The following is a 115,343-nucleotide window of genomic DNA, read 5'->3' on the forward strand; positions in this document are numbered from 1 at the left end:
GCATGTTGTAGATCGGGCGCACCGTGATACCGGGGGCTTGCAGGTCGATCAGCAATTGCGAGAGACCGGCGTGACGATTGTTTTCCTCTTTCGGGCCGGTGCGCAGCAGGGTCACCATGTAATGGCTGCGATGGGCGCCGGTGGTCCACACCTTGCTGCCGTGGACGTGCCAGCCGCCGTCGGTCTTGACCGCACGGGTGCGCACCGAGGCAAGGTCGGAGCCGACATCCGGCTCGCTCATGCCGATGCAAAACAGCAATTCACCCCGGGCTATGGCGGGTAGAAACCGAGGGGCGAGGACGTCAGGCGAAAACTTCATCAGCAACGGGCCGGATTGACGTTCGGCGATCCAGTGGGCATTCACCGGGGCGCCCGCGGCCAGCAACTCTTCAAGGACCACATAGCGCTCAAGGGCGCTGCGCTCATGGCCGCCGTAGCGTTTTGGCCAGGTCATGCCCAACCAGCCCCGGGCGCCGAGCTTGCGGCTGAACTGCGGGTCGGCGCCGTTCCAGTTTTTGGCGCGCTCCTGGGCCGGGAAGTCTTTCAACGTCTCGGCGAGGAATTCACGCACCTCGGCGCGCAGGGTTTGCGTGCTGGCGTCCAGATGACAGGGACGGATGTCGAGTGCCTGCATGGCTTTTTGCTCTTGTAATTAAAAGGGGAGACGACGCTTTAAGCAACTTGCTGAACGGACAACAAGTAAATAAGCTATCAGCAACCCCGATGGCGTTCAAGTGGCCGCCCGTCCCTGTGTTTCATTTCAATCCTGGAGTGTTTATGTCTGTTCACACCGCGTTTATCCCTGGCCACGGCCTCACGCTGGACCTACAAGGGCATGTCGCAACGCTGGGTTTCAACCGGCCGCCGCTGAATTTCTTCGATGCCCAGTTGATCAAGGACCTGGCCGACACACTGGACTATCTCGACGATTTACCGGAGTGCCGCGTGGTCATCCTGCAAGCCGAGGGCAAAGTGTTTTGTGCCGGTGCGGACTTTTCCGGCGCCGATCAACGCGATGCGCAATACCCGCGTCGCGTCTACAAATCGGCGGTGCGTTTGTTTCGCAACCGCAAACCGCTGATTTGTGTGGTGGAGGGTGCCGCCATTGGTGGGGGACTGGGTTTGGCGCTGGTCGCCGACTTCCGGGTCACCAGTGAGAAAGCCCGGTTTTCTGCCAACTTCAACCGCTTGGGCATTCATCAGGGGTTCGGGATTTCGGTTACCATGCCGCGATTGGTCGGCCCGCAAATGGCCTCGCTGCTGATCGCCACGGGGCGCCGCATCGATGGCCGCGAAGCCGTGCGCATCGGGCTGGCCGACGTGCTGGCAGAGCCGGGGCTGGAGCGACAGGCCGCCCGGGATCTGGCCGAAGAAATTGCCGCTTCGGCGCCCATGGCCGTCATGTCCAGCCGTGAAACCCTGCGCAGCGGGTTGGCCGATGCGGTCGACCGGATCATCGATCGGGAAGCCAGCGAGCAGGAATGGCAGATTGTCAGTGCCGATTTCGCCGAAGGCATCCAGGCGATGGCCGAACGACGCCCACCCGTATTTACAGGTCAGTAAGGAACTACCGATGGAACCCGTTGAAAAAACCACTCAGGCGTCCACCCGTCGCACCCAGGTCGAACGTCGCGCCGAGGCTGAACAACGGTTACTGATCGCGGCACGGCAAATTGTTGCGCGCAAAGGCTGGGTCGGCATGACCCTGTCCGAGGTGGGTGAGGAGGCCGGGTTCAGCCGCGGCCTGGCGACCCACCATTTCGGTAACAAGGCCGGTTTGTTGCGCGCCCTGGCGGGTTTCGTCAATTCGAGCTTCATGCACCTGGTGGAGGCCGAGTCCTCGCGGTGGCGTCCCGGCATCGACGCGCTCAAGGGCTTTGTCAGCATTTATCTGGGACGCAACGATGGCGACTGGATCAACACCCGCGCCTTGCTGGCACTGATGGCCGAAGCGGTAACCCAGGATTCGGACATCGCGCAAATTCTCGCCGAATACAACCGCTCGGTGCAGCAGCATCTGGCGCACTACATCAGCGAAGGCATCGCCAGCGGCGAGATCCGCGCGCAGGTCGACCCGATGGCCGGTGCGATGCTGATTCTGGGCGCCTTGCGCGGGACCATGCTGCAGTTTTTGCTGGACCCGTCCGATATTCCGCTCAAGCAATTACACGATCAATTGCTGGCGTTCGTTGAACATGCGATGGCCGTGGGTGCGTAAGGACGCTTCAGAGGTTGGATGTTGGCAAGACTGTCCAGCGAATCGACGGATCACTGCCAATGCTTGCAACGAGCTCCCCCCCGGCCTGGGTAGGACGCTTCGCACCTGTGCCTGCCGTAACCTCGAGCCGCTCAAGTGAGCGCTGCGACAACACAATAAAAACATCGAGGTTACTTCATGACTGTACTGAACACTTTCGTTGAATTATCCATTGAAGAGGGCCTGGCGACGCTGACTCTCAAACGTCCCGAGCGCAAGAATGCAATCACCCTGCAAATGGCCGATGAGTTACGCCAGGCGCTGGAGAGTCTTCGTGCGAATCCGGCGGTCAAGGCGCTGTTGTTGACGGGCGCCGGGTGCGATTTTTGTTCCGGGGCCGACGTCAGCAAAATGGGTGACGCAATCGCAGCGATCGATGTGCTCCAGCGAATAGACCCTTTCAACCGTTTGCTCGTTGCACTGGCGACCTTCGACCGGCCCGTGATCGCCGCCGTGGATGGCGTTGCGTTCGGCGCCGGCTTCAGTCTGGCTCTGGCCGCTGACTTTCTGATCGCCTCGGACCGGGCACGCTTCTGCATGGCGTTTGCCCGTATAGGCCTTGTTCCGGACATGGGTGCATCTCACACCTTGCCGCGCATCGTCGGGTTGCCCAAAGCCAGGGAGATTATCTATTCCGCCCGCGAAGTCTCTGCGCAAGAAGCCCTGGCGCTGGGCATCGCGCTTGAAGTGCATCCCGCCGACCGGTATCGAGCGCGTGCGCAAGAACTGGCGCGCAGCCTGAGCAATGTGTCGACGGTCGCTTTCGGCCTGAGCAAACGCCTGTTGGCGCGCACCTTCGACGTCGATCTGGCCACGCAACTCGATGGCGAAGCCGCCGCCCAGGCGGTAGCGATGACTTCGCCCTATGTCCAGGCAGCCGCCGCGCGGTTCATGCGCAAAGAACCGGCGCTTTACCAATGGCCCGTTGTGAAGTGACGTTCAGTCCAGCAACCCTTGGGCCCGCGCGATCGACACCGCCTCGGTGCGTCCCCCGGCACCGAGTTTGGTGTTGATCTTGCGCAGGTGCGATTTCACCGTCAGCTCGGAAAGAAACATCTTTTCCGCGATTTCGCGGTTGCGATAACCCAACGCCAGCATGCGCACCACTTGCAGTTCACGGTTGGACAGATTGGTCGTTGTCGCGTCTTCGCTGTTGCCCTCGACTTTCTGGCTGCTGCTCTCGCCCTTCAACAACAGGGCGATAAAGCCTGCACGGATGCCCAGTGCCTGTTCCTGGCCATGAAAGGTCACCGACCAGCGTTCCAGTACGGCCGCCAAGGGTGCGCCTTCGTCGAGAAAGGTGCGGATGAAACCCACGTGGCTGGCGAAGCGCAAGGCCAGCGTCAGTTGTTCCAGGGCCTCCTTGTGCTGTTTTGTGCCATCCAGTGCCATGGCCAGCAACAGACGCAGTTTCAGGGCGCGGCGATGCTGGTGGCGTTGCAGTGCCTGATCGATAGCCTGGCGCAACGGCTCGGCGCAATCGCCGTCACCTTGAGCGATGCGCAGGCGCTGGCGAGCGATAAAAGGTATATCGACATCGTTGGCGCTCAGTGTCACCCCCGTCTGTTCCCAGTCACTTAACTGTTCGGCCGCGCGCATGGCGTGATCGGCGGTATCCAGGCGATTTTCCAGAGTGGCGACACGTGCGCGCTCCAGCCAGGTCGAGCAGAGAATGCGCGTGGAGCCCGCCACCTGGCCCAACTGGTCGAGATCGGCCAGGTGACGCATCCAGTTCGGGCGATCTGCGTTCAGGTAGGCAATGCGTGCCAGCAATACATGGATGCTGATCAACGAGTCTGGCGCGGCGTGTTCCCTGGCATAAGGCAACAGTTCGCTGAGTCGCCGCTGGGCTTCATCCAGGGCAGCGGTTTCGTAAAGCACCACGCAATGGATGGTTTGCAGGATGGGAAACCCTACGGGCGGAGTTCCGGCAAACGACTCACGACTGCGGCGCATGGCGGCATCCACACGGGTCAGGGCACTGTCGAGTTGCCCTTGGGTCAGGTCGAGCATCGCCTCCAGGGCATCGGAGACATCGCGCAGGTAGGCCGACTCACGTTGTGCCTCGCGTAGCCCCGCACTGCCAAGCTTGTTGCGCGCTTCATCGAAGCGTCCGCTGTAGAACAGCGAGCAGGCCTGCACAAACGCCGTCAACCGATAGGACAACGTGTCCTGGGGGCCGAGTCGCTCCAGCAGTTCGGTACTGGCCAGCAACGCCTCGTGGACCCGGTCGCCGATCAGCAACAACAGCGGATAGACGTAGTGGTGTTCGTCGGCCAACGCCGGGTTTTCCAGGACCTGAAGCGCGTCTTTGTGGCGACGCGCATGGAGTAACGCCCACGCATAGGCAATGCCCAGTCGGGGATGCAGATCCCGTATCTCGACCGGAATGCGCGAGAGCCAGCGCATCAGCAGGCTCGCATGGCCGTTTTCCACCAGTTCATCGATGTGCAACACCAGTTGTTTGGCGGCCTCATCGACGGCGTGCGCGGCAAACAGATGCTCCAGGGCATCCACCGGCTGATCGTTGGTGAAGAACCAGTAAGCCGCCGCACGATGTTGCTGTTCGAATTTGTCCGAATGTTGTTTGAGCGATTGCAGGAGGAAGTCTGCGAACAGGCTGTGAAAACGAAACCATTGGCGCTGGTCGTCTGTTGCAACAACGAACAGGTTGTCCCGCTCCAGCGATTCGATCATGGCTTTGCTGTCGCTGTGGCCGGTGACGGCATCGCACAGGGCAGGGCAGAACCGCGACAGCACGCTGGTCTGCAACAGGAATTGCTGGCGCTGCGCGGTCTGCCTGGCCAGAACGTCTTCGGCAAAGTACTCGGCCAGCGCCGGGTTGGAACCATTGAACGAAGCAATAAATGCTGCCGGATCGCTGTGCCGTTGCAGAGACAGGGTCGCGAGGTAGATCCCGGTAATCCAGCCTTCGCAGCGCTGGTGCAGGTTGCCGATGTCGACGGCGTCCAGCGGCAGTTGACGCTTTTGCAGGATATAACCGGCCGTTTCCTCGATGCTCAGGCGTAATGCATCGGTGCCGATCTCCAGCAACTCGCCTCGGGCCCGTAACCGCCCCAGGTTGATGTCCGGCGTTGTGCGCGCAGCGATGGCCAATGTGCTGCCAACGGGCAATGCCTTGAGCAGGCGCTGGAAAAAATCCAGGGCCTGCGGATTGTCAATGGCCTGGAAATCATCCAGCAGGAGGGTGAAGGTTTCGCTACTGGCAGCGAGGTGCTCCAGCAACCATTGCTCGTAACGCGCCGGCTCGCCTTCGTCAGGCGTGTACTCCTCAAGCAGACCCAGTTCGCGCAAACCGATGGACAACACATGGAGCAGCCGGGCTGGCTCGTTGTCGGCCTGATCAAGGTTGCACCACAACACCCGTCGACCGGCGTTGATGCAGCGCTCGCGGTATTGCTGCAACAGCGTGGTCTTGCCGTACCCGGCACAGGCGCTGATCAGGATCAGGCGCACGCCTTCGTATTGTTCGAGTTGTGCAAGCAAAGTCGAACGTTCCAATTGGCCTGGCAGGCTGGCCGGCGCCAGGAATTTTCCAGCGCGAACGGGTGGCTTTGCTCCCTGTGCTGGTTCATTGGAACTACGTTCAAACCCTTCCATGCATCCTACCTTTGGTTGTCGTCGTGCCGGGGTGGCCCTTTCTAGTATCGCCTGTCATGAGCAACACCCGATTCATGCTTCGAGCCCGCCAGTGTAGCGGGACGACACCGGATTGGAAGCTCCCGAACCGCCCACCATTGCATGGAAGTCCGAACACCATGAGTGCCAACGAAAACCTGAACGCCGCTGATATTCGCGTGATCCTGGACAAGCAACGTGCCGCCTGCGTGGCCGATGATCCGTGGACGGCCGAACAGCGCTGCGAATTGATCGACCGGGCCATTGGCCTGCTGGTCGATTACCAGCACGACATCGTCGATGCCTTGTCGGCTGACTTCGGTCATCGCAGCCCTGATTTCTCGCGCATGCTGGATGTTTTGGGCCCCCTGGCATCCTTGAAGTATACCAAGGCCAAAATCGCCGAATGGATGCAGCCGGAACAGCGGGCCACCGACCGCGGGGAGGCATGGGTACAGTATCAGCCGCTGGGCGTGGTGGGCATTCTCACCGCCTGGAACTTCCCGGGGAACATGGTCTTCAACGGTTTGGCCGGGGCCCTGGCGGCAGGCAATCGCGTGATGATCAAGGTCTCCGAATACAATCCGAACACTTCGGCGTTGCTGGCGCGCATCTTGCGCGAAGTCTATGCCGAGGATGAAGTCGCGATCATCACCGGTGGTCCTGACATCGGCCATGCTTTCAGCCAGCAACCGTTTGACCATCTGTTGTTCACCGGTGCCAGTAGCATTGGCAAGCACGTCATGCGCGCCGCCGCCGAGAACCTGGTGCCGGTGACCCTGGAGCTGGGCGGCAAGTCACCGACCATCATTTCGCGCACCGCCGACATGAAAACCGCAGTGACCAAAATCCTCACCGGCAAACTGCACAACGCCGGGCAAATCTGTCTGGCACCGGACTATGTCTTTGTGCCCGAAGAGCAACAGGACGCGTTCGTTGCAATGGCCCGGGAAGTGGTTACAACGTTGTACCCGACCTTGCTCGACAACCCGGATTACACCTCGGTGATCAACGCCCGTCACTTCGAGCGCCTGCACAGTTACCTGAATGAGGCGCGCGAGGCGGGTGTCGAGCTGATCGAACTGAACCCGGCTGTCGAGCAATTGCGCGACCAGCCGCACCACAAGATGGCGCCGACCCTGCTGCGTAATCCAGGGGACGAACTACAGATCATGCAGGACGAAATCTTCGGCCCGTTGTTGCCGTTCAAACCCTACAAATCCTTTGCCGAAGTGGTCAGCTACATCAACTCGCACCCACGCCCACTGGGCCTGTACTACTTCGGTAACGATGCCGGCGAAGAGTCCTTCGTGCTCAACCGTACCACCTCTGGTGGCGTGACCCTCAATGACGTGCTGCGCCATGGCGGTGTCGAGACATTGCCCTTTGGCGGTGTCGGCCATAGCGGCATGGGCTGCTACCACGGCGTCGACGGTTTCCGCACGTTCAGCCATGGCAAATCGGTACTGCGCGCTGTCGATGGGCCGGACGCGATGCGACCTCCCTACAGCGAACAGGTACGCCAGTTCGTCGGGTCGATGATCAAGCGCTGAGACAACCACCGGCATGGCGGGTGCGCTCATAGCGCTCGCCGTCGCCGTTCACTTCATGCTTTTAAAAGAGAATAAAAAATGAAAGCTGCCGTATTCCATGCTCCCGGTTTGCCAATGACCATCGAAGAAGTCGGCATCAGCAAACCCGGACCCCGGGAAGTGCTGGTGCGTACCGTTGCGGTGGGCGTCTGCCACTCCGACCTGCACTTCGTCGATGGCGCGTATCCGCATCCGAAACCGGTCGTCCTCGGCCACGAAGCGTCGGGCATCGTCGAGCAAGTGGGTTCCCTGGTGCGCACGGTGAAGCCGGGTGATCATGTGGTGACCTGCCTGTCGGCCTATTGCGGCCACTGCGAGCACTGCGTCACCGGGCACCTGTCGCTGTGCGTGTCTCCAGAGACCAAACGCGGTGCGGATGAAGAGTCACGCCTGACCTACATCAAAAAGCCGATGACGCAGTTCATCAACCTGTCGGCTTACGCTGAGCAAATGTTGGTGCATGAGAATGCGCTGGTCGCGATTCGCCGGGACATGCCGCTCGACCGAGCCGCCTTGCTGGGGTGCGCGGTCACCACCGGGACTGGCGCCGTGTTCAATACCGCCAAGGTTCGTCCGGGCGAAACCGTCGCGGTGATCGGCTGTGGCGGCATCGGCCTGGCCACCATCAACGGTGCGGCGCTGGCCGGTGCGGGACGGATTATTGCCGTCGACATGCTCGACTCGAAGCTGGAACTGGCCAGGCAGTTCGGCGCCACCGATGTGGTCAACGCCAAAGACGGCAGTGCGGTCGCACAGGTGCTGGAATTGACCCGTGGCGGCGTGCATCACGCGTTTGAATGCATCGGCCTCAAGCAAACCGCCGAACAGGCTTTTGGCATGCTGGCTCGCGGTGGTACCGCGACGGTGATCGGCATGATCAAGCCGGGTGTGAAGCTGGAGCTCGATCCACTGGCACTCCTGCATGAGCGTCGTATCCAGGGTTCGTTCATGGGTTCCAACCGCTTCCCGGTAGACCTGCCGCGCCTGACCGACTTCTACATGCAGGGCCGGCTCAAGCTCGATGAAATGATCTCGCAGCGGATCAAACTGGAGCAGATCAACGAAGCCTTCGACGAACTGCGTCGGGGTGAGCTGGCTCGCTCGGTCATCCTCTTCGATCAATAAATGCAGTGTGCCGTCGCAGTGCCAACGACTGCGGCGGCACGCAGCCCCTTTGCAGCACGTGCAAAACAAGACCGGCCACAGGCTGGCGACTCACTGTTGAGGTACCACATGGATATTCATTTCAGTCCCGAGGAAGTGACGTTCCGCGAGGAAGTTCGCGCATTTCTCAAGGCAAACCTGCCGCAAAACATCGCGGCCAGGATCAACCAGGGCAAGTCGGTATGCAAAGACGACCAGGTACTCTGGATGCGCACCCTTAATGACCAGGGCTGGCTGGCGGCAAGCTGGCCGGTGGAGCAGGGAGGCACGGGCTGGAGCGCCGTGCAGAAGCACATTTTCGACGAAGAATGTTCGGTTGCCGGTTCACCGCGGATTGTACCGTTTGGCATCAATATGGTCGGGCCGGTGATTATCAAGTTCGGCACCGAAGAACAAAAGGCGCATTTCCTGCCGCGCATTCTCAACTGCGATGACTGGTGGTGCCAGGGCTACTCCGAGCCTGGCGCCGGGTCTGACCTGGCCAGCCTGCGCACCCGTGCGGTGCGCGACGGCGACCATTACGTGGTCAATGGCCAGAAGACCTGGACGTCAACCGGCCATATGGCCGACTGGATGTTCTGCCTGGTGCGTACCGATGCCGATGCGCAACAGCAAAGGGGTATTTCCTTCCTGCTGATCGACATGAAAACCCCGGGCATCACCGTGCGGCCGATCATTACCCTCGACGGCGGTCATTACGTCAACGAAGTGTTCCTCGACAACGTGCGTGTACCGGTACACAACCTGGTCGGCCGTGAGAACGAGGGCTGGACCTGTGCCAAGTATCTGCTGACGCATGAACGCACGACGATCGCCGGGATCGGCATCGCCAAGGCCATGCTCTCGCGTCTCAAGCAGGTTGCCCGACAAGAGTATCGCAACGGCAAGCCGTTGATCGAAGACCCGCACTTGCGTGCGCAGATCGCCGATGTGGAAATCCAGCTGATGGCCATTGCCATGAGCAACCTGCGCATTCTGGCCTCGGCCCAGGAGGGCGGCGTTCCGGGTTCAGAAAGTTCGATCCTGAAAATCAAGGGCACCGAGATCCGTCAGGCGATTACTTACCTTCTGACCAAAGTGGTGGGGGCCTATGCCAATCCGTTTCTTAAAGACGAGTTGAGCTATGACCATGAAGGCGAGCTGCTGCACAGCGAGTTCAGCAACTCGTCGACCTGCCAGTACCTGGACATGCGCAAAGCCTCGGTCTACGGCGGGTCCACTGAAATCCAGAAGAACATCATCGCCAAGATGATTCTCGAACTCTAAGGGGCAGGCCATGGACTTTAAACTTTCACAAGAGCAGCAAATGCTGCAAGACACGGCTGCCCGACTGGTGCGTGACACCTACAGTTTCGAGCAGCGCGAACAGTTTCGCGACAGTGCCAAAGGCTTCAGCGACGAGTTCTGGCAGCAGATGGGAGAGCTGGGACTTGCCTCGGTACCGTTCGCCGAGGCATTCGGGGGGTTCGGTGGCAATGGCGTGGACGTCATGCTGGTGGCCCAGGAGCTCGGGCGCGGTCTGTGCCTGGAGCCGTGGCTGCATTCGGTGATCTATGCCGGCGGGCTGATCGATCAACTGGGCAATGCCGCGCAAAAGAACGAACTGCTGCCGCAAGTGGCCAGTGCCGAGCTGCAATTGGCCGTGGCCATCGATGAACCGCAAAGCCATTACCAGTTGCACGATGTCCAGACCCGTGCCGAAGCGGTCAATGGCGGCTGGTCGCTCAGCGGACGCAAATCGGTGGTGGTCGCCGGCCAGAGCGCCGGCTTGATTCTGGTCTCGGCGCGGGTATCCGGTGAAGTGCGTGACGAGGCGGGCATCGGCCTGTTCCTGGTCGATCCGGCAGCCCCGGGCGTGAGCATACGGGAATATCCGACCATGGACGGTCGCCGGGCTTGCGACCTGTTCCTGGACAACGTGGTTGTCAGCAATGCCGCCGTATTGGGTGAGCACGGCAAGGCACTCGATGCCTTGCGTTATCAGCAGGGACGCGCCATCGCCGCACAATGCGCGCAGGCGGTTGGCAGTCTGGAGGCAACTTGCGCGTTGACGCTTGATTATCTCAAGACCCGTAAGCAATTCGGCCAGGTCATCGGCAAATTCCAGGCCTTGCAGCACCGCATGGTGGACATGCACATCGAACTGGACCAGGCGACTTCGATGACCATGCTCGCCGCTTGCGTGGCCGACGAGCCGGACAGCCCTGAACGCAGCCGAACACTGGCTGCCGCTAAATACACCGTCTGCCGTGCCGCGCGTTATGTCGCCGATCAGGGCATTCAGTTGCACGGCGGTATCGGTTTGACCTGGGAATACGTGCTGTCGCATCACGCCAAACATCTGCTGATGATCGCTCGCCAGTTCGGCGACGACGACCATCACCTGCAGGCCTACAGCGACCTGATGCAAGACGAGTAGCCCGTCATCCCCAATCCCCAGCAGGAGCGAGCCCGCTCGCGATGGACGTCAACGATAACGCGTACACGCTGAATAACCGCGCCGTCCTGGAGTGCTTCGTCGGATCACCGGCCGGAGCAAGCTCGCTCCTACAAAAAAAGATCCATTCATTTTGGAGTTATCTGATGAAAGTCCTCGTAGCCGTCAAGCGCGTGGTCGACTTCAATGTCAAGGTTCGCGTCAAGGCTGACCAGTCCGGCATGGACCTGGCCAACGTCAAAATGGCCCTGAACCCCTTCTGCGAAATTGCCGTGGAAGAAGCGGTGCGCCTCAAAGAGCAGGGCGTCGCCAATGAAGTCGTCGTGGTCAGTGTCGGGCCTGCCGCCGCCCAGGAACAATTGCGCACCGCGCTGGCCTTGGGTGCAGACCGCGCCATCCTGATCGAGAGCGACGACGAACTGAGCTCGCTGGCCATCGCCAGGCTGCTCAAGGCCGTTGTCGATCAGGAGCAACCGCAGCTGGTGATCCTCGGCAAACAAGCGATCGACAGCGACAACAACCAGACCGGGCAGATGCTCGGCGCACTCACGGGCTTTGCACAGGGTACCTTCGCCTCGAAGGTCGAGATCGTCGGTGACAAGATCAACGTCTCCCGTGAAATCGACAGCGGCATGCAGACGGTTTCCCTGAAATTGCCCGCCATCGTCACCACCGATCTGCGTTTGAACGAACCGCGCTATGCGTCCCTGCCGAACATCATGAAGGCCAAGAAGAAGCCTCTTGAAGTGCTGACCCCGGATGCTTTGGGTGTTTGCACCGCCTCCACCAACACCGTCCTCAAAGTTCAAGCGCCCGCGACACGCAGCGCGGGCATCAAGGTCAAGTCGGTGGCGGAACTGGTCGAGAAACTGAAAAACGAAGCGAAGGTGATTTGAATGGCAATCCTGGTAATCGCTGAGCACGACAACAACACGCTGGCCACGGCCACGCTCAATACCGTGGCTGCCGCCGCTGAAATCGGTGGTGACATCCATGTGCTGGTTGCGGGGCAGGGTGTGGGGACCGTGGCTGAGTGCGCTGCAAACATCGCAGGGGTGGCCAAAGTGCTGTGGGTGGATCATCCGGTCTATGCCCATCAGCTTGCGGAAAACGTCGCACCTTTGGTCACCCGCCTGGTGGTCGAGCAGCACACCATTTTCACCCATGTTTTGGCGCCTGCCACGTCCTGCGGCAAGAACATCCTGCCGCGCGTTGCTGCGGCACTGGACGTTGACCAGATCTCCGAGATCATTTCGGTAGAAAGCCCTGACACCTTCAAGCGCCCGATCTACGCCGGTAACGCCATCGCTACCGTGCAGTCGAGCGCGGTGGTCAAAGTGATCACCGTGCGTGCCACCGGTTTCGACCCGGTCGCCGCCGAAGGAGGCTGCGCCACCATCGAGTCCATTGCCGATGCCCATGACGCAGGCATTTCCAGCTTTGTCAGCGAAGCGCTGGCCAAGTCTGATCGTCCTGAGCTGACCGCTGCGAAAATCGTGGTGTCCGGCGGACGCGGGATGCAAAACGGCGAGAACTTCCAATACCTGTACAGCCTGGCCGACAAGCTCGGCGCCGGTGTCGGAGCGTCACGCGCCGCGGTTGACGCAGGGTTTGTGCCCAACGACATGCAGGTCGGACAGACCGGCAAGATTGTCGCGCCGCAGTTGTACATCGCCGTCGGTATCAGCGGGGCGATCCAGCACTTGGCGGGGATGAAAGACTCGAAAATCATCGTCGCCATCAACAAAGACGAAGAGGCGCCGATTTTTCAGGTGGCCGACTACGGCCTGGTGGCCGACCTGTTCGAGGCGGTCCCGCAACTCGAACAAGCCCTCTGAAAACCACCACTCCCTGTAGGAGCAAGCCTGCTCGCGATGGGCTCAAACACGATGCGTTCTTGCTGACAGACCGCGTAATCGTTGACATCCATCGCGAGCAGGCTCGCTCCTGCAGGATCAGCATCATCCATGAAAGGAGAGCCGCATGAGTCATGCTGCTGAGCACTACCTGCCGGCGACGTCCGATTATTCCGTCGAGGAAACCCGGGGGGTCTATCGCAAGGTCATCCTGCGCTTGTTGCCTTACCTGGTCCTGGCCTATGCCATCAACACCATCGACCGGCTGAACGTGTCCTTCGCCAAGCTGCGCATGGCCGAGGACATCGGGCTGACGGATGCCGCCTACGGCCTTGGCGCAGGGATTTTTTACCTGGGCTACATCCTGTTCGAAGTACCGAGCAATATCTATCTGCAACGCACGGGTGCGCGGGCCACGCTGACACGCATCATGGTGCTGTGGGGCATGGTCACCGTGGCCACGGCGTTTGTCACCACGGCGGATCAGTTGATTGTCGCGCGCTTCCTGCTTGGCGTGGCCGAGGCCGGTTTCTTCCCCGGCGTGATCCTGTACTTGACGTACTGGTTTCCCCCCGCTCTGCGTGCGCGCATTACGGCGGTATTCCTGATGGCAGCCATGGTCGCCGGCATCATCAGCGGGCCGCTCGCCGGAACCATCATGAGCCATTTTCATGGTTGGCTGGGCCTGCGCGACTGGCAGGTACTGTTTGTGCTCGAAGGCGTCCCGGCAATGTTGCTGGGGCTGTTCGGCTGGTTCTGGCTGGTCGATAAACCGGATGATGCGCGCTGGCTCACGGCACAGGAAAAACACATGCTGGCGGCTTGCCTGGCCCACGGGCGGCCGGCAGACACGCCCAATGCCAGCCTGGTGCAAGTGCTGCGCAATCCCCAGGTGTACATTGCCGGGTTGGTGTTCTTTTGCATCTACAGCGGCTCGAACACGGTGTCTTACTGGATGCCGACATTGATTCGCGGGTTTGGCGTGCAGGATCTGAAAAGCATCGGCCTGTTGGCCAGCGTGCCGTACATGGGTGCCTTGATCGGCATGTACCTGCTGGCCCGCAGCTCAGATAAACGGCTGGAGCGGCGCTGGCACGTGAGCCTGACCCTGATGCTCAGCGCCACCTGTTTCTTTTTGCTGGGGCCGGTCCAGGATCATCTCGTGCTGTCGGTGGTGTTCATGAGCATCGGGGCTGCCGCCGCGCTGTCCGCGCTGTCGCTGTTCTGGAGCATACCGCCAGCCTTACTGTCGCCCTCTGCAGCGGCGGTGGGGATTGCGGTAATCAGTTGCATCGGTGGTCTGGCCGGGGTCATCAGCCAGATTGTGGTGGGAGCGATCAAAACCGCAACCGGAGACTTGTACCTTGCGTTCGATGTGATCGCGGGCGTGTTGGTGGTGGGTGCGGTGGTGCTGCTGGTGGCCATTCCGGCCAGTCAGCTTAAGGAACGTGTGAAAGCGTAGACAATCCTGATGGGCTCATCGCGGGCGACCCGCGATGAGCGTTTGCCTTTCAGGTGATCCAGCCCCGCGCGCGGGCGATGGCCAGGGTTTCGGTACGCCCTTTGGCCTCCAGTTTCGCGTAGATCTTCTGCAGATGGGATTTCACGGTGAATTCCGAGAGAAACACTTTCTCGGCGATTTCACGGTTACGATTCCCGGCAGCCAGCAGTTGCAGGATCTGGTACTCGCGCACGGTCAGCACTTCGTGCGCCCCGTTGTCGTTGCGTGCGTCTTCCATGCTTGCGTCACTGGTCCCCAACTGTTGCATCAGTTTTTCGACGAATCCGCATTCGATACCCAGCTCCTTGCAGCGAGCCTTGCCCGTGGTGGCCCAGCGTTGCAGCAACCCGGTCATGCGCTCGCCTTCCTCAATGAACGTGGCCAGGAAACCGTCATGACTGGCCAGGCGCAGCGCCTCATTGAGCGCCTGAAAAGCCTCCTGCGGGTGCTGGATACTGTCCAGCGCCAGGGCCAGAAGAATGTGCAGTTTCAGTTCGCGGCGGTGATGTTGCCAGTGCCGTGCCTGTTCGATGGCCGTGCGCAACGCCTTGACCGCCGCAGCGCCTTCACCCTGGAAAATGCGCAGGCGCTGACGGGCGATACTCGGCGTGTCCATATCGTTGGCGAACCGGATGAAATCGGGGCGGTCCCAATCGCCTGCCAGATCCGCCGAATGCAGGGCTTGCACCGCCGAATCGAGGCGCTGTTCCAGTATTGCCACGCGGGCTCGCTCCAGCCAGGCGGAACACTCGACGCGGCGCGAACCTACCTGACGGCCGATGTGCTCCAGTTCCATCAGGCAACGGGTCCACGTCGTGCGGTCGCCCTGACGGTAGGCGATGCGGGCAGTCAGTACGTGAGTGACGATCTGGTTATCAGGGGAGCTGACATGCTTGGCAAAAAACAGGCTGCGCGACAGGTACGTTTGCGCTTGAGCAAAATCGCCGTTCTCGTACAGCAAAAGGCCGTGGAGGATGTCCATCGACAACTTCGCTTCGTGGGGCTTGCGCTGGCCGTTGTTTTGCGGCCGGTCCGGTGTGCTCTGCATGCGCACGAGGGCATTGCTCAAGCGGCCCTGGATCAGATCGAGCGTGCTCTCGTTGACGCTCAAGGTGTGGCGCAGAAAGCTCGAATGAACCCGTGGATCGCGTTGCAATGTGCGGGACAACAGGTGGCGCGCCTCGTCATAGCGGCCGCTGGCGACCATGTTTATCGCCACCGAGCTTGCCAGCACCATGTACAGGTGCACTTCGTCGGCCGGCATTCGCTCAAGCAGTTCGATGCCCTTGCTGCAGCACGCCTCGGCCTGATCGGTGGCCCCCAGGTGCAGGCACTTCAGGACCTCGGCGACGTAGGCATAGGCGGGTCCCGATTCTTGTTCCAGGCGCTCGGCAACCTGCATCGCGTCTTTGAGGCGGGTCGTGGTCGCCAGCAGCCAGGCGTAGGCCTGACTGAGTTGCGGATAGCGGTCGCGAGTCGATTCCTCGATTCGGTCCAGCCAGCGCAGCAGCAGGCGCGTGCGGCCACTGTCGATCAGGGTATCGAGGTGAGTGTTCAAGGCTTGGGCGGCGGCGTCGAGGAGCCCGGCATTGAACAGGTGCTCGACACCGGGGATCGGTTGCCCTGCCTCGAAAAACCAGTGCGCGGCAGTTTTATGAAGGGTCTGGGCCATGCCTGGATACAGACGATCCAGGGCATGGCGCAAGAAACTGGCAAACAGATGGTGATAGCGAAACCATTGTTGCTGGCTGTCGACCGGGACCAGGAACAGGTTGGTGCGGTCGAGGTGGTCGATCATGGCGCGGCTGTCGCTGCGCCCGGTTACCGCCTCGCAGAGTGGCACGCAGAATTGCTCGAGGATGCTGGTCTGCATCAGGAACACGCGGCAGTCTTCGGTCTGGCGAGTCAAAATGTCTTCGGTGAGGTATTCGGCCAGTTCCAGGTTGGATCCGGAAAACGATGAAATGAATGCGCCGTGATCATCCCGATCCTTGAGCGACAAACTGGCCAGGTACAGCCCGGCGATCCAGCCTTCGGTACGCAGGTACAGCGTGGCCAGTTCGTCGTCGTGCAATGGAATCTGCCGCTTGTCGCGAATGAACGCCATGGCTTCTTCGGGGGTAAATCGCAGATCCCCGGGACGGATCTCCAGTAGCTGACCCCGGGCTCGAATCCGCCCAAGACCGATGCCCGGCGTGGAACGCGAAGCCATCACCAGGACGCTGCCGCCAGGCAGTTGCTCTACCAGTTGCTGGAGGAACTCAAGCACTTCGGGGTTCTGGATGACTTCGACCTCGTCGAGCAGGATCGCAAAGGGCAATGGACTGTTCACCAGTTGATCGAGTACGTCCTGGGCATTGGGCGGATCGTTGCCCAGCGTCTGCTCGCCAGACCGCGAAATCAAAGCGCCGAGGCCTTTGTCCAGCAGGTTGACGAAGCGTTGCAGGTCATTGTCGGCCGTTTCCAGGTTGATCCACAGCACCGGCTTGCCGCTGGTCATGCAGTGCTCGCGGTACTGCTGCATGAGGGTGGTTTTACCGAAACCGGCGGCGGCACGAATCAGGATCAGGCGCGCCGCGTCCGCGTTGGCCATTTGCTGCAGCAGGTGCGAGCGCGACAAATGGCTGTCGGCCGATTTCGGACTGGCGAACTTGATGGAACCACTTCTCGAGGCTGACGACTCAACCGGGGCGGGAGAAAGAGCAGGGCTCAGGGAATCGACCGCCGGGTTGTCCCGGTGAACTGGCATTGAAAGAACCTCCATGCAGGTCACTTGCCATGCAAACTGACGGCAATGCGACCCTTTTATTCTTGTTAGTCCCGACCATAGTGCCACGTCTGGCCAGTGCCCGAGACTTTGGTCTAACGCAACGTTGTGCCACAACCGGCGTGGTTTGCGCCGTTCAAAGCGCCGGGTCCGATTATTCGGCACGTACGGCCTCTTGCAAACCCACCCCCCCTGTGAGGGTGGCTCCCGATCCTCCGGTCTCATGCAACGATTACCTCGACACAAAGGAACGGGTTATTTCCCCGTTTCCCATGCAATCGGGTGATGAGCAAAGGTTACGGATGGACGTTCAACGCACTATCTACCGTGAAGACCATGAAATGTTCCGCACCGCCGTGCGGCGTTTTCTTGAGCGCGAATACCTGCCTCGACACGCCCGTTGCGAAAACCCCGGCGATGTCGAGCCTCGGGTCTGGCTGAAGGCCGGTCGCGAGGGATTGCTGTGTGTGACCCTGCCAGCGGAGTTCGGTGGCGGTGGCGATTTTGGTCATGCGGCGGTTCTGCGCGAGGAATTCGCCCGTGCCGGTGTCTGCGATCGGGCGTTCTCCCTGCACTCCGACGTCATTGCGGCGACCATCGCTCAATGGGCCAGTGAGCAACAGAAGCGCCGCTGGCTGCCGGGGGTTTGCAGCGGCGAAGTTCAGTTGGCCCTGGCGGTGAACGAGCCCGGTGGCAAGCTCAGGAACCTGCAAACGCGCGCTCTGCGCGATGGTGATGACTACCTGATCAGCGGCAGCAAAACCTGTGTCGGCAACGGCATGACCGGTGGCCTGATATTGCTCGCCTGTCGCACCGGGGAGGACGACGGCGAGGCGGGTATCAGCCTGATCATGGTCGAGACAGACCGCCCCGGTGTGCAGCGCAGCCGCAGTCCTCATCGCTGCGAGCAACCGAGTGCCGCCGAATTGCGCTTGAGCAACGTCCGAGTGCCGGCCAGCCATTTGCTGGGCGAGGCGGGCAGGGGCGTGGAGTACCTGAACCGGTCGGGGGATCAGGAGCACCTGTTGTCAGCGGTTTACGCCGCCAGTCGCCTGGAGCATTTGCTGGATCTGACCCTGATCCATCTGCGTCAACCCGATGGTGACGGGCATTGCCCATGGCAGTTGCAACACACCCGCAACAAGATGGCGGCCATCAAGGCCCGCGCCGTCGCCTTGCGGGTATTGGTTGATCACTACCTGGACCAGCGCATGCGCCAGTCGTTGAGCGCCGAGCACGCGGCGGTCGCCAATCTGTATGCCAGCGAAACCCTGCGCACCTGCGCCGACGAACTGTCGCGCCTGCGCGCCGCTCAGGGCCGCCTGCGCACCCATTCGATTACCCGCGCCGTGGTCGACCACGGCGCTACCGGCAAGGCCCTGCACGAAACCATCGCGCTGGCGCTATGAAATCCCACAACGCACAACCCTACAGGACATCTCGATGAGTCATAACGCATTAGTAGCCGGGGTCGGCATGATCCCATTCAGCAAACCGGGTGCGAGCCCGAGCTACATCGATATGGGGGCCGAAGCGGTGCGCCTGGCGCTGGCCGATGCCGGCCTGAGCTATGACAAAGTGCAAATGGCGTTCGCCGGTTACGTCTACGGTGATACCACCTGCGGTCAGGCCGTGCTGTATCGGGTCGGTCGTACGGCCATTCCGGTGTTCAACGTCAACAACGCCTGTGCCACCGGCTCCAGTGCCTTGTTCCTCGCCCGTGCCGCCGTTGAAAGCGGCCAGGTCGATTGCGCCCTGGCAGTCGGTTTCGAACAGATGCGACCGGGACCGACCCGCTCCAACTTCGATGACCGGCCGTTGCCCCGAGGTGATTATCTGCCGATTCAGGATGAGCTGTGCGGTGACGCCGGCGACATCCCTCGCAACCTGATTACCTTCGGCGGCGCGGGCCGCGAGCACATGCGCCGATACGGCACGCAGATGAGCACCTTCGCTGCGATCCGCGCCAAGGCCAGCCGCCACGCTGCCAACAACCCATTGGCTTTGTTCAAGAAGATCGTCACCACCGAAGAGGTGATGAACGACCAACTGATGTGGGACGGGGTGATGACCCGCATGATGGCGTGCCCACCGACCTGCGGCGCAGCTGCCGCGATCATCTGCTCGCCGGCGTTTGCGAAAAAGCATGGCCTGCGCAGCGACGTGGCGATCCTCGCTCAGTCGCTGGTGACCGATCCGGTGGAGTCTTTCGAACCGAAAACCATGATTGGTTTTGTCGGTGCACACATGGCCGAGCGGGCTGCGGGTGCGGTCTACGAAAAGGCCGGCGTCGGTCCCCAGGACATTCGCGTGGTCGAACTGCACGACTGCTTCGCCCACAACGAACTGCTGACCTATGAAGCACTGGGCCTGTGCCCGATCGGCGAGGCCGAGAAATTCGTCCTCGATGGCGATAACACCTATGGCGGCCGGGTCGTGACCAATCCTTCCGGTGGTCTGTTGTGCAAAGGCCATCCACTGGGCGCAACCGGCCTTGCGCAGTGCTACGAGCTGACCCATCAACTGCGCGGAACGGCGGGGGCGCGTCAAGTCGAGGGCTTGCGTCATGGCTTGCAACACAACCTCGGCCTGGGCGGCGCCTGCGTCGTCACCCTGTACGGAAAAAACTGAGCCATCCGTGCGTTGCGTTTTTTGCAAGAAGGATTCCATTGATGACCACCCAGCCTCTTGAATCGCCCGTTCGCACCCTGCTGCATACCCGCGAAATCACCTGCAAGGGCTATCAGCGCAGCGACGGTCTGTTCGACATCGAAGGACGCCTGCTGGACCTGACCAATGAGCCAACCGACCTGCCTTTTCACCGGGTGCCCAGTGGCGGTGCGATCCATGATATGCGCCTGGTGATGACCCTCGACACCGACATGGTGATCCAGAGCATCGCAGCCCTGACAGCCACCGGTGCCAGTCCGTTCTGCGGCGAAGCGGCGGCAGCCTATTCGCGCCTTGTGGGGTTGAAGATTGCCGCGGGTTTCAAGCAGAAAATGAAGGCCATTGTCGGTGGCGTGAGCGGTTGCACCCACATCACCGAACTGCTTGAACGCATGGCCTCCACCGCGATGCAGACGATGTTTTCCACCTTCCGCGCGGAGGCCAGCCGCCGCAGGGAGACAGGGGCGCAACAGGTCGTCGCGGTGCGCCCATGGGTGATCGGCACCTGTCACGCCTATCGCGAAGGCGGCGATGCGGTACGGTTGTTGTGGCCTGAAGGCTTGCCCAAGGCTTGAATTGTCATCCCGGACCAACGCGGCGCTCTCAGGTTCTTCGCGAGCATGGTCGCTCCTACAGGAGTGTGCGATCACCTGTAGGAGCGAGCGCGCTCGCGATGGCCGTCAACGATGACGCGGGCATGCTGAAAAAACGCGGCGCTCTCAGGTTCTTCGCGAGCATGCTCGCTCCTACAGGAGTACGCGGTCACCTGTAGGAGCGAGCCCGCTCGCGATGGCCGTCAACGATAACGCGGGCATGCTGGAAAAACGCGGCGCTCTCAGGTTCTTCGCGAGCATGCTCGCTCCTACAGGAGTGTGCGATCACCTGTAGGAGCGAGCGCGCTCGCGATGGCCGTCAACGATAACGCGGGCATGCTGGAAAAACGCGGCGCTTTCAGGTTCTTCGCGAGCATGCTCGCTCCTACAGGAGTGTGCGATCACCTGTAGGAGCGAGCGCGCTCGCGATGGCCGTCAACGATGACGCGGGCATGCTGGAAAAACGCGGCGCTCTCAGGTTTTTCGCGAGCATGCTCGCTCCTACAGGAGTGTGCGATCACCTGTAGGAGCGAGCGCGCTCGCGATGGACGTCAACGATGACGCGGGCATGCTGGATAAACACCGAGTGTCTGGTTTCACTGCAAACTCGGTTGTACGAAAGCCGTATCGGCAAACGACGCGTTAAGGCCTACAATGTGCAGCGTAATTTCATGCTGCCGAAACACACTCTGTCCCACGTCCCACGTCGCTCGTCGCCTGACCCGCCATTCCGGAACCGTTTTCCCATGTCGCTACCCCCCATCAAAGACATTGACCTGCGTTGTTCGGTCGAAGCGGACCAGTCCATTGCCGATACCAAAGTTGTCCCTCCGCGCGGGGCACGTCGGCTGGTACCTCGGGAAAGCCTGATGCAGCGCCTGCTGGAGGTCCGTCGGCAGCGTTGCGTGGTGATTCAGGGACCTGCTGGCTGCGGTAAAACCAGCACGTTGCTGGCCTGGCGCCGGGAATTGCTGGCGATGAATTTCGAAGTTGCCTGGCTCTCACTGGCGGTGGAGGACGACGAGGTCGGGCGCTTCTGCCATTGCCTGCAGGCCAGTCTTGCTGAAGTGTTGCCGGAGCACGTGCGTGATGCGGGCGTTCTGCTCGGGCGCGACAATCAGGAAATGGCGTTTGAGCACTGGATCATCACGCTGGTCCAGGGCATCGCTCAGCATTCGCGCGAACTGGTGCTGATGCTTGATGACATGCAGCATTTGCAGAACCCGCGGATTGTCCAGACGCTGCAATGGTTGATCGACTATGCACCGCAAAACCTGCACCTGGTATTCGGTACACGCAGTGCGTTGCCATTCCCGTTGGCGCCCTTGCGCGCCCGGGATCAGGTCAGTGAATTCGATTTGCGCGACCTGCGCTTCAGTCGCAGCGAATCGGAGCTTTTCCTGCGAGAGCACCTGGGTGTCATCGACTCACGCGACGCGGCGACGCTGCACGAACTGACCGATGGCTGGATTGCCGGCCTGCAATTGTTTGCCGTCGATATCAAAGCCAAACAGATGACCCGCTTCGACCGGGTGCAGATTCGCGACGCCACTGGCTTCGCCGACTATTTCGAACGTGAAGTCCTGGTGCGCCTGGAGCCAGAAGACCTGCGCCTGCTCACCTATGCATCGATCTGTGAACGGTTCTGTGCCTCATTGTGCGCGACCTTGCTGGGCCAGCCCCACGCGATTGCCGGCATGATGACCCAGCTCGCACGGCTCGATGGGGACAATCTGTTCATCACCCAGGTCAAGAGTCATGACCGCGAAACCTGGTATCGCCTGCACCCGCTGCTGGGCAGCGTTTTGCAGGCGCGCCTGGCGGCGCGGCCGCAGCAGGAGCAACTGTTGCACGTCATCGCACGCGGCTGGTTCACCGAGCATGATCATCTTGATGAAGCGGTGCGTCATGCGCTACGCGCCGGCGATAACGAGGCGGCCGCCGATATCGTGGAAGCTTGCGCTTACGACCTGCTGGCCAAAGGCAACCTCAGTCAGATCTCCGGGCTGCTCAAGGGCTTGCCGGCAGAGGAGACCGCAGAGCGTTTCGGCCTGCAAGTGGTGCTGGCGCATTTGCAACTGTACTCGCGCAATTTCCAGGCACTGCACCTGACGCTGCAGCATCTGCAAACCCATTACGCAAAACTCGCCCCCCAGCAGCGCCACGCACTCACCGTCCTCAAGGGCAGTCAGGCAATCCATCAGGACGACACCGCAGCAATGCTGGCGATCCTGCCCGAACTGCTGGCGATCCCCGTCGATGCCGACGACTTTTCATGGTCTGGGCGCAGCAACACGCTCGCCTGGTTGTATATGTACCAGGGTGAATTCGAGAAAGCGCGGGAGCTTCTCGAAAACGGCGAACGACCACTTGGCTCGCCACGCCGCAGCCTGCTGGGGCGTTGCATGAGTGGCATGAGCCTGGCACTCGAAGGCCGCGCCACCCAGGCCGAGCATCTCTACCGAGAGGTGCTGGAGGAGTCCGAAAAGCACGGAGTGGCCTACCTTGTGGTCAGCACCATGGCCGCCGGATTGCTTGGCACTGCGTTGTACGAACAGGGGGAGTACGACGCGACCTGCCAGTTGCTCGAACGGCGGATGAAACTGCTGGAGCAGGTAGCGATTCCCGACACCGTGTTGCAGTGCACGCAGACACTGGCGATGGCGCACTGGCTGGCGGGCCGACGGACCGAAGCCTTGAGCTGGCTGGATCGCCTGGAACAGTATGCCAGTCGTTATGAGCTGGGGCGGTTACTGGTCTGTGCACTCCTGGTGCGTATGCGCTGGATGCAGCAAACAGGGGACGAGGCGGAGGCTGATTGTGTACTGCAGCGTATCAGCCAAGCGGCGCAACAGAACGGCTTGTCGGAGTCGGGTACACCACTGGAAGTGCGGATCATCGCCCGTCGGGCCACGGTTGAGCGGCACCTGCATACCGCGGATTTTGCGGCGGCGGCCGAGCGGTTGCCGGCGCTGATCGAGGCGTCACAGAGTAACCACCGTTGGCGTCGCGTCGTGTCGATGCGCGTGCAGATGGCCGTGATCGAACAAGGCAGGGGTGAGCTGAACGCGGCTCGCGAGCAATGGGTGGAGGCGTTGCGTCAGGGCCATCGCCTGGGTCTGGTTCGCAGCGTGCTGGACGCGTGGCCCGGCGTCCCTTCGATGCTCCAGGGGCTGATCGCCGACAATGTGCTTGATCCAGTGCTGACGTTTTACGCGCAACGCCTGCTCGACATCGCCCGCGCCACCGATGCGGGCAGCCAGCAGGCAGCGGACACCGACACGACCTGCGTGCTGAGCATTCGCGAGATGGACGTGCTCGGTCTGGTGGCTCAGGCGCTGCCCAACAAAAAAATCGCCCGGGTGCTGAACCTGTCGCCGGAAACGGTGAAATGGCACATGAAGAACATCTTTTACAAGTTGGGGGTTACCGGGCGGGACGAGGCTATCGCCAAGGTGCGCGACCTTCAGCTCAAACTGCCCGGCAATCCGCAGCTTTAATCAGCCTTTGCGATTCCTGCCGTGCAGGCTTGGGGTATTACCGATAAACGTCGCCTTGCCCCGTGCCACCAGACGCTCGCCATCGACCAGGTCGAGGCTGGCATGGGCCAGCGAGCGCCCGACCCGGTGAATCTGCACATGGGCTTCGATCCACGCACCCAGGCTGGCCGGGCTCAGGTAGTCCATGCTCAGGTTGATGGTCGCCGGCGGCAGCTCGGTGGCCGCCGCCAGTTTCAGTGCCCGTCCGAAGGCGGTGTCGGCCAGGGTTGCGAGAAAACCGCCGTGGGCGATGCCTAATGGGTTCAAGTGTTCAGGGCGGATGCGCGCGGCCAGTATGGAGCGTTCTTCATGGACATACAGGCCGGTGCAATGCACCACAAAACCGACGCGTCCCATCGGCACGAAACCGGCTGGAGGCCTGTCCTCGTGGGCGACAGCTTGAAAGGGCTCAGGGGGTGAATTCATTGGCGTGTGCTCGTTGTGTGCGTGCAGTGGTCAAAGCCGATCACTGAAGGCGCTATCGCGCCAATTCTGTAGGAGCGAGCGTGCTCGCGAAGATCGCAAGAACAACGCGTTTCGTCAGGATGCCTGCGTCATCGTTGACGATCTTCGCTGGCAAGCCAGTTCCTACAGGGTGCGGGCAATCAGCTCTTTCATGACTTCATTGGAGCCGCCATAGATACGCATCGGCCGGGTGTTGATATGCAGGCGGGCGATCGGGTATTCGAGCATGTAACCGTAGCCGCCATGTAGCTGCAGGCACTCGTCGATGATCTGACAGGCTTGCGTGGAGGCCCACCACTTGGCCATCGCGGCGGTGGTTGCGTCCAGTTCGTGCTTGATCATCTTGCCCAGGCAATCGTGGATGAAGGTGCGGGCGATGGTCACGGTGGTCTGCATTTCCGCCAGTTTGAAGCGGGTGTTCTGCATGTCCAGCAGCGGCTTGCCGAAGAGCTTGCGGTCGTTGGTGTACTTGATGGTTTCCTCGACCGCCCGCTCCATGGCACCCAACGCGTTCATCGCGATGAACATGCGCTCCTCGGGCAATTGCTGCATCAACTGGACGAAACCCTTGCCTTCCTCCGGGCCAAGCAGGTTGGCGACCGGCACGCGCATGTCATCGAAGAACAGCTCCGAGGTGTCCTGGCCTTTCTGACCGAGTTTGTCGAGGATGCGTCCGCGACGGAAGCCCGGCAGGTCATTGACCTCCAGCACGATGATCGACATGCCCTTGGCGCCCAGGGACGGGTCGGTCTTGCATACCAGCAGCACCAGGTCGGCCTGGGAGCCGTTGGTGATAAACGTTTTCGAACCGTTGATGACGTAATGGTCGCCATCGCGAATGGCCTTGGTCTTGACGTTTTGCAAGTCGGTGCCGGCGCCGGGTTCGGTCATGGCGATGGCGGCGACCATTTCGCCGCTGGCCATTTTCGGCAGCCAGCGCATTTTCTGTTCTTCTGAGGCGTAACGCAGGATGTAGTGCGCGCAGATCGCGCTGTGCACATTGGTACCCAGGCTGGTAGCGACCGCGCGGGCCAGCTCGTAGCCAATGATCGCGTTGTGCGCGTGACTGCCGCCGCTGCCGCCGTACTCTTCCGGAATCGCCGGGCACAGCATGCCCATCTCACCCGCTCTGAGCCACGTCTGGCGGTCCACGTGCTTTTGCTGCGCCCAGCGTTCTTCATGGGGCACCAGTTCTTCGGCGGCAAAACGGCGAACCGATGCCTGGAAGATCGCCAGGTCTTCGGTCAGCCACGCTGGTCTGTATTCAGTCATTTGAATCCTCGCAAGGTCAGGGGACAGGGACTCTTGCCATGCTCGTTGCAGCGCAGGATTTGAGCGAGCGCCGAAGGGATGATGCTGCGGAGTAGATCCGCTGTGGTCCGAAGGAAGGCGTTGAGGGAGTAGTTCTGAAAACCTTTCAAGGGCATGCGTATATGCCGCGCTGCCCTCGCTTTTGTGTAGGAGCGAGCCTGCTCGCGAAAAACGTCCGGCACATGCGTTCAACCGGGCAGCACGCGTTATCGTTGACATCCATCGCAAGCAGGCTCGCTCCCACAATGTTTGGAGGTTGAAAGCCAAACACCCCCGCGGTACTCCCACCAAACGTTCCTTGGAACGCCTCCCGTTACCTCCGCAAGTTCATCCCTTCGACGGTCGAAGCGCGGCGACTGCCAAACCTAGGATGAATCCCACAAGAACCTGCCGGCCGGCGGTACGACCACCGAACGCGTATTCCAAGGGAAATTCATCCATGAGTGAAAAAGTCGTCGTCGCCGGGGTCGGCATGATCCCCTTCGCCAAACCGGGCAAGAGTTCAAGCTATACGGAGATGGGCGCCGAGGCTGTGCGTCAGGCGCTGAAGGATGCCGGCATCGGTTACGACAAGGTGCAGATGGCGTTCGCTGGCTATGTCTACGGCGATTCCACCTGCGGGCAGACCGCCCTGTATGAAGTGGGCCGCACGGGTATTCCGGTGGTGAACGTCAACAACAACTGCTCCACCGGCTCGACGGCTCTGTACCTGGCCCGCGCCGCTGTGCAGAGCGGCCAGGCTGAATGCGTGCTGGCATTGGGTTTCGAGCAAATGCAGGCCGGTGCGCTCAAGTCGCATTGGGATGACCGTCCACAAACCAGGGCCAGCGTGGCTCACGTCCTGGAAGGAATGACCCGTGACGTCGACCTGCCGCGTGCGCTCAAAACCTTCGGCGGTGCGGGCCGCGAACACATGCAGAAGTACGGCACCCGCATGGAAACCTTCGCCGCCATCCGCGCCAAGGCCAGCCGCCATGCCGCGAACAACCCCTTGGCACTGTTCAAGAATGTCCTGACCACCGAAGACGTGATGAACGATCAGATTTTGTGGCCAGGCGTGATGACGCGCCTGATGGCCTGTCCACCAACCTGTGGCGCAGCGGCGGCGATCATCTGCTCGCCAGCCTTCGCCAAGAAGCACGGCCTGCGCAGGGACGTGGTGATTCTCGCCCAGTCGCTGGTCACCGACTCGGTGGAGTCGTTCGACCCGCCTTCGATGATCGCCTACGCCGGTTTCTACATGACCCAGAGTGCCGCGCAATTGGTCTACGAGCAGGCGGGCGTTGGCCCGCAGGACGTGCGCGCCGTGGAGTTGCATGACTGCTTCGCCCACAACGAATTGCTGACCTATGAAGGCCTGGGCTTGTGTCCAGTCGGTGGCGGCGAGCAGTTCGTCCTCGATGGCGATAACACCTTCGGCGGCCAGGTAGTGACCAATCCGTCCGGCGGTCTGCTTTCCAAGGGCCATCCACTGGGAGCCACCGGCCTGGCGCAGTGCTACGAGCTGACCCATCAGCTGCGCGGCACCGCAGACAAGCGCCAGGTCGAAGACCTGAACATCGCCCTGCAACACAACATTGGCCTGGGCGGCGCCTGCGTCGTGACGATGTACGGACGCAACTGAGTCTTTCCACGGGCGTGACCGTTCGGCCACGCATAACAACAAGAGGAGTGAGACAAATGGCAGACAAGAGTCTGATCGGGCACCAGCTCGACACGTTCAGCGTCGACGTGGAGAAGGGCCGCCTGCGCTTCTTCGCCAAGGCAATCGGTGAAACCGATCCGGTCTACACCAGCGAAGCGGCTGCCATCGCGGCGGGCCACAAATCCCTGCTGGTGCCGCCGACGTTTTTGAAGTGCCTGGAAGGTGAAGGTCGTGATCTGACGACGTTCCTGAAGCTGGTCGATTTCGACCTCGGCCGCATCCTGCATGCCGAGCAATCCTTCGTCTATCACGCCCTGGCCTATGCCGGCGACGTGCTGACATTCGACGCCCGCATCACCGATGTCTACGAGAAGAAGGGGGGGGCATTGCAGTTTGTGGTCACGCAGTCGCGCGTCACCAACCAGCATGGCGAACACATCGCCGATGTCCGCTCGTCCCTCGTACAGCGTTGAGGAAATGTCCATGTCCCTGTCTCAAAGCAGCCACGTTCAATACTCCGATATCCAGGTTGGCGACGCCATTGCGCTGCTGCAACTGCCGCCGGTCAACCGTACCACCCTGGCCCTCTACTGCGGGGCTTCGGGCGACCACAACCCGATCCACGTCGACCTCGACTTTGCACGCAAATCACGCATGCCCGATGTGTTCGCCCACGGCATGTTGTCGGCCGCCTACCTCGGTCGTCTGCTGACCCAATGGGTACCGCAGCAACAGGTACGCAGCCTGTCGATCCGTTTCACCGGCATCACCCATTTGGGGCACATCCCGACCTGCACCGGAACCGTCACCGAGAAATTCGAAGAGAACGGTGAGAAACGCGTGCGCCTGCAGATCCGCTGCGCCAACCAGTACGGCGAAGAAAAACTCGCCGGTGAAGCCGTCGTGGCCCTGGCCTGAACTTCCATCCCACCTCTCTAAGGAAAACAAAAATGAAAAAGCTTGAAGGCAAAGTTGCACTGGTCACCGGTTCCGGTCGCGGTATTGGTCGTGAAGTCGCCCTGCAGCTGGCGGCGTATGGCGCCAAAGTCGTGGTCAACGATCTGGACGCCGAACCGGCTGATGAAGTGGTTGCGCAGATTCGCGACGCGGGTGGCGAGGCCGTGGCTTGCGTCGGTAGCGTGACCGCCGCCGATTTTGCCGACCGTTTCGTGCAAACCGCCGTCAAGAACTATGGCGCCATCGACATCATCGTCAACAACGCCGGTTTTACCTGGGACAACGTCATCCAGAAGATGAGCGACGAACAATGGTACGCCGTCATCGACTGCCACCTGACCGCGCCATTCCGCATCCTGCGGGCTGCCCAGCCAGTGATCAGCGCCCAGGCCAAAAAAGAGGCCGCAGAAGGCCGCGAAGTATTGCGCAAGGTGGTGAACATTTCCTCTGGTGCAGCGGGCGGCAACGTCGGCCAGTCCAACTACTCCTCGGGCAAGTCCGGGATTCTGGGCCTGACCAAAACCCTTTCCAAGGAGTGGGGGCGCCTGAAGGTCAACGTCAACGCCGTTGCCTTCGGCCTGATCGATACTCGCCTGACCCAGGCCCTGGCCGGTGAAGACAGCAAAACCGTGAGCATTGAAGGTCGCGAGATCAAGGTCGGCGTTCAGCAGTCACGTCTGGACAGTGTCGCCGCCACCATCCCGCTGGGCCGTACTGGCACACCGGAAGAGGCGGCGGGTGCAGTGGTCATGTTCTGCCTGCCGGAATCCAATTTCTGCTCTGGTCAGGTCATCTACTGCGGCGGTGGCCCAGGCTCGAACTTCTAACTGCCCGTCGCGGTGCTCGCCCGCCACAACGGGCGGGGCCAACGCTGTGTCGCGCCTGTTGCCCGTTCGCGGTCAACAGGCCTCAGAACCCGAGGTATTTGCAATGCTGGAAAACTACCGCTCTGCCTGGATGACCGAGGACCTGGAGTCGTTCAACGACATGGTCCAGCGCTTCGCCAGGGAATACATGGAGCCGAACGAGTTGAAATGGCGCGAGCAGCACTGCGCCGACCGCTCCGCCTGGCTCAAGGCCGGTGAACTGGGTCTGATTCTGCCTGACGTATCGGAAGAATACGGTGGTGCTGGTGGCGGCATCGGCCACTACGTGTGCGTGATTCAGGCGATGAACGCCAACGGCAGCGGCCTGGGCATTGGCCTGAGTCATATCGTCGCCCACTACATCCTCGAATCCGGCACCGAAGCGCAGAAGAAACACTGGCTGCCGAAAATCGGTTCCGGCGAGATCATTTGCGCTATCGCGATGACCGAACCAGGCGCTGGTTCAGATCTGCAATCGGTGCGCACCCGTGCGGTGAAGAGGGGGGACAAGTACGTCATCAACGGCGCCAAGACCTTCATCAGCAACGGTCAGACCTGCGACATGGTGCTGGTCATCGCCAAGACAGACATCACGCAGGGCGCCAAGGGCGTTTCGTTGTTCATGGTCGACACCAACACCCCGGGCTTTCGTCGCGGCAAATTGCTGAGCAAAGTCGGCATGCACGCCCAGGACACCTCGGAAATGTTCTTCGATGACGTCGAAGTGCCGGCTGATTGCCTGCTGGGTGAAGTGGAAGGTCGCGGTTTCTACACCCTGATGAGCCAACTGCCGTACGAACGTGCGCAGATCGGTGTCGGTGCTGTCGCGGTGATGGAGCGTGCCCTGCGTTTGACCGTGGAATACACCAAGGACCGCAAAGCCTTCGGCAAGCCGGTCATCGACTTCCAGAACAGCCGCTTCGTGCTGGCTGACGCGAAGGCGACGGTGCTCGCTTCACGCACCTTTGTCGACCTGATCATCCAGCGCTGGATCGACGGCACCCTCGATACCACCCTGGCATCGATGGGCAAGTTCTGGCTGACCGAGCGTCAAGGCGAAGTGCTCGATCGCTGCCTGCAACTGTTCGGCGGCTACGGCTACATGAACGAGTACCCGATCGGGCGGATGTGGGCCGATGCGCGGGTAGCGCGGATCTACGGTGGCTCCAACGAGATTCAGCGCGAAGTTGTTGCGCGCTCGCTGTGACGTTCAGACCGGCCCGTTGCGGGTCGGTTTGTCAGCGTACTCGACAGTCTTTGACTGCAGAACGCTGACCGGCCCCGGCAAAGTTTCGAACCCATTGAATAATAAAAACAATTGGAGTTTGCATGTACATCACACAAGGGCTGCACCGTCATCTGCAGCAACGACCCAATGCCATTGCGGTTCGCTTCCAGGGCCGTCAGATTACCTACGCCCAGTTCGGTGCGCGTGTCGCACGCCTGGCCGGTGCACTCAAGGGACTGGGGGTTGCCAGCGGTGATCGCGTGGCGATGCTGGCATTCAACTGCGCACGTTATCTTGAGTACTATCAAGCGGTACCCTGGGCCGATGCGGTGGTCAATCCGGTGAATTTTCGCTGGAGTGCGGCGGAGATCATCTATTCCCTGAACGACTCGCAAACGAGCGTCCTGATTGTCGACGATCACCACAAGGAACTCGGCGCCCGGGTACTTGAAGAAGCGCAAAGCGTACAACGGGTGATTTATGCCGGCGATGGCGAAACCCCCCGTGGCATGCTCAATTACGAATCGCTGATCGCTTCCAGTGAACCGGTGGAAGATGCCCGGCGCGGTGGCGATTCGTTGCTCGGGATTTTCTATACCGGTGGCACCACCGGTCACCCCAAAGGGGTGATGCTCAGTCACAACAACGTGGCGTTTTCGGCGCTCAATACCCTGTCCCAGGGGCGCCTTGGCAACGATACGATTTTTCTGCATGCGATGCCGATGTTCCATCTGGCCGACTTCGCGGCGATCACTGGACTGTTCATCACCGGCGCCACCCACGCGATATTGCAGACCTTCTCGCCAGAGGGTGTACTGCAAGCCATTGACCGGGAAAACGTCAACGAAATCCTGCTGGCGCCGACCATGATCCAGATGTTGCTGGACTGGCGCGAAACCCGTGGGCAAGCCCACGACGTCAGTTCGCTGAGGACCATTGGATACGGTGCGTCGACCATCACTCCGGCACTGCTCGACCGGGCGCGTGCGGTGTTCACCAACGCCGGCTTCTCCCAGGGCTATGGCATGACCGAGCTGTCCCCGGTGGCCGCGACGCTCCCCGCCGAGTACCACACTGCCGAGTACCAGGCCAATGGCAAAATGTATTCGGCGGGCCAGCCAGCCATTTGCGTAGAGATCCGCATCGTCGATGCCAACGACAATGAAGTGCCGCGTGGCACCGTCGGCGAAATCATCGTGCGTGGTCCCAACGTTATGCTCGGCTATTGGAACAAGCCAGAAGCGACCGCTGAAGCATTGCGCGGCGGATGGATGCACACCGGTGACGGCGGCTACATGGACGAGGACGGTTTCATCTATATCTGTGATCGCCTCAAAGACATGGTGGTCAGCGGCGGCGAAAACATCTACTGCGGCGAGGTAGAGGCGGCCATCGCCCGTCATCCTGCCGTCGCGCAAAGTGCGGTGATCGGCATTCCCTGCAAGAAATGGGGCGAGACCGTTCACGCCGTCATCATCCTCAAACCCGGTGCCAGCGTTACCCAGGAGCAGATTATCAGCCACTGCCGTGAGCTGATTGCCGGCTACAAGGTGCCGCGCAGTGTCGAGTTTCGCGACTCACTGCCGCTGACCAGTGTCGGCAAAGTGCTGAAGACCGAACTGCGCAAACCCTTCTGGGAACACCATCAACGCACCATCGCCTGAACCCTGACGGGCACGCGGTCAGTCAGGCCGCGTTGCTTTTTGATCACCGTAATCCGAGTCGCATCCACGAGGGCGATCGGGTTTCCTTGCGCCAGAATCAATGGAGAAACGCATGAGCATTACGAGAATGCGTGGAGTTTGCTACCCACACCTTTTGGCCGTCGCCGTTGCTGCCGCCGTTAGCCCACAGGCATTTGCCGTCGATTTCAGCATCGGTGAAATCGAGGCCAGTTTCGATTCGTCGCTGTCGGTGGGTGCCAGTTGGGCCGTCCGCGGACCCGACCCGGACTTCATTTCCAACTTCAATTCGCAAGGTGTCAGGGGCAACGCCTCGTCGCGGACCAACGACGACAATCGGCTGAATTTCAAGAAGGGCGAAACCTTCTCGAAGATCTTCAAAGGCGTGCATGACCTGGAGTTGAAGTACGGCGACAGTGGCGCCTTCGTGCGCGGCAAGTACTGGTACGACTTCGAGCTGATGGACGAGAGTCGGCCGTTCTATGACATCGACGATCACGGCCGCCAGCGTGCGGCGAAATCGTCCGGGGCGATGTTTCTCGACAGCTTTGTCTACCACAACTACACGCTGGATCAATTGCAGGGCAACGTGCGCCTGGGCAAGCAGGTGGTGAGCTGGGGCGAAAGCACCTTCATCGGCAACTCGATCAACAGCATCAACCCGATTGATGTGGCGGCCCTGCGGCGCCCGGGTGCCGAAGTCAAGGAAGGCCTGATTCCGGTCAACATGCTGTACGTGTCCCAGGGCTTGTCCGAGAACGTTACCGCCGAGGCTTTTTACCAGATCGAATGGGCGCCGTCGGTGATCGACAATTGCGGCACCTTCTTCGGCAATGACCTCACGCCTGAAGGCTGTAACGACCGTGTCGTCCTGGCGGGTCTGGATCTGCCACCCGGTGTGGCAAACAACACGGCCACTCCTGGCCTGACCGACGACGCTTTCATTGCGCGCACCAAAACCCGTGACGCCCGTGACAGCGGCCAGTTCGGCGTAGCCCTGCGCTGGTTCGCCCCGGACTTGAACGACACCGAGTTCGGCGCCTATTTCATGAATTACCACAGCCGTAACCCGAGCCTGGACTTTACCCGCGCAACCAATACCGCCAACGCGGTGACGGCGGTTCGCAGCGCCAGCTACAACGTGGTCTATCCAGAAGACGTGCGCTTGTACGGCTTGAGCTTCGCCACCAACGCGCTCGGTACATCGCTGGGTGGCGAGGTCAGCTATCGGCCGAACATGCCGTTGAACCTCAACGGTGCCGATATCAACCTGGCCGCCGTGGGCAACGCCACTTCACCGCTGTTCGTCAGCGGACAGTCGTCCAACGTCGTCGGGGCGTCGATTGATGGCTACCAGCGTATGCCGGTGTTGCAGGCGCAGATGAGTGCCACCCGGTTCTTCGACCAGATCCTGGGTTCCGAGCGCCTGACCCTGGTGGGCGAGGTGGGCTACAACCGCATCAACGGCCTGGGTTCCAGCGACGGCAGCGATGTGCGGTTTGGCCGCAGCACGGTGTTCGGCGCCGGGCAGTTGGTCAATCAGGCGGTCTGCGTTGGCCAGGCCACACCGGTACCGGGTCAGCCTGGCGTCACGCGACCCGGCAACCCGCAACAGGAATGCAACAGTCACGGTTTCTATACCACCGACTCGTGGGGCTATCGCCTGCGCGGCAAGCTCGAATACCCCAACCTCATCGCGGGCATCAATCTGTCGCCCAACCTGGCCTGGTCCCATGACGTCAATGGTATCGGTCCGAACTTCGAGGAAGGCAATAAGGCGATCAGCCTCGGCGTGGATGCCGACTACATGAATACCTACACAGCGAGCCTCAGTTACACCGACTACTTCGGCGGAAAGTGGAATACCAACACTGATCGCGACTATGTCGCCCTCAGCCTGGGTGTGAACTTTTAATACCTGTCAGACGGAGAAAACAACAATGAAATCCAGCATTCTGATCAAAGCCTGCACCTTGACCCTCAGCCTGATTGCTTCCAGTGTGATGGCGGCTGTTTCCCCGCAGGAAGCGGCGCAATTGGGTACCACGCTGACGCCGCTGGGCGGCGAGAAGGCCGGCAATGCCGGCGGCACCATTCCTGCCTGGACCGGTGGCCTCAAACCCGGTGCCGCCCCAATGCAGAACGACTTTCTCGGCAATCCGTTCGAAGGGGAAAAACCGCAGTTCGTAATCACTGCTGCCAACGTCGCGCAGTACAAAGACAAGCTCACGGCCGGGCAACTGGCGATGTTCACGCGTTACCCCGACACGTACAGGATCCCGGTGTACAAGACCCAGCGCACGGCGTCCGCGCCACAGGCAGTCTACGACGCCGTGAAGAAAAGTGCGGTGACCACCGAGTCGGCCAATGACGGCTACTCGTTGAAAAATTTCGAGCAGTCGCGCTATTACGCGTTCCCGATTCCGAAGAATGGCCTGGAAGTGGTCTGGAACCACCTGACCCGCTCACGGGGCACCAACTTCATCAACCGTCAGGCCCAGGCCACGCCGCAAACCAATGGTGACTACACCATTGTGCAGATTGAGATGGCCACCGGGTTGCCCTGGAAAATGGCCGACGCCAAGCCCGAGGACAGCGCCAACATCCTGTTCTACGCCAAGCAGACGGTGACGGCGCCCGCACGTCTGGCCGGCAGTGTGCTGTTGATTCACGAGACCCTCGATCAGGTCAAGGAACCGCGCATGGCCTGGGCCTACAACGCTGGGCAACGCCGCGTGCGTCGTGCCCCGCAAGTGGCCTATGACGGTCCGGGCACCGCTGCCGACGGCATGCGCGTGGCCGACAACGCCGACATGTACAACGGTGCACCGGACCGTTACGACTGGAAGTTGATCGGCAAGAAAGAAGTTTACGTTCCCTACAACAACTACGTGTTGCAGTCGCCGAAGCTCAAATACGCCGACATCATCAAGCCCGGCCATATCAACCAGGACCTGACCCGCTACGAGCTGCATCGGGTTTGGGAAGTGGAGGGCACGCTCAAGCCTGGCCAGCGCCACATTTATGCCAAGCGTCATATGTACATCGACGAGGACACCTGGGCTGCCGTGGAAATCGACCAGTACGACGGTCGCGGCCAACTGTGGCGGGTCAGCGAAGGTTACCTGGTCAACGACTATCAGCAGGGTGTCGCCGTGTATGCCGCGATGGGGGTCTATGACCTGATTGCCGGGCGGTATCTGGTGTCGAACCTGGGTAACGAAAACAAGCGTGGCACCGACTACGCCTACCAGCCGACCATGAATGACTTCACTCCGGCAGCGCTGCGCAACGCCGGTATTCGCTAAATCCTTTGAGCAATGGCTGTCCGTCCTCTTGAGAGGGCGGACGGCTTTCCCCTGTGTCCCGTTCACTGAATCTGGAGAAGAACAATGTCGCAAAAACCTTACATTGCCGGCGTCGGCATGATCCCGTTCGTCAAGCCTGGTACCAGCGGTACTTACATCGACATGGGCGGCGAAGCGATTCGTCTGGCCCTTCAGGATGCCGGTCTGGATTACAAACTGGTTCAGCAAGCCTATGCCGGCTACGTTTACGGCGACTCCACCAGCGGTCAGGCCGCCCTCTATGAAGTGGGCATGAGCGGCATCCCGGTGATCAACGTCAACAACAACTGCGCCACCGGTTCCAGCGCGCTGTTCCTGGCACGCCAGGCGGTGGAGAGCGGGGCGGTCGAGTGCGCCCTGGCATTCGGTTTCGAGCAGATGCAGCCAGGTGCCCTGAAAGGCCATTGGGATGACCGCCCGCGCGCGACCACGCACAAGACCCAGTCGGTGATCGACGAACTGACCTCTGATGTAGAGATCCCGAGCGCGCTGCGCATGTTCGGTGGCGCCGGTCGTGAGCACATGCAGAAGTACGGCACGCAAATGAGTACCTTTGCCGCGATCCGTGCCAAGGCCAGTCGTCATGCCGCCAACAACCCGTTGGCATTGTTCCGCAAAGTGGTCACCACCGAAGACGTGATGAACGATCAAGTGATGTGGCCGGGTGTGATGACCCGCCTGATGGCTTGCCCGCCGACTTGCGGCGCGGCGGCCGCCATTATCTGTTCCGAAGCTTTCGCCAAAAAGCATGGGTTGCGCACCGATGTGGTGATCCTCGCGCAATCGTTGACCACTGACAAACCCGTCTGCTTCGAAACCCGTTCGATGATCGAAGTCGTCGGCTTCGACATGGCCCAACGGGCTGCCAGGGAAGTCTATGAGAAGGCCGGTGTCGACCCGCTGGACATCCGGGTCGCTGAAATGCACGACTGCTTCGCCCATAACGAATTGCTGACGTATGAAGCCCTGGGCCTGTGCGATGTCGGCGGCGCGGAAAAATTTGTTCTCGAAGGCAGCAACACCTACGGCGGCCAGGTCGTGACCAACCCCTCCGGTGGCCTGTTGTCCAAGGGGCACCCGCTGGGAGCGACCGGTCTGGCGCAGTGCTATGAGTTGACTCAGCAATTGCGAGGTAATGCCGACAAACGTCAGGTCGAAGGGGTGAATGTCGCGCTGGCGCATAACCTGGGCCTGGGTGGTGCATGCGTGGTGACCCTGTACGGTCGCACTTGATCCCTCTGGCGGTGCATGCCTTAGAGTATGCACCGCCAACCGGGTTACTTGTTTTGACCGGGCCTTGCGCCCGGTTTTTTTATGCGCGGTCAGGTCGTCAGCGATGACGCGGGCATGCTGGAAAAACGCGGCGTGCTCAGGTTTTTCGCGAGCGTGCTCGCTCCTACAGGGGAATACGCTCACCTGTAGGAGCGAGCGCGCTCGCGATGGTCGTCAACGATGACGCGGGCATGCTGGAAAAACGCGTCGTGCTCAGGTTTTTCGCGAGCGTGCTCGCTCCTACAGGGGAATACGCTCACCTGTAGGAGCGAGCAGGCTCGCGATGGTCGTCAACGATGACGCGGGCATGCTGGAAAAACGCGTCGTGCTCAGGTTTTTCGCGAGCGTGCTCGCTCCTACAGGGAATACGATCACTTGTAGGAGCGAGCACGCTCGCGATGGTCGTCAACGATGACGCGGGCATGCTGGAAAAACGCGTCGTGCTCAGGTTTTTCGCGAGCGTGCTCGCTCCTACAGGGGAATACGCTCACCTGTAGGAGCGAGCACGCTCGCGATGGTCGTCAACGATGACGCGGGCATGCTGGAAAAACGCGTCGTGCTCAGGTTTTTCGCGAGCGTGCTCGCTCCTACAGGGGAATACGCTCACCTGTAGGAGCGAGCGCGCTCGCGATGGTCGCCAACGATGACGCGGGCATCCTGGATTAACGCGGTGTGCGTGAGTTCTTCGCGAGCAGGCTCGCTCCTACAGGTATTTGATAGGCAGATAACAGGCACAAAAAAACGCCGGCCTTTCATTGAAGGGCCGGCGTTTTTGAGGAAGGGATGCGATGAGCGTCAACGACATCCCGCCATCGAGTTACTCGCTCTTGGCCACCTGGTCGACTTTCTGCATGCGACTGGTGTCCATCAAGACCATGCCGAAGGCCATGCCATACATCAACCGTCCCTGTTTATCGACTTTCATCGGCGCGTACATGCCGTTGAACACCGGGTCGCTGCCGGTGGCGATTTCCAGCACGGTTTTGCCGGTGTCCAGATCCATGCCGATGTGGAAGCCTTCACCCAGCCGACCGGCATAGAAGCCATTGATCAAGGCCATGCGACTGCCACCGCTGATCATCGGCACGATCGAGATCGAACCCACGTCTTCACGGGTCCACAGGCTGTTCCATTGATGCTTGCCATTGTCCCATTTGAACATTGCCACGCCACTCGGGGCAGGGCGGGTCATGCCGTTTAGCATGGTCACGTAGTACCCGGATTTGGACAGGACCGGTTTTTCCACGGCAGGGATGTTGTTGACCACAAACGCGTGACCGTCATACACCGCCACCGACTGTTCCGATTGCACGGTAGGGATGGTCGGGCCCATGTCGACTTCACGCTGGTCGGCAACGCGCGGTGACCCGGTGCCCGGTTTTTGCTTCCAGCCGGTCGGAATACCGTCGCGCCACATGGCGACCAGGTTCATCTTGTTTGCGCCGTCGGTGAACACCACCAACTTGTCTTCCTCTGGACCGTAGCCCATCAGGGTCGGCGTCGAGCCGGTGCCGTCACCGATTTTGATCGAGGTAAAGCGCGAGCCGCGTTCATAAGGCGCTTTCCAGGCGCCACTGGCGTCGTCGGCGTGGAGCTTGCCTTGCTTGTCGACCACCAGACGGTACATGTTCTGGTTGGATGCGACATACACCGCACCGCCATCGACTTCCGGCCCGGTGGCGAAGGAGTTGAGGAACAGTTCGTCACTGCCTTCAACGCGATAGCTGTCGATCAGTTTGAGTGTCGTGCGATCGAGGGTGGCGACCACGCCGCCCATGGTGTTGATCACCAGGTAGCCGTTTTGGGTCATGCCCATGCCGAAGGTGACGTCCACGGGAACGTTGACGCCGCGCTTGGTCTTCTCGTTGTCGAACAGCGCATCCGGAAGCTGTACTTCCTGGGTGAGCTGCATGCCGGACGCCGGATCCTTCTGATCGTTCTGGTCAATGCGGAACACTCGACGGGCGCTGGCGCCGATGAAGGCATCGTCACGGGTCAGCAGTGAGTAGATCGCCCCCCCCATGACTTGATCGGCGGTAGCGGTCAGCATGCGGTTCGGTTGGGCTGTCATGTAGTCGAGCAAACCCTTTTCGTCCCTCGCTTCAAGAAACCTGCGGGTTTGGGCCGCTTGCTGCAAACGCTGTTCAGGCGTGACCGGCTGGTAGTTCGGCAGCTTGACCGGCAGGTCGACGCGGGCCACTTCGGTGAACTTGAAGTCGTCTTCGATCTTCACCTTGCGCAGGGAAAAGCCGGCCCAGAACCAGTAAAGGTCGGTATCGCCGACCTTGTCGCTGTATTGCACCAGGCTCCCCGATTCGTTGGGCAAAACACGGTAGGCGTCCGGGGTCATCTTGAAGGTGCCACGCGGCACGGCGATGTCGGTACTGTCCGAGGCCCCGTCGTTCCAGTGGGTCTGGTTGTTGTAGGACTGCGCCAGGTAAGGGTTGCCGGGTGCGATCTGGGCCCACCCCAGTGCCGGGACGGTCAGTAGACTCGCCAGAAGTGCCCAATGCGAACGTAGAGCAAACATGTTTTCTTCCTTCCTGTTGTTGTTATTGCCTGAAGAGGAAGGCCTAGGGTAGCCCTGTCTTTTCCAGCCTATAGCCCCCCAAAGCGGGGGGCACGATTTTCAGGGGGCTCTGCTAGGGTATCGACTACGATCAGCGCTGGTGCACAGGGCTTCAGCGTCCGTTGCCATGTCACTACAAATGGGGGAAGAGATGCTTTCAGGTATCAAGGTCGTAGAGATTTGCGGGATTGGTCCGGGACCCTTTTGTGCCATGCACCTGGCCGATCTGGGGGCCGATGTCATAGCGGTCGAGCGCGCAGAGTCAAAGTCGATCAGCGGGCAAGCGAGCCACACGGCCAACCCGGTCAACCGTGGCAAGCGGTCGGTGTTTGCGGACCTGAAAAGCGCTGAAGGTCGCGAACTGGTCCTGAAGCTGATCGAGAGCGCCGATGTCCTGATCGAGGGCATGCGCCCCGGCGTCATGGAGCGTCTTGGCCTTGGTCCGCAGGACTGTCAGGCACGCAATCCACGCCTGGTCTACGGGCGCATGACCGGTTGGGGGCAGAGCGGTCCATTGGCCAGTGCCGCCGGTCACGACAATAACTACATCGCCCTGTCAGGTGCGCTTCATCACAGCGGGACCGTCAATGAGGCACCTTCGTCGCCAATCACACTGATCGGCGACATTGGCGGCGGCGCTCTGTACCTGACTATCGGCCTGCTTGCAGGCGTGCTCAATGCCCGGCAGACCGGCAAGGGCACAGTGGTCGACGCAGCCATCGTCGACGGTTCGGCGCACATGATGCAGCTGATGCTGTCGCTGCAGGGTCGAGGCTTGCTCAAGGAACAGCGCGGTAAAAGCGTGCACGACGGCTCGCATTTCTATGCGACTTATCGCTGCGCCGATGACAACTATGTGGCGGTGGGTTCAATGGAGCCGCAGTTCTATGCGTTGCTGTTGCAAAAACTGGGGTTGGACAATGATCCGCGTTTCGCCAAACAGTGGGACATGAACCGCTGGGAAGAACTGCGCGGCTTGCTCGCCGAGGTGTTTGCCGGCCAGCCCCGCGATCACTGGTGCCAATTGCTGGAAGGCAGTGACGTGTGCTTCGCGCCGGTACTGAGCCCGCGTGAGGCGTCGCAGCATCAGCACATGGTGGAGCGGGGCGTGTACTTTGAACGCGACGGTGCTTTGCAAACCAGTCCCGCGCCCCGTTTCGATGGCCGCGTTGAAGTACCAGGAGCGATCCCTGAGCGAGGTGAACATACGGCCAGGATCATGGCGGCACTCGACATCAACGATCTCGCGGCTGTCTGGAAACCCTAGCGTACGGCCATGAAGACAGCCTGTGACCTGCTGGCCCTCGGACGTTTCGACGCGGCCAGGCGCAGGCTGTCCCAAGTGATAGGGCATGCCGCGCAGCACGGCACCGGCGGCGTACCCCCTGCGGCGACGGCGATGGAAAGCCTCATCGACCTGACTCAAGGGGGGCTGGCATCGGCCCGTATGCGCCTGGAGTGTTTTGTTCCAGATTGCACCGCGTTGGCGGGCTTGCTGCCCAACGTCATGCGAGCCCTTGTGCTTTACGAAAGTGGATCGCTGGATCAGGCACAAGACCTGCTCGCGCGAACCCAGCCTCACATCCCGGACGACAGCCCGCCGGACGCACTGATCGTCAGTCATATCCTGATGGCCCGAATCGCCTACTCCCGAGGTGAGGGGGCCATCTGTCGACGCCACCTCGCCACGCTTATGCAAGCTGCCCATGACCGGGCATGCCGACGCAGCCAGTGCTCGGTCTGGATTGAGCGTGCGCGTATGGCTACGCTGGAAGGTCGTGTGCTTGCGGCTGCTCAGGCGTTGACTCACGTGGACAGATACGGCGATTGGGCGCGTTCGCAGGCGTTTTACTACGCCAACGACGTCGACACGCCCACCGTCGCCCGCGTGCGCCTGTACATCGCACAAGGACGCTTTGACCTGGCGCTTCGCACGTTACGCCCGGAAATTGCGCAAGCACACGGGCAGGGTCGTTTGCGCCGCAAGCTCAAGCTGCGTTTGCTGCTCGCCGTGGCCCTTGAGGGCAGTGCACAACACGAAGCGGCAATGGCAGAACTCACCGGGCTGTTGCCGTTTGCCAGCGAGGAGGGCTGGCGCAGCACCTTTGTCGAAGAAGGGGCCTGCCTTGAGGCGCTGTTGCAACGCTGCGCCCGGACACTCCGGGCGCGAGGGGGCGAGCCGGGGTTTATTGGTGATCTGCTCAAGCGATTGGCTGGCGCGCCTGGACTGCCCAGCGACGTTGGACAAGCGTGCTCTGTGCTCACCGAGCGCGAACAGCAAGTGGTCCGTCTGGTCGCTCAGGGCTATCCGATCAGTGCGATTGCGGACAATTTGCGACTTTCCGGGTACACGGTGAAAGTGCATCTGCGCAATCTCTTCCGCAAGCTGGGCGCTCACGGCCAGACGCAAGCCGCCGCCATCGCCAGGGCGCGAGGGCTGCTCGATTGCCTTGAAGACGCGCCCCATGTGCTGTGTCACACCAATACACCGGTCGCCTTGGCGCGCATCACCGCTTGAGCGCGCCGGGTTACGCCCAGCTTGCTGTTGATGTGCTTGATGTGTGCCTTGACCGTATTGGTCGAGATGTACAGGCGCTCGCTGATCTCCCGGTTTGAGAAACCTTCGGCGAGCAGTTCCAGTACGGCCATCTCACGGCTCGTGAGCTGCTCATGTTGCTTGGTACTGACGGCCGATTGGCGCGGTGGGACCACTCTGGCTTCGCTGACGACCAGATTGAAGGTGCCGTTGTTTCGCGTCGGCTGCCGGGCCGGGTGCGACGCGCCAGTGTCCCGGGTGAGGTCATCCAGCAGGCGCAACGCCTTTGCCTCAAGCCCGTGGAAGTTCAGGCGACGGCACTCGCGCAGCACGGTCTCCAGGCGCCTGCCGGCGTCTTTGGACTGGCCGATGCCCTGTTCGACAATGGCTAATAGCAGCTGACTGTGCACCGCCAGCGACGGCACATACACGCAGGTCAAGCGAGCGGCGGAGCCTCGCAGATATTGTTCGATCATCTGCGCCATGAGCAGCGCCTGTTTCCAGTTTTTCTGATGGATCAGCACGCTGAGGGTTTGTAGATTGAGCACCGCGCGGTAGCTGCTTTCCTGGGCATCGGCGCATTGCATGTGGCGTTCGGCGTCCTGCAGCAAAGCGAAGGCCTGCTGGAAATCGCCCCGGCAGGCGCACACTTGCGAGAGGCCCGTCAGTGCGTGCAGGATGGACAGATTGTGGGCGCCAAGGAGCTGCAACGCCTGCTTCAGGGTGCGCTCGCAACAGTCCTGCTCACCGCGCTGCAGATGCAGTTTGCCCTGCAACACCAGCAGACGGCCCAGAAGCATCACATCCCGATTGCCATCGGCCTGCAATAACGACAGATTGTGCTGCAACAACCGTTCGGCCAGATCGCTTTCCCCACACAAAATCATCAGGCAAATACGCTGAGTGTTGACCTGCACCTCCCGGATCAGACTGCCTTGGCGCCGCGCCTTTTCGAGGGCGAGCATCAGGATCTGTTGAGCCTGAACAGTCGCGCCGGTGCTCATGGCCATGCGCGCAAGGATGACCGTGCAGACAAACGACAGATGTTGCTCATCCTCGCCCAGATGCTCCAGCGCGGCCTGGCAATACTCCATGGCCTGGGTGCAGTTGCCCAGAAGACCATTGATTGAACCCGACAAGGCTTGCCAGAGCGCCAGCAGGCGACGGTTCTGTTGTGCCGAGGGTTGCGGCAGGAATTGACTCAGTTGTTCCAGGGCCGCCTGCGCGTCATTCAGCCGCATGTTCATCATCAAGGCACAGGCGATGAGTACTACCAGCTGCGGCGTGCTTGATTGCAAGCGGGCCGGCAAGTGCTTGCGCCAGTCCAGCAGCCGCTGCAAATTGCGCCCGGACAAGAGCCAGCTCGGGTTGAGTGTCGCCATGTAGTTGGCGGCGACATCCGCGCGACCGGCACTCAACGCCAGGTCGATGGCGTCCTCGATGAAACCGCTCGCACTCAGGCCACGGCAGGCGCGCAAGCGCAATCGATTGACTGCGCTTGCGTCCATCCTGCCCTGCAGTGCCTGAGCGACTGCCGGCAGGATGCGATACCACTGGCCATCGCTGTCCAGTGCCTGGAAGAACGCATGGGACATCAATAATTGATGAAGGCACGCTTTGTCATGAAGCTCTTCCCAAAGCTCGGCACACAGGGCTTGGCAAAATCGCGGCAAATACGCCAGACCGCACAGCAGGCTGCATTGCTCGGCGCTCAGGTGTGACAGCAGTTCGCGCTCGAGGTAGTCGTACAGCATCGGTTGAGCGGCGCTCGGGGAGGTGAGCAACAAGCGTGTGCCTGCGCACCAGCCCCAGGCCTGTTGCCAGATCGCGTCGAGGCCCGCTTGCGTCGTCGCCGGGGCCAGCAGATACACGAGGTCGTCGGACTCCTGACGGGAAAAAGCCAGTGCCTCGCTGTCCAGCGTCAGCAATTGACCTTCGAGTAGCAGGCGCGGCAGGTTCCAGGTCGGGCGTCGTCGGCAGCTGACCCAAAGTTCAATGGGGGCGGAGGAGTGCACAAGCAGGTGGTCGATCCACGCATCGAGTGCCGTATCGGCCCCGGCAAGATAGTCGTCGAGGACCAGGGTGCATGGTTCTTTCAAGCCTTCAAGCGCACTCAGCAGCGCGGAACCGGTAACGACGGGTTGCGCCAGCTCGCCGAGCAGTTCGGCGATGCGCATGCAAAACCGCGCCAGGCACAAGGGTTGACCCGCCAGATTGAGTTGCAGGATCAGCGGCGCCGGTGCGGACCGGGACAGGCATTGCCTGATCAATGAGGTTTTGCCATACCCCACGGGTGCGCAAAGCAAACGCAGGCGTCGGGGTTTCTCCAGCAACTGCGCCACCAGATGCTGGCGCGGTAACAACCGAGAGGAAGGACTGGGCGCTTCCTCGGACGCCAGGCTGACCGGCTTGCGCGACTGTAGGGAAATGGCTGAAAGGGACTGCGACATTTCGGTCTCCCGGACCACAGGGCAATGCGCCGCGTTCTAGTCCACAGCAGGCTAATGACTGAACGGTAACTGCGCTAAAGCATCCGCAGCCTGACCAGCGCCGGCAATACCCTTTTCGGTTGATAAGACTGCCCCACACATCGCAAGCCCGCCAACGTTACTTCTTGTATCGACGATCAACCCGTGATTACCCACACGGGTAATCCGAAATCACCCCATCAGGGAATGTCCCGAGTGATGGCACATTCCCTACTGTTGGCGCTCCAACACAAACCGTAGTTCGGGGAGCCGCATGACAAAAACAACAAAGTGCGCAGTCTTTCAACCGCATCTGCTGGCAGCAGCCGTTGCCTTGGGGATTAGCGCGCAGGCTTACGCTGTAAGTTTCGATATGGGTGAGATTGAGGGCAGTTTCGATTCGTCGCTGTCGGTGGGTGCCAGTTGGGCCGTCCGCGGACCCGACCCGGACTTCATTTCCAACTTCAATTCGCAAGGTGTCAGGGGCAACGCCTCGTCGCGGACCAACGACGACAACCGGCTGAATTTCAAGAAGGGCGAAACCTTCTCGAAGATCTTCAAAGGCGTGCATGACCTGGAGTTGAAGTACGGTGACAGTGGCGCCTTCGTGCGCGGCAAGTACTGGTACGACTTCGAGCTGATGGACGAAAGTCGTCCGTTCTACGACATCGACGATCACGGCCGCCAGCGTGCGGCGAAATCGTCCGGGGCGATGTTTCTCGACAGCTTTGTCTACCACAACTACACGCTGGATCAATTGCAGGGCAACGTGCGCCTGGGCAAGCAGGTGGTGAGCTGGGGCGAAAGCACCTTCATCGGCAACTCGATCAACAGCATTAATCCGATCGACGTCGCAGCCCTGCGTCGTCCCGGCGCAGAAGTGAAGGAAGGCCTGATTCCGGTCAACATGCTGTACGTGTCCCAGGGCTTGTCCGAGAACGTTACCGCCGAGGCTTTTTACCAGATCGAATGGGCGCCGTCGGTGATCGACAATTGCGGCACCTTCTTCGGCAATGACCTCACGCCTGAAGGCTGTAACGACCGTGCGGTGATCGCCGGCCTCGACCTGCCGCCGGGCGTGGGCACCAACAGCAAATCCGGATTGGCTGTCGCCGGGACCGGAGCACAGGGCGGCGGGGTGGACGACGCCTATGTGACCCGCACCAAGACCAAGGATGCCCGTGACAGCGGCCAGTTCGGCGTGGCCCTGCGCTGGTTCGCCCCGGACTTGAACGATACCGAGTTCGGCGCCTACTTCCTCAATTACCACAGCCGTAACCCGAACCTCGATTTCACCCGCGCCACCGTGACCACCAACACTGGAGCCGGCCTGGCGACGGTGCCGGGCGCGATCAATTCGATCCGCACCGCGACCTACCACGTTGTGTATCCCGAGGACATCCGCCTCTACGGGCTGAGCTTCTCGACCAACGCCCTCGGCACCTCGCTGGGCGGCGAAGTCAGCTATCGGCCGAACATGCCGCTGCAACTCAACGGCGCCGACTTGAATCTGGCGGCGACCGGCAACAAGAACTCGCCGTCGTTCGTTGCCGGCCTGTCGCAGAATGTTGCCGGCGCACCCCTCGACGGTTACGTACGGATGCCGGTGTTGCAGACCCAGTTCAGCGCCACACGCTTCTTCGATCAGGTCATGGGCGCCAGTCGTTTCACCCTGGTCGGCGAGGTGGGCTACAACCGCATCAACGGTCTGGGCGATTCCGACGGCACTGACTTGCGTTTTGGCCGCAGCACGATTTTCGGTGCGGGCGCACTGGCGACCGGCGCGGGCGTCGGTGCGACCGGCCCGCAAACCTGCGTCGGAACGCAGAGTCAGGTACCCGGTGCCGCTGCCGGTGTCACCCGTCCGAGCAATCCGCAGCAGGAATGCAACAGCCACGGTTTCTATACCACCGATTCCTGGGGTTATCGCCTGCGCGGCCGACTCGACTACCCGAACGTGTTCGCCGGGGTGAACCTGGCGCCGAACATCGCCTGGTCCCATGACGTCGACGGCAATGGCCCGAACTTCGAGGAGGGCCTCAAAGCCGTCAGCCTCGGGGTGGATGCCGACTACGCCAACCTGTACACCGCCAGCCTCAGCTACACGGATTACTTCGGCGGCCATTTCAACACCAACGGTGATCGCGACTACGTTGCGCTCAGCGTCGGCGTGAACTTCTGATAGCCCACAGCAAAGGATCGAGACCATGAAAAAAATCATTCTTGTTGCATGCGGCACACTCGCGTTGAGTCTGTTATCGACCAGCATCATGGCTGCTGTTTCTGTGCAGCAAGCCGCGCAACTGGGTACCACGCTGACGCCGTTGGGGGGCGAGAAGGCCGGCAACGCCAGTGGCACTATTCCTGCCTGGACCGGTGGCCTGAAGCCTGGCGCTGCACCGGTGACCAATGAATTTCTCGGCAACCCGTTCGAAGGTGACAAGCCGCAATTCGTGATCACCGCCGCTAACGCCGCGCAGTACAAGGACAAGCTGACGGCCGGGCAACTGGCGATGTTCGTGCGTTACCCCGACACCTACAAGATTCCGGTGTACAAGACCCAGCGCACGGCATCGGCGCCGCAGGAGGTCTACGATGCGGCGAAGAAAAGCGCGGTGACCACCGAACCCGCGAACGATGGCTACGCGCTGAAAAACTTCGAACAATCGCACTACTACGCCTTCCCGATTCCGAAGAATGGCCTGGAGGTGGTCTGGAACCACCTGACCCGTTCACGGGGCACCAACTTCATCAACCGCCAGGCCCAGGCCACCCCGCAGACCAATGGTGACTACACCATTGTGCAGATCGAAATCGCAGCGGGGTTACCGTGGAAAATGGCCGATGCCAAGCCTGAGGAAAGCGCCAATATCCTGTTTTATGCCAAGCAGACCGTGACGGCACCGGCACGGATGGCGGGCAGTGTGCTGCTGATCCACGAGACCCTCGATCAAGTCAAGGAACCGCGTATGGCCTGGGCCTACAACGCCGGTCAGCGTCGGGTACGACGTGCACCGCAAGTCGCCTATGACGGTCCGGGCACGGCGGCCGACGGCATGCGCGTGGCCGATAACGCCGACATGTACAACGGCGCGCCGGACCGTTACGACTGGAAATTGATCGGCAAGAAAGAGATGTACATTCCGTACAACAACTACTTGCTGCAATCGCCGAAGCTCAAATACGCCGACATCATCAAGCCCGGGCATATCAATCAGGACCTGACTCGCTACGAACTGCATCGGGTGTGGGAAGTGGAAGGTACGCTCAAGCCTGGTGAGCGGCATATCTATGCCAAACGTCACATGTACTTCGATGAAGACACTTGGGCGGCCGTGGAAATCGATCAATACGACGGTCGCGGTCAATTGTGGCGGGTCAGCGAGGGGCATCTGGTCAACGATTACCAGCAGGGCGTTGCGGTCTATGCCGGGATCGGTATCTATGACCTGATTGCCGGGCGTTATCTGGTGTCGAACCTGGGCAACGAGAACAAGCGCGGCACCGACTACAGCTACCAGCCGACAATGGCGGACTTCACCCCGGCTGCGCTGCGCAACGCGGGTATCCGCTAAACAGCCGGGCCGACGGTTCTGCACATCACCGCTGTTCGAGGACGCCTTCGCCGGCAAGCCGGCTCCTACAGGGGATCATGCCGCTCAGGCTCTTCGTAGGAGCTGGCTTGCCAGCGAAGAGGGCCTTGAGATTGGCGCAATGTTCGAGGACGCCTTCGCCGGCAAGCCGGCTCCTACAGGGGATCATGCCTTTCGGGCTCTTCGTAACTGCCGGAGGCTGCGATTTTTTGATCTTCCGACGCAAGGTGGGCCGCTCCTGCACAGCACGCGTAACCAATGTCTTGAGCGTCAGCTCAGCCAACCCCGGGTGCGAGCAATAGCGACTGCCTGGGTACGGCTGCGAGCCCCCAGTTTCACGTTGATCCTGTGCAAGTGGGTTTTCACCGTGCATTCGCTGAGGAACAATTTCTGGGCGATCGCGCGATTGCGATGGCCGACGGCCAACAAGTGCAACACCTGTAGTTCCCTTTCGGTCAGCGTCGTAGAGAGGTCGTTTTCGTTCGATTGAGTGTCTCCGGGCACCAAATCGATACCGAAGCGCAAAAGCAAGCGCGTGATGAAATTCCGATTGATGGCCTGATCAGGGTGTTTGCATTGATAGCCCACCCAACGTCGCAACAACGCCGCCAAGGGCTCACCTTCGTCGATAAAACCCTGCATGCCACCTTCATCGCCCGCCAGGTACAGAGCGTGGTCGAGTGCCTGTATCGCCAGGCGGGTGTGGTTGAGTCCGTCCTGGGCCATGGCCAACAGCAGATGCAGTTTGATTTCGAAGTGTCGATGCTGATTCAGGCGCGCACTCTGGATCGCTACGAGCAGCTCGTCGACTGCAACGCCGTGATTGCCTTGGGCAATGCGCAGGCGTTGGCGGGCGATCAGTGGATTGTCGATTTCGTTGGCAGGCTGCAAGGGGTTGGAGGGCTCCTGGTGGCTGATGTTTTCTGCCGTTTGCAAGGCTTGTTGCGCCACATCCAGATGGTTGTTCAGCGTCGCCACTCGGGTGCGCTCCAGCCAGGCCGAGCACTGGACACGCAGGGAACCGGACTGTTGACCGAACCGTTCAAGTTCCAGCAGATAGCGTAGCCAGGTGTCTCTTTCACCGCCAAGCAGCGCCAGGCGCGCCATCAGCACATGACTGATGATCAGGGCGTCATCTGCGCCAATCTGCCGGGCTTTGGGCAGGATGTCAGCCAACCATTGCGCCACCTGTTGCAGGTCGCCGCGCTCATAGGCCGCAAGGGCGGTCAGGGTGTCGCGCAGCAGGTGGTGGCGGTCTGTGGCAGACGCCTGGCAGCGGGTGGCGAGGAGGCCAGGCATGTCGGTGATCCCGGTAAATTCAGCCACAATCCTCCGATTGCCGGTGATCGGCGAGTAGCAAAATCAAGCGGTTCAACCTCCCTCTACCGTACGTTCCTTCGGACGATGTTCGCTTCATCGGTCACTTCGTTCCTTCGGCCGTCGCGACAGACGCGGGATGTCCATAGCATGGAAAAGGAGTTTCGAACGTCATCTTCATTCAAGGTAAAACGCGCAATGAACCGTCGTATTTCTGCATTGGTCGGTACGGGTCGCAGGCTCGATGGCGGAGTCATGTTCGGCAACACACCGCGCTCGAGCTGGTCTGACTGGGTCAACCCCGATCTCGACAACCAGATCAAACTCGCTTCGCGCGCCTTGCTCGTAGAACAGGACGGAAAGAACATACTGGTGCTGGCGGGCAGTGAAGCATTGCTGGCCCCGATGCCCCGGACGTGCCGCTGTCAAAAGCCCCCCGAGGGCTTGCTCGATTCGCTGGCCGAGCAGGGCCTGGGCGAAGACGATATTCATGTGGTGGTGCTGGTTCACCTGCATGCCCGGCTATCGGCGCAACTGCTGGGCGCCATCGAAGACGGAGAAATGCCTCGTCTGCTGTTCCCCAATGCCCGTTACCTGGTTGGCGAGCGTCACTGGGAGCGCGCCCGCCGTCCGCACCCGCGTGATCGGGCACTGTTTATTTCGCCCGTGCTCCACCGACTTGAAAGCAGCGGTCGCCTGACGTTGCTCAAGGGGACGGATAGCGAGCTGCTCGGCAGCGGTTGGCAGTTTCATCTCAGCGATGGCTACACACCGGGGCAGTTGCTTCCGGAAGTCGCCATGCCCGGCGGACCGGTGCTGTTCGCCGGCGACCTGATTCCGGGCAGCCATTGGCTGGAGCTGGCGGTCACCAGCGGGTATGACCGCAATCCCGAATGCCTGATCGGCGAGAAAGAGCGTTTGCTCGATCACCTGGTCAGCCAACGTGGCCGGGTCTTTTTCAGCCGCGACCCGGAGGTGGCGATGGTCAAGGTCATGCGCGACAGGCAGTCGCGGTACCTGGCGTACGATTTGTACCGCGCACTCAATCAGTTCGAAGGTTGAAGCGCAAATCGGATTCTCGCGTCTTCGTTCACGTCCATCGCGAGCAGGCCTGCTCCTGCAGGAGCGAGCTTGCTCGCGAAGATCCGAGGCGCACCGCCCTCACCAGGGGGGCGCCCAATTTTACCTGCTTGCTGACGCCCCCCCGAACCGGGGAGTTTTGCGCAGAGCGCGAAACTCCGAGCATGGGACATACGCACCCTGACAGGATTTTTGTGCATGACGTCCATGAGTGATTCCCCCTACGCCGCCTGGATCGGGCGCACCGAACACACCACAGAGCGCTTGAGTGCAAGCCTGGTCAAACGGATCGCAGCTACCCTGGGCGAATCGGCACCCCATTCGGGCCAGCCGTTGCCTGCATTGTGGCACTGGGCATTCTTTCAGCCCGCCGTGGAAGAACCGGCGCTTGGAAAGGATGGCCACCCGGCCGGCAGCGTCCTTCTGCCGCCCACACACCCTCGCAATCGGATGTGGGCGGGTGGACGGGTCGAGTTCCTTGAGGCGCTGCGCGTCGACGCCGAAGCGACACGCACCACAACCGTGCTGAACATCGAGGAAAAATCCGGGCGCAGCGGTTCGCTGCTGTTTGCGACCTTGCGTCACGAATATGTGCAGGACGGGCGCCTGGCGATTCGCGAGGAGCAGGACATTGTCTACCGCGATCCGACTCCGCCCAAACCCGCCAGTGGCGAAGCGTTGCCCCTGGCAGGCTGGCAAGAGTCGATTACACCCACCGCGACGTTGTTGTTTCGCTACAGCGCCGTGACGTTCAACGGCCATCGCATCCATTACGACTGGCCGTATGTCACCGAAGCCGAGGGTTACCCCGGTCTGGTGGTGCAGGGGCCTTTGATTGCCACCCTGAACCTGCACGCCTTCTGCCGCGCCAACCCGCAGGCGTGGATCCGGCGCTTTGAATATCGCGGCATCCGACCGCTCATTTCGCCACACCCCTTTATCGTCGGCGGGCGCCTCTCCGCCCCCGGCAGAGCTGAACTCTGGGCGGGTGACGCCGGCGGAATCGCCCAGCGCGCCGAACTGACTTTCGAATGATTTTTTGCCAACCCCTGGCAATTCCATAACAAGAACCGAGGACTACCGATGAATCCCAACAGTGACGAACTCAATGCCATCCGCGAAGGTGTACGGGCGTTGTGCGCTGAATTCGATGCCGCTTACTGGCGCGGGATCGATGAGCAAAAAGGCTTTCCGCAGGCCTTTGTCGACGCCTTGACCCGGGCCGGGTGGCTGGCGGCGATGATCCCGACCGAATATGGCGGCTCGGGCCTGGGCCTGGCCGAAGCGTCGGTGATCCTGGAAGAAGTGAACCGTTGCGGCGGCAATTCCGGCACCGTGCACGGCCAGATGTACAACATGTTCACCTTGCTGCGAAACGGCAGTGAGGCGCAGAAAAGTTATTACCTGCCGAAGCTGGCCAGCGGTGAACTGCGCCTGCAATCGATGGGCGTCACCGAGCCGACCACCGGCACCGATACCACCAAGATCAAGACCACGGCCGTGCGCAAGGGCGACAAGTATGTGATCAATGGGCAGAAGGTCTGGATCTCGCGCATCCAGCACTCGGACCTGATGATCCTTCTGGCCCGCACCACACCCCTGGCCGAGGTGAAGAAAAAATCCGAAGGCATGTCGATCTTCCTCGTTGATCTGCGCGAGGCCATCGGTAACGGCCTGACCGTGCAACCCATTGCCAACATGGTCAATCACGAGACCAACGAGCTGTTCTTCGACAACCTGCAGATCCCCGCCGACAGTTTGATCGGCGAAGAAGGCAAAGGCTTCAAGTACATCCTCGATGGCCTGAATGCCGAACGCACCCTGATTGCCGCCGAGTGCATTGGCGATGGTCGCTGGTTCATTGAAAAGGCTAGCGCCTATGCCCGTGACCGGGTGGTATTCGGCCGCCCGATCGGGCAGAACCAGGGCGTGCAGTTCCCGATTGCCGAGGCGCATATCGAAATCGAAGCGGCGGACCTGATGCGCTGGCGCGCTTGCGAGGAATACGACAGCGGCATCAACGCCGGGGCCAGCGCCAACATGGCCAAGTACCTGGCGGCGAAGGCCTCCTGGGAAGCGGCCAATGCCTGCCTGCAAACCCACGGCGGTTTTGGCTTTGCCTGCGAATACGACGTGGAACGCAAGTTCCGCGAGACGCGGCTGTACCAGGTTGCGCCCATCTCCACCAACCTGATTCTGTCTTATGTGGCCGAGCATTTACTCGACCTGCCACGCAGTTTTTAAGGGGGGAAATCGATGAGCCATACCCGTACACCGGCCGCTTTCCCAATGAACAGTGTAAACCTGAAACAACGCCCCCTCGACGGCATCACCGTAGTCAGCCTCGAACACGCCATCGCGGCGCCGTTCTGCACGCGTCAATTGGCTGATCTGGGGGCACGGGTAATCAAGGTCGAGCGACCCGGCAGCGGCGACTTCGCCCGTGGATACGACGAGCGTGTGCGGGGCATGGCCTCGCATTTTGTCTGGACCAATCGCTCCAAGGAAAGCATCGCGCTGGATCTCAAGCTGCCGCAAGGCCAGGTCATTCTCGAACAACTGTTGCAGCAAGCCGATGTCCTGGTGCAAAACCTTGCGCCGGGCGCCGCTGCAAGAATGGGCCTGTCGTTCGAGGCGTTGCATGAGCGCCATCCACAACTGATTGTCTGCGACATTTCCGGTTATGGAGAAGGTGGCACGTACGAGGACAAGAAAGCCTACGACCTGCTGATCCAGAGCGAAAGCGGCTTTCTGTCCGTGACCGGGAATGCGACGCAGGAGGGCATGGCCAAGGCCGGTTGCTCGATTGCCGATATTTCCGCCGGCATGTACGCCTATACCGGGATTCTGTCGGCACTGTTGCTGCGTGACAAAACCGGGCAGGGCAGTCGTGTCGAAGTGTCGATGCTGGAAAGCCTGGTGGAGTGGATGGGCTTTCCGATGTACTACGCCTTTGAAGACGCCGAGCCACCGCAACGGACCGGGGCATCCCACGCGACGATTTACCCCTACGGCCCGTTTCCGACCGGTGACAACGGCACGGTGATGATCGGGCTGCAAAACGAACGTGAATGGGTGAAGTTCTGTCAAACCGTGCTTCAGCGTCCCGAGCTGATTGAGGACCCTCGGTTTTCGGCCAACTTCAAACGCTCGGCCAACCGTGAGGCCTTGTGCGCAATCATTATCGAGGTGTTCGCGCAGCTGGACGCCGCCGCCATCATCGCAAGGCTCGATGCCGCGCAGATCGCCAATGCGCAGGTCAACGACATGGCCGGTGTGTGGGCGCATCCGCAGCTCAAGGCCAGGGGCCGCTGGACCGAGGTCGCGAGCCCGGTGGGAATTCTGCCGACGCTCTTGCCACCCGCCAGCAGCAATGCGTTTTCACCTTACATGGCGCCAGTCCCCGGACTGGGTCAGCACAGCCGTAGCCTGCTGGGTGAGCTGGGTTACAGCACCGACGATATTCAGCGCCTGAACGAAACCGGCGTTGTCCAGAACGACTGAAAGAGGAATGTCGATGTCCAGACTGTTTGTTCGCTCGGCGCTGTTTGTGCCGGGCAATCGTCCTGAGCGTTTTGCCAAGGCGCTGGCCAGTGGTGCCGACGTCGTGATCGTCGATTTCGAAGACGCCGTGGCAGCGCAGGACAAAGCGCTGACCCGTGAGCAGCTTGCCGCGTATTTCAACACGCATCCGGAGGCGCGGGTCTGGGTGCGGATCAATGCCAGCGCAACCCAGGAGCATGAGGCCGATCTTGAACACTGTCGCCAGCACCCTGGTGTGGTCGGGATATTGCTGCCAAAGGCCGAATCAACCGCTCAAGTGAGCGAAGTCACGGCGCTTGGCAAACCGGTCTGGCCAATCATCGAAAGCGCGCAGGGCGTGCTGGCCATCGGTGCAATTGCGTCGTGCCGCGGTGTGCAGCGCCTGACGTTCGGGGCACTGGATCTTGCCCTCGACCTGGGGTTGAAGGCGGGTAGTGGCGGGGCTGAAGCCGTGTTCGACCAGACCCGTTATGCCCTGTTGCTGCACTCGCGGGTCAACGCTCTGGAACCGCCGCTGGACAGTGTCTATCCGGCTTTCGAAGATGACGCGGGACTGGCCTGCGCCATGCAGCGTGTCCGCGATATGGGCATGGGGGGAGCCTTGTGCATTCACCCGCGACAAGTGCCTGTCGTGCACGCGGCGCTGGCGCCCAGCGCTGAAGAAATGGCCTGGGCACGCCGCGTGGTCAGTGCGGCCGAGTCCGGTGAAGCGGCGTTCAAAGTGGACGGGGCAATGGTCGACGCGCCTGTGCTCGGTCGGGCGCGCCGTTTGTTATCGCTGGGTTGACTGGTTCTTGTGAGTCTGTTGTGCCACCCCGGCCAATGCGCTTGCGGGAATTGGCGGCACGCGAGATACCCAACCGTGGCAGGCCGATTGCCCCGTGACAGGTGGAGTCAGGCGGTGAAGCCGAACAGACGTCTTGGGGTCTCCCACAGTATTTGCTGGCGGTCACTGGCATTGGGGAACATTTCGCCGAAGTTGGTCAGAACAGTGCCCAATTCCATGTTTTGACGCGCACGCAAGAACGGCCAGTCCGTGCCCCACATACAGTTTTCGGCTGTGAACGCCTGCAGCAGTGCCAGTTGATAGGGCTTGGCATCGGCATAGGGGTAACGCTCTTTGGAGTATTGCGACAGCCCCGAGAGTTTGACGAAGGTACGTCCGTTGCCGGCCAGCGACAGCAATGCCTGGAAGGCCGGTTGGTGCAGGCCGGCACTGGCATCGGGTCGGCCGGAGTGGTCAATCAGCACACGGGGCCGTGTGCGCTGCAACAAGGGCAACAGCGCCAGCAACTGATCGTCCTTCACCTGAATCTGTGCATACAGGTCAAGCTCAGCCAAGCGCCCCATCAGCGCGTCGATTTTCACAAAGCGATCGGGACCCAGTAGCGCAGCATTGAGCGCCACACCGACGACACCCTGTGCCTTGTACTGCGCGAGGGTCTCGCTGGAGACGTCGTTCGGGACCACGATCACACCTTTATGGCGACCGTTGCCGCGAGCCAGCGTTTCCAGCAGACAACTGTTGTCCAAGCCATAAGCCGAGGTCGGCTGCACGACCACGGAATGGCGAATGCCATAGGCTTGCATGACCTGTGCGTAATACGCCGCTGAACCGATCTCGGGTCCTGCCGGCTGGTAGGTGGAGTCGGCGGGATAGGGGAACTGCACAGGGTCGATCACATGATGGTGGCAATCGATCTTGGGTTGAGAAAACAGACTGAGCAGTTGGGAATCCATAACCGTACCTGGCGATTGATCGGTGCCTTCATTGTCTGCGCTCTGCAGGCTGCTGCGTGAGGCCTGGCTCAGGGTCGGCAGGCCAAGCGCGGCGCCGGCTGTCAGCACAATGGTGCTTGTTTTGAGCAGCGAGCGACGGGACAAGCGAGTGTCAGTCATGTTCAAACCCTTCTTTTATTAGTATGTGCAGCGACAAGTCAATTACCACTACCGCCGTCAAGGCAGTGGCTTCGACCTTAAGGTACGCGCTCGCCGAGCGTCTTCTGTGAAGTCATTAAGCAGGTATCGATTTTATTTATGGGTATTAGCATTTGGCCGGGCACCAGGGCGCAAGACCCGCACCAGCTGAGGTTTGGGTAAGGCGCGGTTGCCAATCGAGAAAGCCGCTCTTGTGCATTTGGCACCGTCCTGAGCCTTGAAGCCACGCCGTTTGGCCGCGTAATGACCCGCTGCACGTCATCCGATAAGAAAAACAGATACCTGTTTAAGGATTTCCCAGAGGCGCCGCAGACAACTGCGGCTTTAAAGTCATGCCCAATGTTCGGCTGTCGGACGGCCTCTGGCTTGCACCGATCTCCAGGCCGTACGGTACTTCTACAAAAACAAGAAGGTAAAAGCATGAGTCACGAAACGGTCGACATCAAAGCGTGGATCGACAACCGACCGGTTGCCGGGTACCAGTGGCTCATCATGAGCCTGTGTTTCTTCATTGTGCTTTTCGATGGCCTCGATGTCGCGGTCATGGGTTTTATCGCGCCATCGCTGATACAGGAGTGGGGGTTGTCCAAAGCCGCATTTGGCCCGGTCATGAGTGCCGGGATGGTCGGGCTGGCCATCGGTGCCCTGACCGCTGGCCCTTACGCTGACCGTGTGGGGCGCAAGAAAGTGCTGCTGTTGGCCGTGACGGGGTTCAGTGTGTTGAGCCTGGCGTGTGCGTTTGCGCGTAACCCCTATGAGCTGGCGGCCTTGCGCCTGTTGACCGGTGTGGCCCTGGGCGCCGCGATGCCCAATACCACCACACTGCTTGCCGAGTACCTGCCAGAGCGCAATCGCTCGCTGTTCATCACCATCATGTTTACCGGGTTCAACATGGGATCGGGACTGGGTGGTTTGTTGGCAGCCTGGTTGATTCCGCTGTATGGCTGGAAATCGGTGTTGCTGGCCGGCGGCATTCTGCCAATGGTGCTGCTGCCTTTCCTCTGGTTGTTTCTGCCCGAGTCCGCACGTTTCCTGGCAGCGCGCAATGCACCCGCCGCCCAGATCGCCAAAGTACTGAACAAGCTTGGGGGCAAATTCACGGCAACGACTGACTTCACCCTCGCCGAACCCCAGGCTCAGCACAAGGCACCGGTGCGCATGCTGTTCACCGAACGATATCGGGCCGGCACACTGGCGCTATGGCTGACCTATTTCATGGGCCTGCTGGTGATCTACCTGACCATGGGCTGGATGCCGACCCTGTTGCGTGAAGGCGGTCTGTCCATCGAACGGGCGGCCACCATCACCGGCCTGTTCCAGATCGGCGGGACAGTCGGGGCGATCGTGGTGGGCTGGATCATGGACCGACGCAATCCGAACGGCGTGATCGCCACCTCCTATGCGTTAGGTGGCGTGTTCATCCTGCTGCTGGGGGCTTTCAGCCTGGAGTCGAGCCTGCTGGCGCTTGGCGTGATCGCCGCCGGTTTCTGCATGAGCGGCGCGCAGACAGGCCTCAACGCGTTTGCCCCGGGTTATTACCCGACGGACTTCCGTGCAACGGGCGTGAGCTGGATGCTCGGCATCGGTCGTTTCGGCGGTATCTTTGGCTCTCTCATCGGTGGTGCGGTGCTCAGCCTCGGGTTGGGCCTGCCGTTGCTGTTCGCCCTGTTGAGCGTGCCTGCCTTCATCGCCGCACTGGCGATCCTGGCCAACGGTCTTGCACGGCGTCGGGTCAACCGGGCCTTGCTGGCGCAATAATCTTTTTCGAACACAGGAACTCGTCATGGCACGCATCATCGGTGGCCTCGCTGTATCCCATACACCTACCATCGGCTTCGCAGTCGATCACGATAAGCAGAATGAAGCGGCGTGGGCGCCGATTTTCGAAGGCTTCGAACCGATCAAGGTGTGGTTGAAGGAGCAACAACCGGATGTGCTGTTCTACATCTTCAACGACCATGTGACGTCGTTCTTCTTCGACCACTATGGCGCGTTCTCCCTCGGCGTTGATGAGCGTTACGAGGTCGCCGACGAAGGCGGTAATCCACGCTCGTTGCCCGCAGTGGGTGGGCATGCCGCGTTGTCGCGGCACATTGGTCAAAGCCTGATGGCCGATGAGTTCGACATGAGCTTCTTCCGCGACAAGCCGCTGGACCACGGGTTTTTCTCGCCGATGTCGGCGTTGTTGCCCTGTGATCCGGCGTGGCCGGTGCAGATCGTACCGCTGCAAGTGGGGGTGTTGCAGTTCCCGATCCCCAGTGCGTTGCGCTGCTATAAGTTGGGTCAGGCCCTGCGTCGCGCGATTGAAAGCTATCCCGAAGACTTGAAGGTGGCCATTGTCGCCACTGGCGGTGTGTCCCATCAGGTGCATGGCGAACGCTGCGGATTCAACAACCCGCAGTGGGATGAGCAGTTCATCGATCTGCTGGTCAACGACCCGCAGCGCCTGACCGAACTGACCCACGCCGAGTACGCCACCCTGGGCGGGATGGAAGGCTCGGAGGTCATCACCTGGCTGATCATGCGCGGCGCGTTGTCGGCCACGGTGAAAAATCTGCATCAGGACTATTACCTGCCATCCATGACCGGTATCGCGACCCTGTTGCTGGAAAACCAGGACCGTGCGCTGCCTGCCGACGTCAACGCACGCCACTTGCAGCACATGCAGCACCAGTTGGCCGGCATCGAAAAACTCGAGGGCACCTATCCATTCACTCTGGAGCGCAGCGCCAAGGGCTATCGCCTCAACAAGTTCCTGCACCGCATGATCGAGCCGCAATGGCGCCAGCGCTTTCTCGAAACGCCGGAAGCGTTGTTCGATGAAGGCGGCCTGAGCGACGAGGAACGGGATCTGTTGCGCCGCCGTGACTGGCGCGGGCTGATTCAGTACGGGGCGATCTTCTTCGTGCTGGAGAAACTCGCGGCGGTCCTCGGGATTCCCAACCTGCAGGTCTACGCCGCCATGCGTGGACAGAGCCTGGAGGCGTTCATGAAAACCCGAAATCAGCAGGTGCTCTACTCGGTGGCGGGCAAAGGCCCGCGCTGAACTTCAGCAGTGAGCGCGGCTCGTCCCGGGCCGCTTTCGATTTTTTTCTTCTTGAACTTGCTGTGCCTGGTGATTGCGGGCGCAGGGCATTTCCTTTACTCAAAAAACCGGAAAACAATAACAATGAAAACCGTCGTTAATCATCGAATTGTCTGTTCGCTGGCAACTATCTGCGCATTACCGCTGCCAGCATCCGCCGCTGGCTTTATTGACGATGCCAGCGCCAACCTGAACCTGCGCAACGCCTACTTCAACCGCAACTACACCAACCCGGCCTACCCCCAGGGCAAAGCCGAAGAGTGGACCCAGAGCTTCATCCTCGACGCCAAGTCCGGTTTCACCCAAGGCCCAGTCGGCTTTGGTGCCGATGTGCTGGGGCTGGTCTCGGTCAAGCTCGATGGCGGCAAAGGCACCGGCGGCACGCAGCTGTTGCCGATCCATGATGATGGCCGCCCTGCCGACAGCTTCGGCCGCCTCGGTGTGGCGCTGAAAGGAAAAATCTCCAAGACCGAATTGAAGGTCGGCGAGTGGATGCCGGTGCTGCCGATCCTGCGTTCCGACGACGGCCGTTCGCTGCCGCAAACCTTCCAGGGCGGCCAGTTGACCTCCACCGAGATCAGCGGCCTGACCCTCTACGGCGGCCAGTTCCGCCAGAACAGCCCGCGCAACGATGCGAGCATGGAAGACATGTTCATGAACGGCAAATCGGCGGCCTTCAGCTCGGACCGTTTCAACTTCGGTGGCGGTGAATATGCCTTCAACGAAAAGCGCACTCAGGTTGGCGTCTGGTACGCGGAACTCAGCGACATCTACCAGCAGCAGTATTTCAACCTGAGCCACAGCCAGCCCATCGGCGACTGGACCCTGGGCGCCAACCTCGGTTACTTCATCGGCAAGGAAGACGGCAGTGCCCTGGCCGGCGACCTCGACAACAAGACCGCGTTCGCGCTGCTCTCGGCCAAGTACGGCGGCAACACTTTCTATGTCGGCCTGCAGAAACTCAGCGGCGACGATGTGTGGATGCGCGTCAATGGCAGCAGCGGCGGCACTCTGGCCAACGACAGCTACAACTCCAGCTACGACAACGCCCGGGAAAAATCCTGGCAAGTGCGCCACGACTACAACTTCGCCGCCCTCGGTGTGCCTGGACTGACCCTGATGAACCGCTATATCAGCGGCGACAACGTGCACACCGGGACCATCACCGACGGCACGGAATGGGGCCGTGAATCGGAACTGGCCTACACGGTGCAGAGCGGTCCGCTCAAAAGCCTCAACGTCAAATGGCGCAACGCGAGCATCCGCAAGAGCTTCAGCACGAACGAGTTCGATGAAAACCGGGTGTTTATCAGCTACCCGATCAGCCTGCTGTAAAATCAAAAGATCGCAGCCGCTACCTTGTTCCCGCGTCGGGGTGGAGCGTCGCGTTCGTCGCTTGCTCGCGGATCACCCGACGAATCATGTCCATCAGCGCCTGGGCGACAGGGGAGTGCAGGCAGCCATTGCGATAAGTCAGACCGATAGCCCGGGTGGTCTGGTTAAGCTCCAGGGGCAGAATGCACAGTTCGCCCGAAGCGATCTCCTGTTCCAGTTGATGGGCGGACACGGCGGCAAGCATGTCCGAGCGCAACAACAGGCCGCGGATGATTGCCATGTCGCCGCTTTCCACGACAGGCCGGGGCGGGGCAATGCCGAACCGGGTGAAACATTCATCAAGCATCTGCCGGGCTGGCGAGCCGGCGCGAGGCAGCACCCACCGGGCAGCGACCAATTCATCGTGCCGCACTGCTTTTGAACAGAGCGGGTGATCGCGTCGCGCCAACACCACCATGTCTTCCGTGAGCAGCGCTTCGCCGACCAGGTCGCTGGCGTAGGCCTCCGGGCGCAAGGCACCAAAGACGAAATCGACATCACCTGCACGCAGCTCTGTCGCCAGTAGATCAAACGGACTTTCGTTGGTAATCACCTGGATTCCAGGGTGTTCGGCCATCATGCGCACCATGGCTTCGGGCAATATCCGGGTGCGGCCCAAGGGTAGGGCGCCGACCTGCACCACGCCTTGCAAGGTGCCGCGCAGAGCCGTGATATCGGTCTCGATGTGGCGCAGTTCGTTCAGCGCCCGGCGGATCGCAAAGAGAATTTCGTGGCTGGCACGGGTGGGCTGCAATCCGCGAGGCGTGCGCTCGAACAGCGGTTGGCCACAGCCGCTTTCCATGACCTTGATGGTCGAACTGATGGCCGGCTGACTGAGACCGAGCAGGCTGGCGACGGTCTGCATGTGGCGGGTTTCGCAGAGTTTGACGAACACTTGCAGGCGTCGGGCCTGGAACAGGTACAGCGGCTCGACCGCACGCTTATCCGCGCCATCGAGCAGTCGCGGCACACTGTCGAGTTCGGCCAGCACGCGACGTGCCCGCGGCAGCAAGCGCTCGCCGAAATCGGTCAGACGCATGCCGTTGGCGTGGCGTTCGAACAAGGGCACATCGAGCCGTGCCTCCAGTTCGGAGATCGACCGGGTCACCACGGACTGAGCGCGAAACAACGCAACAGAGGCCCTGGAAACACTCCCGTGATCGGCCACCCGGACAAAGGCGCGTACGTGCATCAGGCTGGGCAGTTCGGTGGATTCCATGGGGCTCGGGCTCTGCGAAGGGGCTTTGGAGCGCAACTATGCCGCTGCCATTTTCGGATGGCAATAAAAAAAACGCATACCTAAAACACTTCAATGCATTACTCCTGGGGCGAGTCGCAGTGCGATGCTCGTTCGAAACGCATGAGGAGTTTCGCAATGATCGAGTCACCGAAAAACGCGCTGGTCGTCAGCGCCCACTCTGCCGATTTCGTCTGGCGTGCGGGCGGTGCCATCGCGCTGCATGCGCAACAGGGTTATGCCGTGCACATCGTCTGCCTGTCGTTCGGTGAGCGCGGTGAGTCCGCCAAGCTGTGGCGCAAGGGCCAGATGAGCGAAGAAAAAGTCAAAAGCGCTCGGCGTGAAGAGGCCCAGGCGGCGGCCGATATCCTGGGGGCCAGCGTCGAGTTCTTCGACATCGGTGACTACCCGATGCGGGCCGACAAGGACACTCTGTTTCGCCTGGCGGATGTGTTTCGTCGCGTCCAGCCCGAGTTTGTCCTCAGCCACTCGCAGAAAGACCCTTACAACTACGATCACCCATTGGTCATGAACCTCACGCAGGAGGCGCGCATCATCGCCCAGGCCGAAGGCTACAAGCCGGGGGAGAAAATTGTCGGTGCGCCGCCGGTCTACAGCTTCGAGCCGCATCAGCCCGAGCAATGCGAATGGCGCCCCGATGTGTTGCTGGACATCACCTCGGTCTGGGACAAGAAGTACGCGGCCATCCAGTGCATGGCCGGTCAGGAACACCTCTGGGAGTACTACACACGCGTCGCGCTGCAGCGCGGTGTGCAGGCCAAGCGCAACGTTGGCATCACCTCCAGTCGTGACATCGTTTATGGCGAGGGCTACCAGAGCATCTTCCCCCGTGTCACGGAGAACCTGGCATGAGCGAGCTGATCGGAAAGACCGGCGTTGTCGTACGCCACATCGCCAGGGCCGAGCAGGCCCTGGTCGATGAACTGGGGCGCTTCGGTGTCGCGACCATTCACGAGTCTCAAGGGCGAAAAGGCCTGTTGACGTCTGCGATCACGCCGATTCAACGAGGGTCGGTCGTCAGCGGTTCGGTGGTCACGGTGCTGGTTGCGCCGGGCGATAACTGGATGTTCCATGTGGCGGTGGAGCAGTGCCGCCCCGGCGATATCCTGGTGGTTGCCCCCAGCTCACCGTGCACCGACGGTTACTTCGGCGACCTGCTTGCCACTTCGCTCAAGGCCCATGGTGTACGAGCACTGGTAATCGATGCCGGCGTGCGCGATACCCACACCCTGCGCGAGATGGGCTTCCCGGTCTGGTCCCGCGCCATCAGTGCCCAGGGCACCATCAAGGAGACCCTCGGTTCGGTCAACCTGCCGCTGGTGTGCGGCGGTCAATTGGTCAACCCGGGCGACGTGGTGGTGGCCGATGACGATGGCGTGGTCATCGTGCGTCGCGACGAAGTGGCGCAGGTTGTCGAAGCCAGTCGCGCACGTGCTGACCTTGAGGAGCACAAAGCCTTGCGCCTGGCCAAGGGCGAACTGGGGCTGGACATCTACAACATGCGCCAGCGGCTCGCGGAGAAGGGCCTGCGCTACGTCGACAGCCTCGATGAGCTCGGAGATTGAACATGGGCCAGACACGCATTCCTTGCCTGTTGATGCGCGGCGGGACCTCGAAGGGCGCGTACTTCCTGGCCCGCGACTTGCCTGAACAGCACGTACTTCGCGACCGCGTGCTGCTGGCGGTCATGGGCTCGCCGGATGCGCGACAGATCGATGGCATCGGTGGCGGCGACTCGCTGACCAGCAAGGTGGCGATCATCAAACCCTCCGCACGCGCCGACGCCGATGTCGACTACCTGTTCGCCCAAGTGCTGGTCGATGAACCGCGGGTCGACTACGGCCAGAACTGCGGCAACATTCTCGCCGGTGTCGGGCCGTTCGCGATTGAGCGCGCCCTGGTGGCCGTTACGGGTGATATAACCCCGGTGCGCATTTTCATGGAAAACACCGGGCAGATCGCGATTGCTCATGTACCGACACCGGAAGGCGCTGTCAGCTATTCGGGCGCCGCGCGGATAGATGGTGTGCCAGGCTATGCAGCGCCATTGATCGTGGAGTTCGAGGATGTCGCCGGCTCCAGTTGCGGTGCTTTGTTGCCCACTGGCAACGTTGTGGATCTGTTCGATGGCGTTGAAGTCACCTGCGTCGACAACGGCATGCCAGTGGTGCTGATCCGAGCCGAAGACCTCGGGTTGAGCGGCTATGAGAGTCCGACTCAACTGGATGCCAATTCTGAATTGAAGGCCCGCCTCGAATCGATCCGCCTGCAAGCGGGGCCGAGCATGAACCTGGGCGACGTCACTCAGCGCAACGTGCCCAAAATGTGCCTGATTGCGCGGGCACAAGCGGGTGGTTCACTCAGCACCCGCACCTTTATTCCGCACCGATGCCACACCAGCATTGGCGTGTTCGGTGCGGTCAGTGTGGCGGTTGCCTGCCTGATCGAGGGCAGTGTGGCGGCGAGTGTGGCGTGTGCCGTTGATGGCGAAGTCAGGCAACTCTCGGTTGAACACCCCACGGGCGAGTTCACCGTAGAATTGCGTCTGCGCAATGATCGTTTGATCAGTTGCGGGCTGATGAGAACTGCCCGGTTGTTATCAGATGGGGTTGTATGTATTGCGCAGACGCTATGGTCAGGCAATCAGGGCCGTTAAACGTGCTGTCCCGGCCCTCGGTAATCCGGTGGATAGGCATGGCTCATGCGCATGAGCGCGGGTAAGCGTCCGCACAGCCGAAGGCCGCCAGTCAGAAAGCAATTGCCCCCGTAGCGGCGCAGGGGGCAACGCGGTACAAGAAATCAGGGCGTCCACGCGGCAGTGGACGACACCTGTCACTGCCTGGCCTGGGCTTTATTGTTCTGTTCGATTTTCGCGTCTACCGCAGCGCGGATCTGATCGATGCTGAAGCTGGCCGGTTTCTGGCTAGGTGGATACTCGACGAAGGTTTGCAGGAACCTCGCTGCCTTGGCCACCCCGGCCGCCAGCAAGTAAGAGTTCTTTACCGTCCAGTCGTAATACTGGTCAGACACCGTGTCGGCCCTTTCATACGGGTCCATCCGCAGGTTAAACAGTTTCGGGACGCGCAACGGCACAAAAGGGCTGCTCCATACCGCAAAACCACCGGGCTCACGCTGTTCGGCGAAGACCACCTTCCAATGGTCGTAACGCATCGACACCAGCACGCCGTCGTCGTTGAAGTAGTAGAACTCCTTGCGCTCGCCTTTAGGCTGCTGGCCCGTCAGATACGGCAACTGGTTGTAGCCATCGAGGTGCACCTTGAAGTTGTTCCCGCCGGAGGTCGGTGCCCAGCCCTTGAGCAGCTTGTTCTTCACGTCGGCATCGCCAGCGGCCGCCAGCAAGGTCGGGAACCAGTCCATGCCCGAGAACATCTCGTTGGACACTTCGCCGGCCTTGATCTTGCCTGGCCAGCGCACAATCGCCGGTACGCGGTAAGCACCTTCCCAGTTCGAGTTCTTCTCGTTACGGAACGGCGTGGTCGCCGCGTCCGGCCAGGAGAACTGGTTCGGGCCGTTGTCGGTGGTGTAGACGACGATGGTGTTGTCGGTGATTTTCAGGTCGTCGAGGGTTTTCAGCAGTTTGCCGACGTCCCCGTCGTGCTCGATCATGCCGTCCGCATAATCGTTGCCGGGCATGCCGCTTTGGCCCTTCATCGATTCACGCACATGGGTGAACAAGTGCATGCGCGTGGTGTTCATCCAGACGAAAAACGGTTTGTCCGCCTTGGCCTGTTTCTCGATGAAGGCTTGCGCAGCGGCGGTGGTTTCGTCGTCGATGGTTTCCATGCGCTTGCTGGTCAGCGCGCCGGTGTCTTCGATCTTGCCGTCGGCGTAGCTGTGGATTACGCCTCGCGGTGTGCGGGATTTGACGAAGTCCGGATCATCCTTCGGCCAATACGCACGCTCGGGTTCTTCTTCGGCATTGAGGTGGTACAGGTTGCCGAAGAACTCATCGAAACCGTGGTTGGTGGGAAGAAACTCGTCCTTGTCGCCCAGGTGATTCTTGCCGAACTGACCGGTCGCGTAGCCCTGGGACTTGAGGGCCTGGGCGAGGGTGATGTCACGCTTTTGCAGGCCAATGGGCGCACCCGGTACGCCGACCTTGGTCAGGCCGGTACGCAACGGCGACTGACCGGTGATGAATGACGAGCGCCCGGCAGTGCAGCTGTTCTCCGCATAGTAGTCGGTGAACAGCATGCCTTCGTGGGCGATGCGGTCGATGTTTGGCGTCTTGTAGCCGACCACGCCCATCGAATAGGCACTGATGTTGGTCTGGCCGATATCGTCGCCGAAGATCACCAGAATGTTGGGTTTGTCAGCGGCATTCGCCGCCATTGCCATGACCGTTGTCGCTACGAAGGCGAGTCCGGGCAGCCACTTTTTAATGCGAGTCATCAGACTGGCTCCTTGTTGACGGGCGTCGCGCAGGGCGACCAGTGGCCATGTTCGAGCGTCATCAAAAGGTTTGCGCCACCCACATCAGGTGGCCATGACCTGTAGGAGCTGCCGCAGGCTGCGATCTTTTGACTTTGGCTTTTTCAAGATCAAAAGATCGCAGCCTGCGGCAGCTCCTACGTTGAACCGCGCGGCGTCAGGCATTGCGGTGGTCGATGTGCAACACCGCGCCGGTTACGCTGGCGCCTGCACCGCTGGCCAGCAACAACAACGGCCCGTTGAGTTCTTGCAGGCCGGTGTCCTTGTCACGTCCGGCAGCGATGACATTGACGCGAATGCGGTGCGGCGTCAGCGACTGGGCCATGGCCCGGCTCATGCGGATCAGGCTGCTGTTGGGCCGCAGGCAGGGGTTGGGCGAGCTGATCGGGCGCGGTGGCGGGTCGATGTTGACGATGCTGCCGCCACGCTCGGCCTTGATCATGTGCAGGCTGGTGCAATGCACGAGATGATTGTTTAGCGCCACGTGTTCTCGCTCGGCACTGTTGTTGATCAATACATCGACACTGCCGAAGCGTTTTTCAACGGCAACCAGCGCCGCTTCGATGCTGGCGCGTCGAGCGCTATCGAGGTCGACGATCAAGACTTCGCCACCTTCCCAGCGCAGGTCCGCCGCCAGTTGTTTCAGTTGAGATGGGTGTTGTGCGCCGATGGCTACACGCGCTCCGGCGCGGCTGATCAGGCTGGCGAAATGCGCGCCGAGCCGGGTGCTGGCGTCAGCGACCAGCACGGTTTTTCCAGCCATGGAGAACCGTTGCATGAGATCACTCATGACCGTGCCTCCATCGGTGCGCTGCGGCGAGTAATCGCCGGGCGGCGGGTGGGGGCGCGGGGTGTTGCAACGGGGACGGCGCCAAGCATTTTCATCACCAGGTCCGAGTAATGTCGGATCACCTCGTCGATGCTCCAACGGCCATCGGCCTGATACCAAATGCAAGCGTGGGTAAGCATGTTGAACAGGGTGCGGGCCATCAGCTTCGGCTCTGCGCAACTCAGCGAGCCTTCTTGAACGCCTTGTTCCAGAAGATCCTGCATTCCCTTGAGGTAGAGCCGACGAGCCTGGCGCACCAGGGTCAGGGATTGTTCGTCCAGGCTTCTGAATTCCAGATTGCCGAGCACAGCCTGGTCCTGATGTTCCAGGTGATAGCGCACATGGCAGGCAATGAACGCACGCAGTTTGAACGCGGCATTGGCAGCGGTGGCAGGGCGCTGGCGTTGCCATTCGTGGGACAAACCCTGGAAGTATTCGAGGATCAGTTCCAGTAGCAACTCGCTTTTGCCTTTGTAGTAGAGGTACAGCGTCGAAGCGTTGATTCCCGATTCGGCCGCCAGTTGACGAAGGCTCATCGACTCGTAGCCGTTACGCGAAATCAGCTTGATGGCAGCCAGGCGGATGGTGCTTTCGGTCATGTTCATGGTGTGATCCTGCGATCCCTGTAGAAGCGTGCTTGCTCGCGATGGTCGTCAACGATGACACTGGCTGTCTGATTGGACGTCCATCGCGAGCATCCGAGCGTCGGCCGGCTGCTCCTACAGTTTTGGGTTATTGCAGATTGCCAGCGACGGCGATGGTCTGCGCCGTGATGTAGTTCGATTCCGGCGAGCAGAACAGGTACACGGCGTCGGCCGCTTCCTTGGTGGTGCCGGGGCGACCCAACGGGTTGCGCTGGGCGAACGACTTGGCCGCTTCCGGGCTGATGCCGACCCGAATGTCACGACCTTCGATGTTCACCGTGGCGCCGGCATGGGCGTCGGCGCTGGTCATGCGGGTTTCGATGAAACCGAAAGCCACCGCGTTGACGTTGACCTTGAAGCGGCCCCATTCCCGCGCCAGGGCACGGGTCATGCCCAGCACGCCGGCCTTGGCCGATGAGTAGTTCATCTGCCCGGCGTTGCCGTTGAGGGCTGAAACAGAAGAGATGTTCACCACTTTACGGAACACTTCGCGTTCTGCGACGGCGTCTGCCTGGGCTTGCGCCTTGATGATCGGGTAGGCGGCACGCAGGATGCGGAACGGTGCGGTCATATGGCAGTCGAGAATCGCGTACCACTGCTCGTCGCTCATCTTCTGGATCACATCGTCCCAGGTGTAGCCGGCATTGTTGACGATGATGTCGATGCCGTTGAAGTGGTCCATCGCAGTCTTGATGTAGCGCTCGGCGAAGTCCGGGGCGCTGACGTTACCGTGGCAGACAGCGGCTTCGCCGCCCATCTTGCGGATCATTTCAGCGGTTTCGTGGGCCGGGTCGGCGTCGAGGTCGTTGATCACGATGCGCGCGCCTTCGCTCGCCAGTTTCAAAGCGATCTGCTGGCCGATGCCACGACCGGATCCGGTGACCAGTGCGATTTTGCCGTCAAGTTTTGCCATGGGTGTTGCTCCTCGATTATTGGGATTGTTTACAGAGCGATCTCAGCGTCACCAACAATTTTGGTGTCGCCGTATTGATTGGTGGTGCGCACTTCAACCTTGATGCGTGGCTCGCCGTCGACTTCAAAGCACTCGACCACGGTGCCGGTGCAAGTGATCTGGTGGCCCAGGTGGGTGATGCCGAGAAAGCGCACGCCGAACTCGCGCAACTGGCGCTGATCGACCCACTGGGTCAGCAGTCGACCGAGGTAGGCCATCGACAACATGCCGTGGGCGAACACGTCGGGCATCCCGGCCTTGCGCGCGTAATCGGTGTCGATGTGAATGGCGTTGTAATCACCCGACGCACCGGCAAACAACGCCAGGGTGGTGCGGTTGATCGGTGGCAGGGCCAGCGGTGGCAGGGTGTCGCCGACGTTGATCTTTTCCAGGCTTATCGCGTTCATGCTTGTTCTGCGCCTCAGCTGTTGCGTTGCACGAGCACGCTGCGCAAGTCTGCGACGTGCTCACCGTGTTGATTGGTGACTCGGGTTTCGCGCACCACGAACTCCAGGGCACCGCCTTTCTTGTCGTAGATGTCGGCGATGCGCACATCAAAGCGCAGGGTGTCGCCGGCATAGGCCATGCGGTGATAACGGAACGACTCTTCACCGTGCAGGATGCGCGCGGTGACGATGCCCAGCTCGTCGCGCCAGGTGTTGGACGGGATCTGGAACTCCAGCGAGAACAGGAAGGTCGGCGGCAGCGGCAGGTTGGGATAGCCCGCGTCGCGAGCGGCCTGGTCATCGAAGTAGATCGGGTTGGTTTCCCCGGTGGCCTTGGCGAAGAAGCGCAGTTGCCCGGCTTCAGCGGTGGCGAGGAACGTGGGCAGTTGTCTGCCGATGTGCTTCTTGTCGATCATCTGAGTGACTCCTCTTCAATGCCGGCGGCTTCAGTGTTTCTGGTACACGGTGACGACGCAGGCACCGCCCAGGCCGAGGTTGTGTTGCACGGCGATACGCGCGTCCTGCACCTGGCGTTTGTCGGCGGTGCCGCGCAATTGGTGGGTCAGCTCGTAGCACTGCGCCAGGCCGGTGGCACCCAGTGGGTGGCCCTTGGAGAGCAGGCCGCCGGACGGGTTGGTCACCCACTCGCCGCCGTAGGTGTTGTCGCCGTCGTTGACCAGTTGCTCGGCGCCACCTTCGGCGCACAGGCCCAGGCCTTCGTAGGTCAGCAGCTCGTTCTGGGCGAAACAGTCGTGCAACTCGATCACGTCGATGTCTTTGGGCCCGATGCCGGCCTGGTTGTAGGCGATGTCGGCGGCCATGCGCGTCATGTCGAAACCGACCACGCGGATCATGTCCTTGGCGTCGTAGGTGCTCGGCAGGTCGGTAGTCAACGCCTGGCCGGCCATCAACACATCGGTGCGCAGGCCGTGCTTTTTCGCGAAGGCTTCGGAGACCACGATGGTCGCGGCGGCGCCGCAGGTTGGCGGGCAGGCCATCAAGCGGGTCAGTACGCCTTCCCAGAGCATGGGCGCAGCCAGGACTTCTTCGGTGCTGACCACGTTGCGGAACACCGCCAGCGGGTTGTTGGCCGCGTGGCGGCTGGCCTTGGCGCGGATCTTGGCGAAAGTTTCCAGTTGGGTGCCGTACTTCTGCATATGGGCGTAACCGGCACCGGCGAACTGGCGGATCGCGGTGGGCAGGTCGGGCATGCCGACCAGTTCGTTGGTCAGCGTGAGGGCGCGCTCGGTGGCCGGGGCACGGTCGGTCCAGGCGGATTTGAGCGCACCCGGATTCATCTGCTCAAACCCAAACGCGAGGGCGCAATCCACCGCACCGCTGGCCACGGCCTGACGGGCGAGGAACAGTGCGCTGGAGCCGGTGGCGCAGTTGTTGTTGACGTTGATCAGCGCGATTCCGGTCATGCCCACGCGATACAGGGCTTTCTGGCCGCAGGTGGAGTCGCCGTAGACGTAACCGGCGTAGGCCTGCTGGATGTCGCGAACGTCCAGGCCGCAATCGGCCAAGGCCAGGCGAATGGCTTGTTCACCCATGATGTCGTAGGGCTCATTGGTCCCCGGTTTCTTGAACTGGATCATGCCGACGCCAGCCACGAACACTTTTTGGCTCATCGTTGTTTTCCTTGCTGTTTGAGAGATTCAGAGCTTGCGCGCGATCATTTCGCGCATGACTTCACTGGTGCCGCCGTAGATGCGGTTGACGCGCATGTCGACGAACGCACGGGCAATCGGGTACTCCATCATGTAGCCGTAGCCGCCGTGCAGCTGGACCATGTCGTCGATGCATTTCCACAGGGTTTCGGTGGTGTAGAGCTTGGCGATGGCCGCTTCTTCGAGGGTCAACCGGCGGCGCATGTGCTCGCCCAGGTAGTAGTCGACCATCACCCGCATGGCGGTGGCTTGAGCCTTGATGTCAGCGAGCTTGAATTTGCTGTTCTGGAAGTCCCACACGGTCTGGTTGAAAGCCTTGCGGTCCTTCACGTAGTCGAGGGTCTGCTCCAGCAGACGCTCGAGCTTGGCGGCGGCGGACACGGCGATGGAGAAACGTTCCTGGGGCAGTTCGCCCATCAGGTAGACGAAGCCCTGGCCTTCTTCGCCGAGGCGGTTGCCCACCGGCACGCGCACGTTGTCGAAGAACAGTTCGGCGGTGTCCTGGGCGTGCTGCCCGACTTTCTCCAGTTTGCGACCGTGCTTGAAGCCGGGGCGATGGGTTTCCACGGCGATCAGGCTGATGCCCTTGGCGCCAGCGGCCGGGTCGGTCTTGCACACGACGATCACCAGATCGGCGGTCAGGCCGTTGCTGATGAACGTCTTGCTGCCATTGATCACGTACTCGTCGCCATCGCGTACGGCTGTGGTGCGCACGGCCTTGAGGTCGCTGCCGGTACCGGGCTCGGTCATGGCGATAGCGAGGATGGTTTCGCCGGAGCAGATGCCCGGCAGCCATTGCTGTTTCTGTTCGTCGTTGCCGCAACGATTGATGTAGGGGGCGATGACGTCGGAGTGCATGCCGAAGTAGGCACCGCTGATACCGGCCCGGGCGAACTCTTCGTTGAACACTGCGCAGTGGCCGAAATCGCCACCGCCACCACCGTATTCCGTGGGCAGGGTGATGCCGAGCAAGCCTTCGCGGCCGGCCTTGAGCCAGGTTTCGCGGTCGACTTGACCGGCCTTGTCCCACGCGGCCTGACGGGGCAGGCATTCACGCTCGAAAAAACGGCGCACGGTGGTGCGGAACATTTCATGGTCGTCGCGGAAAACGGTTCGGGCGATGTGCACGCAAGACTCCTCATCGATGGCAGGCCGGCAATGGGCCAGGCGCCTGTGGATGAGCCTTACGATAGGTGGGGGGCATCGGGCGAACGCCACCCGAGGTGGGTGGCGGGCTGGAAATTCAGTGTTTGAAGCGGACACAAGTTCTGTAGGAGCTGGCTTGCCAGCGATGGCGTCCGGGAGATGGCCGCAAGACTTGAGGCCCAATCGCCAGCAAGCCGGCTCCTACAGTGAGGGCGTTTTGCGTTAAGTGCCGGGGGGGGCGACGTTGCCCTGCGACTCCAGATCACGCACCCGCGCCACTGCTTCATCGCGGCTGCTGACGCCGAGCTTGCTGTAGATATGGCTCAGGTGCCATTTCACGGTTTCCGGGGACAGCCCCAAGGCACGGGCGATTTTCTTGTTGGGCAGGGCCTGGGCCAGCAGGCGCACGACTTCGATTTCCCGCTCGCTCAAGGGCTCGATCCCGGCCGCCAGCGGTTTGCTGGTGGTCGTGGTGGTCGGTTTATCCTTCGATACGGCGGGTGCAGTTACGTCGGCCGCTTGCAGCCGCTCGACATAGAATGCCAGCACCGGGTCGAGAGTCTCGCGGCTGGCGATGTCGCCAATCAGCTTCAGCCCATCCTGATGGGCATCGAGCAGGCTGCGGACCAGGCCGAAGCGCTGCCCACGACGCAAGGCTTGCATTATTTTGTCTCGCGCCAGCTCATGATTGCCTCGCTCGGACTCGATCACCGCCCCGAGCACCAGCAGACGCACCGTGCCAAGTTGGCGTCGGTGGCGCTCGCAGGTCTCGATCAGTCGTTCGATGCGCTTCGCCGCACCCTCCAGGTCGCCTTGAGCCAGCTGCCAGCGAATGCGGGCGTTCTCGGTGAGGATGTGGATTTCCTTGAGCGCCGTCTGCCCGGCGTCCGGGTGCCGGGCATCGATGGCCTCCAGACGCGTCAGTTTGGCGTGTGCCGCCGCCGATTCACCGAGGATCAGCAACCAGCGTACCTGCCAGGTCAGGCAATACGCTTGCAGGCGTTCCAGGCCGAGCTTGATCGCGTACTCGTCCAGCCGTTCGACAAACGCCAGCGCTTCCTGCTGATTGCCTGCCAGCCATTGCACATTCCACAGCACTTGCAGCACGCGCAGTACCGAGTCGGGGATCGAGATCCGCTCCAGGATATCGATCCAGCCTGACAGCAGTTTAAACGCCGCGTCGACGTCATTGGTTTCGTAGAGCACTTCGCCCAGCAGCGCCGCGGAGAGGTACGTCGCATCGGCACCGGCCTTGCCGCAGTGGCTGGCCTCATGCAGCACATCGCGATAAACCCGTTCCGCCTGGGTCATCTGGCCTTCGAGCGCCAGGCTCAGGCCGATCATGCAGCGCCCTTGCAGGCTGCCCGCCGTGGTGCCCAGCAGCGGTTCGCCATTGATCAGCAAGGCAGGGCGGTCGAGTTGCACCTGCCGGGCCTTTTCGTATTCGCCGCGGTGCATGTACAGCCAGGACAGGATGTTGGCGCAAGATCCGATGGCAACGCTGTTGCTGCCGGGTGGCGGGTTGAGCAGTTGCGGCAGCACCGACATGGCCGCGACGGTGTCATCGCGTTGCAGCGCCAGGGACGCCCGCAGCAACGAGATCATGAAACGGTCATGCACTTCGCTTTGGGGAACATCGCGGAACAGCTGTTCGAGGCTGTTGGTGCAGGCATCGAAGTCCCGGGCATAGAGTTGCATCCGTGCCTTGAGGATCCGCAGTTTGACCCGCGCCTGTACCTGCTCGACCGGCAGCAGTCGAACCAGTTCGATCAACATGCGCAAGTCGCCATGGGCATACAGTGCCTCGGCGTTCTGCTCCACCAGGTCGGCAGCGGCCGATGGATCGCCACCCATCACCGCATGGTGCACCGCTTCATCCAGGTAACGATGGTCACGGAACCAGTTCCAGGCACGGACGTGCACCACTTGTTGTTCGGCCTGGGTGCGCGAATCGAAATACTTGAGCAGGGTTTCGCGCAGCAGCGGGTGCAGGCGATACCAGGTTTCACGTTCGGTGCTATCCACCGGAATCAGGAACAGGTTGTCGCGTTCCAGGCGCGCCAGCAGTGCGTTGGCCTCGGCGACCGCTTGCGGGTAGCCACTGAGCGCTGCGCACAACGAGGCGCAGAAGCGGTTGCACACCGCCATGAGTAACATCAGGTCGAGGTCTGTCGGCGACAGGTGGGATAACACTTCGATTTCAAAAAAACTGGCGAACGCCTGATTGTCCCGCACCTGCGTCTGCACGGAGATGGCGCCTGGCGCCTGCGGCGAACGCTTCTTTTTGTGGCTGACGGCAAGCAGTTGCAGACCTGCCACCCAGCCATCGGTCAGCTCGTGCATCTGCCTGGCGTCACGGGCATTGATCTCGCCCAGTTGCGCTTTGAGGAACTGTTCGGATTCGGCCGGGGTGAAGCGCAAGTCGCGCAGGTTCAGTTCCAGTACCAACGCCTGGCTGCGCAACCGCGCCAGGGACAAAGGCACGGCACTGCGCGACACCAATGCCAGGTGCAGGTTGGCCGGCGCGTAGTCGATCAGCCATTGCAGGGCCTGATGAATGCCTACGTCGGTCAGGTGGTGCAGGTCATCGAGCACCAGCACCAGTTCGCGGCCACGACTGGCAATGCTGCGCACCAGGGTGATGACCGTGCGTTCCACCGCCTCGCTGTCGATACCTCGACCTTCCAGCTGGGTCGCTTCGCGCACCAGGGTGGCGTCGATCTGGCCGAGGCTCGCCAGCAGGTAGTCGATAAACCGGGTCAATTCGTTGTCGTCGGCCGACAGCGTCAGCCACGCCACATCGAAACCCAAGGGTAACAGCGCCTGCCGCCAGGCAATCAGCGTTGAAGTCTTGCCGCAACCGGCCGGGCCCTTGAGCACGATGCAGCGCTGGCGGCGGGCCTTGAGCATTTGCTCCTGCAGGCGCTCGCGGGAAATCAGGCGCCCGGTGCCGCGCGGCGGAATCAGTTTGGTACTGACGATCGGCGACTGTGTCGGATTCAAGACCTGGCTCGCGAGGGTGTCCGATGCATTGGACTTGCGGTGTTTGTCCATGGGGTTGTCCGAATCATTTTTGTTTTATGGGTGCATTGAATCCAATCGAGTGTAACCCACAGCCCGACGGTCATGACCCCGACTTCGGCATCCGCCACCCGATGCGGGTGGTCGTCGTCGATTCGCCGATTGGTCTACTGGACGGCATAACAACAGGAGTGCCGCCTGGCCCTCCATCAGAACAGCGCAACAGCGGTGGAGCGCAGGAGTTAGCCCATGGCCATTCAGTTCAAGATCATCGATCACGTGGCGCTGATCACGCTCGATGCGCAACAGTCGGACAATGCGCTGAGCGCCAGCGACCTGATGCACCTGCGCAAGACCCTGGGCGCCTGCCAGGATGACGAACAGGTGCGGGTCATTGTGCTGACCGGTGCCGGAGAGCGAGCCTTTTGTTGCGGCGCAAGCCACAAGGAATCATTGCGGCCAGCGTCCGGGTTTGTCGCAGGGACACTGAAAAGCCGCGAGACCGAAGCCGAGGAGGGTGGCTACACGCGCCTCCTGGACCTCAGCGACCTGGACATCTGGAAGCCGATGATCGCTGCCGTCAATGGTGCCTGCCTGGGGGGCGGTCTGGAGTTGGCGCTGCAGTGTGATCTGCGGATCGCCGTCGACGCCGCCACCTTTGGCCTGCCACAAGTACGCGACGCGAGCATTCCGGTGGCGGGTGGCGTGCAATTGCTGCTGCGCGCGATTCCCGCCGCCCACGCCATGAAAATTGCCCTGACGGGAGAGTCGGTCAGCGCCCAGGAAGCCTTGCGCATCGGGCTGGTAATCGAGCTGCTGCCCCGGCAACGGTTGCTCCCGGCGGCCCTGGACCTGGCAGAGCGCATTGCCGCCAACGGCCCGTTGGCGGTGCAGTCGATCAAGCGCCTGGCTTTGCAAACCGCGCACCTGACACCCCGCGAGTTCGCCAGCCAGGCCCATCTTCACTGGGGTTTGCTGCGCGACAGCGAGGATCACGCCGAAGGGCGCATGGCCCTGGCCGAACAACGCTCGCCGAAATACACCGGCACCTGATTCGCGACACCGCTTGCGACCCTGCCTGACAACAATAATTTACAGGAGAGCCCCATGTATCTGACCCAAGGCCTGCACCATGTGCTGCAACAACGTCCCCACGCATTGGCGACTGTGTTTCGCGACCGCCGTCGCACCTATGCCGAGCTGGCCGAGCGCGTCGCTCGTCTGGCCGGTGCCTTGCAGCAACTGGGTATGCAGACCGGCGATCGGGTCGGTCTGCTGGGCCTGAATTGCGACCGGTTCCTCGAATATTTCCTCGCGACCTGGTGGGGGGGCGGCGTGGTCAATCCGGTAAACATCCGCTGGAGCGTGCCGGAAATCGTCTACTCGCTGGACGACTGCGATACCCGCATCCTGCTGATCGACGATACTTTTGTGCCCATGGCCGAAGGCATCGCCAGCACCGCCAGGGTGCGACCCTTGCTGATTTATATCGGCGACGGTCAATTGCCCGAGGGCATGTTGTCCTACGAGCAACTGATCCGTGACACGGCGCCTGTCGACGATGCGTTTCGTGGCGGCGACGACCTGGCCAGCATCATGTACACCGGCGGCACCACCGGTCGGCCGAAGGGCGTCATGCAATCGCACATGAACCTGTGGTCAGCCGCCGTGGCCCGGGCCGCCGATGTGCCGGTGCCGGCCGATGCCCTGACCTTGCACATCGCGCCGATGTTCCACCTGGCGGCGCTGTCGCGGGTGATCCTGATTTCGCTCCTCGGGCTGCCGAGCATCTTCGTTCCGGCCTTCGATGCGCTGGACGTGATGCGCACCATCGAGCGCGAACGCATTACCGACATTCTGATCGTGCCGACCATGTTGCAAGTGCTGATCATGCACCCGCAATTCGCCCAGCATGATCTGAGTTGCCTGCGCTGCCTGACCTATGGCGCCTCACCGATTGCCGTGCCCTTGCTGGAACTGGCGCTCAAAGCGCTGCCGAATGTCGAGTTCACCCAGGGCTACGGCATGACCGAAGCGGCACCACCGATTACCGCCAACGGCCCCGAGAACCATAACGCCGAAGGCATCGCCAGTGGCCGGTTGCGTTCGGCCGGACGGCCGGGGCTGGGGGTGATCGTGCGCATCGTCGACGAACACGACCACCCCGTACCGTGCGGCACTGTGGGCGAAGTGGTGGTGCGCGGCCCGAACATCATGCTCGGCTACTGGAACAACCCCGAGGAAACCGCCAAGGCCCTGCGTGGTGGCTGGATGCACACCGGCGACGGCGCCTACATGGACGAGGACGGGTATATCTACATCGTCGACCGCTTCAAGGACATGATCGTCAGCGGTGGCGAGAACGTGTATTCCGGCGAAGTGGAAAGCGCCATCGCCAGTCACCCGGCCGTCGCGGCCTGCGCGGTGATCGGCATTCCGTGTGCGCAATGGGGCGAGGCGGTGCACGCGGTGGTCGTGCTCAAACCGCAAACCCAAGTGGCGGGCGCGCAGATCATCGAGCACTGTCGCCGCCAGATCGCCGGCTACAAGACGCCCAAATCGGTGGAGTTCCGCACAGCGTTGCCGTTGTCGGGCGCGGGCAAAGTGCTCAAGCGCGATTTGCGCGAGCCATTCTGGGCCGGCAAGGATCGGGGGGTGAGCTGACAGCATGTTCATGACCCAATGCCTGCAACGTACGCTGCAACAGAACCCGGACCATGTCGCGACGATCTTCGGCGAGCGTCGCCAGACCTATCGCGCATTTGGCGAGCGGGTCGCACGCCTGGCCGGCGCCTTGCAAAACCTCGACATGGCAGCGGGGGACCGGGTGGGCATGCTGGCGCTCAACTCCGACCGTTACCTGGAATACATCATGGGCGTGTGGTGGGGTGGCGGGGTGCTCAATCCGGTGAATGTACGCTGGAGCGTGCCGGAGATTGTCTACTCGCTGGACGATTGCAACACCGGCATCCTGATTGTCGACGAGCATTTCGCTGGTCTGGCCGATGAGATCCGCAAGACGGCCCGACATGCGCCGCGGTTCATCTACGCCGGTGAGGGCGAAGTGCCGTTGGGCATGCTGGGTTTCGCGCAATTGATTGACCAGGCCACGCCGATTGAGGACGCCGGTCGTGGTGGCGAAGACCTGGCCTGCATCATGTACACCGGCGGCACCACTGGATTTCCCAAGGGTGTGATGCAGTCCCATTTGAACCTGTGGTCGGCGTGCATGCCGCGCATGGTGGACATGCCGCCGATACGCAGTGGCCTGTTGCTGCACGTCGCGCCGCTGTTTCATGTGGCGGGCATGGCCCGTGCACTGATCCAGTTTCTGGCCGGTGAAAGCCATGTACTGGTGTCCGGGTTTGATGCCCTGCAAACGTTGCAGATCATCGAACGAGAACGGGTCACCGAGACGCTGCTGGTGCCAACGATGATCGGTGCGTTATTGGCTCATCCTGACTTCGAGCGCTATGACCTGGGCAGCCTGAAACGTCTGACCTACGGCGCTTCGCCCAGTGCCGGTGACATGGTCGAGCAGGTACTCGAACGGTTTCCGGACATCGAGCTGTCGCATTCCTACGGACTGACCGAGGCCTGCCCGGTGGTGTCGAGCAACCTGCCGTGCAACCACACCCCAGAGGCGCGCATCAGTGGACTGTCGCGCTCGGTAGGGCGTGGCGGGCTGGGCGTCAACGTGAAGATCGTCGACCCGCAAGGCCACGAAGTTCCACGTGGCACGGTGGGCGAGATCATCGTGCGGGGTCCGAACATCATGCAGGGCTATTGGAACAAACCCGAAGAAACCGCCCAGGCGCTGCGCAACGGCTGGCTGTATACCGGCGATGCCGCGTGGATGGACGAGCAGGGTTACCTGTTCATCGTCGACCGGCTCAAGGACATGATCGTCAGCGGTGGCGAGAATGTGTATTCGGTGGAAGTCGAGAATGTCCTTGCCCGGCATCCGGCCGTGGCGATGTGCGCGGTGATCGGTATCCCCCATGCGCAGTGGGGCGAGGCGGTGCATGCGGTGGTGGTGCGCACGCCCGCTTCGCCCGTCGATGAAGCGCAATTGCGGCTGTTTTGTCGTGAATTCATCGCACCCTACAAATGCCCGAAAACCGTTGAGTTTCGTGACGAACTGCCACTCTCGGCGGCGGGCAAAGTCCTCAAGCGCGAACTGCGCAAATAACCCCAGCCCAATCCCCTGCAGGAGCGAGTTTGCTCGCGATGGACGCAACGATAACGCGTGCCGCCTGACAGTACGCGTCGTCCTTGCCTCCATCGCGAGCAAACTCGCTCCTACAGGGAGTCGTGTTTCAGGCCTTTGGTTTCGCTACCCGATCCGGGTGGCTTCATCACCACCCCCCAGCCATACAGTGGACTCACGAACCAGGCGCTCGTCTGTCTGGCAATCCACTGGAGATTCCGATGCACATCAACCGTACCGTCTACCGTGAAGACCACGAAATGCTGCGTGAAACCGCGCGGCGTTTCTTCGAGCGTGAATGCCTGCCCAAGCAGGCGCAGTGGGACGAAGCCGGGCAGGTCGACCGGGAAACCTGGCTCAAGGCCGGTCACCACAACCTGCTGTGCCTCACCGTGCCGACCGAGTACGGCGGCGGTGGCGGTGACTTTGGTCACTCGGCGGTGTTGATCGAAGAGTTGTACCGCGCCGGTGTGTCGGGTTGGAGCCTGGGCGTGCACTCGGACATCGTCGCCCCGTACATCGTGCGTCTGGGCACCGAAGAGCAAAAGCAACAATGGTTGCCAAAGGTCTGCTCCGGCGAAACCGTCCTCGCTGTCGCCATGACCGAGCCCGGTACCGGCTCGGACCTCAAGGCAGTCCGCACCACCGCCGTGCGCGACGGTGACGAGTGGGTGATCAACGGCAGCAAGACCTTCATCAGCAACGGCCTGACCTGCGACATGGTCGTGGTGGTGTGCAAGACCGATCCGAGCGCTGGCGCCAAGGGTTGCAGCCTGATCATGGTCGAGTGCAACCGCGAAGGTTTCCGTCGCGGGCGCAAACTGGAAAAAGTCGGCCAACACGCCGCTGACACTGCCGAGCTGTTCTTCGACGACGTGCGCGTGCCGGTCGGCAACCTGCTGGGTGAAGAGAACAAAGGCTTCATGCACTTGATGGAAGAACTGCCGCAAGAGCGCCTGGTGATTGCGCTCTACAGCGCCGCCAAACTCGAACGCCTGCTGGAGCAGACCGTCGAGTACGTGAAGGATCGCAAGGCGTTCAATCAGACTGTCTGGGACTTCCAGAACACCAAGTTCAAGCTGGCCGACATCAAGGCTCAGGCCACCGCCGTGCGCCTGACCATCGACCACTACATCGCCGAACACATGCGCCGCCGCCTGACCGTCCAGGAGTCGGCGATCGCCAAGTTGTTCGCCACCGAAACCCTGTGCAAATGCATCGATGACATGGTCCAGCTGCATGGCGGCTACGGCTACATGCTCGAATACCCGATTGCCCGTGCTTTTGTCGACATGCGCGTGACGCGGATTTTCGGCGGCACCAGTGAAGTGCTGCGCGAGCTGATCGCTCGCCAGTTGTGATCCTTCTCCTTCATTTTCAGGTGACACCATGAGCGAAAAAGTACTGGTTGCCGGCGTCGGCATGATCCCGTTCCGCAAGCCCAGCGAAAGCCCGACCTACGTGCAGATGGGGGCCGAAGCGGTGCGCCGCGCCCTCGCGGATGCGGGTATTGATTACAATCTGGTGCAGGAGGCGTACGCCGGTTATGTCTACGGCGATTCCACCTGCGGCCAGACCGTGCTGTACGAAGTGGGCATGACCGCGATCCCGGTGGTCAACGTCAACAACAACTGCGCCACTGGTTCCACCGCGCTGTTCCTGGCGCGCAAGGCCATCGAATCCGGCTCGGCCGATTGCGTGCTGGCGGTCGGTTTCGAACAGATGCAGGCCGGGGCATTGAAATCCCACTGGGATGACCGTCCGCCAACCCGTGAGCGCTTTTTGCCGATCCTGCGCGGGCTGACCGCCGATATGGATGGCATGCCCCAGGCCATCCGCACCTTCGGCGGCGCCGGTCGCGAGTACCTGCACAAATATGGCTGCAAAATGGAAACCTTCGCCGCAGTTCGCGCCAAGGCCAGCCGCCATGCGGCGAACAACCCGCTGGCGCTGTTTCGCAAGGTGCTCAGCGTCGAGGACGTGATGAACGACCCGGTGATTCTGCCGGGTGTGATGACGCGTTTGATGGCTTGCCCGCCGACGTGCGGCGGTGCCGCGGCCATCCTGGTGTCCGAGCGTTTCGCGAAAAAGCACGGCTTGCGCCGCGACGTGGAAATCGTCGCACAGGCCATGACCACCGACACCCCGGCATCTTTCAATTTCGAAAAACCCTCGATGCTCGATTGGGTCGGCACCCACATGACTCACGCCGCTGTCGGTCAGGTCTACGAGAAGGCTGGCGTCGGCCCGCAGGACATCGATGTTTGCGAACTGCACGACTGCTTCGCCCAGAACGAGGTGATCTGTTACGAGTCCCTGGGTTTTTGCCCGGAGGGTGGCGCCGAGAAGTTCGTCATGGATGGCGACAACACCTACGGCGGGCAGATCGTCATCAACCCGTCCGGCGGACTGCTTTCCAAGGGGCATCCGCTGGGCGCCACGGGCCTGGCGCAGTGCTACGAGTTGACCCAGCAACTGCGCGGCAACGCCGAACAGCGTCAGGTCGAAGGCGCGCGTCTGGCCATGGCCCACAACCTCGGTCTGGGCGGTGCCTGCGTGGTGACGCTCTATGGAAAAGTCAGTGGCGCGGCGCAGTGACCACGCTTTTTGCCAGGTGAATGTCACCGGGCGTAACGCCCGGGGCGCGCTGCGAAAACCGGGTTGTTACGCACTGGAAATACCCATTGAAAATGCTGGTTCAAATCACCCGTTCGGGTGTCAGGACCTTACCGGAGCCCCGCTAGCATGGGCGCACCAACACCTATCCTTAACCGGAGAAACCGCATGACAAAAACAACAATGCGCGGCGTCTTCCAGCCGAGTTTGCTGGCCGTAGCTGTAATGGTTGCAACGTGCGCGAGCCATCAGGCTCACGCTGTTGATTTCAACATCGGGGAGATTCAGGGCAAGTTTGATTCGTCGCTGTCGGTCGGCGCCAGTTGGTCGACGACGGATGCGGACAAGCAGTTCATTTCCAACTTCAACTCACAGGGTGTCACCGGTGGCGAGTCCGCCTCGCGGACCACCGACGACAACCGCCTGAACTTCAAGAAAGGTGAAACCTTCTCGAAGATCTTCAAGGGCGTGCATGACCTGGAATTGAAGTATGGCGACAGCGGCGCCTTCGTGCGCGGCAAGTATTGGTACGACTTCGAACTGATGGACGAGAGCCGTCCGTTCTACGATATCAATGACGCGGGACGTGATCGCGCAGGCAAGTCATCCGGGGCGATGTTCCTCGACAGCTTCGTCTACCACAACTACACCCTCGGCGATCAGGTCGGTAACGTGCGCCTGGGCAAGCAAGTGGTGAGCTGGGGCGAGAGTACGTTCATCGGCAACTCGATCAACAGCATCAACCCCATCGACGTTGCGGCGTTACGCCGTCCGGGCGCTGAAGTGAAGGAAGGCTTGATTCCGGTCAACCTGATTTACGTGTCCCAGGGCCTGGCCGACAACATCACCGCCGAAGCGTTTTATCAGCTGGAGTGGGACAAATCGGTGGTCGACAACTGCGGAACGTTTTTCGGCAACGACGGCGTACCCCAAGGTTGCAACGACCGCCTGGTGATTGCCGGTCTCGACCTGCCACCGGGTGCTGCGAGCAACACCGGCGGCCTGGCGGCCATCGCCGCCGGGACGGACGACGCCTTTATCCCGCGCCTCAAGGACAACGATGCCCGTGACAGTGGTCAATTTGGCGTTGCCCTGCGCTGGTTCGTGCCTGAGTTCAACGACACCGAGTTTGGCGCTTATGCACTGAACTACCACAGCCGTAACCCTTACCTGAGCATCAACCAGATGAGCAACCCGGCAGGTGGTGTGGCATCGGCCCGCAGTGCCCGTTACTTCATCGATTATCCGGAAGATATCCGCCTGTATGGCTTGAGTTTCCAGACCAACGTCGAAGGCGTGTCTCTGGGGGGTGAGGTCAGCTACCGGCCGAACATGCCGCTGCAACTGAACACCGCTGACCTGTTGTCCTCCGCGACCTTCGGCGCGACCTCACCGCTGATCACCACTGGCTTTGCCGGTCGTAACCTGGGGGGTGAAGTCAACGGCTACAAGCGCATGCCGGTGACCCAGGCCCAAGTGACTGCAACCCAATTCTTCGATCAGGTGTTGGGCGCCAGTCGCCTGACGGTGGTGGGTGAGGTCGGGTACAACCACATCAATGGCCTGGGCAAGGCCGACGGCACTGACCTGCGCTTCGGTCGCAGTCCTGCCTTCGGTTCCGGCGAATTGCCGGGCGCCGCCGGAGCGGCCACCTGCCGAGGCACTGCCGCAGGCACGCCGGCCGCCAGTAACCCGGCGCAGGAATGCAATGACGATGGCTTCTACACCAGCAACAGCTGGGGCTATCGCCTGCGCGGCAAGCTCGATTACCAGAACGTGATCGCCGGCATCAACCTGTCGCCGAACCTGGCCTGGTCCCATGACGTGTCTGGTTACGGCCCGAACTTCGATGAAGGCTCCAAAGCAGTCAGCGTCGGTGTCGATGCGGACTACCTGAACACCTACAACGCCAGCCTGAGTTACACCAACTACTTCGGTGGCGACTTCAACACCAACGTCGACCGCGACTACGTTGCGCTCAGCTTCGGCGTGAATTTCTGATGCAACTCTGCCCCAGAGGTACTTGTATATGAACAACCTGAACATGAACGCACGTATTTTCCTGCGCGCTGGCGCACTGAGTCTTTCGTTGCTGGCCAGTGGTGTGATGGCCGCTGTCTCGCCCCAGGAGGCCGCTCAGCTGGGAACCTCGTTGACCCCGTTGGGCGCTCAGAAAGAGGGCAATGCCAATGGCAGCATTCCGGCCTGGACCGGTGGCCTGAAGCCCGGTGCAGCGGCACTCGACAATGGCTTCCTGGGGGATCCGTTTGCGGGTGAAAAACCACAACTGGTGATTACCGCGGCCAACGTCGACCAGTACAAGGACAAGCTGACGCCGGGGCAGGTGGCGATGTTCAAGCGCTACCCGGACAGCTACAAGATCCCGGTATTCAAGACCCAGCGCACCGCCGCGTCGCCACAAAACATCTACGACATCGCGAAAAAAAGTGCGGTCACCACCGAACTGACTCCGGACGGTAACGGCCTGGTCAACTTCACCCAGACCCGCTACTACCCGTTCCCGATTCCGAAGAACGGTGTAGAGATCTACTGGAACCACACTAACCGTTATCGCGGTGGCAACATGGAGCGCCAGGCCGCGCAGGCCGCACCGCAAACCAACGGCTCCTACTCCATCGTCGAGTACGACGACAAACTGGCATTTCCGCAATTGATGGAAGGCGTAACCGGGGGCGAGGGCGACAACGTCCTGTACTACTACAAGCAGGAAATCACCGCGCCGTCACGCATGGCCGGCAGTGTGATCCTGATCCACGAGACCATCGACCAGGTCAAGGAGCCGCGCCTGGCGTGGGTCTACAACGCCGGTCAACGCCGTGTTCGACGTGCGCCGCAGGTGGCCTATGACGGTCCGGGCGCCGGTTCCGATGGCATGCGCACCGCCGACAACACCGACATGATGAACGGTGCGCCGGATCGCTACGACTGGAAGTTGATCGGCAAAAAGGAACTGTACATCCCGTACAACAACTACCGTTTGCAGTCGCCGAAAGTGAAGTATGACGACATCATCAAGCCAGGGCACATCAACCAGGACCTGACGCGTTACGAACTGCACCGCGTGTGGCACGTCGAGGCCACGCTGAAGCCGGGGCAGCGTCATGTCTATGCCAAGCGCGACATGTACTTCGATGAAGACACCTGGCAACTGGCGGAAGTCGACCATTACGACGGCCGTGGTCAGCTGTGGCGGGTGGCGGAAGGCTATGCGATCAACGACTACGAGCGCGGGGCGCCCAACTTCGCCATGCTCGGCATCTATGACCTGATCGCCGGTCGCTACAACGTGCTGGCGATGACCAACCAGTCCCGCCACGCAACGACCTACGGCATGACGGCGAAGATGACCGACTTCACCCCGTCGGCGCTGCGTAACGCCGGCATCCGCTGACTGTCCATCGTCGCTTGAATCAACGCCCTGTTCGCAGGGCGTTGTGCGTTTGTGCCCCCCTGATGTGGGTGGCGCGTGTTCAGTCGGCTGGCCCAATGATGAAGTCCTCTCTTCATCAGCGAGGTCCGTCATGCTTGTGCCACGGCCGCATCTGAGCAATCTACTCAAGCGCGAGCAACACCGCTTGCAACTGCTTAGCGCACCTGCCGGTTATGGGAAAACCGCGCTGGTGCATGAATATTTGCAAGGCCTGGAGCAACCCGGGCAAGTGGTGTGGTTGAGGTTGGGTGGGCGGGCGCAGACGCTGGAAAGTCTCAATTCGGCGCTGGCCAATGCATTTGGGGTGGCGGCGGATGCGGTGCTGGCGTTGCTCGGTTCAGGAAAGGTGGGGACTGAACCACCGCTATCGCGAGCAGGCTCGCTCCTGCATGGGAGTACGGTCAACTGCAGGAGCACGCTTGCTTGCGAAGAGGCCATTGCAAGCCATGAAGATTCAAAGATTCGACTGGTTTTCGACGACCTGCCAGCCGAGTTGCCCACTGATCTGAACCACTGGTTCGATCAACTCCTGTCCCTGCATAACCCTCACCTGCAAATACTGGTCACCTGCCGCCAACGCCCGGACTGGAACCTGCCGCGCCTGATGCTTGACGGCCAATTGCTGGATCTGCAGGCCAGACATCTGGCCTTGCGACCCGATGAGTTCGAGGCGTTGATTAATGCCATGGCACCTGACACCGACACCGCATCACGGGAAAGACTCTGGCACCAAACTGGCGGGTGGTGTGCCGGTGTTCGCCTGTTATTGCCACTGGCATTGGGCGATGCAGGGTCTTCGCTGCTCGGCCAATACCTGGACCGGGAGCTGTTGTCGCGCCTGAGCGAAGATCAGTTGGAGGTGTTGTGTGGTCTGGCGCATCTGTCCAAGGCCAGCGCCGAGCTTTGCGAGCAGCTCTGGGAAGGGCAGCAGGCCGGTCGGGTGTTCAACAGTTTGTTGCAGTGCCAGGCGTTTCTGGTCCCTGTCGATCATCAGCCCGGCTGGTTCCGCCTGTTGCCTTTGGTGGCTCAGGCCCTGCAAGGGCAATTGAGTCCTGGGCCGCTTAATCGCCTGCGACTGCGCGCCTGTCAGCTTCTCAGTGTACTGGGGCACGTCGATGATGCCGTCGAGCAAGCCCTGTGCGCCGATCAGCCGGAGGTCGCCGCCAACTACATGGAACGCCTGTGGCTCAGCTGGATTCTCGGTGAGCGGCACCTGAACACACTCATGGACTGGCGCGAACGCATCGAGCCGCAGCTGCTGCAAAGCAGTCCCCGTCTGATATACCTGTGTGCCAAGGCCCTGTTGTTCAGTGGCCGGCTGGATGAAGCCCAGGAGTGCCTGCTACGCTTGGGGCGCTTCGTGCCGCTTCCAGATCCGCAACGCAATCGGCGTCTGTTGGCCAACTGGCAGGGATTGTTCGGCACCCTGCACGCCTTGCGCGGCAACACTGAACAAGCCAGCCTGCACTGCCGCGCCGCGCTTGCAGTGCTGACCCACCAGGACTGGCTTTCGGTGTTGTTGTGTCATTGCATCCTGGCACGTATCGCCATGCAGACCGGCGATCTGACCGAGGCACAGGCGCTGTTGCAATCTTCGCTGGAGCTTGCCCGGCGCCAGGGCAGTCACGAATCGGAAGTACTGGTCAACACGGACCGGGTGCGGTTGATGATGCTGCAGGGCGAGCTGAGCCAAGCGCAAGCGTTGTTGCGCACCGAGCTAAAACGGATGACCGGCAACCGGACACAGCCCTGTTCGCTACTCGGTCGATTGATGTTCCTGCACGGCGAATTGCTGTTGCAGCTGGGCCATACCGGCGAAGCCGGGCAGGTCGTCCGGGCCGGGTTGGTGGCCGTACGTGACTGCTGCGCGCCGTTCGTACTCAATGGGTACTTGCTGTTGTCCGAGCTCGCTTCACGTAATCAGGAGCGGGAAAAGGCGCACTTGATGCTGTACGAAGCCGAGCGTCGAATGCATTGGGGCAAGATCGACAGCGCCTGCTACGAGGGGCCGATCACTGCCCAAAAAGCCCGGATTGCGCAACGTGAACAAACAGCGCCCACCCGCTTGAGCGTCGTGCCGGATTACCAGGACGACCTGACACCCCGCGAGCTTTCGGTGCTCAAGTTGCTGGCCGAAGGCATGTCGGTGCGGGAAGTCGGCAGCCACCTGTTCATTTCGCAAAACACCGTCAAGACCCACGCCAAGAACATCAACGTCAAGCTCGGCGCCTGCCGCCGCACTCAGGCAATCAACAGCGCCAAGGCCATGGGCATCCTCGCCTGAAATTGTGCTGCCCGGCGCCACCCACCTGATCCGGGTGGCGGCGTCTCGCCAGGAATGATCAACCATGCAGCCAGACCCCACGCATGGTTGCCTGAGCGCGGCCGCGGCCTGACAAAAACAAGAGAGGTAATGATGAGCGCCATCGAGAGTTCGCCGAGTACCGACATCCGCGCGATCCTGGAAAAACAGCGGGCGGCCTTCCTGGCTCGCGAACCCTACAGCTTCGAAGAGCGTTGTGAGTTGCTCGACCGGGCGATCGGCTTGCTGGTCAATCATGAACAAGAGATTGTCGATGCGTTGACGGCTGACTTCGGTCATCGCAGCCCCGGGTTCTCCAAGGGCAGCGAGGTGCTGTCGCCACTGGCCACGCTCAAGCAAACCAAAGCCGAGCTGGCTGAGTGGATGCGCCCGGAAAAACGTCAGGCCCGGGCCGGTGAAGCCTGGGTGCAATACCAGCCGTTGGGCGTGGTGGGCATTGTCACCGCGTGGAACGTGCCGGGCTACATGGTGTTCAGCGGCTTGGCCGGTGCCTTGGCGGCCGGTAACCGGGTGATGATCAAACCGTCGGAGTTCACCCCGCACACTTCGGCACTGATCGCCCGGTTGATCCGTTCGGTCTATGCCGAAGATGAAGTGGCGGTGGTCCTGGGCGGCGCCGAGGTCGGTCAGACGTTCTGCGGCCAGCCGTTCGATCATCTGCTGTTCACCGGCGCCACCAGCATTGGCAAACACGTATTGCGCGCCGCGGCGCAAAACCTCGTACCGGTGACTCTGGAGCTGGGCGGCAAGTCGCCGACCATCATTTCCCGTAGCGCCGATTTCAAGGATGCGGTGGCCAAGGTGGTCATCGGCAAACTGCTCAACGCCGGTCAGCTGTGTGTCGCCCCGGACTACGTTTTCGTGCCGCAGGAGTCGGTGCAAGCCTTCATCAGCGTGGCCAGGGCCGTGGTCGCCAGGTTCTTCCCCACGCTCAAGGACAACCCCGAGTACACCTCGATCATCAATGCCCGTCATTTCGAGCGTTTGCAGGGCTACCTGAAGGAAGCGCGGGAGGCCGGTGTCGAGCTGATCGAACTGAACGCCGCCGCTGAAGACTTCAGCGACGGTGCACGCAACAAGATCGTGCCGACCCTGCTGCGCAATCCCGGTGACGACTTGCAAGTGATGCAGGACGAAATCTTTGGCCCGCTGCTGCCGATCACACCCTACGAAACCATCACCGATGTGATCGCCCGGATCAACGCCCGGCCCCGGCCGCTGGCGCTGTATTACTTCGGCAACGACGCCGCCGAAGAAGCGCTGGTACTGACCCGTACCTGCTCCGGCGGCGTCACCCTCAATGGCGTGTTGAGTCATGCCAGCACCGAAGGTCTGCCGTTCGGCGGCGTCGGTCAGAGCGGCATGGGTGCCTACCACGGCATTGATGGCTTCCGCACATTCAGCCACGCCAAAGCGGTGTTGCGCTCAGCGGCCAACCCGGCCTGAACCCACAACATTCTTGAGAGAGAACTGCCATGAAAGCTGCCGTATTCCATCAAGTTGGAGCCCCCCTGGTCATTGAAGAAGTGGGCATCAGTAAACCGGGCCCGCGTGAGGTGTTGATCCGTACAAAAGCAGTGGGCGTCTGCCATTCCGATTTGCACGTAATCGATGGCTCGTTTCCGTATCCCGGCCCGCTGGTACTGGGTCACGAGGCCGCCGGGGTGGTCGAGCAGGTAGGCTCCGAGGTGCGCTCGGTCAAGCCCGGTGACCATGTGGTGACGTGCCTGACCGTGTTCTGCGGCCATTGCGACCACTGCGTCACCGGCCATCTGGCCCGCTGCGTGTCCCCGGAAACCAAGCGTGGCAAGGATGAAGAGTCGCGCCTGACTTACGTGCAAAAACCGATTCCGCAGTTCGTCAACCTGTCCGGTTTCGCCGAGCAGATGCTGGTGCACGAAAACGCCTGCGTGGCGATCCGCCGCGACATGCCGCTGGACCGCGCCGCATTGCTCGGCTGCGCCGTCACCACCGGCACTGGCGCGGTGTTCAACACCGCCAAGGTACGTCCGGGCGAAACCGTGGCCGTGATCGGCTGCGGTGGTATCGGCCTGGCCGCGATCAACGGTGCGGCGCTGGCGGGGGCAGGGCGGATCATCGCCATCGACATGCTCGACTCGAAGCTCGAGCTGGCCAAACAGTTCGGTGCCACCGACGTGATCAATGGCCGCGATGGCGACGCTGCCAAACAAGTGATGGAATTGACTCGCGGGGGCGTACATCACGCCTTCGAATGCATCGGCCTCAAGCAGACCGCCGAGCAGGCGTTCGCGATGCTGGCTCGCGGCGGCACCGCCACGGTGATCGGCATGCTCAAACCTGGCCTGAAAATCGAGCTGGACCCGTTGCAGTTGCTGCACGAGCGACGTATCCAGGGATCGCTGATGGGGTCCAACCGCTTCCCGGTCGACATGCCGCGCCTGGTGGATTTCTACATGGCCGGCAAGCTCAAGCTCGACGAAATGATTTCCCAGCGCATTCGCCTCGACCAGATCAACGAAGCGTTCGATGAACTGCGTCGCGGAGAGCTGGCGCGCTCGGTCATCGTTTTCGACTGATACGCCTCGTTACCCCTGTAGGAGCGAGCCTGCTCGCGAGGGTGTGTCAGTCGACAGCAATGCCGCTGATCCACCCTCGCGAGCAGGCTCGCTCCCACTTGGGGGATCAGAGGGATCAGCGCACACCCCAATGCTTTTGGAGTTGATGGATGGACATTGAATTCTCAGTGCACGAACAAGCCTTTCGCGAGGATGTCCGGGCCTTCCTGCGCGACAACCTGCCCAGCGAACTGTCCGAGCGCATCTCGCTGGGCAAACGCCTGAGCAAGGAACACCAGGTGCAATGGATGCAGATCCTCGACCGGCAAGGCTGGCTGGCGCCGGGTTGGCCGCAGGCACACGGCGGCACCGGTTGGAGTGCCGTGCAGAAACATATTTTCGACGAAGAGTGCTTTGCCGCGGGGGCGCCGAAAGTGGTGTCGTTCGGCCTGAAGATGGTCGCCCCGGTGATTATCAAGTTCGGCACCACCGAGCAGAAAGCGCATTTCCTTCCGCGGATTCTTGCCTGTGAGGACTGGTGGTGCCAGGGCTACTCCGAGCCCGGTGCCGGATCTGATTTGTCGTCGCTGAAAACCCGCGCGGTGCGCGAGGGCGATCACTACGTGGTCAACGGCCAGAAAACCTGGACCACGCTGGCGCATTTTGCCGACTGGATGTTCTGCCTGGTGCGCACCGATCCCGAGGCCCGTCAGCAGCGGGGCATTTCGTTCCTGCTGATCGATATGAAAACGCCCGGCATCACCGTGCGGCCGATCATTACCCTCGACGGCGAACATGAAGTCAACGAAGTGTTCTTCGACAACGTGCGGGTGCCGGTGGCGAATCTGGTCGGGCAGGAAAATGATGGTTGGACCTGCGCCAAGTATTTGCTGACCCACGAGCGCACCAGCATTGGCGGGATAGCCCAGAACAAGGCATTGCTCAGCCGGCTCAAGCGTATTGCCAGCCAGGAAGTCCGTGATGGCCGGCCGTTGATCGAAGATCCGCTGTTTCGCGTGCAGATCGCTGAAGTCGACATGCAGTTGATGGCCGCTGAAATGAGCAACCTGCGGACCCTGGCCGCCACACAAAACGGTGATGTGCCCGGTGCCGAAAGTTCGTTCCTGAAGATCAAGGGCACCGAGATCCGGCAGGCCATTACCTACCTGATCAGCAAAGCCGTAGGCCCGTATGCCTTGCCGTTCATTGAGGATGAGCTCGGATATGGTGAGGAGCCCTTGCTCTACACCGACTACAGCAGTGCGGCCACCTACCAGTATCTGGATGCGCGCAAGGCCTCGATCTACGGTGGAGCCAACGAAATCCAGAAGAACATCATCGCGAAAATGATCCTAGAACTGTAAGGCGCCCCGATCATGGATTTCAAACTGACAGAAGAGCAACTGATGTTGCAGGAAACCGCCGCGCGGCTGGTGCGTGACGTCTACGGTTTTGAGCATCGCGAGCAATACCGCCAGAGCGCGCACGGCTTCAGCGCCCCGTTCATGCAGCAATTGGGCGAACTGGGGCTGTGCGCCGTGCCTTTCGCTGAGGCCTATGGCGGATACGGCGGCAGCGGTGTGGAGAACATGCTGATCATGACCGAGCTGGGTCGGGGGCTGTGCCTTGAACCGTATTTGCACTCGGTGATTTTCGCCGGTGGCCTGATCGCCCAGTTGGGCAGCGCAGACCAGAAGGACACGTTGTTGCCGCAGGTCGGCAGCGCCAGCCTGCAACTGGCCGTCGCCCTCGATGAGCCGCAGAGCCACTACCGCTTGCAAGATGTTCAGACTACCGCCGAACCGGTAACCGGAGGCTGGCAGCTCAATGGTCGCAAGTCCGTCATCATCGGCGGCCAGAGCGCCGGACTGATTTTGGTGTCGGCACGCACCCACCATGAGACTCGGGACGAGAAGGGCATCAGCCTGTTTCTGGTCGATCCTCAGGCCCGCGGCGTGCGTCGGCGTGTTTTCGATACGATGGATGGGCGCAAGGCCTGTGAGCTGTACCTTGACGACGTGTTTGTCGATAACGATGCGTTGCTCGGCGAGCCGGGGAATGCCTTGCCGGCGCTGCGTTACCAACAAGGCCGGTGCATCGCCGCGCAATGCGCCGAAGCCGTGGGCAGCATGCAAGCGGCCTGCGCGTTGACCCTCGATTACCTGAAGACGCGCCAGCAGTTCGGCCAGCCGATCGGCAAGTTCCAGGTGTTGCAGCATCGCATGGTCGATATGCACATCGAACTGGACCAGGCCATCTCGATGACCCTGCTCGCCGCCTGCGTGGCAGACCAGGCGGACACCGACGAACGCAGCCGCATTCTGGCGGCCGCCAAGTTCATCGTCAGCCGCGCCAGTCGTTTTGTCGCCGACCAGGGTATCCAGTTACATGGCGGCATCGGCCTGACATGGGAGTACCTGTTGTCGCACCATGCCAAACATTTGCTGATGGTGGCCCGTCAGTTGGGTGATGACGATCACCATTTGCAGGTTTTTTCGAAGTTGATGCAGGTGGCGTGAATCAAGTTCCAAAGTGACACGAGCGCCTCGATGGCGCTCTTTTTTCAACTGCAACAACTCAACCGCTTACCAGATAGGCCCCCGCGGGAACCCGATAACGCAGTTTCTTGCATTTGCCGGGGGCAGGCTGCTGACCCGGCGGTCGATCAGGAAACCAGATTCGGCATTTGCCTGGAGGCGGCCTATGGCCGCGGGGAATCTCAGCCTCAGCGTATGCCCGGTCTGACTCGACATTAACCCTTTGCAATGTTCCTTCGCGCGTTTGCGCAGTGGATTGCTCAACAACCGCCATGTCTGCTTCGCGGTGCCGTTGAGTCTGCTCTTGCAACCCCTTCTGTACAGCGACCCTGTCCGCATTGACATTGGGCGGGGTACCTGAAGATTGGGCTTGCTGCGCCGCCTGGATCAATTGGAGGTTGCGGTTGCGCAACTCGACGTTGCGACCCACGCCTATGTTCGAGCGCGCCGCCAGGGTTTCAGCCTGCTGGTACTGCCCCTGCTGAAGACGCAATACACCTAGGTAGTGCAGCGTCGCGGGATTGTTGGGCTGGATATGCAGGGCACGCTCCAGCGTGGCAGCGGCCTGGTCGAGTTGGCCATTTTCATACTGCCGCGAGGCTGTTTCGATCAGGGCGGTTGATGCGCTGTTACTTTGCGCGGGCGTTCTTCGCTCGGCCGCGGCAGAACAAAACGACGCGACGGCGCAGAACACCAGGATGAGACCCGGCAGAACACTCTTGGTTGGCATCAGGGGGCGGACTCGACTGAACTCGGACGGCATCGCAAACAGACCACAGCACTGCTCGGTATTTCCGATACAGCGCCGCTATGACCCGATCAATACCCTGAAGTTCCTGCTGCAACGGCCGTCGCGACCAGCAGCATTTGTTCCACCGCAACATCCAGGCAGGAGGGGCTGCTGCTCTTTACGCCGGGCAGAAGAGGGCAGAGGCAATGGATATCGAAATTGCCAACTTCAAAGGGCACACGCACTGACACCCTTGGCGATTTAAACAGCGGTCGCTAGAACTTTTTCTTGTTTATCGGTCTATCTGGATAGGCATAACGTTCGCTCAGCGCGAGCTCACAGGATCGCGCGTCTACCCCTCCAAATATCATTCAGAGGTTGTCTTCGCTCATGAAATTCCTTGACCCACGCAGGGTGCTGTTCGGCCTGTTGGCGTTCGCGGCATTGGGCTCGGCGTCAGCTACAACGATGAAGGCCTCAACCCCTATTTTGGCCACTGAAGTCGCGGTCGTTGAGGTACCGGTCCAGGCGGCCGCAAACCCTTGGCCGACCTTGGCCAGCAGGGCCGACAAGCAGCAAGGGCCGCTGCTTGCCCATGACGACCGATACTGGCATGACGGTCGTTGGCACGATCGCAGAGACGATTGGCGTCGAGACGACAGGCGTAGAGATTACTGGCGTCGAGAGCAAGCCCGCCGTGAAGCAGAACGCCATCGTGATTGGGAGCGCCACCAGGATCGGGCCATGCGGCACCGCTACGAGGATGATCGCCGCTACTATCGTCGCTAGTGCAACGCCACGGGAGCAATTCGCCTGCGACACGGGCGATGCTCCGCCACGCTGTGAAACCAGGGCTCAAAGAAGTTACCGCCCGAACGTCTACGTCAGCTCAAGTCTCTCTAACGCGTAATCCTTACCGGCCAGGGTAAGTTCAAACGTGGTGGCGCCGAACGTACCCCTTGTCACGTTTTGCCTCACAAGACGTTTAGCCTGGAGTTGCTTCAGGCCGACTTCAACTTCCAGCGTACTGAGTGAGACAAGTTTGCAAACCGAGTTTAAATTTGCAATTTTTCTGAAGTTCGCATGATAGGCCAACGCTTCCATCAGTAGCGTCTGGTTATCGGTCAACTGTGGGAACTGAGGATTGTTCTTTGTGTAAATTTTTCGCTCTATCTCGTGAAGCTCGCCGTGCGTTCCATCCTTGATGCGGGTGTAGTAAATCGCTACGGATAAGGTGCCGATCAAAATCGCGATAATCATCAGCAGCGACCAATTGGGCATGGGTGTTTCCAGTGCAAGCCAATCCCAAAAAAGAAGCAGCCAGCCCGTGGTATCTGCCAACAATGTCAGTTCGAAGTAATTGTCGAGCAGCTTTATGGCAGCCCAAGTGACAAGTAAAACTCCGGCCGAGCAGGCCGTTGCCTTGAACGAGATAGGGGATTGCGCGCCTTGTGCTGCCATGCTGCTCGTCTCTGGTGCAGTAACGGATGCTATGAGCATAGCAGTGGAAAAGTGGCGCTATGGATGATCAGACCATCGACTGTTTTGCCATGTCGAGGCATCATCGACCCCGATTTCCAGGTAACTGACAGTGTTTTCAAGCTTCGAATAGCCAAGGGCTTTATTTTCACTGGCAGTCGCTGTGTCGCCGCCATTGATCCACGGCTAGACTGCATCACCTGCGAGAAGCGTTGGAGGCGTCATGAACTACATTCTCTGGATCATTCTTGGTACCAACAGCCCACTGCCGGCACCCGCGGTCGACCATGCCGAATACCAGAATATGGAGGCATGCCAGCGCGCAGCCGATCAGATCAAGGCAGCACTCGACGGGGTGCAGTTCCATGTCCATACCATCTGTACACCCAAGGAAGAGACAAAGTGACTTGGCATCATCGATGCCTCCTTGAGATGTGTGTGATGCATACGTCGCGTTAAAGCTACGAGCTGATTGCAGGCTCCATTGGCGGCCGCAACACCGACTACGACAGGCAGCTGCGCGAGCAGCACAGCGAGGACAGCCCGAACTGTCCTCCGGGGCTCAGGCTTCGGTGACGCGAATCGGTTCTGGGCGATCGGTTGAATGTTTGTGGCCTTTCACGATTTTTTACCTGGGTTCAATCGAGTAACAGCATTTCAGTGTACAGATCTGCAATTTTTCCCATATCGCGGCAATCTCCCACGCGTTGATTGATCACAAAACCGTCGAATGCCATCCACAGGGTATGTGCCAGGAGGCCGTCGCTCCTTTCGCGGCATTTGGTTGCCGATGATTGCACTGACCGGACTTGGGTATGCCTCAAACCTAGGCTAGCGGGTTGGCTTCCCAACTATCAGTAGACGATGCATCTGGCGCGATGTTTTGCGCCGATTGTGTCTGATAGCGTTCCTTGTCCATGCGTAACTCCCTGTTCGGCTTGAGTGTCGCGCTAGAAACGCGACATGAGGTGAGGAGGAAAAGCGAGATGACTTTAGCCCCCATTACTGGCGCATTAGCAGCGCGGCCATGGCCTGCTTTTGGGCGATAGCGGAGTCTCCCCACGTCTCGCGGTCGATTCAATACTCAGGTCAGCTGTCGTACTCCCAAGCCCAGAATCAGACCACCGCACAGGCGATCAATCACTTTCCGAGCGTTCTGATACGCCGAGGAAATCGTTGGTTGCGACAAAGCCACCGCAACCAGTCCATACCAGGTCAGCGAAACAACCACCACAACCGCCAGCATTGAGACGAAAGTGCTGACCGAGGGGTGGGCGGGGGCTGCTGCTGAAAAGACGGCGGCGTAGAAGGCTATGGATTTAGGATTGCCGATGTTGGTGACGACACCTTGAAAGAAAGATTTCCGGACGCTGCCAGCCGGGCCCTCGCAAGGCCGTAAGGCGGGATGCTTGCCTGCTTTAATGATCAGGCGTACGCCAAACCACATCAGGTACGCCGCACCCATTATCTTCACTACCAGTACCGCCCATGGGAAGGCGGCAAACACAAGGCCTAGGCCTGTGATCGCACAGCCAGACCAGAGCAGGTTCACGGTCACTATACCGGCGACTAAGGCCAGCGCCTCGGCACGTGTCGCGGCTACTGCCTTGTGAACAACGGCGACGAAGTTCGGCCCCGGAACCACTACGCCTGCCAGATAAACCCAGAAAACAGTGAGCACCGCGGAACTGTCGAACATTTCGATCCCTCTTATCGCTGATCGGTATCAGCGTCTGATTGAAGATTTCATCACGTTTTTCGCCGCGAGAGCATCAATGCTAGCGAGCGAAGGGGCCGACAGTCAGACACAGATTCCACAATAAACTCCGATACAGTGACCTTTTATGCTGAGTAAGGCCTGCCCGGCGATGAGGCGGTCAGGGATCGCTATGGCCAGGCGAGGAATACTTCGCGATAAGGGTGGATGTGTGCTGCCACAGTGTCCGCAAGCTGGCTTCACCGTCCGCCAAGGACATGCCCACTGCCAACAATGACACCTACTACATGAGCGCGGTGCTGGATCTGACCGAACCGTATGTATTGAGTGTGCCGGATACCCATGACCACTATTACGTGGTCGACGTATTCAACATGTGGCAAGAACTTGAGCACTATGTCGGGCGGCGCACCACTGGCACCCAAGCTGGAAAGTTCGTGTTAGTGCCGCCAGGGTGGAAAGGTGAATTGCCCAAAGATGCCAAACGTCTTGACGTCACGACCCAGAAAATCTGGCTTTTGGGTCGCATTCAAGTCAAGCAGGGCGAAGATGTCGCGCCGATTCTGGCGCTGCAAAAGCAGTTCAGTGTCGTGCCACTGAGTGGCAAGTCGCACAAGGACGAGACCTTGCCGGCGTTGCCGCAAACAGACGATCCGCTGGGCTTCTTCACGGAGTTGGCCGCGGCGCTCAAGGACAATCCGGTCAAACCTGCTGACGCCGCACTGTTTGCCCAATTCGCCCGTATCGGCCTGACGGAGAAAGGCTTTTCCCCGGATAAACTCAATCCAGCTACGCGCAAGGGACTTGAGGAAGGTTTGAACGATGCGCCCTACGTAGCGATTGCGTCGCTTGCCAGCACGTCAGAAGTGCGCAATGGCTGGAACTGGGTCACCGGTCTGGATAGCTTTGGCTACATCTATCCGCTGCGCGCCATGGTGGCGGGGCCGTATCTCGGCGGCCAGGGTGAGCATGAAGCGATGTACCCGATCCGCTTCACCGACAGCAAAAACCAACCCCTCACCGGCGACAATCAATACGAGGTCAAACTGGCTTCGGCACCGCCGGTCAATGCCTTCTGGTCACTGACCATGTACGACGCCAGCGACAAGATGCTGGTCGATAACGAGATCAATCGCTACAAGGTCGGCACCGATACGCAGGGCCTGAAAGTCGCGTCGGACGGTTCGATCACGATTCCAATTTCCCACAAAAAACCTCAAGGCGAAAATGCCGCCAACTGGCTGCCGGCCCCGCAGGGCGGCTTCTATGTACTGCTGCGTTTGTACCAGCCGAAAGAAGATGTGAAAGAAGATGTATTGTCCGGCAAGTGGCAGTTGCCGCAGTTGAACAAGGTCAATTGAACGTTCGTATGTGAAGATCTGATGATTGGTCAATAGCGCGGCTGACTGTCCGCTATTGGCCGTTCTCTGACACTCACGTCAGGCAGCAATCGGTAGACTGCTGCCTACGGATCATTACAAGTTGACTAGGGCTTGGTCGGATCTGCCGGACGCCAGATTAGTTTGCTGGTGTCATACCCCTGTCGCTGAGCAATCTTTAGCAGCTGTTCGCGTTTGACGCCGTTAATTTCAGATGCGCGTGAAATCACCCATAGATATTCTCGGTTCGGGTGGCCGACCAGTGCGAACTGGTAGGCGGGGTCGTGGTAAAGCACCCAATACTCACCTTTGGTTATTCCTGGTGCAATGCGGCTGAACCAGTTATCAAATTGCACCCACAGTTTGTCTGTCTTACCTGGCTGCTGCGATTCGGCAATTCCGCGTACCTCTTTCCACTCGCCATCCTGTTCCCTGCAACGATTGGTGACGTCAATGCGACCATCATCACGTAGACCATAATGCGCTTCTGACTGCTGGCAATTGCGCTGAAAGAACATAGGCAACCTGGCCTGCTCGTACCAGGTGCCCTGGTATTTTTGCAGGTCGACTTGCATGGTGGTGGGAGGGGGCTCCTGGCTTGAGCCAGCGCACCCAGCGAGTGCCAATCCCAGATACGAAAGTAGAACGATCTTGCGAATCGACATATAGACCTCCAGGTTGTCAGGAGAAACACACATGTCATTGGAGGTAGGTGAGAGTGAAAAGTGCTATCGATTTCGTGATGGCGGCGTTCACTGTTGGCACGGGCCGATTGCTGCCTTTCGCGATGGGCCACTATCAACCTATTGCAGCCCTTCATTGGAGCGCCTGAAACAGTACCAAGGGACGTTTTCGTCCCTTGGTTTCAAAAGGTGAAGCCTTTACTCAATAACCGGTGAAGCCTTGACCGAACCCTCATTGGCGGTGTATGAGCCGGGCCAGGCTTCGACAGCAGGAAGAATCTCAGCGGGCTTGGGCAGCTCAATTTATTCAACGCAATCAATTGTCCATTGAATGCATCAAGAGCGTGAATCGCCGGATTCCAGAGTGCGATGCCCAATCCTGAGCGGGCGGCTTCGATTGCCTGGGCGTAGTCACCCATCACCCTGTCGGTGGGCTTCGAAGTCAGGCGTTTACCGTGATGGCTCATCCACGCTCGCCACAGTGTCGTGTCACCGGTGTGTAGCAGCGGAGTGTCCTTTATCAAGGACAACGGCTGTTCGTTCATGGCGACGACTTCGGGTGACGCCACGGGGCAAAGTGACTCCTCGAACAGTGGCTCCTCGTCTCCGTCATTCCATTGTCCACGCCCGTATCTGATGGACAGATCGACCTCGCCTGAGGAAAGGCTGGCATTCAGCGCAGAGGTGACCAGTTCGATCCGTAAATCCTGAGTCGTGCCTTCCAGTTCGGTCAGGCGCGGGATCAACCAAAAACGTGCGAAGGACGACGTAGTGGCCAATTTGACGATGGGTAAGGTTTGGCCGGCGGGCCGGGGCTGTCGCGCTTGTTTCAGTTGTTCGAAGGCATGAGCGACTTTGGCCAGCGCGATTTGTCCCGTGGCCGTAACGGTGACACCGCGCGCATGGCGGTCGAACAAGGAGCATTGAAACCATTTTTCAGCCATTTCCACACGTCGGCTGATGGTCGCATGTGTAACTTCCAGTTCCGCTGCCGCTGCAGTGAAAGAACCGGTTCTGGCGGAGGCAAGGGCAGCTTGCAGGGCTTCGAAGGGAGGAAAAATATCGTTTGAGCTGTACGTCATATGCACAGCTTATGGATAAGTAGTGCTATAGGTCAACAGCTCAGGGTTTTCTATGCTGAGCTGCCTTATTCGTTGAGATAGCAGCATGTCGTGTTTGAAAGCGCTCATTTCGCCTTTGGTGTTCATCGCGCAAGTGGTAGGGCTTGGGGTGGGCAATTATTGTTATGCCGCCTCCAGCTTAGAAAGGCCAATCGTACGAGGTTACGAAGGGAATGGAGGCGTCACCGTTGAACTGGTCATGTCTGGCTCACCTGGAAAAGAATGGGCATTGCTCAGGATTCGAGGAGCGGAAACGGAAGCGGGGGCCGTGGTACATCAGGCAAACGTTCAGCGCTCACCGGTTTCGACATCCTTTGTAGAAATTATCAACGGGGTTTCACGGACAATTTTTGAGGTGCGAATGCATCAGGGTTTTCTTCCGCGTCAAGACCAGGAGCCTTATGTCTTGGGAGAAAGCGCCCGCTTGGAGAGACTGAGTAATATCGGTATGGAGCTACAGAGGTTTGGAACTGAGGAATTTGCCGTTCATCAAGCTGGGACACAAAGCGCCTTGTCCGAAGGTTTGACCGGTAACCGTCCTTGATCAAACGGCTTCTTTTGGCCGATTTCTGCCTGTGGCGACCGGCTGAAAACGACCCATAACGGACACTTTTAATAGCCTCCAATTCTGCTTGTACCTCATCGCGTACGAGGGCGGGTATCTCTACAGAACTTTGGGTGTCGAGTGCCGCTGAGCGTGACGTTTACGCCGCCTACATCTCTCGGCAGTCTGTCGATGCGTAAATTACCCGTTTCAGAGAAACGCTAAAGGCGAGGGTGGGAAGCCAATTGGCAGGCAGTGTACTCGGGTACACGTAAGGCGACCTTTGAGGTCGTCTTTTTTTTGACTGAGAGCTTACTTCGCCGACGCAGATGCAAGGATCGGCGATTGTGGATGTAAGGTCTTTTCGACCTGTTCCTATACTGCTCCGCCCCCGCTCCAAAGGCCAGTTGTACCACGATTGACCACGCTCGATCGCACTTTGGGCGGGGGTGTCACTTCTGCACTTCTATGACTGTTCCAGGCGGACGAAGGTCGCCAGGGAAGAGGCAAAAACAAGATCAATACAGCCGCTATAGAAAGGTAATCCATGAAAATTTCCGTGAAAGTTAACCCGGTTCAGCCGGGTGACCAACTTCCCCGAGCCAGCAAAGATTATTTGCTGATAGTGGTCAGTGTGGTTTCGATCTTCCTCACTGTGTTTGCTTTGGCCGCCTTTCCGGCGCGCTCCGAGCAGGTCGCCAGCCAGTTGTTCACTCGTGCCACGACGCTACTCTCAGCGCCGGTACTGTTGACCTTCCTGGCTTTTGTGGCGGGCTCGCTGTTCATCATTTTCAGCAAGTACGGGAACATTCGTCTGGGCTCGGGTCAGCCCCAGTTCAAGACCGTGCCCTGGATCTTCATGTTCATTTGCGCAGGATTGAGTTCCGCTACCCTCTATTGGGGATTGGTGGAGTGGGCTTACTACTACAACACGCCGGGTTTGAATATCACGGCAGGTTCAACCGAAGCGTTGAACATGAGCATCGCGTATGCGTTCTTCCATTGGGGCTTTGGTACATGGGCGTGCTATGCGGTGGGCGGCATGGCCATGGCTTATTACTATCATGTGCGCAAGCATGACAAGCTCAGCCTCGCCGGCATCATCGAGGCTGTTACGGGATGGAAAGCCAACGGCCCGATTGGCCGCCTGGTGGATATCATTTTCCTAATTGGCACCTTCGGCGGACTCACTGTCACCATGGTGGTGACCACGCTGACATTCTCCAACGGCTTCTCAAACCTGACGGGACTGGAAAACAACTTTGCGATGCAAGCGGGAATCGTGTTGCTGATCGCCAGTATCTTTTCGCTCAGTTCATACATCGGGCTGGAAGGCGGAATGCAGCGCCTGGCGAGCATGGTGTGCTGGGGCGCATTATTTTGTGCACTGGCGGTGCTGGTGGTCGGACCGACGGGCTTTATCGTCAACAATACCGTGAATGGCGTGGGCTTGATGTTCTCTAACTTCCTGCACATGAGCCTTTTCACCGATCCGTCAGGTAGTGGTGAGTTCACACGGAACTGGACGGTGTTCTATTGGTTCTGGGCGATCTCCTACACACCTGCGGTTTCGATTTTTGTCGCACGAGTTTCTCGTGGTCGCACGTTGAAAGAGGTCTCGGCGGCGCTGTTGTTGGGGGGAAGTGTCAGTTGTTGGGCAATTTTCGGCAGCCTGAGTGGCTACGGCATCGATCAATTGATTCAGGGGCAACTCGATGTTCCAGCCATCGTTGCCAGCCAAGGTGGAGAAGTGGCGATTACTCGGTTGCTGGACGGGTTTCCGATGTCCACGGTAGCGACTGCGTTCTATTTGTTTGTGATGGTGATCTTCCTGGCTTCGCACATCGACGCCTCTGCCTATACCGTAGCTGCCGCTACCACGCGTAATCTGCCTGAAGGCCGTGATCCTTCACCTTTCCTGCGACTCTTCTGGTGCGTCATGCTGGCCTTGGTGCCCTTGACCATGATCGCCAATCATATTTCGCTGAAAACCGTGAAGACCTCAGTCATCCTGACATCGATTCCATTTCTCTTCCTGCTACTGATCATGGCCTATGGGTTGGTCAAGTGGATCCATGCTGATTATCGTAATCGAAGTGCACAGGACATTGAAGAAGAGTCACGGCTTCTCGGCCTGAATCTTGACGTGGGGTCGGAAAACAGGGTCCTTGATGGATCACCTGAAACGACTGCATCGGCCTGCAAGGCGCCCACTCCAACTATTTGAAACCTTGCCAATGGACGCTCGGCGTTATGCCCAAGGACGGGCATAGATAGAAATCCCAGTGAGTGAGGCAATGGCATATTTAAAGCAATGGTATAGCGGTGAATGGCAGCTTCTGGCCGGAAGGGGCCTGTCGCAGGATTGAAAATCTGAACAGTCAGCGCCGTCCAACAGGTTTGGACGGCGCCCTGGTTTAGATCCAGACGTCGTTGTTTGCCGTGCGCTCGCCACCTTCCTGGCCGGTATTCAGTATCCCGCGAGGTTCGATCATCATCAGCCTGGCTTCGCCCTCCGAGGCAGTTCTGTGCTCTACGCCTCGTGGCACCACATACAACTCGCCTGGGGCGACATATACGCTGCCATGCGGTAGATCAACACGCAGCTTTCCCTCTAACACAAAAAATGCTTCGTCGGTTTCCGGGTGTGTGTGCCAAATGAACTCGCCCTCGATGCGTACGACCTTGAACTGGTAGTCGTTCATCTCGGCAACCACGCGTGGGCTCCATTGCTGATCGATGAGCGAAGCCTTTTGGGCCAGGTTGATGGCGTGCGCGCTCGGTTTCTCGTGAAGGTATTGCATGGTGGGTCTCCATTAAGCAGGAGCCGTTACCCTAACGGAGGAGCGGTTGTTCAGGCTTGTACGATCCTGCAAGTAGACGCTGGACTCGAATACGCTCAAGCCAGCGCATTGGGGGCACTCCGAAACAGGCGGTGAAATGTCGGGTCATATGGCTCTGGTCGTGGAAACCCGCTGCTAGTGCCGCATCTACGAGTGTGAAGCGATCAAGGATCAGGGCGCGAAACAGGTCCAGACGGCGCAACGTTACAAAGCGATATGGGCTGGTGCCAAATAACGCTCTGAAGTCACGTGACAGGCTCCAACGCTCCTGCCCGCAGGCATGCTCGAGCATCTGCAGGGTAATCCCCCCATGAAGATTGGCCATGATGAACTCTCTTGCCCGCCTGGCAGCCTGGTAGTCCGGGTTCTTGCGCCCGCGCGGCTTGCCTGCGACCGCTCGCAGCGCCATTGCAAGGTCAAACAAGGCGTCCTGCTCCTCCAGTGGGTCGAGCGGATGATCCATTGCCTGCACGAAAGGTTGGCTGGCGTTATATAGGCGCGAGTCATTGGACAGACCACCAGCAACATAGGGCAGTGACTCTCCGCCAAGAACTTGCTGAATCATGGCGGGGTCCACATAGGCCATACGGTAACGGAAGCCCGCCTCGGTCCCGGCCATGCCGTCATGCAGTTCGTCTGGATGCAATACCAGGGTATTCCCCGGTATACCGTGGCGCAAAGCCCCCTTGTAATGGAAGCTCTGCACGCCCGACAGAGTCCGGCCGATGGAGTAGGTGTCATGGCGATGCGGGTCGTATCCATGCCCCCCGAACCAGGCCTCGATTCGTTCTATTCGCCCAGGTTCGGCATTTCGCAGAACCCAGTCCGTCGCTGAGAAAGCATTATTTCGATCCATGAGTGGCTGTCCGGGAATGCTTGGATCAATCAGGCTGTGATCCACCGTCGATGGAACAACTATACCTTTGCAGAGGATGAGCTGGCAGGCTTTAAAAAATGATGGGGCGTGACCGACCGCTTTTGGCTGTGCCTGTTGCGAAGAGCAGCAACCGACCCATTGCTGCCCTCCGCGCCCAAACAGGGGGTATTAGTTCAACTGAACCCCCTCCGGTACGCAGGACATGCAAGTTATTGTTTGCCCTGCCATGTATCGGGCACCGTTTGTCCCGCGTCAGGCCGCCGCTCGCTAGCCGTCGCCGGCTTATTTACCTGAAGGCACATGCAGACGGCCTCAGCGATTCAGCTTGGTGATTTTTGAACCCTGCAATCCCAGCCCGGCCATTAAGCCCTTTTGATCAAAGATGAAGGCATAGACATCGGACTGAGCCGTTGAAGTAGTCAACGACTTGGCCATGCCTGAATCTACGACCACGATGCTTGGGCCCACACCGACCTCAAATCCATTCGCTTTTTTCAGATCGTTCATCGCTGAATAGGTCATGAAGAACATCACGTAACCAAACTTCTGCACGCCCGCCTGAAGGCCGTAAGAGGCTGCTGTGGTCGAGTAGTACCCCGTGACTTTTCCGTTCTCAATCAATTCACCTTCGCCACGCTGTGCGCCGGCAATGAGGCCCGCTTTCAGCACCTCAGGGAAAACGAGAATACCCTTGGCTCGCTGCGCGAGGGCGCGCGCTTGCGGCGTCTTGGCATACAAACTCTGTAACGCCGCGTTCGCGTCGCGGTTCATTTCTGCGTTAGCAGCCTTCACTTCTGAGGCGGAAGTTGGTTGATCCATCTGGCAGCCCGACGTGAACGCGAAGATTGAAATCATTGCCATCATTCGAAGGTATTTGGTCATGAGCAATATTCCGTTTCTGTACCTGCCATTGAGGAACCTGCGTGGCGATCGCCATTGCGGATCAAAGACTGACCGGGTCGATCTTTCACTTAGACTTTAACCCTATTAAGCGGTTGGTCAAATGCTATGCACATGCATGCTTCTGAGACGAAATCGACAGTCAGCTTCTGGCCGTTCTCTGCCGGTCGTCACTACAGCGTGTGCTGGTCCATTCAGTTTCAAGCTGCGAAACACGCGCTCCATCGGGGCACTATCCCAGTAGTTTCCACGACGAAACTATCTAGTTGCTGTAAAAAATTGATTTACAAGGTGTCTAGCGTATCCACTGTGATTCAAGGTGCGTTGACGATGTCGCCTAAGGTAAAATGGACCTTGTCGCGCCCGCTATTCTTGGCCGCATACAGCGCCTTGTCGGCTTCGCTGAGCCAGTCTGCGGCGTCGGTCATTGCACTGCCGCACGATGCCAAACCGATACTCAGGCTGACTCGCAGCTCAGGTAGTTGCTCATTGCGGTAGTTGCCCATTGCCCTTCGCAGTCGCTCCATAATTTCGACGGCCTGGCTCACCAGGCTGTTGGGCAGGATCACACAGAACTCGTCTCCACCATAGCGACCGGCCAGGTCACCTTGACGAAGGTTTTTCTTCAGTTCGGCGCTCAGCTGGCGTAGCACGCTGTCGCCAACGAGGTGGCCGTAAGTGTCGTTGATCTGTTTGAAGTGATCGACATCAATGATCGCGATCACCGTTTCGAAGCCCTCCTGCCGGCAGGTGAAAAACTGCAGGTGAAGCAAATCCTTCCACGCCCCATGATTGAGCAGGCCGGTGAGACTGTCGGTACAGCTCAGGGCGCTAAGACGGCGCTTGTGGTCGGCGAGCTTAATGGCCAGGCGATAACAGACCCAGCCCAGCGCTAGTGGATAGAGCGTCAGCATCGGCAAGCAGGCGTAGATCTGTACGTCGGTTACAGTAAGTTGTACCTGCGGGCCGAACAGTGTTATCGCAAGCAGAATTCCGACAGTCTGGGCCAGTGCGCCATGCACGAATAAACGCTGGCCGCCTGCAGCGACGTTGTTCATCGTCATCATCGAAAGGATGGTCACGGCAGGCAACGGATTGAACTGCATAGTCGCGGTCCAGAACCCGCCCATCACTGAGTCGAAGAGTAAGTTGCGCCGCTCCGCCTGATACGGCTCACTAGCGCGGGTGGCCAATTGATAGGCCAGATGCGGCCAAACCAAGCCGTTGAAAAACAACAGTACCCACACCCATCCCGGCAGGCCCAGCGGCGCAATGGCGGCCAATACGCTCAGCATGCCAATCGCCAGGCCAATAAGGCGTGGCAGGTAGATTCGTTTGGCAAAAGACCGTCCTTTGCCAATCTTGTTGACCATTATCCCATTACCATCCATGTTTCCTTCCCTCGATCGTTACTGTGCTGCAGGAGTCGCCGCCGATCGCATAATTTGCATGAACACTCTCAATATTGACGCGAGGGTGAAGAGCGACCTTGCAAGCGCTCTCAAGGCCTAGGTAAACCGCTCTGACTCCTGGTCTGCCACGATCGTACAAGTCTCACTGGTCTTTCGATCATAATATTGAATCGCCATCAGAGCGACTTCTGAATCGGTCCTGGTCTCATAGGTATCTCTGACGGGCTGTTTTTGGCCGGTTTCTGCCCATCGCGAGAGGCAGAAAACGACCCAGTAGACGGTCGCGGACGTAAGAAACCCAGGGGTGAAGTTGACGCGATTTAAAGCTTGGCTATCACCGATTCCTAGTGCGCTTATTGGCCAGTCTTTGAATAGCTGTAACAAATCTGATGCCCTGGCCAGCGGCGGCTCACCAAGGCCGTCCGCTGGATACAGTTGTCAGCGCGTCATGTAACTTTGACGATCTGCGGTGGACTCCATGTCCCTTTGCCAGGAGGCAGGATGGAAGGCGTTTCCGTCTTCGGCCAATACAGGCGCATCACCATGTAGATCAGATCATTTGGTGCGGGCAGCCAGTTGCTTTCCTTGTCTGCGCCGGGTGAATCCTTCTGGATGTACAGCGTCAGCGAGCCGTCGGCGTTCTTTTTCATATCGGGTAACATCGGCGCGTTGATGAGGTAGCGATTGATCGGGTTCTTGATCAACAGTTGCGACTTGCCGTCGTACATCGTCACCGACCAGAAGGCATTGACTGGCGGGAGTTGCCCGGCAGGAAAGGTGATCGTGTACTTGTGCTTGCTGCCGTCGAGTCGCTCGCCATTGGGTAAGGTACTGGTTATCGGATACGTGGCCTCATCGGCATCGTTGGCGTAGATGCCCGCTTGCGCGACGGCAGCGCGCTTGAGCCAGTCACCGTTATAAAAGGCACTGTTGCCACCGGCACCGGCAATGTTCCAGCCGTTGATCTTCGTGCCGAGATTCTTGATCCCATCCTCGACCTTCGCATGCCCAGCCTGCATGCCCTGAACGATGGCGGACTTCTGCTCGGGCGATAGAGCCTGGAAGTTAAAATCCTTCCCTACGCCGATTCGGGCAAGTTTCTCGCGGATCGCCACTTCATTCGGTGCGGCTGGGTCGAACTGCAAGGCAAAGCCGAGGTATTTGAAGAAGTCGGTCTTGACCAGGTCGTTGTCGATCTTCGGGAAATCAATCGGCGGCGCGGCAGGTGGCGCAGGTTGCTTGAGATAGGCGGATAGCGGTTGTGCCTTGTAACCGGACTGGATCTTTACGACGTTGGGCATGTCCGCCGAGTTGAAGAGCTGGGTCCGGAAGACCGCGAAGGGCAGTTGCGTGCGGGAATGAAACACCTTCTTGACGCCCGGCGGAGTCGCGCCTTTCCACTCGGGGCCGACCACCATGTAATCGCCGGCTTCATCGCCGGTGGTACGGCTGCCGATGTAACCGAAGTTGTAAGTGTTGCCGTCGATGAGTTGCACCGTGTAATACCGCGGTTTCTCGACCGCTGGTACCGAGAGCACGATCGGCTCACTGCGCAGGTCCATGAAGAGCATGGAATATGGCGTGTCGCTGTTCGGCGAGACGATGGCCGTGTCCTTGTAGGTCGCGACGTGGTGCAGGCTATGGATCTGGTTGAACGGCGCCTTGAACTGGCTGGAGTTCTTGTCCACCGCGTAGTCGTACATGATCGCGTAGTTCATCACGATGGGCAGACCGTAGATGTAGCCTTCCTCGGCAATGGCTTTCGTTTCGGCGGGAGTGATGTCCGTTGCGTGAGTGAGGATGGATGTAAATGAGGTGAGCAATAACATCGCACAGCCAACGGCTTTCGGTAGTGGGGTTTTCATTAACCTGCTTCTCCATTCCTTGAATCGGATCGTTAGTCGATCAACTAACCATCAATTGGGCGATATGAAGGGCGCACACTTCACGACCTGATGACACATCGCGCTTCTCGTCTTCCTGTACGTCTTTGTCTTGCCCGACGATGTCACTCCGAACGCGACACTGTTCCAAGAGAAGTCGACATGGATGGGGATAGCAAACCCAGGCTGCACGGTCAGTATAAGCGGCAATTTAAATAACGCTGCTGAGAGGTCGGCAGCTTTTCCAGACACTGCCACGCACCGACGCAGCATCGCCGTCCTTTCTGATCCGAGGCTCCCCATCGAAATTTTTCCAGGCTCTAGTGGAGAGGTATGACGGCATAGGTCATATGGGTCGGTCAGCCACAGGATGAACACCGCTGGGAACTGAACGGCCCCGACGGCGCCCGCACCGACGTCCGTCCCCGCTATGTGACGCGGGCCATGTTGGGACTGCGTGCCGCCGCGATCGCCGGTGTGGGCGTGGTCAAGTTACCGCGCATGATCCTTACCGAGGCTTTCGCACGCGGCGAGTGGGTACAGGTACTCCCGGGGCGGGAGCCAAAACGCTAGATCATCCACCTCGTATTCGCGTCGCTGCGCGGACAGCTTCAGAGCGGCGTCATAAAACGGTATTTTCATGAAGCCGCCCAGGCTGCGTGGGGGGCGGGGAGTACTGAGCTTAAGTACGAACTGTTCCATTGCTCCCCGTCCCCACAGCTACAGTTTGTCCAGACCGATGTCGTCGGCCAAGCAGACGCCGGTACGGGAGAGCATCCGCAGATCAAAGCCGTCGAGGAAAGTGATCCGCACCGACTCACAGATGATCACTTAGTTGAAACTCGACAGTTTGCTTCCCTCTATCAGGGCGCAGAGATCAATTGCGTGTGACTGGGTCATAGTTGTTCTCCACACAATAAGACCCAAACTCGCAGGTTCTGGCTTGCCGGATTCACCACAGTTTCCAGGTATAAGCGGCGATCAGGCGATTCTCATCAATCTTCTGAGTCAGGCCATTGCCGGACCGGAAAGTGACGTTGCGCCAGCGTAGGTTCAAGCCTTCCAGCATTCCACTCTGGAAGACATAGCTGAGGTCGGTATCGCGCTCCCACTCAGTGCCATCGCGTACCGTACTGGTGCGAATGTCGTCGCCTTTCACATAACGGTTCATGAGCGTCAGGCCCGGAATTCCGAGGGCTGCGAAGTCATAATCATGGCGTAGTTGCCACGATTTTTCATTGGCCCTGGAGAAGGAGTTGTAGGTAACCAGGTTTACCAAATAGGGCATGCTGGTGTCGATGTAGGGGAATGCGCTGTCGCCTGACAGACTCTGGAATGCGGCGCCGATTCGATGCGCCCCGACCGACAGGGTGAACATGCCGTTGAAGTTGCGGTTATCAATTTTTCCGGCTTTGCTGGCGCCGATGTCATTGCTGTCGAAATAACGCAGGTCGGAACGCAGGCTCACTCCCTCTGCTAGCGGCAGTACATGAACCAGCCCGGCGAATTGCTGGCGATAGATGTCCTGTAGATCACCGTGGTGGTAAGTCAGAGTCAGGTTTTTGCCAAACGCATAGTCACCACCGAGCAAGTCCATATGATCGCTGCTCTGGCCGGCAAAGCTGATGTCATCACTGTGCGAGTAGTTGCGGTCCTTGCTTTCGGTCAATCTCGCCGCGGTGAAGGTCAAATCGTCGATTTCCTTCGACGTCAGGTAGGCGCCAGTGAACGTCTGGGGCAGCAATCGGGTATCGGAGTAGTAGGCCAGCGGATGGGTCGGTATCAGGGTTCCCACTTTGAGCTGGGTCTGGGACAGGCGCATTTTTGCGGTTGGGCCCAGTGCGCTGTATTCGTCCACTGGCTCGTGGCTTTGCGGGCCGAAAGCTAGCAAGCCTGTGCCACGCCGATCTCGGCTGGAGTCGAGTTTTATGCCCAGCGTACCCAAGGCGTCGAAGCCGAACCCCACGGCGCCGTCGGTGTAGCCAGACTGAAATTGGGCGATGAAGCCTTGGGCCCATTCCTCGGCCTTTGCCTGGGGGGCGCCACTTTGGCGAAAGTCCCGGTTCAAATAAAAGTTACGGGTGGCCAAGGTCGCGCTGCTGTCTTCGACGAAGCCTGCCTGGGCGAAATTGAGGTCGCACAAAACCAGTCCTGCGGTGGCAAGAGATAGATACCTATTCATTTTTTTATTGTTCTCTAGGGGGGGTTGAAGAGCTTTCAAGCCTGTGTGGGTTAAGTGGAGCTCACAGAATTCGTTGAATTTTTAACGTTAAGCCGCGCGATACCCTCCGTAGAGGTTTGAGCGGCCCGCTCGCGCTGCCGGATCAGCCAGCGCGCCGAGTGGCCGCCCAATGGACGACCTAGCAAGGACTCGGCAAACTCGATCGCGCTCACCAGCGCGACTGGGTTGATGCCGGTGTCGAAGCCCGAGTTCTCGGCCAGCAAGACGAGATCCTCCGTGGCGAGGTTGCCGGCAGCGCCGGGCGCAAACGGGCAGCCGCCAATGCCGCCGGCGCTGGCATCAAAGCGGCGCACGCCGGCTTCGATTGCCGCCCACGCATTGGCCACGCCCATCCCGCGGGTATCGTGCAGGTGAATCGACAACCGATCGAGCGGTACGACAGTCGCCAGTTCGGTCATGCGCCGACGCACCTCTGCAGGGAACGCCGACCCGATGGTGTCCGCGATCACCACCTCGTCGGCACCGGCCGCATACATCTCGGCTGCCAGTACCTTCACGCGGTCCAGCGGCGTGGCACCCTCGAACGGGCAGTCGAAAGCGACGGCGATATAGGCGCGTGTCTTGATTCCGCTCGCGCGCGCCTCGCGCAGCACCAACGCGGACTCTTCGCGCGCCTGCGCCAGGCTCATGTTGATGTTGCGGCGATTCATTTCCTCCGTCGCCGACAGGACGACCGCGACTTCCCGGCAACCCGCCTGCAGCGCTCGTTGCAGGCCCTTGAGGTTCGGCACCAGGACCGACGTGCGGAGTGTCGGCAGGCGCTGCTGAAGACCCAGAACGACGTCGGCCGCATCGGCCATCTGGGGAACAGCCTTGGGCGATACAAAGCTCGTCGCCTCCACGCTGGCAACGCCGGCTGCCACGAGGTGCTGCGCAAGCGCCAGCTTTGCCTCGGTGGACACCTGGGCGCATTGGTTCTGCAGCCCGTCGCGCATGCACACATCGGTGATATAAAGACGTTCCATGAAGTCAGCTCCTCATTAGGAGGTTGCAAAGGCCCGTCCGACACCTGTCGGCGTCGGCGGGGCAGAGGATCATTCGGAGTCGGTTGACAACGCGGTCAAATGCGCGGGCGTCAGGCCTTGACCTCGTCGGCCAGCTCGAAGTAAAGGCTTTCCAGGTTGTCGCGGCGCGCCAGTTCAGCACTGGTTTGCTGCAGGGCGATGCGGCCCTTGATCAGTACAACGGCTCGTTGCGTGAAGGGCAGCGCAATGTCCAGCTTCTGCTCCACCAGTAACAGGGTCAGACCCTCGCCACGCAACACGTCCAACGACTGCAGAATCTCTTCGACCACCCGGGGCGCGATCCCAAGGAAGGGTTCGTCGAGTAACAGCAGCCGGGGTTTCGACATCAGCGCGCGGCCGATGGCCACCATCTGCTGCTCGCCCCCGGACAGGGTGCCTGCCGCCTGATGGCGGCGCTCCGCCAACCTGGGGAACAGTTCGTAGACCCGCTGCAACTGCTCGTCGGCCGCCTGCTTGCCGCCGGGTAGCGTGATGGAACCGAGCATGAGGTTGTCCAGCACCGACATCGGCGCGAACATGCGTCGCCCTTCCGGCACTTGCACCAGACCGCGTCGCACAATCGCATCGCTGGTGAGTGCCATCAGATCAGATCCCTCGAGCAGGACCTGGCCCTTGCGCAACGGCAAGGTTGCGGACAGCGCGTTGACGAGCGTGGACTTCCCGGCACCATTGGGGCCCAGCACGGCAACCGTTTCGCCTTGCGCAATCGAGAGGCTGAGATCGTCGATCACCGGGCCGTGGCCGTAGCCCGCTGAGAGGTTGCGTATATCAAGCATTCTGCAGATCCTTTAAGTTGCCCAGGTAGGCCTGCACCACTTCCGGGTGCCGCTGGACCTCGGCTGCGGTGTCGTCGGCGATCTTGCGCCCGAAGTTCAGCACGGCCACGCGGTCCGCCAGGGACATCAGGAAGCGCATGTCGTGTTCGATCAGCAGGACCGAGATGCCGCGTTTGGCAATCGTGCGCACGATCTCCTCCAGACGGCGGCACTCCGGAGCGGTCAGGCCGGCGGCGGGCTCATCGAACAACATCAGCCGGGGCTCCGCTGCCAGCGCGCGGGCGATCTCGAGCAGGCGGCCTTGTCCGAAAGACAGCGTGGCGACGTCGGCATCGCGAAACTCCGACAAGCCAACGAAATCGACCAGGGAATCCGCCTTGGCCGCGGCTTCCCGCTCCGCACTAGCGGACGATCCAGTCCCTGCCAGGATCTGCCAGAGCGACGACGGCATACGACTGTGCATGCCCACCATCACGTTCTCGCGTACCGACATGCTCTCGAAGGGCTTGTTATGCTGAAAGGTGCGCACAATCCCGCGTGGTGCAAAGCCGTGCGGAGGCACCTTGCCCATGGGCTTTCCATCAAAGACGATCTCGCCGCTGGTGGGTGCTAGCGCCCCTGCGATCATTGAGAAAGTGGTGCTCTTGCCGGCCCCGTTGGGCCCGATTACACCGAGGATTTCGCCCGGGTAGACGTCAAGATCAAGGTCGGCGACGGCATGCAGGCCGCCGAAGCGCCGACCCAGGCCGCGCACCTGCAGGAGGGGGTTGTTGGCGCTCATGGCTGGACCTTCCGAAGTTGCACTTGCCCTTGACGACCTTGCCCTTGACGACATTGCCCTACGACACGATCCCAAATGCCGATCAGGCCACGCGGCTGGAAGATCACGACGAGTACCATGAACAGGCCGAACACCAGAGCATGATGATGTCCGATCAGGGGCGACAGCAGCAGTGGCATCAGGTACAGCACGGTGGTGCCGATGATGGCGCCGGCCGGCCGGCCGGCGCCGCCAACGACGACCATGAACAGCAACTGGAACACGGCCTCCTGGCTGAAGATGGCCGGGTTGACAGTGTTATCCACGAAGGCGTAGACCATCCCGGCCACACCGGCCAGCGCACTGGTGATGGTGTAGGCCAGTACCTTGGTGCGGCGCACGTCCACGCCCATGGCGACTGCGGCTTCCGGGTTGTCTCGGACTGCCCGGCAGGCACGACCAAACCAGGACCGGTCGAGACGCCACAGCGTGGCAAAGGTTGCAAGCAGGAGCAATACGATCACCACCGTGTACCAGGGGCCGGTGACGGTGGCGCCGAAGATGGTTGGCAGGCTGTAGTTAGTCAGGCCGCCAGTGGCGCCGGTTACGGCTCCGCCTTCGTTCAGCACCACGATGAATAGCTGAGCGAAGGCCAGCGTGGCCAGAGAGAGGTAGAAGCCGGCCAGGCGGGTGGCGGGAATGGCGACGATCAGCGCCAGCGCCAGGCAGACTGCCACCGTGGCGATGACAGCCAGCGGCAAGGGCAGGGCCAGTTGAGTGATGAAGATCACCACCGAGTAAGCGCCGATGCCGTAGAAGGCAATATGCGAGAACGCAACCTGACCGCAAATGCCGAACAGGAAGTTGTAGCTCAGGGCCAACGTGATCCACAGCAGCAGCTTGCGGTACACGTCCATCTGATAGCTGCCCAGAACAAAGGCCAGGCCAGATAGCACGAGGGCGGCGACGATGTAGCGTACGAGGGATTTCATATGCGAGCCTCCCGGGCCTTTAGCAATCCGGTGGGACGCACCAGTAGGAAGAGGATAAGCAGGACCAGCGGGACACCCATTGCCAGGCCGGCTGGGATGGGGGCGTAGCGCACCGTAAATTGCTCCACCAGAGCCAGCACGAGTCCGCCCAGCAGAGCCCCTTCGACGCGGCCGACGCCGCCTATCACCAGCGCGGTGAAGCCTTGGACCGCCAGCGGCATGCCCATCATGTAGTGGGCCGAGATGTTGGGCGCGACCAGAATCCCAGCCAGCCCGGCAACCGCCGCGCCCACCGCGAAGGATGCCGCGGTCACGCGCCCGAGGCGAATGCCCATGAGCGCGGCGGCACGGCGGTCGATCGCTACCGCCTCGAAGGACTTGCCGGTCAGTGTGCGTTCGAAGAAGTACCACACGCCGACGAAGACCAGTCCGGTGGCCGCGATGATGAAGAAGCTCTGGTACGAACCCGCGAGCAGCCCCAGTTCGAATCGTCCGAAGCCCAGCGCAGGCGGCACTGGTTGCGGATCGGCACCGAAGCCGATGGAGATCGACTCGCGAAACACCACCAGCATGCCCAACAGCGCAAGCACGGGCGCCACATGGGGCGCGCCTTTCTCCACCAGGGGGCGCACCGTCAGCCGTTCGGTTAGCCAGCCGATCACCAGCATCAACAGCAGCACCAGGACCATGGCCACCGGGTAGGGCATCTCGATGCGCGAGAGCGCGACGAAGGCCCCGAAGGCGGCCACCATGGCCCACTCACCCACCGCGAAATTGATGATGCCGGTGGGCCGGTTAATCAGCAGATAGGCCAGTGCCACCAGACCATATATGCAGCCGCTGGCGGCTGCACTCACAAGCAGTTCCAGAAAATCGTTCATAGGATTCCTTACTGTAGCCCGGGGGCCTACTTGGTACCGGTGTGAACCACCGGACCCTGCTTGTCGCCGGTGTAGACGCGCACAACCATCCCATTGGGATCGAAGCCGGTCCGCTTGTCGTCGGCAAAGCCATAGCCGGTACCGGTTGCACCCATCACGCCGACATAGGCCTGGGTTGCCTGCATGGCCTGGCGTACTTTTTCCTTGTCGGTATTGCCCGCGCGCTGGATCGCGTCGGCGACCAGCATCATCCCGTCGTAACCGTAGCCATTGAGGTTGTAGGGCTCGTTGCCGGTTTCCTTCTTGAACGATTCGACGAAGCGTTCGACTTCTGGCTTGGCGGGATCAAACGCGTCTACGAAGGCAAGCCCGTCGAGCAAGCCCTTGGCCACTGCGGCGGTTTGCGGCGTCGAGAAGTTGAAGTTACCCAGCAAGGCGGACTTCATGCCCAGCTGGCGATAGGCGCGCAGGATGAGGGCGTTTTCAGGCGTCAGGAAGCCGGTGAGAAAGATGGCCTCCGGATTGGCTGCGCGCACTTTCTGCATCTGCGGCTCGGCCGTGGTGGTACCGCGCGAGATCACCTCCTCGGAGACGACCTGGATGCCGGCCTTCTCAAGACTGGCCTTGAATGACTTGGTGGTGAGTTGGCTCAGCTCCGTGTTGTCGGACACCACGGCCACCTTGCTGTACTTCTTGTTGGCTGCATAGGACAGCAG

General features: G+C 60.4%; 91 protein-coding genes (2 of these 91 only partly in view). 55 read left to right on the plus strand and 36 right to left on the minus strand.

Translation table 11 applies throughout. From position 1 onward, the window contains the following. A protein-coding gene (locus tag AD668_RS12545; RefSeq protein WP_053159123.1) for an acyl-CoA dehydrogenase family protein crosses the window boundary here: on the minus strand, window positions 1-634 show its 5' portion. The gene continues 509 nt to the left of window position 1, outside the view; only the first 634 of its 1,143 coding nucleotides appear in the window; the start codon lies at window positions 632-634; its stop codon lies off the left edge, out of view. Between the two features lie 143 nt (window positions 635-777). Here AD668_RS12545 and AD668_RS12550 point away from each other — a divergent pair, with 143 nt between their 5' ends. The 3 genes from AD668_RS12550 (at window position 778) to AD668_RS12560 (ending at window position 3,193) form a co-directional block, all read left to right on the plus strand. Then, window positions 778-1,563: an enoyl-CoA hydratase/isomerase family protein gene (locus AD668_RS12550; protein WP_053159125.1), complete on the plus strand. Its 786-nt coding sequence runs from the start codon at window positions 778-780 to the stop codon at window positions 1,561-1,563. A gap of 10 nt (window positions 1,564-1,573) precedes the next feature. Continuing rightward, on the plus strand, window positions 1,574-2,218 hold the full coding sequence (locus AD668_RS12555; protein WP_053159127.1) for a TetR/AcrR family transcriptional regulator: 645 nt from the start codon (window positions 1,574-1,576) through the stop codon (window positions 2,216-2,218). Between the two features lie 177 nt (window positions 2,219-2,395). Beyond that, entirely contained in the window at window positions 2,396-3,193 is a 798-nt protein-coding gene (locus tag AD668_RS12560) for an enoyl-CoA hydratase/isomerase family protein (protein WP_053159129.1), read from the plus strand. 3 nt (window positions 3,194-3,196) lie between these two features. Here the strand turns inward: AD668_RS12560 and AD668_RS12565 are convergent, their stop codons facing one another. After that, window positions 3,197-5,878, minus strand: coding sequence for a LuxR C-terminal-related transcriptional regulator (locus AD668_RS12565; RefSeq protein ID WP_053159131.1), 2,682 nt, complete (start codon window positions 5,876-5,878; stop codon window positions 3,197-3,199). A gap of 158 nt (window positions 5,879-6,036) precedes the next feature. Between AD668_RS12565 and AD668_RS12570 the strand changes: the two genes are divergently transcribed. The 7 genes from AD668_RS12570 (at window position 6,037) to AD668_RS12600 (ending at window position 14,407) form a co-directional block, all read left to right on the plus strand. Next, window positions 6,037-7,449 carry a coniferyl aldehyde dehydrogenase gene (locus tag AD668_RS12570; protein ID WP_053159134.1) on the plus strand — a complete coding sequence of 471 codons (1,413 nt, stop codon included), beginning with the start codon at window positions 6,037-6,039 and terminating at the stop codon, window positions 7,447-7,449. 78 nt (window positions 7,450-7,527) lie between these two features. Next, on the plus strand, window positions 7,528-8,613 hold the full coding sequence (locus AD668_RS12575; protein WP_053159136.1) for a Zn-dependent alcohol dehydrogenase: 1,086 nt from the start codon (window positions 7,528-7,530) through the stop codon (window positions 8,611-8,613). Window positions 8,614-8,721: 108 nt separating this feature from the next. Next, entirely contained in the window at window positions 8,722-9,918 is a 1,197-nt protein-coding gene (locus AD668_RS12580; RefSeq protein ID WP_053159138.1) for an acyl-CoA dehydrogenase family protein, read from the plus strand. Window positions 9,919-9,928: 10 nt separating this feature from the next. Next, window positions 9,929-11,071: an acyl-CoA dehydrogenase family protein gene (locus tag AD668_RS12585; protein ID WP_053159140.1), complete on the plus strand. Its 1,143-nt coding sequence runs from the start codon at window positions 9,929-9,931 to the stop codon at window positions 11,069-11,071. Window positions 11,072-11,235: 164 nt separating this feature from the next. Next, window positions 11,236-11,985, plus strand: coding sequence for an electron transfer flavoprotein subunit beta/FixA family protein (locus AD668_RS12590; protein WP_053159851.1), 750 nt, complete (start codon window positions 11,236-11,238; stop codon window positions 11,983-11,985). Next, window positions 11,986-12,927: an electron transfer flavoprotein subunit alpha/FixB family protein gene (locus AD668_RS12595; protein WP_053159142.1), complete on the plus strand. Its 942-nt coding sequence runs from the start codon at window positions 11,986-11,988 to the stop codon at window positions 12,925-12,927. Window positions 12,928-13,072: 145 nt separating this feature from the next. Beyond that, complete coding sequence (locus AD668_RS12600) at window positions 13,073-14,407, plus strand: MFS transporter (protein WP_053159144.1); 1,335 nt, start codon at window positions 13,073-13,075, stop codon at window positions 14,405-14,407. Between the two features lie 49 nt (window positions 14,408-14,456). Here the strand turns inward: AD668_RS12600 and AD668_RS12605 are convergent, their stop codons facing one another. Next, entirely contained in the window at window positions 14,457-17,195 is a 2,739-nt protein-coding gene (locus AD668_RS12605; protein ID WP_082344462.1) for a LuxR C-terminal-related transcriptional regulator, read from the minus strand. A 320-nt stretch (window positions 17,196-17,515) separates the two neighbouring features. Between AD668_RS12605 and AD668_RS12610 the strand changes: the two genes are divergently transcribed. The 4 genes from AD668_RS12610 to AD668_RS12625 all read left to right on the plus strand — a co-directional run bounded on the left by AD668_RS12610 (window position 17,516) and on the right by AD668_RS12625 (window position 23,976). After that, window positions 17,516-18,622 (plus strand): acyl-CoA dehydrogenase family protein, encoded by a 1,107-nt coding sequence (locus tag AD668_RS12610; RefSeq protein ID WP_053159146.1) that lies wholly within the window; start codon window positions 17,516-17,518, stop codon window positions 18,620-18,622. A gap of 34 nt (window positions 18,623-18,656) precedes the next feature. After that, window positions 18,657-19,844 carry a lipid-transfer protein gene (locus AD668_RS12615; protein WP_053159151.1) on the plus strand — a complete coding sequence of 396 codons (1,188 nt, stop codon included), beginning with the start codon at window positions 18,657-18,659 and terminating at the stop codon, window positions 19,842-19,844. Between the two features lie 41 nt (window positions 19,845-19,885). After that, a complete protein-coding gene (locus AD668_RS12620; RefSeq protein ID WP_053159153.1) occupies window positions 19,886-20,458 on the plus strand; it encodes a DUF2889 domain-containing protein in 573 nt (190 codons plus the stop codon). Between the two features lie 764 nt (window positions 20,459-21,222). Beyond that, complete coding sequence (locus tag AD668_RS12625) at window positions 21,223-23,976, plus strand: LuxR C-terminal-related transcriptional regulator (protein ID WP_053159155.1); 2,754 nt, start codon at window positions 21,223-21,225, stop codon at window positions 23,974-23,976. On the opposite strand, the gene AD668_RS12630 is transcribed toward AD668_RS12625, so the two are convergent. After that, window positions 23,977-24,441 (minus strand): PaaI family thioesterase, encoded by a 465-nt coding sequence (locus AD668_RS12630; RefSeq protein ID WP_082344464.1) that lies wholly within the window; start codon window positions 24,439-24,441, stop codon window positions 23,977-23,979. A gap of 162 nt (window positions 24,442-24,603) precedes the next feature. Further along, window positions 24,604-25,752, minus strand: a complete 1,149-nt coding sequence (locus tag AD668_RS12635) for an acyl-CoA dehydrogenase family protein (protein WP_053159159.1) — start codon at window positions 25,750-25,752, stop codon at window positions 24,604-24,606. A gap of 478 nt (window positions 25,753-26,230) precedes the next feature. On the opposite strand from AD668_RS12635, the gene AD668_RS12640 reads away from it, so the two are divergent. The 9 genes from AD668_RS12640 to AD668_RS12680 all read left to right on the plus strand — a co-directional run bounded on the left by AD668_RS12640 (window position 26,231) and on the right by AD668_RS12680 (window position 36,749). Next, the gene (locus AD668_RS12640) at window positions 26,231-27,415 is read left to right on the plus strand and encodes a lipid-transfer protein (RefSeq protein WP_053159161.1); all 1,185 of its coding nucleotides are present in this window, start codon (window positions 26,231-26,233) and stop codon (window positions 27,413-27,415) included. A 56-nt stretch (window positions 27,416-27,471) separates the two neighbouring features. Further along, complete coding sequence (locus AD668_RS12645; RefSeq protein ID WP_053159163.1) at window positions 27,472-27,909, plus strand: MaoC family dehydratase N-terminal domain-containing protein; 438 nt, start codon at window positions 27,472-27,474, stop codon at window positions 27,907-27,909. 10 nt (window positions 27,910-27,919) lie between these two features. Beyond that, entirely contained in the window at window positions 27,920-28,354 is a 435-nt protein-coding gene (locus tag AD668_RS12650; RefSeq protein WP_053159165.1) for a MaoC family dehydratase, read from the plus strand. Between the two features lie 32 nt (window positions 28,355-28,386). After that, window positions 28,387-29,220, plus strand: a complete 834-nt coding sequence (locus tag AD668_RS12655; RefSeq protein ID WP_053159167.1) for an SDR family NAD(P)-dependent oxidoreductase — start codon at window positions 28,387-28,389, stop codon at window positions 29,218-29,220. A gap of 103 nt (window positions 29,221-29,323) precedes the next feature. After that, window positions 29,324-30,466 (plus strand): acyl-CoA dehydrogenase family protein, encoded by a 1,143-nt coding sequence (locus tag AD668_RS12660; protein WP_053159169.1) that lies wholly within the window; start codon window positions 29,324-29,326, stop codon window positions 30,464-30,466. Window positions 30,467-30,588: 122 nt separating this feature from the next. Beyond that, on the plus strand, window positions 30,589-32,151 hold the full coding sequence (locus tag AD668_RS12665) for a long-chain-fatty-acid--CoA ligase (RefSeq protein ID WP_053159170.1): 1,563 nt from the start codon (window positions 30,589-30,591) through the stop codon (window positions 32,149-32,151). A gap of 112 nt (window positions 32,152-32,263) precedes the next feature. Next, window positions 32,264-34,084, plus strand: coding sequence for a DUF1302 domain-containing protein (locus AD668_RS12670; RefSeq protein WP_053159171.1), 1,821 nt, complete (start codon window positions 32,264-32,266; stop codon window positions 34,082-34,084). A gap of 25 nt (window positions 34,085-34,109) precedes the next feature. Next, window positions 34,110-35,477 (plus strand): DUF1329 domain-containing protein, encoded by a 1,368-nt coding sequence (locus AD668_RS12675; RefSeq protein ID WP_053159172.1) that lies wholly within the window; start codon window positions 34,110-34,112, stop codon window positions 35,475-35,477. A gap of 84 nt (window positions 35,478-35,561) precedes the next feature. Further along, window positions 35,562-36,749 (plus strand): lipid-transfer protein, encoded by a 1,188-nt coding sequence (locus AD668_RS12680; RefSeq protein WP_053159173.1) that lies wholly within the window; start codon window positions 35,562-35,564, stop codon window positions 36,747-36,749. Between the two features lie 856 nt (window positions 36,750-37,605). On the opposite strand, the gene AD668_RS12685 is transcribed toward AD668_RS12680, so the two are convergent. Further along, entirely contained in the window at window positions 37,606-39,318 is a 1,713-nt protein-coding gene (locus tag AD668_RS12685) for a hypothetical protein (protein ID WP_053159174.1), read from the minus strand. Between the two features lie 190 nt (window positions 39,319-39,508). Between AD668_RS12685 and AD668_RS12690 the strand changes: the two genes are divergently transcribed. Continuing rightward, window positions 39,509-40,624, plus strand: a complete 1,116-nt coding sequence (locus AD668_RS12690; protein WP_082344465.1) for a CaiB/BaiF CoA-transferase family protein — start codon at window positions 39,509-39,511, stop codon at window positions 40,622-40,624. Between the two features lie 9 nt (window positions 40,625-40,633). Beyond that, window positions 40,634-41,875, plus strand: coding sequence for a LuxR C-terminal-related transcriptional regulator (locus tag AD668_RS12695; RefSeq protein ID WP_053159177.1), 1,242 nt, complete (start codon window positions 40,634-40,636; stop codon window positions 41,873-41,875). On the opposite strand, the gene AD668_RS12700 is transcribed toward AD668_RS12695, so the two are convergent. Beyond that, on the minus strand, window positions 41,833-44,343 hold the full coding sequence (locus AD668_RS12700) for a LuxR C-terminal-related transcriptional regulator (RefSeq protein ID WP_053159179.1): 2,511 nt from the start codon (window positions 44,341-44,343) through the stop codon (window positions 41,833-41,835). The genes AD668_RS12695 and AD668_RS12700 overlap by 43 nt on opposite strands. A 292-nt stretch (window positions 44,344-44,635) precedes the next feature. On the opposite strand from AD668_RS12700, the gene AD668_RS12705 reads away from it, so the two are divergent. Both AD668_RS12705 and AD668_RS12710 read left to right on the plus strand, forming a co-directional pair. Then, on the plus strand, window positions 44,636-46,543 hold the full coding sequence (locus tag AD668_RS12705; RefSeq protein ID WP_053159181.1) for a DUF1302 domain-containing protein: 1,908 nt from the start codon (window positions 44,636-44,638) through the stop codon (window positions 46,541-46,543). A 25-nt stretch (window positions 46,544-46,568) separates the two neighbouring features. Next, the gene (locus tag AD668_RS12710) at window positions 46,569-47,936 is read left to right on the plus strand and encodes a DUF1329 domain-containing protein (RefSeq protein ID WP_053159183.1); all 1,368 of its coding nucleotides are present in this window, start codon (window positions 46,569-46,571) and stop codon (window positions 47,934-47,936) included. 288 nt (window positions 47,937-48,224) lie between these two features. On the opposite strand, the gene AD668_RS29920 is transcribed toward AD668_RS12710, so the two are convergent. Continuing rightward, window positions 48,225-49,253, minus strand: a complete 1,029-nt coding sequence (locus AD668_RS29920; RefSeq protein ID WP_156322334.1) for a helix-turn-helix transcriptional regulator — start codon at window positions 49,251-49,253, stop codon at window positions 48,225-48,227. A gap of 216 nt (window positions 49,254-49,469) precedes the next feature. On the opposite strand from AD668_RS29920, the gene AD668_RS12725 reads away from it, so the two are divergent. From AD668_RS12725 to AD668_RS12745, 5 genes are all read left to right on the plus strand, one after another. Then, window positions 49,470-50,333: an MBL fold metallo-hydrolase gene (locus AD668_RS12725; protein ID WP_053159187.1), complete on the plus strand. Its 864-nt coding sequence runs from the start codon at window positions 49,470-49,472 to the stop codon at window positions 50,331-50,333. 225 nt (window positions 50,334-50,558) lie between these two features. Then, a complete protein-coding gene (locus AD668_RS12730) occupies window positions 50,559-51,386 on the plus strand; it encodes a transposase (RefSeq protein WP_053159855.1) in 828 nt (275 codons plus the stop codon). 48 nt (window positions 51,387-51,434) lie between these two features. Then, window positions 51,435-52,595, plus strand: a complete 1,161-nt coding sequence (locus AD668_RS12735) for an acyl-CoA dehydrogenase family protein (protein ID WP_053159188.1) — start codon at window positions 51,435-51,437, stop codon at window positions 52,593-52,595. Window positions 52,596-52,640: 45 nt separating this feature from the next. Further along, on the plus strand, window positions 52,641-53,855 hold the full coding sequence (locus AD668_RS12740) for a CaiB/BaiF CoA-transferase family protein (protein WP_053159189.1): 1,215 nt from the start codon (window positions 52,641-52,643) through the stop codon (window positions 53,853-53,855). A 13-nt stretch (window positions 53,856-53,868) separates the two neighbouring features. Next, window positions 53,869-54,681, plus strand: coding sequence for a CoA ester lyase (locus AD668_RS12745; RefSeq protein ID WP_053159191.1), 813 nt, complete (start codon window positions 53,869-53,871; stop codon window positions 54,679-54,681). A gap of 107 nt (window positions 54,682-54,788) precedes the next feature. Here the strand turns inward: AD668_RS12745 and AD668_RS12750 are convergent, their stop codons facing one another. Further along, window positions 54,789-55,793, minus strand: a complete 1,005-nt coding sequence (locus AD668_RS12750) for an amidohydrolase (RefSeq protein ID WP_172681824.1) — start codon at window positions 55,791-55,793, stop codon at window positions 54,789-54,791. A 459-nt stretch (window positions 55,794-56,252) separates the two neighbouring features. Here AD668_RS12750 and AD668_RS12755 point away from each other — a divergent pair, with 459 nt between their 5' ends. The 3 genes from AD668_RS12755 to AD668_RS12765 all read left to right on the plus strand — a co-directional run bounded on the left by AD668_RS12755 (window position 56,253) and on the right by AD668_RS12765 (window position 60,252). After that, window positions 56,253-57,590: an aromatic acid/H+ symport family MFS transporter gene (locus tag AD668_RS12755; protein ID WP_053159193.1), complete on the plus strand. Its 1,338-nt coding sequence runs from the start codon at window positions 56,253-56,255 to the stop codon at window positions 57,588-57,590. Window positions 57,591-57,615: 25 nt separating this feature from the next. Next, on the plus strand, window positions 57,616-58,878 hold the full coding sequence (locus AD668_RS12760) for a gallate dioxygenase (RefSeq protein ID WP_053159196.1): 1,263 nt from the start codon (window positions 57,616-57,618) through the stop codon (window positions 58,876-58,878). Window positions 58,879-59,001: 123 nt separating this feature from the next. After that, on the plus strand, window positions 59,002-60,252 hold the full coding sequence (locus tag AD668_RS12765; protein WP_053159198.1) for an OprD family porin: 1,251 nt from the start codon (window positions 59,002-59,004) through the stop codon (window positions 60,250-60,252). Window positions 60,253-60,271: 19 nt separating this feature from the next. Here the strand turns inward: AD668_RS12765 and AD668_RS12770 are convergent, their stop codons facing one another. Further along, window positions 60,272-61,510, minus strand: a complete 1,239-nt coding sequence (locus AD668_RS12770; RefSeq protein WP_053159200.1) for a LysR family transcriptional regulator — start codon at window positions 61,508-61,510, stop codon at window positions 60,272-60,274. 156 nt (window positions 61,511-61,666) lie between these two features. Between AD668_RS12770 and galB the strand changes: the two genes are divergently transcribed. The 3 genes from galB to AD668_RS12785 are packed head-to-tail and all read left to right on the plus strand — an operon-like array spanning window position 61,667 to window position 64,205. Then, on the plus strand, window positions 61,667-62,401 hold the full coding sequence (galB, locus tag AD668_RS12775; protein WP_053159203.1) for a 4-oxalmesaconate hydratase: 735 nt from the start codon (window positions 61,667-61,669) through the stop codon (window positions 62,399-62,401). Further along, on the plus strand, window positions 62,398-63,114 hold the full coding sequence (locus AD668_RS12780; protein WP_053159205.1) for a 4-carboxy-4-hydroxy-2-oxoadipate aldolase/oxaloacetate decarboxylase: 717 nt from the start codon (window positions 62,398-62,400) through the stop codon (window positions 63,112-63,114). The genes galB and AD668_RS12780 overlap by 4 nt, the downstream gene beginning before the upstream one ends. 2 nt (window positions 63,115-63,116) lie before the next feature. After that, a complete protein-coding gene (locus AD668_RS12785; protein ID WP_053159207.1) occupies window positions 63,117-64,205 on the plus strand; it encodes a 4-oxalomesaconate tautomerase in 1,089 nt (362 codons plus the stop codon). A 176-nt stretch (window positions 64,206-64,381) separates the two neighbouring features. Here the strand turns inward: AD668_RS12785 and AD668_RS12790 are convergent, their stop codons facing one another. The 9 genes from AD668_RS12790 to AD668_RS12830 form a co-directional block, all read right to left on the minus strand. Further along, window positions 64,382-65,962 (minus strand): arylsulfatase, encoded by a 1,581-nt coding sequence (locus tag AD668_RS12790; RefSeq protein WP_053159209.1) that lies wholly within the window; start codon window positions 65,960-65,962, stop codon window positions 64,382-64,384. 196 nt (window positions 65,963-66,158) lie between these two features. Continuing rightward, window positions 66,159-66,791, minus strand: a complete 633-nt coding sequence (locus AD668_RS12795) for an SDR family NAD(P)-dependent oxidoreductase (RefSeq protein ID WP_053159211.1) — start codon at window positions 66,789-66,791, stop codon at window positions 66,159-66,161. Beyond that, window positions 66,788-67,435, minus strand: a complete 648-nt coding sequence (locus tag AD668_RS12800) for a TetR/AcrR family transcriptional regulator (protein ID WP_053159213.1) — start codon at window positions 67,433-67,435, stop codon at window positions 66,788-66,790. The genes AD668_RS12795 and AD668_RS12800 overlap by 4 nt, the downstream gene beginning before the upstream one ends. A gap of 127 nt (window positions 67,436-67,562) precedes the next feature. Beyond that, a complete protein-coding gene (locus tag AD668_RS12805) occupies window positions 67,563-68,387 on the minus strand; it encodes an SDR family NAD(P)-dependent oxidoreductase (RefSeq protein WP_053159216.1) in 825 nt (274 codons plus the stop codon). A 29-nt stretch (window positions 68,388-68,416) separates the two neighbouring features. Continuing rightward, window positions 68,417-68,833: a MaoC family dehydratase gene (locus AD668_RS12810; protein ID WP_053159218.1), complete on the minus strand. Its 417-nt coding sequence runs from the start codon at window positions 68,831-68,833 to the stop codon at window positions 68,417-68,419. Window positions 68,834-68,847: 14 nt separating this feature from the next. Further along, on the minus strand, window positions 68,848-69,288 hold the full coding sequence (locus AD668_RS12815) for a MaoC family dehydratase N-terminal domain-containing protein (RefSeq protein ID WP_053159220.1): 441 nt from the start codon (window positions 69,286-69,288) through the stop codon (window positions 68,848-68,850). Between the two features lie 30 nt (window positions 69,289-69,318). Then, window positions 69,319-70,503, minus strand: a complete 1,185-nt coding sequence (locus tag AD668_RS12820; RefSeq protein WP_053159221.1) for a lipid-transfer protein — start codon at window positions 70,501-70,503, stop codon at window positions 69,319-69,321. A 27-nt stretch (window positions 70,504-70,530) separates the two neighbouring features. Further along, window positions 70,531-71,631: an acyl-CoA dehydrogenase family protein gene (locus tag AD668_RS12825; RefSeq protein WP_256220659.1), complete on the minus strand. Its 1,101-nt coding sequence runs from the start codon at window positions 71,629-71,631 to the stop codon at window positions 70,531-70,533. Between the two features lie 279 nt (window positions 71,632-71,910). After that, on the minus strand, window positions 71,911-74,742 hold the full coding sequence (locus AD668_RS12830) for a LuxR C-terminal-related transcriptional regulator (protein WP_053159225.1): 2,832 nt from the start codon (window positions 74,740-74,742) through the stop codon (window positions 71,911-71,913). Window positions 74,743-74,958: 216 nt separating this feature from the next. On the opposite strand from AD668_RS12830, the gene AD668_RS12835 reads away from it, so the two are divergent. The 12 genes from AD668_RS12835 (at window position 74,959) to AD668_RS12890 (ending at window position 92,365) form a co-directional block, all read left to right on the plus strand. Further along, window positions 74,959-75,762, plus strand: a complete 804-nt coding sequence (locus AD668_RS12835; RefSeq protein WP_053159227.1) for an enoyl-CoA hydratase/isomerase family protein — start codon at window positions 74,959-74,961, stop codon at window positions 75,760-75,762. A 54-nt stretch (window positions 75,763-75,816) separates the two neighbouring features. After that, complete coding sequence (locus tag AD668_RS12840; protein WP_053159229.1) at window positions 75,817-77,373, plus strand: long-chain fatty acid--CoA ligase; 1,557 nt, start codon at window positions 75,817-75,819, stop codon at window positions 77,371-77,373. A 4-nt stretch (window positions 77,374-77,377) separates the two neighbouring features. Continuing rightward, complete coding sequence (locus AD668_RS12845) at window positions 77,378-78,901, plus strand: long-chain fatty acid--CoA ligase (RefSeq protein WP_053159231.1); 1,524 nt, start codon at window positions 77,378-77,380, stop codon at window positions 78,899-78,901. Between the two features lie 239 nt (window positions 78,902-79,140). Continuing rightward, window positions 79,141-80,280 (plus strand): acyl-CoA dehydrogenase family protein, encoded by a 1,140-nt coding sequence (locus tag AD668_RS12850; protein ID WP_053159234.1) that lies wholly within the window; start codon window positions 79,141-79,143, stop codon window positions 80,278-80,280. A gap of 28 nt (window positions 80,281-80,308) precedes the next feature. Further along, on the plus strand, window positions 80,309-81,517 hold the full coding sequence (locus AD668_RS12855) for a lipid-transfer protein (RefSeq protein ID WP_053159236.1): 1,209 nt from the start codon (window positions 80,309-80,311) through the stop codon (window positions 81,515-81,517). 186 nt (window positions 81,518-81,703) lie between these two features. Next, on the plus strand, window positions 81,704-83,536 hold the full coding sequence (locus AD668_RS12860) for a DUF1302 domain-containing protein (RefSeq protein WP_053159239.1): 1,833 nt from the start codon (window positions 81,704-81,706) through the stop codon (window positions 83,534-83,536). Between the two features lie 43 nt (window positions 83,537-83,579). Continuing rightward, on the plus strand, window positions 83,580-84,947 hold the full coding sequence (locus AD668_RS12865) for a DUF1329 domain-containing protein (protein ID WP_053159859.1): 1,368 nt from the start codon (window positions 83,580-83,582) through the stop codon (window positions 84,945-84,947). A gap of 130 nt (window positions 84,948-85,077) precedes the next feature. Next, entirely contained in the window at window positions 85,078-87,270 is a 2,193-nt protein-coding gene (locus AD668_RS30190) for a LuxR C-terminal-related transcriptional regulator (protein WP_053159241.1), read from the plus strand. A gap of 132 nt (window positions 87,271-87,402) precedes the next feature. Further along, entirely contained in the window at window positions 87,403-88,755 is a 1,353-nt protein-coding gene (locus AD668_RS12875; RefSeq protein ID WP_053159861.1) for a coniferyl aldehyde dehydrogenase, read from the plus strand. Window positions 88,756-88,784: 29 nt separating this feature from the next. Next, the gene (locus tag AD668_RS12880) at window positions 88,785-89,867 is read left to right on the plus strand and encodes a Zn-dependent alcohol dehydrogenase (protein ID WP_053159242.1); all 1,083 of its coding nucleotides are present in this window, start codon (window positions 88,785-88,787) and stop codon (window positions 89,865-89,867) included. A 149-nt stretch (window positions 89,868-90,016) separates the two neighbouring features. Then, complete coding sequence (locus AD668_RS12885; RefSeq protein WP_053159244.1) at window positions 90,017-91,210, plus strand: acyl-CoA dehydrogenase family protein; 1,194 nt, start codon at window positions 90,017-90,019, stop codon at window positions 91,208-91,210. 12 nt (window positions 91,211-91,222) lie between these two features. Continuing rightward, complete coding sequence (locus tag AD668_RS12890) at window positions 91,223-92,365, plus strand: acyl-CoA dehydrogenase family protein (protein WP_053159246.1); 1,143 nt, start codon at window positions 91,223-91,225, stop codon at window positions 92,363-92,365. A 58-nt stretch (window positions 92,366-92,423) separates the two neighbouring features. Here the strand turns inward: AD668_RS12890 and AD668_RS12895 are convergent, their stop codons facing one another. After that, on the minus strand, window positions 92,424-93,113 hold the full coding sequence (locus AD668_RS12895; protein WP_053159863.1) for a tetratricopeptide repeat protein: 690 nt from the start codon (window positions 93,111-93,113) through the stop codon (window positions 92,424-92,426). Window positions 93,114-93,503: 390 nt separating this feature from the next. On the opposite strand from AD668_RS12895, the gene AD668_RS12900 reads away from it, so the two are divergent. Beyond that, complete coding sequence (locus AD668_RS12900) at window positions 93,504-93,902, plus strand: hypothetical protein (RefSeq protein WP_053159248.1); 399 nt, start codon at window positions 93,504-93,506, stop codon at window positions 93,900-93,902. A 90-nt stretch (window positions 93,903-93,992) separates the two neighbouring features. Here AD668_RS12900 and AD668_RS12905 read toward each other — a convergent pair whose 3' ends face one another. Further along, window positions 93,993-94,574, minus strand: a complete 582-nt coding sequence (locus AD668_RS12905) for a hypothetical protein (protein ID WP_053159250.1) — start codon at window positions 94,572-94,574, stop codon at window positions 93,993-93,995. Window positions 94,575-94,815: 241 nt separating this feature from the next. On the opposite strand from AD668_RS12905, the gene AD668_RS12910 reads away from it, so the two are divergent. Continuing rightward, the gene (locus AD668_RS12910; protein WP_053159252.1) at window positions 94,816-94,998 is read left to right on the plus strand and encodes a hypothetical protein; all 183 of its coding nucleotides are present in this window, start codon (window positions 94,816-94,818) and stop codon (window positions 94,996-94,998) included. A 678-nt stretch (window positions 94,999-95,676) separates the two neighbouring features. Here AD668_RS12910 and AD668_RS12915 read toward each other — a convergent pair. Next, the gene (locus AD668_RS12915) at window positions 95,677-96,291 is read right to left on the minus strand and encodes a LysE family translocator (protein ID WP_053159254.1); all 615 of its coding nucleotides are present in this window, start codon (window positions 96,289-96,291) and stop codon (window positions 95,677-95,679) included. Window positions 96,292-96,518: 227 nt separating this feature from the next. Here AD668_RS12915 and AD668_RS12920 point away from each other — a divergent pair, with 227 nt between their 5' ends. Continuing rightward, window positions 96,519-97,670: a DUF1254 domain-containing protein gene (locus AD668_RS12920; protein WP_256220642.1), complete on the plus strand. Its 1,152-nt coding sequence runs from the start codon at window positions 96,519-96,521 to the stop codon at window positions 97,668-97,670. 125 nt (window positions 97,671-97,795) lie between these two features. Here the strand turns inward: AD668_RS12920 and AD668_RS12925 are convergent, their stop codons facing one another. Further along, window positions 97,796-98,353, minus strand: coding sequence for a lipocalin family protein (locus tag AD668_RS12925; protein ID WP_053159258.1), 558 nt, complete (start codon window positions 98,351-98,353; stop codon window positions 97,796-97,798). A gap of 200 nt (window positions 98,354-98,553) precedes the next feature. Continuing rightward, the gene (locus tag AD668_RS12930; protein ID WP_053159260.1) at window positions 98,554-99,453 is read right to left on the minus strand and encodes a LysR substrate-binding domain-containing protein; all 900 of its coding nucleotides are present in this window, start codon (window positions 99,451-99,453) and stop codon (window positions 98,554-98,556) included. Between the two features lie 85 nt (window positions 99,454-99,538). On the opposite strand from AD668_RS12930, the gene AD668_RS12935 reads away from it, so the two are divergent. Further along, entirely contained in the window at window positions 99,539-100,036 is a 498-nt protein-coding gene (locus tag AD668_RS12935) for a hypothetical protein (RefSeq protein ID WP_053159262.1), read from the plus strand. Window positions 100,037-100,583: 547 nt separating this feature from the next. After that, the gene (locus AD668_RS12940; RefSeq protein WP_082344466.1) at window positions 100,584-102,263 is read left to right on the plus strand and encodes a BCCT family transporter; all 1,680 of its coding nucleotides are present in this window, start codon (window positions 100,584-100,586) and stop codon (window positions 102,261-102,263) included. Between the two features lie 190 nt (window positions 102,264-102,453). Here the strand turns inward: AD668_RS12940 and AD668_RS12945 are convergent, their stop codons facing one another. The 12 genes from AD668_RS12945 to AD668_RS13010 form a co-directional block, all read right to left on the minus strand. After that, a complete protein-coding gene (locus tag AD668_RS12945) occupies window positions 102,454-102,840 on the minus strand; it encodes a cupin domain-containing protein (protein WP_053159264.1) in 387 nt (128 codons plus the stop codon). A 31-nt stretch (window positions 102,841-102,871) separates the two neighbouring features. Then, window positions 102,872-103,735: an AraC family transcriptional regulator gene (locus AD668_RS12950; protein ID WP_053159266.1), complete on the minus strand. Its 864-nt coding sequence runs from the start codon at window positions 103,733-103,735 to the stop codon at window positions 102,872-102,874. A 333-nt stretch (window positions 103,736-104,068) separates the two neighbouring features. Then, complete coding sequence (locus tag AD668_RS12955; RefSeq protein WP_053159268.1) at window positions 104,069-104,638, minus strand: YSC84-related protein; 570 nt, start codon at window positions 104,636-104,638, stop codon at window positions 104,069-104,071. A gap of 332 nt (window positions 104,639-104,970) precedes the next feature. Continuing rightward, window positions 104,971-106,029, minus strand: coding sequence for a diguanylate cyclase (locus AD668_RS12960; RefSeq protein ID WP_053159270.1), 1,059 nt, complete (start codon window positions 106,027-106,029; stop codon window positions 104,971-104,973). Between the two features lie 485 nt (window positions 106,030-106,514). After that, window positions 106,515-107,933: a DUF1254 domain-containing protein gene (locus AD668_RS12965; protein ID WP_053159272.1), complete on the minus strand. Its 1,419-nt coding sequence runs from the start codon at window positions 107,931-107,933 to the stop codon at window positions 106,515-106,517. A gap of 970 nt (window positions 107,934-108,903) precedes the next feature. Further along, the gene (locus AD668_RS12980) at window positions 108,904-110,133 is read right to left on the minus strand and encodes an OprD family porin (RefSeq protein ID WP_053159278.1); all 1,230 of its coding nucleotides are present in this window, start codon (window positions 110,131-110,133) and stop codon (window positions 108,904-108,906) included. A gap of 50 nt (window positions 110,134-110,183) precedes the next feature. After that, entirely contained in the window at window positions 110,184-111,158 is a 975-nt protein-coding gene (locus tag AD668_RS12985; RefSeq protein ID WP_053159280.1) for a hydroxymethylglutaryl-CoA lyase, read from the minus strand. 110 nt (window positions 111,159-111,268) lie between these two features. Further along, window positions 111,269-111,994 carry an ABC transporter ATP-binding protein gene (locus tag AD668_RS12990; RefSeq protein ID WP_053159282.1) on the minus strand — a complete coding sequence of 242 codons (726 nt, stop codon included), beginning with the start codon at window positions 111,992-111,994 and terminating at the stop codon, window positions 111,269-111,271. Then, a complete protein-coding gene (locus AD668_RS12995) occupies window positions 111,987-112,775 on the minus strand; it encodes an ABC transporter ATP-binding protein (protein ID WP_053159284.1) in 789 nt (262 codons plus the stop codon). Before AD668_RS12995 ends, AD668_RS12990 begins: the two co-directional genes overlap by 8 nt. Then, window positions 112,772-113,746: a branched-chain amino acid ABC transporter permease gene (locus AD668_RS13000; RefSeq protein WP_053159286.1), complete on the minus strand. Its 975-nt coding sequence runs from the start codon at window positions 113,744-113,746 to the stop codon at window positions 112,772-112,774. The genes AD668_RS12995 and AD668_RS13000 overlap by 4 nt, the downstream gene beginning before the upstream one ends. Continuing rightward, window positions 113,743-114,627 (minus strand): branched-chain amino acid ABC transporter permease, encoded by an 885-nt coding sequence (locus AD668_RS13005; RefSeq protein WP_053159289.1) that lies wholly within the window; start codon window positions 114,625-114,627, stop codon window positions 113,743-113,745. Before AD668_RS13005 ends, AD668_RS13000 begins: the two co-directional genes overlap by 4 nt. A 26-nt stretch (window positions 114,628-114,653) precedes the next feature. Next, window positions 114,654-115,343, minus strand: the 3' portion of a protein-coding gene (locus AD668_RS13010) for an ABC transporter substrate-binding protein (RefSeq protein ID WP_053159291.1). 459 nt of this gene lie beyond the right edge of the window; the window shows 690 of its 1,149 coding nt (coding positions 460-1,149); the start codon falls outside the window, past its right edge; its stop codon occupies window positions 114,654-114,656.

The sequence above is a fragment of the Pseudomonas sp. P1.8 genome (genome assembly GCF_001269805.1).
Taxonomy (GTDB): Bacteria; Pseudomonadota; Gammaproteobacteria; order Pseudomonadales; family Pseudomonadaceae; genus Aquipseudomonas.

Excerpts from the sequence above, each read along its gene's own strand:
- AD668_RS12555 (WP_053159127.1), top strand. The coding sequence starts at position 1,574 with ATGGAACCCGTTGAAAAAACCACTCAGGCGTCCACCCGTCGCACCCAG.
- AD668_RS12700 (WP_053159179.1), bottom strand. The coding sequence starts at position 44,343 with ATGTCGCAGTCCCTTTCAGCCATTTCCCTACAGTCGCGCAAGCCGGTC.
- AD668_RS13005 (WP_053159289.1), bottom strand. The coding sequence starts at position 114,627 with ATGAACGATTTTCTGGAACTGCTTGTGAGTGCAGCCGCCAGCGGCTGC.
- AD668_RS12770 (WP_053159200.1), bottom strand. The coding sequence starts at position 61,510 with ATGGAATCCACCGAACTGCCCAGCCTGATGCACGTACGCGCCTTTGTC.
- AD668_RS12580 (WP_053159138.1), top strand. The coding sequence starts at position 8,722 with ATGGATATTCATTTCAGTCCCGAGGAAGTGACGTTCCGCGAGGAAGTT.
- AD668_RS12900 (WP_053159248.1), top strand. The coding sequence starts at position 93,504 with ATGAAATTCCTTGACCCACGCAGGGTGCTGTTCGGCCTGTTGGCGTTC.
- AD668_RS12780 (WP_053159205.1), top strand. The coding sequence starts at position 62,398 with ATGAGCGAGCTGATCGGAAAGACCGGCGTTGTCGTACGCCACATCGCC.
- AD668_RS12635 (WP_053159159.1), bottom strand. The coding sequence starts at position 25,752 with ATGACTGAATACAGACCAGCGTGGCTGACCGAAGACCTGGCGATCTTC.
- AD668_RS12860 (WP_053159239.1), top strand. The coding sequence starts at position 81,704 with ATGACAAAAACAACAATGCGCGGCGTCTTCCAGCCGAGTTTGCTGGCC.
- AD668_RS12685 (WP_053159174.1), bottom strand. The coding sequence starts at position 39,318 with ATGTTTGCTCTACGTTCGCATTGGGCACTTCTGGCGAGTCTACTGACC.
- AD668_RS12955 (WP_053159268.1), bottom strand. The coding sequence starts at position 104,638 with ATGACCAAATACCTTCGAATGATGGCAATGATTTCAATCTTCGCGTTC.
- AD668_RS12800 (WP_053159213.1), bottom strand. The coding sequence starts at position 67,435 with ATGAACATGACCGAAAGCACCATCCGCCTGGCTGCCATCAAGCTGATT.
- AD668_RS12755 (WP_053159193.1), top strand. The coding sequence starts at position 56,253 with ATGAGTCACGAAACGGTCGACATCAAAGCGTGGATCGACAACCGACCG.
- AD668_RS12650 (WP_053159165.1), top strand. The coding sequence starts at position 27,920 with ATGTCCCTGTCTCAAAGCAGCCACGTTCAATACTCCGATATCCAGGTT.
- AD668_RS12725 (WP_053159187.1), top strand. The coding sequence starts at position 49,470 with ATGAACCGTCGTATTTCTGCATTGGTCGGTACGGGTCGCAGGCTCGAT.
- AD668_RS12910 (WP_053159252.1), top strand. The coding sequence starts at position 94,816 with ATGAACTACATTCTCTGGATCATTCTTGGTACCAACAGCCCACTGCCG.
- AD668_RS12895 (WP_053159863.1), bottom strand. The coding sequence starts at position 93,113 with ATGCCAACCAAGAGTGTTCTGCCGGGTCTCATCCTGGTGTTCTGCGCC.
- AD668_RS12765 (WP_053159198.1), top strand. The coding sequence starts at position 59,002 with ATGAAAACCGTCGTTAATCATCGAATTGTCTGTTCGCTGGCAACTATC.
- AD668_RS12575 (WP_053159136.1), top strand. The coding sequence starts at position 7,528 with ATGAAAGCTGCCGTATTCCATGCTCCCGGTTTGCCAATGACCATCGAA.
- AD668_RS12590 (WP_053159851.1), top strand. The coding sequence starts at position 11,236 with ATGAAAGTCCTCGTAGCCGTCAAGCGCGTGGTCGACTTCAATGTCAAG.
- AD668_RS12690 (WP_082344465.1), top strand. The coding sequence starts at position 39,509 with ATGCTTTCAGGTATCAAGGTCGTAGAGATTTGCGGGATTGGTCCGGGA.
- AD668_RS12565 (WP_053159131.1), bottom strand. The coding sequence starts at position 5,878 with ATGGAAGGGTTTGAACGTAGTTCCAATGAACCAGCACAGGGAGCAAAG.
- AD668_RS12850 (WP_053159234.1), top strand. The coding sequence starts at position 79,141 with ATGCACATCAACCGTACCGTCTACCGTGAAGACCACGAAATGCTGCGT.
- AD668_RS12940 (WP_082344466.1), top strand. The coding sequence starts at position 100,584 with ATGAAAATTTCCGTGAAAGTTAACCCGGTTCAGCCGGGTGACCAACTT.
- AD668_RS29920 (WP_156322334.1), bottom strand. The coding sequence starts at position 49,253 with ATGCCTGGCCTCCTCGCCACCCGCTGCCAGGCGTCTGCCACAGACCGC.
- AD668_RS12600 (WP_053159144.1), top strand. The coding sequence starts at position 13,073 with ATGAGTCATGCTGCTGAGCACTACCTGCCGGCGACGTCCGATTATTCC.
- AD668_RS12795 (WP_053159211.1), bottom strand. The coding sequence starts at position 66,791 with ATGAGTGATCTCATGCAACGGTTCTCCATGGCTGGAAAAACCGTGCTG.
- AD668_RS12875 (WP_053159861.1), top strand. The coding sequence starts at position 87,403 with ATGAGCGCCATCGAGAGTTCGCCGAGTACCGACATCCGCGCGATCCTG.
- AD668_RS12630 (WP_082344464.1), bottom strand. The coding sequence starts at position 24,441 with ATGAATTCACCCCCTGAGCCCTTTCAAGCTGTCGCCCACGAGGACAGG.
- AD668_RS12990 (WP_053159282.1), bottom strand. The coding sequence starts at position 111,994 with ATGCTTGATATACGCAACCTCTCAGCGGGCTACGGCCACGGCCCGGTG.
- AD668_RS12960 (WP_053159270.1), bottom strand. The coding sequence starts at position 106,029 with ATGGTCAACAAGATTGGCAAAGGACGGTCTTTTGCCAAACGAATCTAC.
- galB (WP_053159203.1), top strand. The coding sequence starts at position 61,667 with ATGATCGAGTCACCGAAAAACGCGCTGGTCGTCAGCGCCCACTCTGCC.
- AD668_RS12550 (WP_053159125.1), top strand. The coding sequence starts at position 778 with ATGTCTGTTCACACCGCGTTTATCCCTGGCCACGGCCTCACGCTGGAC.
- AD668_RS12705 (WP_053159181.1), top strand. The coding sequence starts at position 44,636 with ATGACAAAAACAACAAAGTGCGCAGTCTTTCAACCGCATCTGCTGGCA.
- AD668_RS12790 (WP_053159209.1), bottom strand. The coding sequence starts at position 65,962 with ATGACTCGCATTAAAAAGTGGCTGCCCGGACTCGCCTTCGTAGCGACA.
- AD668_RS12570 (WP_053159134.1), top strand. The coding sequence starts at position 6,037 with ATGAGTGCCAACGAAAACCTGAACGCCGCTGATATTCGCGTGATCCTG.
- AD668_RS12785 (WP_053159207.1), top strand. The coding sequence starts at position 63,117 with ATGGGCCAGACACGCATTCCTTGCCTGTTGATGCGCGGCGGGACCTCG.
- AD668_RS12560 (WP_053159129.1), top strand. The coding sequence starts at position 2,396 with ATGACTGTACTGAACACTTTCGTTGAATTATCCATTGAAGAGGGCCTG.
- AD668_RS12890 (WP_053159246.1), top strand. The coding sequence starts at position 91,223 with ATGGATTTCAAACTGACAGAAGAGCAACTGATGTTGCAGGAAACCGCC.
- AD668_RS12855 (WP_053159236.1), top strand. The coding sequence starts at position 80,309 with ATGAGCGAAAAAGTACTGGTTGCCGGCGTCGGCATGATCCCGTTCCGC.
- AD668_RS12615 (WP_053159151.1), top strand. The coding sequence starts at position 18,657 with ATGAGTCATAACGCATTAGTAGCCGGGGTCGGCATGATCCCATTCAGC.
- AD668_RS12830 (WP_053159225.1), bottom strand. The coding sequence starts at position 74,742 with ATGGACAAACACCGCAAGTCCAATGCATCGGACACCCTCGCGAGCCAG.
- AD668_RS12915 (WP_053159254.1), bottom strand. The coding sequence starts at position 96,291 with ATGTTCGACAGTTCCGCGGTGCTCACTGTTTTCTGGGTTTATCTGGCA.
- AD668_RS12740 (WP_053159189.1), top strand. The coding sequence starts at position 52,641 with ATGAACAGTGTAAACCTGAAACAACGCCCCCTCGACGGCATCACCGTA.
- AD668_RS12680 (WP_053159173.1), top strand. The coding sequence starts at position 35,562 with ATGTCGCAAAAACCTTACATTGCCGGCGTCGGCATGATCCCGTTCGTC.
- AD668_RS12810 (WP_053159218.1), bottom strand. The coding sequence starts at position 68,833 with ATGAACGCGATAAGCCTGGAAAAGATCAACGTCGGCGACACCCTGCCA.
- AD668_RS12835 (WP_053159227.1), top strand. The coding sequence starts at position 74,959 with ATGGCCATTCAGTTCAAGATCATCGATCACGTGGCGCTGATCACGCTC.
- AD668_RS12945 (WP_053159264.1), bottom strand. The coding sequence starts at position 102,840 with ATGCAATACCTTCACGAGAAACCGAGCGCGCACGCCATCAACCTGGCC.
- AD668_RS12825 (WP_256220659.1), bottom strand. The coding sequence starts at position 71,631 with ATGTTCCGCACCACCGTGCGCCGTTTTTTCGAGCGTGAATGCCTGCCC.
- AD668_RS12670 (WP_053159171.1), top strand. The coding sequence starts at position 32,264 with ATGAGCATTACGAGAATGCGTGGAGTTTGCTACCCACACCTTTTGGCC.
- AD668_RS12730 (WP_053159855.1), top strand. The coding sequence starts at position 50,559 with ATGAGTGATTCCCCCTACGCCGCCTGGATCGGGCGCACCGAACACACC.
- AD668_RS30190 (WP_053159241.1), top strand. The coding sequence starts at position 85,078 with ATGCTTGTGCCACGGCCGCATCTGAGCAATCTACTCAAGCGCGAGCAA.
- AD668_RS12605 (WP_082344462.1), bottom strand. The coding sequence starts at position 17,195 with ATGCCAGTTCACCGGGACAACCCGGCGGTCGATTCCCTGAGCCCTGCT.
- AD668_RS12950 (WP_053159266.1), bottom strand. The coding sequence starts at position 103,735 with ATGGATCGAAATAATGCTTTCTCAGCGACGGACTGGGTTCTGCGAAAT.
- AD668_RS12585 (WP_053159140.1), top strand. The coding sequence starts at position 9,929 with ATGGACTTTAAACTTTCACAAGAGCAGCAAATGCTGCAAGACACGGCT.
- AD668_RS12750 (WP_172681824.1), bottom strand. The coding sequence starts at position 55,793 with ATGACTGACACTCGCTTGTCCCGTCGCTCGCTGCTCAAAACAAGCACC.
- AD668_RS12815 (WP_053159220.1), bottom strand. The coding sequence starts at position 69,288 with ATGATCGACAAGAAGCACATCGGCAGACAACTGCCCACGTTCCTCGCC.
- AD668_RS12695 (WP_053159177.1), top strand. The coding sequence starts at position 40,634 with ATGAAGACAGCCTGTGACCTGCTGGCCCTCGGACGTTTCGACGCGGCC.
- AD668_RS12710 (WP_053159183.1), top strand. The coding sequence starts at position 46,569 with ATGAAAAAAATCATTCTTGTTGCATGCGGCACACTCGCGTTGAGTCTG.
- AD668_RS12805 (WP_053159216.1), bottom strand. The coding sequence starts at position 68,387 with ATGGCAAAACTTGACGGCAAAATCGCACTGGTCACCGGATCCGGTCGT.
- AD668_RS12820 (WP_053159221.1), bottom strand. The coding sequence starts at position 70,503 with ATGAGCCAAAAAGTGTTCGTGGCTGGCGTCGGCATGATCCAGTTCAAG.
- AD668_RS12925 (WP_053159258.1), bottom strand. The coding sequence starts at position 98,353 with ATGTCGATTCGCAAGATCGTTCTACTTTCGTATCTGGGATTGGCACTC.
- AD668_RS12625 (WP_053159155.1), top strand. The coding sequence starts at position 21,223 with ATGTCGCTACCCCCCATCAAAGACATTGACCTGCGTTGTTCGGTCGAA.
- AD668_RS12930 (WP_053159260.1), bottom strand. The coding sequence starts at position 99,453 with ATGACGTACAGCTCAAACGATATTTTTCCTCCCTTCGAAGCCCTGCAA.
- AD668_RS12845 (WP_053159231.1), top strand. The coding sequence starts at position 77,378 with ATGTTCATGACCCAATGCCTGCAACGTACGCTGCAACAGAACCCGGAC.
- AD668_RS12840 (WP_053159229.1), top strand. The coding sequence starts at position 75,817 with ATGTATCTGACCCAAGGCCTGCACCATGTGCTGCAACAACGTCCCCAC.
- AD668_RS13000 (WP_053159286.1), bottom strand. The coding sequence starts at position 113,746 with ATGAAATCCCTCGTACGCTACATCGTCGCCGCCCTCGTGCTATCTGGC.
- AD668_RS12595 (WP_053159142.1), top strand. The coding sequence starts at position 11,986 with ATGGCAATCCTGGTAATCGCTGAGCACGACAACAACACGCTGGCCACG.
- AD668_RS12865 (WP_053159859.1), top strand. The coding sequence starts at position 83,580 with ATGAACGCACGTATTTTCCTGCGCGCTGGCGCACTGAGTCTTTCGTTG.
- AD668_RS12665 (WP_053159170.1), top strand. The coding sequence starts at position 30,589 with ATGTACATCACACAAGGGCTGCACCGTCATCTGCAGCAACGACCCAAT.
- AD668_RS12760 (WP_053159196.1), top strand. The coding sequence starts at position 57,616 with ATGGCACGCATCATCGGTGGCCTCGCTGTATCCCATACACCTACCATC.
- AD668_RS12880 (WP_053159242.1), top strand. The coding sequence starts at position 88,785 with ATGAAAGCTGCCGTATTCCATCAAGTTGGAGCCCCCCTGGTCATTGAA.
- AD668_RS12675 (WP_053159172.1), top strand. The coding sequence starts at position 34,110 with ATGAAATCCAGCATTCTGATCAAAGCCTGCACCTTGACCCTCAGCCTG.
- AD668_RS12645 (WP_053159163.1), top strand. The coding sequence starts at position 27,472 with ATGGCAGACAAGAGTCTGATCGGGCACCAGCTCGACACGTTCAGCGTC.
- AD668_RS12735 (WP_053159188.1), top strand. The coding sequence starts at position 51,435 with ATGAATCCCAACAGTGACGAACTCAATGCCATCCGCGAAGGTGTACGG.
- AD668_RS12640 (WP_053159161.1), top strand. The coding sequence starts at position 26,231 with ATGAGTGAAAAAGTCGTCGTCGCCGGGGTCGGCATGATCCCCTTCGCC.
- AD668_RS12995 (WP_053159284.1), bottom strand. The coding sequence starts at position 112,775 with ATGAGCGCCAACAACCCCCTCCTGCAGGTGCGCGGCCTGGGTCGGCGC.
- AD668_RS12655 (WP_053159167.1), top strand. The coding sequence starts at position 28,387 with ATGAAAAAGCTTGAAGGCAAAGTTGCACTGGTCACCGGTTCCGGTCGC.
- AD668_RS12905 (WP_053159250.1), bottom strand. The coding sequence starts at position 94,574 with ATGGCAGCACAAGGCGCGCAATCCCCTATCTCGTTCAAGGCAACGGCC.
- AD668_RS12935 (WP_053159262.1), top strand. The coding sequence starts at position 99,539 with ATGTCGTGTTTGAAAGCGCTCATTTCGCCTTTGGTGTTCATCGCGCAA.
- AD668_RS12985 (WP_053159280.1), bottom strand. The coding sequence starts at position 111,158 with ATGGAACGTCTTTATATCACCGATGTGTGCATGCGCGACGGGCTGCAG.
- AD668_RS12660 (WP_053159169.1), top strand. The coding sequence starts at position 29,324 with ATGCTGGAAAACTACCGCTCTGCCTGGATGACCGAGGACCTGGAGTCG.
- AD668_RS12745 (WP_053159191.1), top strand. The coding sequence starts at position 53,869 with ATGTCCAGACTGTTTGTTCGCTCGGCGCTGTTTGTGCCGGGCAATCGT.
- AD668_RS12980 (WP_053159278.1), bottom strand. The coding sequence starts at position 110,133 with ATGAATAGGTATCTATCTCTTGCCACCGCAGGACTGGTTTTGTGCGAC.
- AD668_RS12620 (WP_053159153.1), top strand. The coding sequence starts at position 19,886 with ATGACCACCCAGCCTCTTGAATCGCCCGTTCGCACCCTGCTGCATACC.
- AD668_RS12885 (WP_053159244.1), top strand. The coding sequence starts at position 90,017 with ATGGACATTGAATTCTCAGTGCACGAACAAGCCTTTCGCGAGGATGTC.
- AD668_RS12965 (WP_053159272.1), bottom strand. The coding sequence starts at position 107,933 with ATGAAAACCCCACTACCGAAAGCCGTTGGCTGTGCGATGTTATTGCTC.
- AD668_RS12610 (WP_053159146.1), top strand. The coding sequence starts at position 17,516 with ATGGACGTTCAACGCACTATCTACCGTGAAGACCATGAAATGTTCCGC.